This window comes from Rhodopirellula sp. UH5, from assembly GCF_056839225.1.
The window spans coordinates 5,676,103-5,791,445 of record NZ_CM166390.1 but is presented as its reverse complement, the minus strand read 5'-3'; the positions used below and the strand labels follow the sequence as shown (position 1 = coordinate 5,791,445).

The window sequence follows — 115,343 nt, the reverse complement described above, 5'->3', positions numbered from 1 at the left end:
GGCGCTGCGGCGATTTGACGCTGTCGCGTCCGGCGGGTGCCTTGATATGCTTTGTGGCCGTGCAAATCGGCTTGGGGGTGGCGACTTGGATTGTCAACTACGGCTACCCACAGATGCTGGCTCCACTTTCAGCGTCTGGCTCGTACCTGCTGCACAGCAAGAACGTCCTGGACGCCTGGATCGTAACGGGTCACGTTGCGACGGGATCGCTGATCTTGGCCGTTTCGTCACTGCTGTTGGTTCGGTTGTACCGCCGCCGACGCGTATTATCCTTCTCTGTCTCATCCTGAACCCGGAACGATCATGGCATCTGATTGCCGCGAAACGCTCGAGATTGTCGCCGGAAGTGGTTTGTCCCTCGATGATGGGTCTCTCCAGAACTCGGGTTCGCTCCCTCGCACCCGCTCGGCGGCGAGCGGATCGACTGCCGTGCTGGAACCTTCGTCGCGGATGAAACCTGTTTCCCGCCCGCGTCCCTCGACCGATCGAGCCAGCACGTTGAATGATGAAATTCCCGTGCCAGAAGCCACTCCAAAATCGCAAGCTTCCGACGCACCATCGGACGCAAGCCCCGCTGCGGCCACACGCGCCGACCGAGGTGTCTTCGCCGATGTGATCGAGCTGACCAAACCCCGCATCGTCACGATGATCCTGGTCACCACCGTCGCCTCGGCGTTGATCGCTGGCAGCGCGACGCTGACCTTGGTCGATTGGTTTTGGCTGATGATCGGAACCGCTCTGATCGCTGGCAGTGCAGGCGCGGCCAACCAAGTTTGGGAGTGCCAAATCGATCGCAACATGCCACGGACCGCCAATCGTCCGGTCCCCGGTGGACGGATGAGTTATGCCGTTGCATTTGGCTTGACCGCCGCCAGTGGAATTGCCGGAGGAGCCATCCTGTGGCTGGGCAGCGGCCCGATTCCCGCCAGTGTCGGCATCGCGACTTGGTTGCTCTACGTGTTGGTCTACACCCCGATGAAAACCCGAACCGCTTGGAACACCACGGTCGGTGCGATCGCCGGTGCTCTTCCTGTGTTCATCGGCTACACCGCCGCCGGTGGAACACTGACGGAACTGCCTGGCTGGATGTTGTTTGGTGTGCTGGCATGCTGGCAGTACCCCCACTTCATGGCAATCGCTTGGCTGTACCGAATTCAGTACGCCAAAGCGGGTTTTTGCATGACCACAACAGTCGAACCCACCGGACGACACGCGGCTTGGCAGAGCATTCTCGGCAGCGTGGCGTTGGCGATCTGCGGCGTGGTTCTGGCTTGGTTTCCCAACGGCCAATGGGTGGCATCGGCCGCCAGCGTTCTCGCAACGGTCCTGATCCTGGCCGCCTCGTGGCCGCTGTTGCGAGCTTCTTTGAACTTTCGTGCGAACCCCAATGACACGACCGCTCGCAAAATGCTTCGCTGGTCACTGGTTGTTCTGCCCGCCGTGCTGCTGGTGATGACTCTTCGAGCTTCACTGTAAAAAATCATTCATGACTACGACCTCGACTGCAACGAACCCCGCTGACGCGACGAACGAGTCCGCGTCCTCCTTGGGTGATGTCCTCTGCGACATTCGCGACCTCCACCATCGCTACGGCGACCACGTGGCGGTCGACGGAATCGACCTCTCTGTGCGTGCTGGCGAGATCGTCGCGGTACTCGGCAAAAACGGCAGCGGCAAAACCACGCTGTTTCGCGTCCTCAGCACACTGTTGCCAATCCAACGCGGTAGCGTGACCCTCGATGGGCTGAACATCTCCGAACACGTCGACGCCGTTCGCAGCCGGCTTGGAATCATTTTCCAGTCCCCCAGCTTGGACATCAAACTGACGGTGGACGAAAACCTCCGCTGCCAGGGTGCGTTGTACGGTTTGTCGGGACGGGAACTCACCCGCCGCTGCGATGCTCTGTTGGAACAGTTCTCACTGACCGACCGACGTCGCGATCTTTGCCAAACACTTTCCGGCGGACTGAAACGTCGCGTCGAACTCGCCAAAGGCTTGCTCCATCAACCGCGAATCATGCTGCTGGACGAACCCAGCACAGGACTCGACCCGGGGGCTCGCCTGTCGCTGTGGGATGCGTTGCAACAACTCGCAAGTGACGGCGTGGCCGTGCTGCTGACGACTCACTTGATGGAAGAAGCCGCCAAAGCCAACCGCGTGATTTTGCTGGACCAAGGCAAGAAAATCGCCGACGACGCTCCCTCACGCTTGCGAGCCGACCTGGGTGGCGGCGTGCTGACGATCGTGCCCGATGACTTGGCTTCCGCCAAAGCGATCTTGCAACGCGAACTGAACCTGGAAACTCAAATCGTTGGCGAAACCCTTCGCATGCCATGCGATGCCCCGGAGATCGTCGCCAAAGTTTCCGCGGTGCTCGGCAGCGGCGTCCAATCGATCAGCATCGGGCGGCCCAACTTGGAAGATGTCTTTGTCGCTCGAACGGGAAAAGAATTCCAATGAGTGCTGCTGCGATGAAAAACGATGCTTCCGCCAATCCGGGTCTCACGACCTCGGGCATGACCACGTCCGCACGGATGGGCGCCGCGTGGATGCTCGCCCGCCGCGAATGGACTCGGTTCTTTCGCCAACGCAACCGCGTGACGGCCGCGATCGTGCAACCGTTGCTGTTCTGGTTGCTGTTTGGAACCGGCCTGCGAGGCTCCTTTGAATCCGCTGGCGGTGAGAGTTTTTCCCAGTTTTTCTTGCCGGGCACCATCGGCTTGATCGTCCTGTTCACCGCCATCTTTGCAACCATTTCGGTGATCGAAGACCGTCGCGAAGGCTTCATGCAATCGGTGTTGGTCTCGCCTGCCGGACGCTTCCCAGTCTTGGTGGGCAAGGTGCTCGGCGGTGCCGCGATCGCCTGGGCTCAAGCGTTGATCTTCCTGCTGCTGGTGTACGTGGTCGGTGCGGCTTCGATTGCCTGGACGTTCCCGTTGCTGTTGCTGCTGTTGGCCATCATTGCCATCGCGATGTGCGCCCTGGGAATGATCGTGGCCTGGCCAATGGAAAGCACCCAAGGCTTTCATGCGATCATGATGCTGGGCTTGATGCCGATGTGGTTGTTGGCTGGAACGTTCTTTCCCATCCCCGCCTGGAGCCTCTCGGGACCGGTGGTCGAAACGGGTGCGGCAACGATGGGCGACTGGGGTGGCTGGCTGCTCGCGGGCATCATGCAACTCAATCCACTCAGCTACTCCATGCTGGAACTACGTCGACTGCTGAACCCAACCTTGGACCTTTCCTCGGCAGGCTTCGCGCCGTCCTCCACAACTTGCTGGACGGTCACGGTGGTTGCCACCATTGCGGTTGTGCTCATCGCATGGCGGTTGATGCGAGGCAGCCGCAAGGCAGATACGATGGTTTGAACCATCGGCGTTGCCTCGATGGTGAGTCACCAACAATTGCCACACTTGTTCACGCTTTCGCGACAAAGCAATGGAATTCATCTGGAATGACGGCGGACGATCTTCCGCAGGATTCGTTGGCCTCGCGGGCGACTGCGTGACGCGAGCGATCGCGATTGCGACTGGCACCAACTATCGCGATGTCTACCAGACTCTGGGCAAGTCTGCGAACAAGACCGTTCGCAATGGCGTCTGCAGCTCGATCGCGGACGACTACCTTCGCGCCAACCAGTGGCATCGACGTTCCGGCGACGACCAAGCCTTCGACGCTGAAAGTTTGCCTCGCGGGGTCGTCATCGTTCACCTCGAAAAACGCGACAGTCGGCGAGGTGGCCACTTCAGTTGCCTCATCGATCACCAGATCCATGACACCTGGAACCCGATGGACGACGGCGACTACGTCGTTGTGAACCACTGGACCTACGCGGGTGCTCCAACCGAATCGACCTTGCCCGCGATTGGACCTCAACGGCAGCAGGACAGCGAGCAGGTTCTCACTCAGAATGAGTTCGAAAAGATCCTTCGTCGCCTGCGTGCTCTCGACACGACGGCCAGCAATCACGCCAGCACGGAAGGCGAGAAACGCAACGCCCTGCGAATGATGCAGAGCCTGATGTTGCGCCACAATTTATCTCGCGAAGACATCACCGAAGACGACAACATCGAGAGCGTTTCATACACACGGATGGCTTGCCCGGTGAACGGACGACGAGCCTGCGGATGGGAAAAATCGCTTGCCGCTTATGTCACGGAAGAAATCTTCCCGATGGTGCAGTGGTACTACGGACGCAAACAAAACCGAACGCTGTTTTGGTTCTACGGACCGGTCGATGACGTGCAAAACTGTCTCCTGCTGTTTCGCGAGCTGTTGCTCACCATCGCGACGGCGGCTCACCTGCAATACGGCGGGCATTCCCGTGGCAGCGGAGCCTCCTACGCCGAGGGCTACGTTCGCGGAATGCCCCAGCAGGTGACACAAACCCCAAACACCATGGCGGAAGACCAACCGTTCAGCCAATCCGCGCTGATTCACGCTCGAACGCTGGCGGTCCAACAAGCCGCGGTGGATTGGCTGAAACTTGAATGCGGCATTGCCTTGGTGATGTCCCGAGGCAGCGGCCGCGAACAACACGATCCCGACGCCGCCAACCGCGGAAAGCGTCACGGTTCCAAACACGACCTCTCCACCGTCAACGGCCGCAAACGCCTCGGCCACAGCTAAAAGGTGTCAGGTACCTTTTTGGAAACTTAGGCAATCACAAACCACCTATTCCCCCAAAAAGGTACCTGACACCTTTTTCGCCCTTGGGGCGTCCGCCAGAACCACCACTCCCTCAGGGCAATTCGCCATGAAAATCTTCACTCACGTCACTCTGATTCTCGTTGCCGGAATTGCTCTCGGGCTGTTCGCACGCCAGCTCCGCCGATCCGCCGCTCCAGCGGATGGGCCGGGTGAGGGCGAGGTGATTTATGGCAACGACAACGCGGTGGTCGATAACGCGACCCTTCGGCCGGAAGACATTGCCAACGACACCCCCACCAAACCACCGGAAGACGTCGCATGGCTCAGTGAATTTGAACTGCTCGAACGCAGTGGTGAAATGGTCTCCACCGATGACCTGAAGGGCGCACCGTATGTCGTCAGTTTCTTTTTCAGCACTTGCCCCAGCATTTGCGTTTCTCAGAACCAGAAACTGAAGGAGCTGCAGGACGAGTTTGCGGGGCGTGGCGTTCGCTTCGTCGCGATTTCGGTTGATCCCGAAACGGACACGCCGGAAGTCCTTCAAGAGTACGCGGCGCGGTTCGGTGCCGATCCAGACCAGTGGTTGTTCTTGACCGGCGACCTGAATTACATCCGCCGGATCGGGGCGGAAATTTTCCAGCAACCAGTCAACAAACAATTTCATACCGAACGTTTTGTGCTGGTCGATGCCGACGGAAAAATCGAGGGCTTCTACAACTGGCCTGAAAAACGTCAACTGGAGGAATTGAAAGCGAGCATCGAATCCATGCTCCAGGAAGAAGCCTCCTCGAAGAAGTCTTGATTCATGTGGGATACACTGGCGGCCAATTTGCCGCACCTCAACGCGGCCTTGAATTTGATCGCCACGATCTTTCTGGCCCTCGGTCTGTACTACATCAAGAACGGACGGGCGAAGATTCACAAGCAAATGATGCTCCGCGCGTTTGGCGTCAGCATGCTGTTTCTGCTGTGCTACCTGTTCCACAAATTCGCGTTGTATCAATCGACGGGCGAGTTCAACCGGCGGTTTCCAGCGGACGCTCCCGATGCGGCTCGGTACACGTACCTGTCGATTCTGATCCCGCACATTTTACTGGCCATCGCCGTGCCCTTTTTGGCCCTCCGAGCGATTTACTTGGCCAAGAATGGCCGCATCGTGGCTCACAAGAAGCTGGTGCGGTTTGCGTATCCGATTTGGATGTACGTATCGGTCACCGGCGTTCTGGTTTACTTGATGCTTTACCAACTGTACGCATGACAATCTGAAACAAAGATTGCCGCGAACGTTGGTGCGGCAATTGCGTACACAAGAGAGTGGCGCAGCGAGTGCCTGCCCAATTGGCCTTCTGTCTTTGAAAACGCGAGTTTTTACCTGTCAGAACGGCTGATTCTCGGTGATGGAGCATCTCTTTCTGACAAGAGAGCCCAAGCCGATTGCGTTTGCTATCGATGTTTTCAAGGAACCTGCCTTCGATGGGTATCTACTTCCTGTTTGTTTTGCCTCCGTTCTTGCTGGGTTTGTACGCTCAGTGGAAGGTGAAATCGTCGTTTGCGGCGATGGCGAAAGTGCCGGCGCGCATGTCGGGTGCCGAAGCAGCTCGCCGAATGTTGGACCGAGCCGGATTGCAATCGATCGGGATCGAACGCGTGGCGGGCAAATTATCGGACCACTACGATCCGCGAGCCAAAGTCTTGCGGCTCAGCGAGGACGTTTACTCGGGCCGATCCATGGCTGCGCTCGGCGTGGCGTGCCACGAAGCCGGGCACGCGTTCCAGGACGCTCAGCACTACGCACCATTGGTGGTTCGCAACATCGCCGTTCCTGCCGCCAATTTTGGCAGCGGAATCGGTGCGACGTTGTTGTTCATCGGTGCGATCATGTCATTCCAACCGTTGATGTGGATCGGCGTGATTCTGTTCTCGGCCGTCGTGTTTTTTCAGGTTGTCAATTTGCCGGTGGAATTCAATGCATCCAGCCGTGCTCGAGAACACCTGGTCGAGTATGGTTTGATCACGGCGCAGGAAGAACGCTATGTCGCAAAGGTTCTGAACGCTGCCGCGTTGACTTACGTTGCCGCGACATTGCAATCCATCATGACGCTGGCATATTACCTCCTGATTCTCACCAGTGGCCGACGCAGTGATTGACCCTTCTGACTACTTTGCTGCCTTGGATGCCCCCGAAACATTGGCAACCAAGGCGGATGGTCCCGACGGTAAACTTCCGCTTTCCGATGAGATCCTGCGATCCTGGACCAGCGGTGACCTGTTTGGACTGACCCAAAGTGTCGGCATGGGATTCGACCCCCGCCGCGTCCTCGGCGATCAGTACTTGATCCTCAGCACCCAAGGCGGGGTGCGCAACCCAGACGGCACCCCTCAAGCCCTTGGCTATCACACCGGGCACTGGGAAGTCGGCCTGCTGGGCCAAGCCGCCGCGGAACAAATCGAACGCGACGGCGGAGTCCCCTTTGCTGCCTTTGTCAGCGACCCGTGTGATGGCCGAACACAAGGCACACACGGCATGTTTGATTCGTTGCCGTATCGCAACGACGCCGCGATCGTGATGCGTCGTTTGATCCGGTCGCTGCCAAGACGCAAAGGCGTGATTGGAATCGCGACCTGCGACAAGGGTTTGCCCGCCATGATGATGGCGCTTGCCGGGACAGGTCACCTCGCCAACGTGCTGGTTCCCGGAGGCGTGACCTTGCCGCCAACCGTGGGCGAAGACGCGGGCAAAGTTCAGACCATTGGGGCTCGCTACAGCCGCGGTGAAATGACACTGGAAGAAGCCTCCGTGGCCGGTTGCAAAGCCTGCGGCACACCTGGCGGAGGCTGCCAATTCCTCGGCACTGCCGCGACCAGCCAAGTGATCGCAGAAGCTCTCGGCATGACCGTTCCGCACGCGGCACTGGCTCCCAGCGGACAACCGATCTGGACACGCTTGGCTCGTGACGCGGCAGCCACGGCCGCGGCGATGCACGCCTCTGGATTGACGCTCCATGATGTGCTGACTGACAAAGCGTTTGAAAACGCGATGCTGATGCACGCCGCCGTGGGCGGTAGCACGAACCTGTTGCTACACATCCCCGCCGTGGCTGCCGCTGCCGGACGCCGTCGTCCGACCGCGGAGGACTTCCGCCGGATCAACCAATCCGTTCCGCGTTTTGTCGATTGCTTGCCCAACGGACCGGTCGGCCATCCAACGGTGCAATTGTTCTTGGCCGGTGGTGTTCCCGAAGTCGCCTGGCATCTTCGCGAAGCCGGGCTGTGGAATGCCGACGAGAGAACCGTGACCGGTTTGACGTGGAATGAGCTGTTGGATCAGTGGCACACCTCCGAGCGTCGCCAAGTTTGTCGCGAACGTTTGCGTGCCGCCGATGGAGTGGATCCAGACGAAGTCATCCTGCCGCCAGCGATCGCCAAAGAACGCGGATTGACCAGCACGGTTTGTTTTCCTTCTGGCAACCTGTGCCCGGAAGGTTCCGTCATCAAAGCCACCTCGATTGACCCGTCCGTGATCGATGACGATGGCGTTTACCGCAAACGTGGTCGAGCACGCGTCTTCACGACGGAAAGCGACGCCATCGCCGCAGTCAAAGGTCAATCGGATCAATCGGTTGAGGCCGGAGACGTGATCGTCTTGATCGGCCGTGGCCCAATCGGTTGTGGCATGGAAGAGACCTATCAGATCACGTCCGCACTGAAATACCTGTCCTTCGGAAAGCACATCGCGCTTGTCACCGATGCCCGCTTCTCTGGCGTCAGCACGGGAGCCTGCGTCGGACACGTCGGCCCCGAAGCACTTGCCGGTGGGCCGATCGGGCGAGTGCGGGATGGAGACACTGTCGAGATCATCATCGACCGCAAGACCCTGGACGGCCGAGTCGACTTGGTCGCCACCGTCGACGGTGCCGATCCAGTTGAAGCCTTGCGAACACGTCCGATCGCAGAGGGACTGGATCGCGACAAAAACATTCCGGATGACACGCGACTGTGGGCGGCGCTCCAACAGGTTGGCGGCGGCTCTTGGGGCGGATGCATTTACGATGTCGACAAGATCATCGAAACACTCAGCGCAGGCCAAGCCGCACTCGCGGCAAAGCACTCCGAGACGTCCCTTCAAGAGGCCGACGCGAAATGAATGCCCCCAAGCGTCCCATCCAAGATCCGGTTGCCTATGCCCCCACCGCCATCGAGCGGGAAGGGGAACGTGGCATCCGCATCGTCTGGAACGATGGTGAGTCGACATCCTGGACCGCTCGCGAGTTACGCGACGCTTGCCCCTGCGCGACCTGCCGAGAAAAACGCGGTGAGACCGGAGGCCACCAAGCCGTGACGCTGGTCGACAAAAACACAGAGGCAACCAGTGGCAAGAAATCACCGCTCATGGGACTTCCTGTCCTGAGTGCGGCCGAAGCTCGCCCGCTCACGATCGCATCGATGCGGCCCGTGGGTACGTATGCTTACAACATCGGCTTCAGCGATGGGCACTCATCCGGCTTGTTCACATTTGAACGCTTGAGACGTTCTTTCGAGTGAGCGACGGCGTCACGGGGTCCTCGCCCCGATAGCACTGGACCGCGTGATCCCGGTACCAATTCGCCGCCGCCAACAATTCATCATGCGAGGAACTGGCGGTCGTTTCCGCCTCCAGACGCGAGGCAAAGCGATGAAGCGTTTCGCTCGGCCGCCGAATCCATCCCAACCGCCGCACCCGTCGGTCCATCCGGCGGCGTTCTGCCGCCAAACGCACGCTCCGTTGATCATCGACCTTGTGCCGATTGCGTCGCCACAACAGTGTCACCAAGAACACCAGCAGGGGAACCTGCAACCAGCGAAACAGCGTCACCAGGGTGTCCGTGGTTCGCACCGATGCCCACCATCGCAGTATCGGCGCAAACCAGTTGCTCGCGACGTCTTCGGCTTGCTCCGCTCCCCCTGCACCTCCTGCACTGGCAAGCGCGAGTTCCTTTCGTCGCATGGAAAGGAAGGACCGTCCGGGGGTGGACTCGACCGGCAACCACCGAGAAGCTTCGTCGTCGTAGTACTCCACCCACGCATGGGCATCCCGATTGCGGGCCAAGTACCTGTCACCCGCCTCGTTGAGTTCCGTCATCACATAGCCCGTCACGTAACGCGTCGGAACGCCAACCGTCCGCAGCATCAACGCCGTGGCACTGGCAAACAATTCGCAGTGCGCCATGTGCCGGCTTCGAAGAAAGTGCGTCAGCGGGTCCAGCCCGTCTGGAACCGTCACGGGGTCGAGTGAATAGGAGAAATTCTCTTGGAAGAATTGCGTCGCTCGCTCAGCCCGTTCCGCGTCTGACTTGGCACCCACCATCAAACGCTGGGTCAGACTTTCAATCTCGGGTCGGATTTCGGATTCCACACGAACCATGACATCGCGATCGTCGGGACTCAATGTTTCGGCTGGCGGTTGCTCTTGAACTCCCACCACCCAAGGCCAACGGACTTCGACGCCATAGCCCAACACCCCGTGTGGCGTGATCCCAATCCCATCGCCTGCCAATTCGATCCAACGCGAAGAGGCGGGCAAGAAAACCTTGCGGCCCTTGCTCGGGTCACCATGAATCTCAACGACGCCGACAAATTGCCCGCCGCCCAGGTCGTTGCCTGCGACGCCATTCCAATTCAGCAGTTCAATGGACGAATCGACTTCTTCTTCCAGCTCACCGATCCGCATGGAAAAACGTTGGCGAAAGTGGTCATCGGGATCCTGCAGCAGCGTGGTTGCGACTCCCTCAGGTTGCAAAAAACGAGCTTCAGCGACACGCCGAACACCACTGCCGGGCGGCGACTGAAAAACCCATTTCCGAGACGTCCGCCAACGCCCGCTGCTATAGGAATCGTAAACGTTGCCACGGAGATACCCGGGCTCCGTGTCAGCGAACGCACTCAACGCGATCGCCGATGGATCACTCAGGATGGATTCTCGAACGTTGCCCAATCTCGAACCGCTGACATAGCGATCCGTCCCGCCCCAACCCTGGCTGGAACTGGCATCCAATCGATCGTTCAGCTGAGCCATCACTCCGGCTTGCACATCAGGCAAAAACAAAATGGTGGCATGAGTCGTTGCAGACGCCACGACCAAAATGGCGAACAATGCCATGAACTGATACAGCGTCCCACTGATTCGTTTGGCCCCACCGGACTGCGAGCGAAGTCCCACGACCTGCTGATGCTCCGATGACGCGCAGCTCATTGCCCGTGTCGCCAGGACAAAACCAATGCAGACCGTCAGCCCCAATGCCGTTTGCGCCGTCACGGTGGAGCTCAACCCACCGCCAGCAACCGACATCAAAACCGCCAGCATCCCCAACACCAACATCATGATGTGCCCACCCCGTGGCCAATGGACCCACAGCACGCAAAGCAACATCAACGAGGCGTGACCAATCGAATCCACCGCGACCAACAACACATTGGGCGTGCCTTGCAGCGCAGGGTAAAAACGCCAACCAAAGACAATCAGGACCGAACCCACCAGCGATGCAAACAACACCGCACCACGGACCAAACGAACTTTCCAGCTCACCGGTGCGACACTCGGTTCCGGCCACCGCATTCGAACCAACACCACCACCATCAGGCTGACCGCGGCGACAAAGATGCAAGCCGGCGTGGTTGCAAACGTCCCGCCAAGGAACGATGCCAAACCAAACGTCAACGCTCCCAAGACGACTCGGTCATCCGCCAACCAGTCTCGCCAATCCAACGCGTCCTCCCGTGCAAACGACGTCATGCGAGAGTCTCCGTTGGCGGACGATTGGTGTTGGTAACAGGGGGGTTGAAAACAGGGACGTTGCTAAATTCTTCTCGCGGTTCCGAGTTGATATTCAGCCACATCAAATCCGGCAGCCCCGAAAGATCCACGTCATCACTCGCTCGGCGTGAAAACACGACGCCGTGGAAGGTTCCGCCCGCCTGCGGCATCGCATGCAAAACCTCTTGCGCCGTTGCTTCATCAACCGGCTCGGCTTCTGCCAAAGCCATCAACAGCGGCGTCGGGTCGGATGCTCCTTCGCACAAAACCGAGCGCAATTTCCCGTTGCGTTCCTGACTTTGAATCACCGAAGGAGCCTGCCAGGGAACGACCAAACGCACCTGCACGTTGGCTCCCACCAAGGTTTCCAAACCAGCCGAAGCAATCGACAACAAACGCTCCAGCGAAACGTCTTCGTCGGCGGACAATCGCCGCCAACGCGAAGCGGAAATGGCTCGGGCATCCGCTTCACCTGGAGTGGTGTCAATGAAGACCGTGACCGTCTGCTTCGCCGCCGAATTGAACTCTCGCAAAATGGGTTTTCCCAATCGCGCCCAAGAGGCAAAGTCCCATCGCCGAACCGGCATCCCAGCTCGGTACTCGCGACTGCCCACGTAGTGCTGGTGATCACCTTGCGACAAACCAACGGCCAACCCCCGAAGGCTGGCATGGATGACTTGCCACGAAACGTCGCTGTCCCAATCCAGTCGACGAGGCGTGATCACCATCGACTCCCCACTGTCGATCCATTGTGTTGATCGAAACAAGTGAAATGGAAACAACGACTCCACACGGACTGGCGGCATCACATGAACCCCTCGCCGCAGGAAGGTCAACGATTGGTTCGTCGTTGCCGTCTCACCAGGAGCGATCTCGGGAATCCATTCCTTCGCAGAAGCATCCACGGTGATCTCAAGGTCTCCGCGACTGCTCTTGCGGCGGTTTGGGTCCAATCCGACATACAAACTCAACGCCGGCAATCGACCTTGATGAATCAGGGAGACACGTGCCACGAAGTCCTCCCCCGCTCGAACCGCCAAGGGCACATCCAACGTCGCTTTCAAACGAGGCGACATGACCCGGTTGATTCCCCAACCGACCACGAACATGGCGAAGCAACTGGCGAACATCCCCATCCAGGGATAGCCCCAAACAATGTTCAACGACACGATCCCAATCAACAACAGGGTCACCGAACCGCCCGTCAAACTCCGACGCAGCGCCAGCCACCAGCTGATGGGATTGAACCACCGCAGAGCTTTCAAAACCATGCGTCTTCGCGACCAGCGCGTGCTCCGCGGGGCGGAGGATTCCCTTTGCATTGGTGGCCTATTCAAACTGGGACAGGAACTTGGTCCACGATCGACGCAACGATTTGGCGACTCTCATTGGATGTCGCGGTTCCGTGGCGTGTGCTCACCCGGTGAGCCAAGACGGCGGTTGCCAATTGCTGAACGTCATCGGGCAAGACAAAGTCTCGTCCCATCAACACGGCGCGCGCCTGGGAGGCACGCATCAGCATTTTGCTGCCCCGCGGACTGCACCCCACCCGCAACCGAGAATCTTGTCGGGTGGCGGTGGCCAAATCGACGACGTAAGCAGCCACCTTGCGGTCGGTTCGAATTTGGCGGACCCAGGTTTGAAGCAATGTCAATTCGTCGGCATGCATGACCGGCTTCAATCCGGCCACGGGTTCCGCTTCGGATTGATCCAACAGCAAATCAATTTCACTTTCCATGTCGGGGTAATCCATCGTCAACCGAAACAGGAATCGGTCAAGCTGCGATTCAGGCAAGGGGAAAGTGCCTTCAAATCCCGCCGGGTTCTGAGTTGCAATCACCATGAACGGATGCTTCAAGTCATAGCGTTCACCATCGATTGTGACCTGCGATTCCGCCATCGCTTCCAACAGCGCACTCTGCGTTCGCGGGGACGCTCGGTTGACCTCATCGGCCACCAACAGATTGCAGAACACAGGCCCCGGACGAAACTCAAACTCCCCCTTGGACTGCAAGTAAATCGGTCCGCCCAAGATATCTGCTGGCAACAGGTCAGGCGTGCATTGAATCCGTTGGTATTCCAAATCAATCAATCGCGAAACCGATTTCGCGAGCGTTGTCTTGCCCACGCCAGGAACATCTTCCAGCAACACGGAGCCTTCCGCCAACAATGCGATCAACACCGCTTCGATCACATCCTCTTTCCCGCGGATCACCTGCCGCAACCGTGTCGAAACCTCTTGCAAGTGCTGCCAGGGTAGCAGCAGCTCATCCGGCAAATTGGACTTGAGTTCTTGGGAAGCCGACAACGTGTCTGCTGGAGGCGTCACAGGTTGAGCAGGAGAATACAAAACGAATCACGCAAGATGAGAGGACGAGTGAATTGCAAAGAAAGCAGAAGCGGTCGAGATGGCAACTGACTTTTGAAACAGCCGCTGGGTTCAACCACCGCTGGATTCGAGATGTTCGATACGAGGATACCGTTTATTCACGGGAGCCGGTCCTGCCTGGGACCAGTTGTTCGCTGGAGCCTGTCATTCCTTGGAGCTGGTTGGTTCTTTGGCAGCCTTTGTCTTGACCAAGCAATGAAAGCCATAACAGGGCTCTTCGTCTTCGCGTTCTTCCATCGAAGACTCTAGCATTTCTTGAACCTGACTCATGCGGTCCGCGTCGAGCGCCATCGACAACACACGCTGCTGCCCATCGGGTCCCAAAACGGCCGTGGTCAAGACGGCAACGCTGCCGGGATGCTTCAAAGCTTCGATGATATTCTCTCCCACCTGCTGCTCTGCGTTTTTGATCGTGGTTACAAATTGCGTTAGCTGCGCGTTGTCGGGAGGATTGGCCACCCGAAATTGAGACAGGTCCTCGCCGCTGGGGCGAACGTTCGGAGCATCGTCGGAAGGAGAAGAAAAGCTTGGTGAATTCATGAACGCCCAGCGAAACAGAGAGGATCAAAACGGAGACAAGACGGGTTCAACAAACCGGCCACCCTTTGCGAATCGACGTGCTCCTGCCAACAGGCGTCACGAACATTGCTCCCATTTCCAGGGCAGCGGCGAACGGTTCAGACACCATCATAAGGCTTCACCATCTTGCGATGCGGCAACGAAATCTCGGTGAAGGTTTCTCCAATCGCGGTGTAGCCCACCTTTTCATAGAAACCGATCGCTGTCTCTCGGGCGTGCAATTGGAATTGGGTGTACCCCCGCTGCTCCAGCGAGGCCTCGACTTCGGCCAGCAACTTGGCGCCGATGCCTTCGCCTTGCCGGTCCGGGGCTACCGCCATTTGCCGCAACTTGACCGAACTGGACGTCAAAGGCTTGGCGGACACCACCGCCGCCAACTTTTCGGAACCATTCCGCAATCCAAAGTGCAATTCGGCGTATTCACCGTCCAATTCCTCCGCCGTCAGCTTCAGCCCCAGCGGTTCGCGCAGCACGCAATGCCTGAGATCCAGTGCCTCCTGGTACAACGGGGTGCACCATTCGATTTCAAGGAATTCCAATCGTCTGCCTCCCGGTCTCGTCAAACGTCTCGTGGCGCGCCTCTTGGCTCTGACGAAGACGATTGTAGCGGACTCAGCAGGTTTTCACTCGTACTCGTCGAATTCGTCGGGATCGCCGCAAAGTGGATCCAGAACCAAGCCACTCCATTTCACCATCCGAGTCGCGGTGGGCCACAGACTGAAAATACCAGCAATCGCCAGAACCGTTGCGAGCTCAGCCAATACCCAAGGCAGCTCGACGCGTGCGAGCAAACACCCTGCTGCGGTGAAGCAGGCGGCGGAAATCAAGATCCCAGCGCGGTGGGCCGACGCGACGCGACGACTGACCCGGCAGGACAAGTAGATGTTTCGACTCGGATTGTCCCACTGTGCAATGAAACTGCGAAGTGCCACGCCGCGAGGGTAGTGCCGCAGACCGTTGAGCAACGACTCGTAGCGACACTTCAAATAAAGCTTGGGCAACTGAAAATGAACCAGCCCGCCCGCCACCAGCATGGCAATCGCCAACCCCATGAACCACCAAGGCGAAACCAGCGGTGTCAGCCTGGCGTCGCTTGAGGCTCGTAACATCACGGCGTGCGCCAGACTCGTTTGAAGCGGAAAAGCCGCCAGCACGATCAAGCACACCCGCAGGAAACGTCGCTCCGCTCCCAAATTCGTCAACCGAAGCTTCTGACGCGTCCAAGACGGGAAACGGTGCCTCACCCGTGCACCAAGCCCTCGCGAGAAAAGCGGGAACGTGTAGGCGGTGGTTGCCACGAACAACAACAGAGCGACTCCCCCGTTCGACCACGCGATCATCTCGTGACTGAGCGACGACAACACCAGCAAAAGCTGAGTTGTTTCCGTCACCACGCATGCCAATGACATGCCCAACGCGATCGCCCCGACAGCGGCCAATGACATGGCCACCGAGCGCGTGGATTGCTTGACGACAGACGCAGGTGCTGGTTTCCAGAGCAAAGGGAAAGCCCGTTGATGCAGCGCTCACGCACCAGCACGCTTTTCAACGGCAATGACAACCGTCGACAAGCCAAGGACTGGGGTGGCAGGGTGTGGGGAAAAGGAAAAGAGATCCGCTGAGACGCCCCCAACTCAATCGCACCAAGTCGCTTGAGTGGGAACAACCGCCATGTTCACCATGCAATTCGGGTGTGCTGGCAACCACAACGGCTCATCAATCAGCGGACACACTAATTCCCCAAGTCGTTCAAGGCAAACACTTTACACGCACCAAACGGGGGCCACCGGCACCCCCTGCCAGGACAATCCCACCAAGTGTCACAGCCCAGTGCCCTTCCGGCCTGTTGATTGAATCCTAACCCAAAGCGTGAGCGAGGGATCGCGTGCCATGCAACGAGCCTGTGGATCCCTCGCTCACGCGTCGGGTTGTGAACTCGAGTAAGTCAACAAGCCGCTTCCGGCGTGACCAAACGTGTCACAGGACTAGCGAACAATCTTTTCAGTGAGACGTGACCCACACGTCACCTCGGCCTCCCGCCCCACTGACGAAGGTTTTTCGAATGACTCAGCTCTCCCTCTTCGACGCCATCGCACCGACTTCGCCCGTGATCGCATCGGTCTCCGTGATCGCAGCACCGAAGCCCAAGGGCACCGACAACACGTCCGAACCCACACTGCTGGCTCTCGCGGAACTGATTCGCCAAGGACGAGAGCAACTCGAAGCCCAACGGTCATCCACCGAACGCCCCATTCAACGAATCGGCGATCTGGCCCAGGCCGTTTTGCGTCGCCACGATTTGGTGGCTCGTCGCCGCGCCGCGTCGCAACAAAAGGCCAGCGACTTTGACGCCGCCGACGACAACGTTCAGGTCGCTTCCTGATCCAAGCCGATGGAAGCTTCGGCTGTTTGGTTGTCCGCGACCCCATTTTTCTTGGTGGAAGACGCTTTCTGGGTGGGGGCATCCTGTTGCTTGGTTTCCGATTCCCGGGCTGACTGAGTTCGGGCGGCCTGAGCCTTGTGACGACTGCGGATTCTCCACGCCGTCATCAAACAACCCAGCACAAAGCTGACACCAGAGCAGCCCAGCAGCAGCAACGTCAGTGGGTATTCACCACTGAAAAACAGAATCGTGAGCGGCACCGAGTCTTGGTTTTGAAACGCCACGATGACGACGACCAAGACGGCCAGCAACGACAGAAACCAGCGGATTTTCTGGAGCATGTGAAATCGGCGAGGGTGATTTTTCGCGAAAAAAGGGATTTGCTAGCAAATGTTTGCTAGGCTCAACGGACTGAACCCAACCAGGTAGGCAACAAGACGATGCCGAACAGCGTTTCCACCGAAAACCTTTCCGCCCCACGCCGTTTGACCGCGTCAACCAGCGTCTTGGAACGAGTTCCCGAACAGCAAACGTTTGCTTTCTGGGAAGAACCAGTGGCTCCTTCCACTGTAACCTCAATCACCAGGCGTCGTCACGCAGCCCCCCCGCTTCCCCCTTCCGGCGAAAAACAACCTTCCCCCGGGAAAGCCAAGCGAAGCGCGAACCACACCCCGTTTCCCTCTCCCTCGCCCCAAGGCGACGACCACACCCCCACTCACCCACCCTCCAGGAGGGGCGAGGGGAAGGCCGAACAGGAACCCACCACCCGCGAAGCACTGCTGCAAAAACTGCGTCGCCAGGCCGAAGCGATCTCGGATCCGCGTGTTGCGACCGATTCCACGCCGCGATTTTCAACCGGATCCTCAACGCTGGATTCTTGGTTGCCCGGCGGCGGAATGCGGCGTGGCACGATCAGCGAATGGATTGCAGAAACGGAAGGCGGCGGAGCAGGCACACTCTCCTTGCTCGCCGCGGCCCAAATGCTGGGAACGACTGGGCAACCTCCATCAACGGCCCACGCTCACCACGACGGCCCCCTCATCGTCGTCGATCCCGGCGGTCACTTTTATGCTCCCGCCGCGGTCGCTTGTGGCATCCCCGCGGAACGCATCGTTTGGTGCCGCGTCACGAACCGGCGCGACGCGGTGTGGACGCTCGACCAAGCCCTGCGTTGTGGCTCCGTTGCCGCGGTGTGGTCGATGCTGCCCTGGAACCTGAACGACCGAGACGCACGCCGCTTGCAACTCGCCGCCGAAACCGGGCAAACACCTGGCCTGCTCGTGCGAACCGCGTCAGCGGGCCGGCAGCCATCGTTTGCTTCGGTGCGTTGGCACGTGCGATCCGTCCCGGCTCAGCCCGAGCAAATCGTTCCACTTCCCCGCTCACGTTCCGCTCTGCCGCCCACCAACCTTCGTCGTCATCGCGATCTTCGAGTGGCTCACGTGACGATGCCCCGCGCAAAAACCAGCGTGGCCCGGCAAGCCTTCTTGGGGATCACCCCCGACGCGATGCTGCACGATTTGGATTCACGACCCTTCCTCGCTGCTCACTCAAACATGGTTGGTGACATCGCAACCGCTGACACATCCACGGCAAACCATCATGAAAAGGCTGCTGTGCATTTGGCTGCCCAACTGGCCCATCCAACGTCGACACGCCGAGAGAATCCTCCGCGAGCCCCCCAACGCCGCGCCGCTGGGTAGCACAACCAAGCCCTCCCCAGCCACCGCGCCGCTGATCCTCTGGCACGCCGACCCACGTCGCGGACGAATCGTGGCGGCGAACTGCCAACGCGCCGCGGCCATGGGCGTGCGTCTGGGCATGCCGATCGCGCAAGCCGTTGACATCACGACCACGCTGGCCGATCAACACAACTCCAGCCGAAGCGTCGCGAATCAAAGCGTCCCACCCATCCCTGCCGCGATCATCGATGAACACGATCGTGTGGCCGATCGCCGCGCGTTGCATTCGCTGGCCACGGAACTGCAAAGCCACCTGTGCCCGCAGATCGCACTGGAAACACTCGACCGATTCAAATGGGCCGGACGCTTTCGACATGACCCCGAGGCGCTCGTCGCTGAAATCGATGGGGTCACGCATCTGTTCAGCGACGAACCAGGCTTGCTCGCCGCCGCGGCCACCATTCTCAAACGCCGTCATTTGAAAGCTCGCTTGGCGATCGCCAGCACACTTGGCGCGGCTTGGGCATTGGCCACTCACGCGCCCTCTCAAACGCGATCCAAAGACCTCACCAGAAACAACTTCGATTTCTTTTTGGCTCCCGCTGATCGCACCCGCGAGGCACTGCAAACGCTGCCTCCATCCGCCTTGCGTTTGAATCCCACCGAGGTGGAAACCTTGCAGCGACTGGGAATCGAAACCATCGGCTCATTGTTGCAATTGCCACGCAATGGATTGGCCACTCGCATCGGCCACAGTTTGTGTCACCGCATCGCCCAAGCACTCGGGGAAGTCGAAGAATCGATTCTCGCGATCGACATTCCGACCGAACACACCGCCGCCTTGGAACTGGAATATCCAACCGATGCCGTCGACCTGATTCGCGACCGCATCATTCGCTTGATCGAATCCGCCACCGCGTCCTTGCGTCCATTGGGAAGAGGCGTGCTGCGTTTGCGCTGCCAAGTCGACTTCACCGAGTCGCCACCCGTGACGCTGGAATCCGGATTGTTCTCGCCGACGCTGGACCTGGATCATCTCAGCAATCTGATGATCGGTGCCTTTGAATCCCATGCCTGCCAATCCAAGGTCACGCACCTGCGGTTGGACGTGTTGCAAGACGCGATCCTGGCCAGCACTCAACCGTCCATTTTCGGGCCCGCCTTCGAAAACGACACTCAAACTGATTGGACACGCCAAACCGACATCGCTCGTTTGATCGATTCTCTGAGCGGTCGCTTGGGCGAAGATTCCGTGCGAGGTGTTCGAATCAATCGCGATCCGCTTCCCGAAGACACCGTGTCGGACTTTCCGATGACGCAATCCCGCGGTCGCAAACTGGCCACCCCACCGAGGCGACGCCGATCCAAATCGAAATCATCGGCCACGGCAGAAGACCACGACGAGTCTCAGCTTCGTTCGGGGGACGCGACTCGCAAGGGGGCTCCCACTGCCCATGATGCGGGACGTCGGCCACTGCAACTGCATCCCTCACCTCAGCGACTCACTCCTTTAAGCGATGGCCAAGAGCCCCTTGGCGAAAATCAATTCCCCCCCCGATTTCGATATCGCGGTCGCGTGTGGAAGGTGCATCAACATTGGGGCCCCGAACGAATCGAAACTCGATGGTGGCAAGGCCCGATGGTTCGCCGTGATTACTTCCGAGTGGAACTGGAGGATGGTGTGCGTTGGTGGGTTTTTCGCGACCTCAATCATCCTGCCAATTGGCAACTTCATGGAAGCTTCGATTGAAACACATTGCAAAACGGTGCATAATGAACGCTCCACAGGAACGAGCGTAGAAAGTCCCCACCTTTTGCTTTTACTCCACGCTGGCCCCGTCTCATCGTTGACGGGATGCCTGCTTGGACGCTCCTCCCTCCCGCCATCCCCAACCAGCTCATGTTCGCCCACCCATTCCGTGCGAATGCGCGTGCACTGTTCGCATTGCTTTGCTGGGCTTGTTTCTCGGGAATCTGCCTGACAGCGGAAGAGCGTGCGCCCGCCCCCTCCCGGTCCTTGGAAGAAATCAAACAGCACGGCGCAAGTCGCTCGAAATACCGGGAACCCACCACTCGTCCGACCGAGACACTGGCACCTCAAGCCGACCTGCAAACCTTTCGCGACGTCATCGTTCCCATTTTGGAAGAGTCTTGCATCGACTGTCATGGGCCCGGCAATGTCGAGGGCAACATCCAAATCGACACGCTCGATCCGAACTTGCTGGAAGGCGCTGACGTGGATTGGTGGGTGGAAGTCTTGGCCGTGCTCAACAACGGTGAGATGCCGCCGCCAGACGAACTGGAGATGGACGACGAGGACCGCCGCACCGTCGTCGAGTGGCTGTCGGGCGAAATCCAAGTCGCCTCCACCTTTCGACGTGCCACCAGCGGCCACTCGTCATTCCGTCGCTTGACGCGTTACGAAACCAATCATGCGTTGCAGGATCTTCTCGGGCTGCCTTACGAGTTTGCCAAGGACCTGCCTCCCGAAGCTCACTCGGACGATGGCTTCCAAAACAGCTCCGAGATGCTGCACATGTCCGTCAAGCACTTGGAAACCTATCGCCAATTGGCCCGACAAGCCCTCGACCGAGCCATCGTGTTGGACAAACAACCGGCTCCAATCCACTGGAGCATCAGCATGAAACAGAACAGCCAGGTCGACCGGCACCAACAGCAATCCAAACTCGATCAACTGGCCGAAAAACTCAAAGACGATCCTGAAAAGCAAAAGCAAGAAGTCGACGCGCTTCGCGAAAGCTTTCAAGAGATCCCACGAGACACCCATTACAGAAACTTGACGACCGGGCAAAAGGTCTCAGCCAGCTGGGCTTACAACGGGGCTCGCTATGCGATGGATTCCGAAGATGCACCGCGAGTCATGCCGCCCACCTCGGATCACGTCGCCGTGCTGCCCGGCGGTCGGAATCAAAAGCTGATCGTGGAACTGGGCGACCAAGTTCCCAACCAAGGCGTGATGCGAGTTCGCGTTCGGGCCTCTTGGTTGCGTGAGCACGACACGTCGAACGACGAATTGCACCCGCCCAGTTTGCAACTGGATTTCGGCTGGCGAGCCAGCAACGAGGGCCGCGCCGACATGCGTGTGAGCCTCGCCGACCAACCAATCACCGCATCCCCCGACGAACCGCAGATCTATGAGTGGGACGTTCCGCTGGGCGACATCTACCCACGCAACTCCGTCCGCGGAGCCTCCAAGATGGGAGCGATGCCCAGCCCTTCGGAGTACATCCGGTTCGTCAACAGTTCGGTTTCCAAAGCAGCCATCCAAATCGACCATGTTGAGGTCGTCGCTCCCGTCAACGATCAGTGGCCCCCCGCTTCTCACCAACGCATCTTCTTTGCCAGTGAACATCGTGACGATGAACTGCAATACGCCAGCGAAATCCTGACGTCGTTCATGCGACAAGCCTGGCGGCGACCTCCCAGCGAAGCGGAGTTGCAACGCAAACTCAAACTTTTCACTGCCATTCGCGGCCAGTGTGAATCAATGGAAGAAGCCACCTCGGAAGTGCTGGCCTCGGTCCTTTCCTCGCCGAACTTTCTGTACGTCGTTCGCGAGACTGAAACCGAGCCGTCCGAATCGGACTCCGACCTCGATCAATTGACACACCATGAACTGGCAACGCGACTGGCGCTGTTTTTGTGGTGCAGTGTCCCAGACGACGAGTTACTCGAACTCGCCGACAATGGCCGACTGACCTCCGCCGATGAACTGAACAATCAAATCGACCGAATGCTGACCGACCCCAAAGCGGAACGCTTCAGCCAACAATTTGTTCATCAATGGCTCGACCTCCAACTCCTGGACTTCCTCAACGGCGCCGAAACCAAACCGAAGCTCAGTCCCTCGCTCAAAGAGGCGATGCAGCGAGAACCGATCGCATTCTTTCACGAAATGCTGCAGCAGGACGAAAGCGTGCTGCACTTCATCCACGCTGATTTCGCGATGGTCAATGAACGTCTGGCTCAGCACTACGGGATCCCCCACGTCCACGGCAACCACTTTCGCCGAGTCTCCCTGCAATCCGATCCCCGTCGCGGCGGCTTGCTGACTCAAGCCGGTTTGCTGGCGATGAACTCGGACGGCACCAACTCACATCCGCTCAAGCGTGGCGTGTGGTTGTTGGAAAGCATCCTCAACGATCCGCCACCACCACCGCCACCTGCAGTTCCCGAGATTGACCTGGCCGATCCTGAAATCGCCAAGATGACCTTGATCGAACGAATGGAAGATCACCGCAACCATCCCGCCTGCATGTCGTGCCACTCCAAAATTGACCCGTGGGGCATCGCATTTGAAAACTACGACGCGGTCGGTCGTTGGCGCAACTCCATCAACGGCAAACCCGTCGACGCAACCGCCACGCTGTTCAATCAACAGGAACTCTCCGGCGTCGAAGGCCTCAAACGTTACCTGCTGGAAGATCGCCAGGACCAATTTGTTCGCGCGATGGTCCATAAGCTGGCAACCTTCGCCCTCGGGCGTCCGCTCACATTTGCAGACCATTCCAGCGTCGATCAAATCACAGCGGAAGTTCGCCAGCAGGACGATGGCCTCGCCACGATGATTCGGCAATTGGTCGCCAGCGACCTCTTTCAGTCCAAGTGATCTCCGCCTCCCTGTGCCACCCAACCCATTCCTCTCGCCAAGCTCGCAGTCTTCCAGGAACCTTCCATGACGTTGAATCTGAATGGCCTCGATCGTCGCCGTTTTCTTCGCGGCACCGGTGTCGCACTGGCCCTGCCACTGTTCGAATCCGTCGCGATGTCGGCGGTGCGAGCTTCCGAAGAAACCAAGGACCCGAAGCGTTTGGCGTGTTTCTATTTCCCCGATGGTGTGCCGATGCCATTGCCGGAAGACCCCGCCTACCAAGACTGGTCGTGGTTCCCGCATGGTACCGGAGACGACTTCACGTTCACGAAGGCCTTGTCACCCCTGGAATCGCTGCGGGATGAGATCAGCATTTTGTCTGGTTTCTCTCACCCCCAATCACGCAGTGTCCACGGGCACTCCAACGCCGACCAATTTCTGACGGCCGCCGACACCGGATCCAATGGCCCCTACGAGAACAACATTTCGCTGGATCAGATTTACGCGGAATACGTTGGCAACCAAACCCGGTACTCCTCGCTCGTGATGTCGACCGATGGTGGCACCGGAACACCGCGAGGCACACACACTCTTTCATTCAATCGAAATGGTCGCGCCATCCCGGCGGAGAACCGTCCCAAGCGGATCTTCGACATGCTCTTCGTCAAAAGCGACGAAGATGCGGCGCGCCGCTTGGCACTCAGCCAAAGTGCGCTGGATGACCTGCTGGCCGATGCCCAATCGCTTCGCAAGACGCTTTCTTCACGCGATCAATCCAGCCTGGATGAATACCTCGACTCCGTTCGCGAAGCTGAGATCAAGGTTGAAAAGGCAAAGCATTGGCTCAACACGCCACTGCCAACTGTCAACGCGGACCACTTGAACCTCAACCTGACACCGGACGAACCGCGTCAATATTTGCAGACGATGTTCGAGATGATCTACCTGGCGTTCAAAACCGATTCGACCCGTGTTGCCACCTACCAAATCGGTCGTGAAAACGGCGTGGGCATCAGCGATCACTTGGCTCGCGCTGTCGGCTTCAGTCTGGCTCACCAACTCTCTCACGAAACCAAGAACCCAGGCGGCTGGAAAAACTTCGCGGTTTACTGCCAGTTCCTCAACGAGGAATTTGGACGCTTCATCGGCAAGCTGAAAGAAACCGAAGAACCCGCCGGACGGGGATCCATGCTCGACAACACGCTGCTGTTGTTCGGCTCCGCGTCCAGTGCCTTCCACCTGTCTCGCAATTACCCGTTGATTCTGGCGGGTGGCAAGAACATGGGATTCAAACATGGGAAGTACATCAACAAGGCTGGCTCCAACCCGCAGGGCGGTGCCTGGGATGGTGGTCGCGAACCGTGGCAACAAGAGATCGCTCACGAAGACCGACCTCTTTCCAACCTGTTCGTCACCATGCTCCAGCAGCTCGATGTTCCCGCGGATTCGTTCGCTGACAGCGACGGGAAAGTCACGGAGCTGATCTGAAGTCGCAACCTCCCGTAGCCGGATTCGCCAGAATTCGGACCGCTCACCAACGCGCCCATCCGAATTCTTGGCGAATCCGGCTACCAACATCACAACCCGACGCGTCAGCGAGGGACCACACGGGATCCCGGTGAATCCATCAACGTAGGCCAGGTCATCACCTGGCACCCAGCCGATGCTTTGGAACAAAGCGAGGCGTCCAGCCGCCCCCGCAAGCCCCAGCGATATCCGTCCAATCGCCCCGCCAGGTAGAACCTGGCCTACGCTATTCTGGTGAATCCAGCTACCAAGACGTGGGCCGGCAACTCACCGCTTCGGAATGTTGGACGTCGAGAAAGCGTCAGGCAACAAATCCGATAGGCGACGCATTTGTTGTTCGCCATCGATCACATCGATCGTGTAAACAAACAGATCCGACCCGAATTCGGCCAGCACTTGCCGGCAAGCACCACAGGGCATCGCACCGCCGATGCTGGCGATTGCCACGGCATGGAACATTCGATAACCGCCCGCCACGGCGGTGCAGACCGCCGTTCGTTCCGCACATTGCGTCAACGAGTAGCTGGCATTTTCAACGTTGCAACCTTCGACCACACGTCCGTCGTGGGTCAACAACGCAGCCCCAACGTAGAAGTGACTGTGCGGCGCGTACGCATGATCGCGAGCCGAGATGGCCGCCTGAACCAAACGCTGGACATCTTCGTCGCTGGGTGGATCGATCTCGGACGCTTGGCTGTGAACATCGGTCATGGCAGGATAGAGAGACAAGGAAGTAGACTCACCGAAGAGAGGAGCAGATTCCGCCATCAAGTCCCGATAGAGTACCTCGCCTCATCCCTGAAGCAATGCGGCAACACGTATTCGGAGCACCTCCGCCGCAATTGGCTTCGACATTTGCGGCACTGGCTCTCTATTTTACCAAAACGCGTCCGCTGCCGAGGCTTCACAGCCAGTTCGAAATGGATTCGGGCGCGGTAACATGTCAGATCCCCCCTTCACCTTCTCAACTGGTTCCAAGCGTTCCTGAAATGTTGTTGAAAATTGACTCCCCCCGCACAGCGACCCAGCACGTGACGATTCGAACATCTCATCGACAACCATCTCGCCTCCTGCTTGTCCTCCTTGCCATCGCTGCACTGAACTTCGGCCAGCCCGACGTCAGCCTGCCTGCGGCGAACGCTGACGAGGCGGCTCAAGTCAGCGCCCGATCACTTTCGCGAGCCTTCCGTGACGCGGCCCGGGAAGCAGGCCCCTCCGTCGTGACCGTGTTCTCTTACGGGCAGAATCAGACGCTCTCTGGCGAAAACACCGACGAAGCCGAACCGGAAACAGACGAAGAATCCCCCGACGAACCCGTCGGACCAACTCCCCCGCAACAATCCGACGATGGCGAGTTTGAACTCAGCGGGCTGGGATCCGGCGTGATCATCAATCCTTTCCCGGATGCCGACAAGAACGCCAACGAAGACAAGACAACGTACTGGGTGATGACCAACAACCATGTCATCGCGAATGCGAAGAAGGTGGTCGTCCAATTGCCAAACGAAACCGAGCTGGTCGCTGAAAAAGTGCACGGTGACCCGTCCAGTGACATCGCGGTGCTGCAAGTCACCTCCGCCGATGCCCTGAAGGTCGCTCAATACGGGGACTCCAACACACTCGACATCGGCGACTGGGTGCTGGCCATCGGCAGCCCATTCAAGTTGGAAGCCACCGTCAGCGCCGGCATCATCAGCGCCAAAAATCGAAGGCTCGATCGCATCCGCCGCAGTCGATTGTTGCAAACCGATGCGGCGATCAACCCGGGCAACTCCGGCGGCCCCTTGGTCGACCTGGATGGCAACGTGATCGCGATCAACACGGCGATTGCAACTCGCAACGGAAGTTACCAAGGCATCGGGTTCGCCGTGCCGATTGATCAAGCCAAATGGATTGCTCGCGAATTGGCCCGCTTCGGAACCGTCCGTCGCTCGACCATGGGAATCACCACGGTGGAACTGAACGCGAAAATGGCCAAGATGTTCAAACTGCCTGAGGGATTGGGCGTGCTCGTCTATGAAATCATTCGCAAGAGCTCAGCCGATCGAGCTGGCCTGGAACAGTTGGACGTGATCACCGAGTTCGCTGGCCAACCCTTCCTCAAACCAATCGATCTTCGCGAAGCGATTGAACGACAACCAGTCGGCTCCACCCAGTCGCTGAAGGTGATTCGCAAAGGCGAAGAAATCGAACTCGAAGTCATCTTGGCTCCCGTCGATGACCCAACCGCCACGCCGGAAGAGATGGGGATGGATTGAAAAAGTGAAATTGTAAAATGTAAATTGCAAAATCCGGGTGGTGGATGCGATGACGGGACGCGAACCGGAGGAGCATTCGGCGGCAATCACCGCCCCGGATGGGGCCGGCGTTCTTAGCTCGGGGCGGAAGCCCCGAGACCGATGACGAAACACAAGAGACCGCCCCGGACGGGGCCGGCGTCGGGTATGCCGCGTGGGCCTCGCGGACCGGCCTGTCGATTCACTCGAGTTCACAACCCGACGCGTGAGCGAGGGACCCACCGGCTCGCTGCAATGGCACGCGATCCCTCGCTCACGCTTCGGGTTAGGATTCAATCCACAAGCCGTGACGCGTTGGGGTTCCATTTTGGCGGGCTTGGAAGCCCATCGCACGGGGCACGAACCGGGGATCGTTCGGCGACGGGACGACAATCATCTGTCGTCGCTCCGCGACTGGGGAACTTGTGTGTTGTCGGCGGCTGACCTTGGGTTGAAAACCCAAGGCTTTCGGCTGCCGTCGCTCCGCGACTGGAGGTGCGTCCGGGGGATGGAACAACCGCGGAGCGGTGACAGTTGTCAGCCTCGGGTTTTCAACCCGAGGTCTCGAGTGTCACTCCCTTGACTCGGCAAGCCGCGGAGCGGCGACAGGTGAGATGGGGGATGGATTGAAAAAGTGAAACTGTAAATTGCAAAATCCAGGTGGTGGAGGCGATGGCGGGACGCGAACCGGAGGAGCATTCGGCGGCAATCATCGCCCCGGATGGGGCCGGCGTTCTTAGCTCGGGGCGGAAGCCCCGAGACCGATGACGAAACACAAGAGACCGCCCCGGACGGGGCCGGCGTCGGGCATGCCGCGTGGGCCTCGCTGACCAGCTTGTCGATTCACCCGAGTTCACAACCCGACGCGTGAGCGAGGGACCCACCGGCTCGTTGCAATGGCACGCGATCCCTCACTCACGCTTCGGGTTAGGATTCAATCCACAAGCCGTGACGCGTTGGGGTTCCATTTTGGCGGGCTTGGAAGCCCATCGCACGGGGCACGAACCGGGGATCGTTCGGCGACGGGACGACAATCATCTGTCGTCGCTCCGCGACTGGGGAACTTGTGTGTTGTCGGCGGCTGACCTTGGGTTGAAAACCCAAGGCTGTCGGCTGCCGTCGCTCCGCGACTGGAGGTACGTCCGGGGGATGGAACAACCGCGGAGCGGTGACAGTTGTCAGCCTCGGGTTTTTCAACCCGAGGTCTCGAGTGTCACTCCCTTGACTCGGCAAGCCGCGGAGCGGCGACAGGTGAGATGAGGGAGATTGAAAAAGTGAAATTGTAAAATGTAAATTGCAAAATCCGGGTGGTGGATGCGATGACGGGACGCGAACCGGAGGAGCATCCTGCGGCAATCATCGCCCCGGATGGGGCCGGCGTTCTTAGCTCGGGGCGGAAGCCCCGAGACCGATGACGAAACACAAGAGACCGCCCCGGACGAGGCCGGCGTCGGGCATGCCGCGTGGGCCTCGCGGACCGGCGTGTTGATTCACTCGAGTTCACAACCCGACGCGTGAGCGAGGGACCCACCGGCTCGCTGCAATGGCACGCAATCCCTCACTCACGCGTCGGGTTAGGATTCAATCCACAAGCCGTGACGCGTTGGGGTTCCATTTTGGCGGGCTTGGAAACCCATCGTACGGAGCACGAACCGGGGATCGTTCGGCGACGGGACGACAAACATCTGTCGTCGCTGCTATGTAGGTTTTTTCGTCAAGGGTGAATTTTGGATCTCGCTGGGAGATTCCGATCTGCATCGCAAGCTGCTATTCGATCGTGACAGGATTGCCGTCAGATCAGTAAACGAGTTCGCTTCGCAAAGCGGGTGATTCAAGTGAGAGCCGGATCATTCTCCGCGACGGGGAGGACCCAGCGACGATTCGATCGCGACTCTCGAAGGACTCTTGGCCAATGCGGGAATCTCTTCAAAAGACTTCAAGCATCAACCCTGTGACGAAAATTCCTCTCCTAGCAGGTGACGGTTCGGTTGTTGGATGTGGTTCAACTTCAATTGCGGATTCAGTGGCATCGCACGGTGGTCGTTCTCTCTTCTAGGCAGCTTGCATCCTCGAAGCCTCTTGAAGATCAACTGGGCCGCTCCGCCCGAGTAATTCGCTCGACACACCGCACTCCAAGGCACGATGCCACATCACCACCCCGAGCTTCCGCATCATCGCCACGAGTGCTTTCTTGGTTCGTTTGCTTTGGCCCTGTTTGATGCGATGGTAGTCCTTCGCCGCTGACTCACTCCGCGAGATCGATACCCAGGCCGCTTGACAGAGCAATTTGCGAAGTCTGGCAGGCCCCTGACGCGTGATTCGGCCTTTGCGATTGTCACTCTCTCCACTTTCATGACTCGAAGGAACCAGCCCCAAATACGCACCAACTTGCCGGCGATTGCTGAACCGCGTCAGGTCACCCATCTCGGTCAGGAACGTCATCGCCGTCAACAGCCCAACACCAGGAATCTCACGCAGCCTTTTATGAGCAGCGGCGTAACGCGATTCGCCCGATAGTTTTCGCAACGCGCTGTCGAGCTTGGTCTGTTCCTGACGGAAGGCTTCGTAACGATCCGCTAGTCGCTCGAACGTCGCGGCGACGACCGAGTCCATCTGAGCGATCACGTCTTCTCGCAGCCAGCGAACGAATCGCTTGGTCCAGTGGGTTTGATACCACGACGGCTTGGTGATGCCGCGTCGCTTCAGCCCCGAGAGGATTTTCAGTTTGACGCGAGTCAGCTCGTCGCCGACGTCGATCCGAGCCCGGACGAGCTCCCGGTCATCACGAAGTCGCTGGGGTGGCGTCCAGACGACCGGCAGCGAATTACCGGCTAAAACGTGACCACGGACTTGTTCCAATAGCATTTGAGCGTCCTTGGCATCCGTCTTGAGCTTGGCGGACTTCGGGGTGGTGGGCAACAGTGATGGCGAAAGGACGTAGCATTCGATGCCCGCTTCGTGCAGTTCGTCGGAGAGCCCGAACCCGAGCCCGGAGGCTTCGTATGCAAAGACAATTCGCTGGCACCGCTCTTTGTCAGCGAGCCGTTTGATCCGCGCGATCATGTTTCGGCGTCCCGATGGATTGTTTTCGTGGGCAAGTTGCTGGGGCACTTGCGTGCCGACGGCGTAGCGAAGGAGCATGCTGCGGTCGTGAAGGTCGCAGCCAATCATGATAGACTTGGACATGGATTTGGTACCTCGTTGTGGATTGTTTCAAAAGCTATTAAACGTCCCAACGAGTGTGCCAAATCTTTTCCACTCTGACTTGCCCCCTACATAGTTTCTCCGCGACTGGGCAACTTGTGTGTCGTTGGCGGATGACCTTGGGTTGAAAACCCAAGGCTTTCGGCTGCCGTCGCTCCGCGACTGGAGGTGCGTCCGGGGGATGGAACAACCGCGGAGCGGTGACAGTTGTCAGCCTCGGGTTTTCAACCCGAGGTCTCGAGCGCCACTCCCTTGACTCGGCAAGCCGCGGAGCGGCGACAGGTGAGATGGGGGAGATTGAAAAAGTAAAATTGCAAATTGCAAAATCCGGGTGGCTGTGGCGATGACGGGACGCGAACCGGAGGAGCATTCGGCGGCAATCATCGCCCCGGATGGGGCCGGCGTTCTTAGCTCGGGGCGGAAGCCCCGAGACCGATGACGAAACACAAGAGACCGCCCCGGACGGGGCCGGCGTCGGGCATGCCACGTGGGCCTCGCGGACCGGCTTGTCGATTCTTTCGAGTTCACAACCCGACGCGTGAGCGAGGGACCCACCGGCTCGTTGCAATGGCACGCGATCCCTCACTCACGCGTCGGGTTAGGATTCAATCCACAAGCCGTGACGCGTTGGGGTCGGAAAGCGAGATTGCCGGGGAAGGGCAGTGCGAGCCACTTCCCATGCCCGCCTCCTCACTCCGCAGAAGCACGTTTGGGCAGCACCCAATTCGGACGCACGAAATGGCACGTGTACCCGTTGGGGACTTTCTCGAGGTAGTCCTGGTGCTCGGGTTCGGCTTCCCAAAAATCGCTGACAGGTTCCACCTCCGTGACCACCTTTCCCGGCCACAAGCCCGACGCATTCACGTCCGCCATGGTGTCCAGTGCGGTCTGCTTCTGCTGCTCATCGACATAGTAAATCGCGGAACGGTACGACGGACCGCGGTCATTCCCCTGACGGTTTGGCGTCGTCGGGTCATGAACCTGAAAGAAGAACTCCAGCAACTGACGGTAACTCGTCTGCTCCGGATCAAACAGAATTTCGATCCCTTCGGCATGGTTGCCATGATTGCGATAGGTCGCGTTGGGCACCTCACCGCCGGTGTAGCCCACACGCGTCGATTCAACGCCAGGCAACTTGCGAATCAGATCCTGCATGCCCCAAAAACATCCGCCTGCCAAAACCGCTCGCTCTGTCATCATACTTCTCCATTGAATCTCATCGGAATGAAAAGAACTGTGGCATCGTCTTCCAGCCCGTGGTGGTCACCCCACAGGCTGGACGACGTTGCCACGTTCTATTTGCCAATGCAAAACCGGCCGAACACGCGGTCCAGAATATCATCGGTGTAGACCTGACCGGTCACTTCCCCGATCGCCTCGACAGCCAGACGCATTTCTGCGGCCACCAATTCGTGTCCCGCGGCTTGTTCCGTCCACTGTATCGCTTGGTCCAGGTGATCCATCGCGGCAGCCAACGAATCCTGGCAGCGTGCGGCGGTGCCGATCACATTGCCCGTCTCTCCGGCGTCCCGCTGTTCCGCGAAACCGACCAGGCTCTCGATCAATTTCTCCACGCCCGCCCCCGACTCACTGCTGAGAGCGAAGTCCGCCTGCATCAAATCACCCTCCCAATCCGCTGGCATCAAATCTCGTTTGGTCGCGACACAGATCAGTTCTGCCGATCGCTTGGCATCCGGCACAACCGCATCAGGGTTTCTCAAGGATTCAAAATCGCCGCCGAGGGTCGCATCCATGCACCACACGTGCACGTCCGCTCCACGGGCCGCTTCCGCCGCCTGCAACTGAGCCTCGCGCGAAACACGTGCCTCTGGATCCGACTCCTCTCGTGATTCCAACCCCGCCGTGTCGATCAATTGAAACGAATGACCGCCCCAGCTCGACTCCACCGTGACCAGATCACGAGTCGTCCCGGCCTGATCGGTCACGATCGCCGACTCGGTACGCGACAAGACATTGAGCAACCGGCTCTTCCCCGCATTGGGCAACCCTCGCAGGACAACCCGAATCGTTGGCGACGCCCCCCCTCGATCACTGAGCTGCGAACGCGTTTGTGAAAGCAGAGCACGAAGTTCATCGAGCCGTCGCACCAACACTTCATCGGAGATGAACTCAATGTCTTCGTCGACAAAATCCAACCCGGCTTCCACGTCCGCCAGCAAATCCAACAAGGTTGAACGAGCCGATTGCAACGGCCGCGAAAGGTTGCCGGCCAATTGCGACAGCGCTTGATCCAAACTGCCGCGATCCTCCGCTTCGATCACGCCGAGCACCGCCTCGGCTTGCGTCAGATCCAATCGTCCAGCCAAGAACGAACGCATCGTGAATTCACCTGGACGCGCGGCTCTGGCCCCGGCCCGAATGGCCGCATCCAAACTGGATTGCAGCAACGGCGGCGACCCCATCAGATGCAGTTCCGCCGAAGGCTGTCCGGTGTAGCTGCGCTGGGTCGGCCAAACCATCACGTCGACGTCGATGGCACCGAGCGGCTCCCCGAGAGCGAGCCTCTTCGACGCTCGAAACGGACGTCGACCGATCGATTCGGCCGAGTCCAAGATCTCCATCCGACACAACACATCGAGGCAGTCATGACCTGACAGACGCACGATCCCGCGAGGCGCGGGCGCCATCGGCGAGGCGATGGCGGCGATGGTGTCATCCGCTTCCGAGGTCACCGGGTTGCCATGCCTGCGGCCGCTGGCCCTGCGTTCAGGCCATGGTCGCCCAGCGACGTTGTGGTTGCGGGCACACTGGAACTGGCACTGCGGGCAACCTTCGTCTCCGCTCCGTCGATGCTGGGGCCGGCGTCTTTCAACGCATCCAACACACTCTGCTGGGACACCAAATCTCGCAGCACGATGGGCTCCGCTGGTGATTTCCCTGGGTAGATCGCCAACACGGGAATGGATCGACTTTGCAGCTCCTTGAGCTTGGCTTCGATCTCTGGATCTTGATCCGTCCAGTCCGCGAGCATCGGCACCGCGTCCAGCTCTTCAATCAACTGGCGAGTCGCTTCGGTGTTGAGCGCGACGTTGTAGTTGACGATGCAGTTCACACACCACTTGGCCGTGAAGTCGATCATGACCGTGCGTCCCTCGGACTGATACTCTTTCAACTTGGCTTCGTCGTAAGGCTGCCACGCAATCGTCTTCACACCTTCGGCTGGCTCCGGTGCAGGGCCCAACCACTGGAAAGCGGCGACGCCGATGATGATGGCCGAAGCCACGCCACCCGACCAAGCATACAATCGCGATTGCAGGCTGCTCCAACTGGGCACCTTGCCGATGATCCAGCAACCAAACCAAACACCGATCAAGGCCACGAACACGGGCAACTTGTCGCCGTCACTGAACTGGTTGAAGAAGAACGCCACGGTTCCCAAGAACAAGAAGGCGAGGAATTCTTTCAGCGTTTCCATCCAGGTGCCAGGCTTGGGCAACCAAGCCACAAGCGACGGCCAGATGCCGATCATCAGGTAAGGCAATGCCATCCCGACGCCAACGATCATGATCACCGCGACGGTTTGCAGACTGGTCAACGCGAAGGTCAACCCCAGGATGCCACCCAGCAACGGTCCGCTGCAGGGCGTCGCCAACACGGTTGCGAAGACACCTTTGAAGAACGCACCGGTGTAGCCCTCGCGTTGCTGCAGAGCTTGCGAAGTCTTGCCACCGGCCATGCCCGGAGCAGGGATTTCCCAAACACCGAGGTAGCTGAGCGCCATCGCGAACATCAACAACGTCAAACCCAAGCGGACGGGGAAGTACGTGAACTGTTGGCCCCAATTGAAAGACAACACCACTGCCAGCGTCGTCAGCACCGCAAACACCGACAAAATGCCGAGGGCGTAGACCACGTTGAGGAAGAAAATTCGCTTGCGATCTTGGCCAGCCTGCTGAACAAAACTCATCACCTTCAGGCCAACGACTGGCAACACACAAGGCATGAAGTTCAGGATCACGCCGCCGATGAAAGCAAACAACAGCGTCGTGCCAAAGGCAGTGCCAGCGTTCTCAGTGTCGTCCAGCACAGCGGCTTCGCTGACTGTCTCACGGGTCACACCATGAGCCGCTCCAGCGGCACTCGAACCACTCGCTGCGGCGTCCGCCATCGCAATCCGGGGCGTGTCTTCGGTTTGGGCATTGGTCGTCGCTCCGGGTTCGGCACTGGCACTCAGTGAAGGAGACAAGCCCTTGTCCACCCACTGCAGCGTTGCCGCATCGTCCAACACCAACATGCGTTTCTTGGCAGCCAACGTCATTGGCTTTGGTTGCGACTTCGCAGGAGCCGACGGGACCACATTGACGACGGTTTCAAACCCGATCGCTTTGGGCTGCTGACAACTGTCATCCGTGCAGGCTTGATAGGCGATCCCACCGGCCAGTTTGTGTTCGCCCGGCGCCGCATCGGCGGGGATCGACACGGGGATTGTCCAAGTCACATTGCCATTGTGATAGGTCACGCCGGGCAACAAGGCATAGTCCACGGATCGCGACTTGGTTTGAGGTGCACCGACCTTCAACTTCGATTTCTCGCTGACCACAAAGTTGGTCTTGGACTGCTCGTCGTTCACCGACGAGGTGTAAACGTGATACCCCGCATCAGGAATCGCAGTGAAGCGAAGCGTCCCGGTTTGGCCGGGTTCCAACTCGGGCGTCAAGTTGATTGCTTCCCATCGCACAACGTAATCGCGATCACGAAAAGCCTTCTCGATCTCAACGGGATGAGCTTTCAGTCCCGCTGGATCCTCCGACTTCGTGGACGCCATCGTTTGCTTGGCTGGCGTCGAAACCGACTCAGGAACATCGCCTGTGAACTTGGCGGTCAAGGTTTCATTGATGGGCATGCACGCCCCGCCGGTCAGACACGTCAACGCGTCCAGACGAATCTGCAAGTCACCCAACTGAGAAACCGTCGCTCCATCCGCCAATTTTGCGGTGACGGTGAAGTTGACCTCTTCTTCGAACTCTTCGACGGTGATCCCGCCAAAGTCCTGCGAGACGCTCCGTAATGGTTCTCGGTCGCTTTTCCAATCCCCGGTCAGTTTCACGGCTTCCGCGTCGACCAAACTCAACTTGGTTGGCTTGGGTCCGCCTTGGGGCTGGGTCGTGGAATACAAATGCCACTTCGGCTGAAGTTTCACCTGGACCTGAATCTCAATCTCACCCTCCGCAGTGGCCGAGTAGGTCGCTGTGGCATCCGCGGGGTCGTCGGTCTGCAGTGCCGCGTTGCCGTCCGCAGCAAAATCGTCCAGCGAGAATTCGGAGAACAAACCGGCCGTGTCCGGCTCGTCCGCCTGCACCGGCACCACCGCCGTGACAGCCAACAAGGCCGCGAACAGAACAACACCAGGAACACACATTTTCCGAGCAAACCCGGGTTGATAACTGCGATCCATCGAAAACATCCTCCGACGAGATAATTCAATGAGATGAGAAGACATCGAACCCCATTCGTTCGACTGAAATCAGTCCCGTAGCTTAACAAAAGTGGCAAACTGAATCGATCAAACCGGAAATTCGGTTTGAGAGAGACTCAGGAGACGAGAAAAACACTCGCCGCCTCAGTCCAATCCAATCCACCCAATTCGCCATTCCCACCCACGCGTTCAAGCGAAGCAGAGTCTCGCCCAAGGCAAGCTCTTCGGGTGTCGGGCTCTGAAGAAAGAATGGGCGTGCCTCGGCTCCATCCGCCAATCCCAGCCCGTGATTTGCGGAGGCAATCCGATTGTATCCCTCCACGGCCAATCCCAGCCGCGTGATCGTTGACCGCTGTTCCAGCTGAACCGGAAAGCTGCCCGCCCAGCGAGCCAAGTCCACGACCGGACAATCCCAGTCCATCGCGTCGTGATCAATGATTCCAGTCACCCGTTCGCGATTTGCACTGAACAGGATGTGTTCCCGGTGGACGTCGCGAAGCACCCAAGCCCGACGCCAGTGCGCCGGTGGCTGCTCAATGTGTTGCTGCAATTCCGAAACCAATTTGCGATGCATGATCACGCCTCGCTCGACCATGCAATCCGTCGCGGACATCATTCGCTGAGCGAGCTCTTGATAGCCGACCTGGGCAGCCTCCCGCTGGGGCCCCGTCGGCAGAGCATGGATTGGTGGAACGTTGCCCCCAAGCTCGCTCGCAGGCACACTGCCGTCATTCCCTGTCACACATCGTTCCAGCAGCGCTCGCCAGCGTGCCGTTGTGTTGGGCAATCGCTCTCGCAGCGAACTCCCCGACAAGACCCACGGACTCAGTTCCTGAAGCCGTTGCATTCGATCCCGCAAACAACGCGGGATCTCGTTGGACGGATGAGATGGCTCGGGCAAAGTGCTCAGCCTCGCCTGCACCCGTGCGATCGCTTTCCCGCCGAGCAACAAGGTGCGCGAGGCAGCGGTGGGATCCATTGCTTCGCGATCGGTGCACGCGGTCCCTTCCACCCACGGGATGCATTGCCATTGTCGGCCATGCTCAAAAACGACCCAGCGACCATCCGCGGTCGGAACAGGCACAGCGAGCAACCCGGAACGAAACGGGGCTTCCGTCGATGAAAATGAATTCAACGAGAGCAAAGAATCGCGGTCAGCAACCGCGGCATTCAAGAGAGATGGTGGCGAGATGCTTTCGCCGCGAGGAACGTCCAGCGTGGGCCCGCCGGGAACGTCACTCGACGCATCGGCAGGTTCCGCCATCGCTCTGGCCAACGGATCAGCCAAACCATGCCAACGAGCCACGGGCTGGCTTTCGGGCGACACCTTCAACGCATAGTAAAAGGGGTTCGCGGCGAGACGAATTCGATACACCCGCCCGCCGCTCAACCCTGGGTTCCACGAATCAATGCCCAACGACGCTGCGTCTGGAAACCAGAGTCGTGCGATTCGTGAAACGTCCAAAACGAAGCTACTTCTCGGCCAGGAATGACATGATGGATTGTTCAGGGACTGGCAATTTTAACAACGGTGCGAACTCAGCGGTGAGCTCATCCACTTCGGTCATGCATTCGACCAGCGACTCACCTGTCATTCCAGACAGTCGCTTGCAAGCGCTCGTGAATTTCTCCTGCTCGTGCCATTCCTTTTCACTGCACGATGGCAACAAGGATGCCAACGCGACACAAGCGGCACCGCGAGCCTCACTGCCCATTTCCAGCAACTGCTCAATCTCGGTGTGCTGAGCAATCAAAGCCACAAACTCTTCGGGAAGTTTCCAACGGGTCGCCAAAATCGCGGCGGCGTCCGCATGGTTCCAACCAAACATCTCTTGCTCCAAACCGCTCAGGCGTTTGCCTTCCGCGGCACGCTTCTCCACCAACGCTTCGTATTCCGTCGGCAACTCTTTGAGCAACAACGGAATCGCCATGTCTTGCAACAAAGCTCCCGCAAACAAATCTTCAGACGACTCCAGCTTCAACAGTCGTCCCATCTTTCGCGCAAAGATCGCACGACGCAGCGAGTCCTGCCACAGCGCCTTGAGATCAAAGGGACCGAACTTGGGATTGGGAATCACACTGAACACGGCGTTCCACAAAGCGAAGTTCACAATCGCTCGCGAACCCACCAACGTGATGGCCTGCGGGATGCTCATGATTTCGCGACTGAACCCGAAATACGAGGAATTCACAAACCGCAACACCTGCCCCATCAATCCTGGATCAGCCTCAATTGGCCGAGCGAAATCATTCGGTCCGGCTTCTTCTTTTTGAGACAATTGCAACAGGCTGATTGCGCTGTGTGGCAACGCTGGCAAAATGTCGACATGAAAAACATCTTCCAAATTGGTGCTTTCTGCGACGCTGGTCATCGATCTCGGCTCGTAGGTCATTGGTGCATGGTTCGCCGCCGCGAAAGACTCGCGTGGACTTGATTCCGAAGGCTGATGGAACACTACGCCACGAATCTCTCCAAGCACGCCGAGGAAGACGACGGACCAAGCTGGATTCGCGATCAACATCTTCCCTTGGAAGCCTTTGCCGATTGCACCGGTTGCAACGACGCGGTTTCGTGATGTTTCCATTCACCATCCCGCGCTGACCTTTTGCCTCATCAGTTGTCTGCACGCATCCAGTGAGGCCTGGCTCCCGGCCAGCCCAGTTCCACGCAAACCACGTCTAACGATGGACTTACGCCGCCAGACAAACAATCGCAACCGCTCTGGCCCAACACGTGCAACCGCCCAGTCCCATGGCACTCGCACGCTTTCGTTCGCTCGGCAACGCCCGATCCAACTCCCGCATTTCATCTCACCACCTCGGCAACAGCCCGCAGGTGGATGCGTCGTTCTATTGGAACCGCCTGCGACGAACAGCTGGTTTGGCCGTCTTGCTCGGGATTGTGAACGTTCTCAGCGGTGCCTCCGGACCGATGAAAGCCTCCCATTCCAACGGAACGCACAGCCCGACAACGCCAACTCTGGCCGAACTGCCGCCAGAACCAATGGCAACGCACTCACCACTGGCAACCAGCCCACCGCAGCCCCCCCCTCACCAGCCCGCCAGCAACGGCCCACCACAAGTCGCCAGCGGCCCGCGAGCTGTGCCTCCCGTGGGTTGGCGACGCACCGTCAATGGCTGGGAAAACGTCGCGGAATGGCCCGGTGCACACAACCACCTAGGGGGGATCCCTGCGCAAGTGTCCCTCTCAGATCAGATCATTTTGCAAGAGAAACGCGAACCCGCGATGCTTCGGCACTGGATGGACAAGCTTCGGCACACCCATCCCGCGGTCATCGCTTCCGTGCAGATCGTCAGTGTCCTGATTCTGTTCGCAACCTGGCTGGCGGTCCGAGAGAAACCCCGGCGGCGATTGCGTTCCCCTGGGAACTCGAGCCAGCTCGTCTCGTAACGTTTCGTCGGTGGTTCCCGCAAAACACGAACCTTTCGCGATTTGGCAGGCCGCTTTGCCTGAACTTCTCACCGCCTCGACCAGGGATTGCCTCGCCCGTGACCAAACGTGTCACGCCCCTGGCGAATACTAAGGGTGTGAAGAGGAGGCAGCCGAATGCGGTCTTCTCTGTGCCCCAAACGTCGATGAACCAAACGTCCATCCGACGTCACATCCTTCCGTGAAAAACCTGTCGAGCTTTCATTGTCTCCGGCAGCTTCCTCGATAGGATCGCCCCTGCGACTTCGCAGGGATCGCCATGTCTGACCATCGTTGGTCTGGGCATCGGTTGGGTTTGAATTGGAAACACCAAAAGTTTGTTCAGGGAATAAAGGAATCAGGACATGGCAAAGCAACCACGCATGGCAACGCCCGCAGCCTCCAAGGGCGTCAAGCTGGATCCAGGCATGAAGACCATTCTTGAAAAAGAACCCGGTCTGAAGACAACACTTCAACAGATCGAAAAGTCGTTTGGCGACGGTGCGATCATGCCGCTGGGAGCTTCCCAAAAGCTGACCATCGATTGCATCTCCACGGGCAGCCTCAGCCTCGACATGGCTCTGGGTGGAAAGGGCATCCCGCGTGGCCGAATCATCGAAGTCTTCGGACCGGAATCTTCCGGGAAGACGACGCTGGCTCTGCACATTGGTGCTGAAGCTCAAAAGTCTGGCGGGATCGCGGCGATCATCGATGCCGAGCACGCCTTTGACCCCAGTTGGGCCAAGAAGCTCGGCGTGGAACTGGACAGCCTGCTGGTCAGTCAACCCAGCAGCGGTGAAGAAGCGATGCAGATCTGCGAGATGCTGGTCAAATCCAACGCCGTCGACGTGATCATCATTGACTCCGTCGCGGCCTTGGTGCCCAAGGCGGAACTCGAAGGTGAGATCGGCGACAGCCACGTGGGCTTGCAAGCTCGGTTGATGAGCCAGTCGATGCGGAAGCTGACCGGTGCGATTGCCAAAAGCAAATCCGCGGTCGTCTTCATCAACCAAATTCGCGAGAAGGTCGGTGTGATGTTCGGCAGTCCCGAAACCACACCCGGCGGCCGTGCCCTCAAATTCTATTGCTCGTGCCGAATCGATGTTCGTCGGATTGGCAGCCTGAAGGACGGCGAAGAGCAAGTCGGTCAACGCGTCAAAGCCAAGATCGTCAAGAACAAGGTTGCACCTCCGTTCCGCATCGCTGAATTCGACATGATGCACTCCAATGGCATCAGCTTCGAAGGCGACTTGCTGGACCTCGGAACCGAGAACAAAGTCGTCAACCGCAGCGGTTCCTGGTTCAAGTACGGCGACACTTACCTGGGGCAAGGCAAAGAGAAGGCTCGCAACTTCTTGATCGAAAACCCAGACGTCTCCGACGAGATCAAGCAAAAGGTCCTGGTCGCGGGCGGCTTTGTCGCACCGCTCGAAGGAGCCGAAGACGAGGGTGAAGAAGCAGTCAAGGACGGAGAAGCCGTCGCCAACAGCTGACCCGCGAATCGGGTTGGTCGCGAGGTCAGTTGACCGCCAACGAAACGGATCGTCCCGGGGAAACCTGGGGCGGTCCGTTTTTTTGTGCCTGCCTGCGTCGCTGTCTCCACCCGATGAAATACGGCAGCATCCGACCCGCCAAGTGGAAGCCAAGTAAAAATCAACGGCAGTCTCCGCTATCGCCCAGCAAGGGCGTTCCGCCTGCCGCTGGGCCAATCGCTATGTCTTTTTCTTGACAAGGTGCTACCAAAACTCACAAATGAATGCAGACATAGGAATGAGTATTCCACCCCCTTGCATGACATCGAATCAGCTCATGAGACAGAAAATCCAGATCGCAACCATAGTCCTGTTTGCAATATCGCAATCATTGAATGCTTGCTTATCCGATGACAAACACTCAAGAAAGCCTCACAAAGAAGACACAGAAGAAATTTCGATCGACTTGGACTTAAAACCAGAACGACAGGATATCGACGTCGGGACCCTGTGGGTCTCAAAGCCAAATCGCCGAACCATCTTATCTTAAGAACACAACAAAGAGTTTCTTGACCCCCAAAGAGGTGTCCGTTTCTTGCGGTTGCGTCAAAGCAATAGTCAGCGAAAAACCAGTCGCTCCCAACGAATGCCTCGAAATTGAAATGTCAATACATGTCACCAAGGATGTTGACCGATTGACTCAAAAAGTGACCGTGCTTTTCGAAAATAGCGAACTTAGCCGCAAGGAATTTTTGGTCAGCGCGAACATTAAATCTGATGTGACGCTTTCGTCTAGAACTCTGAGATTCTCTGACGCTAAGACTGCTCAGACACTCAAACTGACGGTTGAGGCACCAGGGTTTACCCTGGAAAATCTATCAGCAGAATCGGGGCATCTAATTATTGACAGAGTACGAAAAATTGACTCAAAGAACTTTGAGGTTGACGTCCGTGCGGCGAATGCGTTCGGGCAGGCAACCGATATCATTCGAGCACGGCTGAAAGACAACAGCAGCAACAAGGAGGTGGTGCGTGATCTGCTTGTCGGGATTTCAGGATACTCGCTTCACAAATTCCTTCCGTCAGTCTTGCAACCACAAACACTAAGCACAGAAAAAGAAACAAGGGTAATTTTGGTTTTCGGTGGCCCCTACACTCCTCCCGCAAACGCAATCATTGAGATGAGCGTAGTGCAGAATACCGGAACCACAATCCCAGTGAAGCAGGACGACTACCGAATCACAAGAGTGAACCCGAGAGTGCTCCATCTGTTCATCCTTGGGAATCCAAAGCCTTTCGAAGACGGAACAACACTGCTCGTCACAACCGACAAAAAACCCTTCAAACTCCCTCTATTAAGCGAGAATTGAGATAATCAAACCTCTTCTATTTTGCTGCGTTGTCCTTTCTGCCCCAGTTGCCCATGCCCAGGGGCTTGGGGCCTGCTTCGAGTCTGACAGCAGCACAAACTGCAGTGAAAAACTTGGAGCCCAGAGCCCTCCGGCAGCATGTTCTTCCTGCAACGAAGACGACACCTGCGATGCCCAGGTTTGGACATCACCGGACACTGACATATCCGAATCTAGCTGGACCAAAAACAGGTCCACCACCATAGGTTTTGGGCCGTCTGGTTACTCACGCGTAGACCCAAGCAATGTTAACTGCGGGGTATCGGGCGGATGTGCTCTAGAATGCGATGAATACGAGCAAAACGGCCAGACCTACAGGACTTGCCCTAAGCTTGAACCTGGGATTGATACGATTATATATTTTTTCAACCTTTCGGATGTCTGCGAAATGCTCCCGCCTGAATAAACACTTCAAATCCTTTGTGACGAGATCCTTGTACCGAAGCAAGCAGGGCGTTTGCATACCAAGGCAAATCTTTTCTTGAGATGGGGTGCTTGTTAGAGGGGCGGCGTAAGCCGTCCGGTGCGTCATTTGCTGAATGGGTGTGCCATTCCGCTACGAAAGAAGATCCTCCAGTTTGGAAAACAAATTTGTCCTGGTTTGCATCTCCTGTAGGTTGCCGGACGTAACTGCATGAGGCTTCCCGGAGCGACAACCAAACATTTTCTGCCACACGCAACTCAGATCCACTGAGATCAACTATGAACACTCGAGCACTAGCTTTAATATTTCATTTGGTGCTAGCGATTCAGATCGGTGAAGCAGAAGAGCTGCAGCACTTGAAGCGAATGCAGACTCCACTATTGGAAGACTTCAGTGAGCTAAACCAAGAAGATTCCGCAATGGTGATTGGCTGGATGCAAGACATTGAGAGTTCACTTTTGAGTTCAGTCTATGAAGCGAGTGTCGTTTCTGAGCTTTTGGAAAGTCACTCCCAATCAATCGTCATGCACTGGCGCAATAGCTTCAGGGTTGCCCGTGACCCAGGTTCCGCAAGAATGAGGATCGTCACTGTCCGCCAGAATTTGCTTGACAATGCTGCCATTGCGACCAACCTTGGGATTGCTCGTGATACTCGCCGGCATCTTGATGTCCTTCGTGACGGCGACAAATCCTATTCAAGCCGTCTCATTGCGTTCGAAGACGAGGTGAGCGAACAGTTAGGTGAGGGCACGTGGAAAAACCAGCTCGAGTTCCTTCGCCTAGCTGACGTTTTCGACCCTTGCTTTGCTGCCACTGTCTCTGCTGGCCAAACGGCCATGGGTCGAGCCTGGGATTTTAGCCATCACAACGTAAATCCGAAGTCTGTTCACGGTGTCATCCAACTGGGAAATCGCACCCACGTGCTGCTTCGATTCAAAGGGGCCGACTACAAGTGCCAAATCATGACATTTGAGGACGAGGTGCCGGTGCAAGTCATTGACTTGAACTGGCGAGGATTCGAGGAGTCACTTGCGAAGGTCACGTCGATCACGCGGTCCGAATGGACGGAGCATGCTTCAACGAAGCAGAGACTACCGACGACCATCTATGGCATCTCCTATTCCGATCATCACCCGGTGGAACTCTTCGCCAACATTCGTTGGAAGCTTGGCGAGGAAGTCGACAAGAACCTTTTCAAGAAGAACACCCTTGGATCGGAGCAACCGGGCGACAAGCAAGACTTTGGCATCCCGATCAATCTTCGCTGATCGCCCGATGCGATGATGGTCACCCAACTCGTCACCTGCACGGGGATGCTCACCCGCGATAACATCGCGGCATGACCGCATCCGATCCTGCTCCAGCCGACTCGTCCGCGACCGATCCAACTTCCCCGGCCCCGACTCCCGAGTTGATCTTTTTGGGAACCGGAACCAGCGTCGGTGTTCCCGCGATTGGATGCGAGTGTGATGTTTGCCAAAGCACCGACCCGCGCAACAACCGAACGCGTTGCTCGATCCTGATCCGCTTGCCCGAAGGCAATCTGCTGATCGACACGCCACCCGATTTGCGAACGCAATTGCTGCGTGAAAAGGTCAAGCTCGTGCACGCGGTTTTGTTCACCCACGAACATGCCGATCACATCTACGGCCTGGATGACCTGCGGTTGTTTCCGTTTCGGCTCGGTCGTCCCGTTCCGCTGTACTGCCGTGCGGATGTCGAGGCTCGAATTCGCACGTCCTACGACTATGCGTTCTCCACTCGACAACAAACCCACGCGGGATCACGGCCCCAACTGGAAATCCTCCCGATCAACAACGACGACCCGTTTGAGGTTCTCGGCTTTCGTATCATGCCGGTTCCGCTGAAGCACGGACCGCACTTCGAAGTGCTGGGTTTCCGTCTGGGCAACTTCGCCTATTGCACCGACACCAATCACATTTCGGAGTCGTCCATGGAACGACTGCGAGGCCTCGACACGCTGGTCCTGGATGCCTTGCGATTCACGCCGCACCCGACTCACTTCAACATCGACGAAGCCCTCGAGGTGATCGAAGAACTCAAACCACGCCAAGCCTTCCTGACTCATCTGGGCCACGACATCGATCACGCCCCCGTGGAAGCCTCGCTGCCCGATCACGTCCACTTGGCCTACGACGGACTGCGTCTGCCAATGCCATCCATCCAGTAGCCGGATTCGCCAAGAATTCGGATCCCACCATCTCGAGCCTCTGAGTTCAACGAAGCCATCCACGTAGGCCAGGTTATCACCTGGCACCCAGCCGATGCTTTGGAACAAAGCGAGGCGTCCAACCGCCCCCGCAAGCCTCTGTCGGTATAAGGGGAGCTTCCCCTGGCTCCGATGAGATTGGTCTTTGGCCAAGAGCGAAAAGACCGGCCTTGCTGACCCAGCGGGCCAGGACGCTTCTCCGCGAGCAACACTCGCCAACCAAAGGCCACGGGACATCGATTTTATTGGCGAGGCTTTTTCTCGTTCCCAGGCTCTGCCTGGGAACGCAATGCACTGCAGGCTCCGCCTGCTGAGACAGAATCGGGAGGCGGAGCCTCCAAGACAGTGTGTTCCCAGGCAGAGCCTGGGAACAAGGAAGCCTCTGAACGCTGGCGAATCCTACGACTGGGCTTCCGTCACAACGAACGCATCGATTCAGCTAGACTGCGTCGTCCAACGATCGTCGTCTCGCCCCCTCGCAGCAAAAGTCCCCCCTTTGTCCGCCTCAGATCCCGCCCCCGAATCGGAACCATCGGTCACCTCCGATGTCTCGACTCCGCTCCCTGCCGCTCCCGCCTCGGACAGAACTTCCCGACTGGGACTGGTTTTGTTCGTCATCTACCTGCTGCTTTACGGCGGGTTTGTGCTGCTGAACGCTTTCAAGGCGGAAGTGATGGACACCATCGTTTTCGCGGGCTTGAATCTGGCGATCGTCTACGGATTCGCGTTGATCCTGGTCGCGATTGGTATGGCGTTGATCTACGGAATGAAGACCCCGGATGAGCCTCAAGCGATGGAGGCATCGGAATGATTTACGAACCCTCCATGACCGCCGTCGTTGTCTTCTTTGCTTTCGTCGGCTTCACGATCGCACTGAGTTTCTACCTTGGCGGCAAAGCCAAATCATCCGCGGGCTACTTCGCCGCCCACGGCCAAATCCCCTGGTTCATCAACGGGATCGCGTTCGCGGGAGACTACCTGTCCGCGGCATCGTTCCTGGGCATTTGCGGGATGATCGCGGCCTACGGCTACGATGGTTTTCTGTATTCGATCGGCTACCTGGCCGGCTGGATCGTGGCCTTGTTCGTGATCGCCGAACCCATGAAGCGGCTCGGCAAGTTCACCTTCGCCGATGCACTCGACGCCAAGTTCGATTCCAAAGGAATCAAGGCCGCGGCTGGGATCAGCACACTGATCGTCAGCGTGTTCTATCTGATTCCGCAAATGGTCGGCGCCGGGGTTCTGATTCAACCTCTGCTGGGTTTCCCACACTGGGTCGGCGTGCTGCTGGTCGGTGCCGTCGTGATCACGATTGTGGTCACCGCCGGAATGGTCTCGACCACCTGGGTTCAGTTTCTGAAGGGATCGCTGCTGGTTATCTTCAGCGCGATCCTGGTCGTGATGGTGCTGCAACAAGGGTTCAAGGTCGACAACCAATCGTTCCCTTCCCACAGCTTCGCCATCGGTGAATTCAATCGCCAGGCCATTGCAGAAGCCATGAATCGCGAACTGGTGGAACCATCGAGTTGGGCGGACAACGACCAATACCTCCAGTTCACTCGGGAAGACGGTGACGGCTACGACGTTTACCGCGCGGACATCCAAGAAGGCGGGACGATGATCGTCTCGGAAGCCCAGTCGATCACAACGCTGCCCGATGGCGAGACGTTGATTGGCGGGCTGCCCAAGGGCGACCAACCTGGGCAAGGCCACCTGCGACCGGTGGGCCGGATCAAGGTGCTGCCCAACGAATACATTGGCCAATCCGAAACCGGGCCGCTTGGCCCTCTGAAGTTCTTCGACGTTCTCAATCGCAGCACCGTGGTGCTCTGGGGCAATGAAACTCTGAAGAACGAAGATGGTTCGACCACGCAAGTCTTCTACCAAAAACCAACCAGTGGTTCGCAGGTTCTGCGGCCCGGCGAACACCCTCGTTTCGCTGGCATTCGCAGTGACAGTTGGACGGGCAAGTTCAACTTCCTGTCACTGATGCTGGCGCTGTTCTGCGGCACCGCCTCGTTGCCACACATCTTGATTCGCTACTACACGGTCAAGGACGCCGCCGCGGCTCGCAAGAGCACGATCGTTGGGATCACCAGCATCGGGTTCTTCTACGTCCTGACGCTGTACCTGGGACTGGGGGCCATGACCAGCGGCACCCTCGACGTGACGAACAGCAACATGGCCGCGCCGCTGCTTGCTCGCGGAATGAGTGGACTGCTGTTTGCCATCATTTCGGCAATCGCCTTCACAACCGTCTTGGGCACCGTCAGCGGATTGATTTTGGCCAGCAGTGGAGCCGTCGCCCACGACTTGCTCGGTGGCGTGATGGGCATGGAATTCAGCGAGAACAGCCAGGTTCGAATCGCAAAAATCGCGGCCGTGGTCGTGGGAGCCATCGCGATTGTGCTGGGGATCCTGTTCCGCAACCTCAACGTCAGTTACTTGGTCGGGTGGGCCTTCAGCATCGCAGCCAGTGCGAACTTGCCGGCACTCATCATGCTGCTGTTCTGGAAACGCACGACCGCCCAAGGCATCATCGCCAGCGTCATCGTCGGCATGTTCAGTTCGCTGGGATGGATCCTGTTGTCGGCCGACACCTTCGAAAAGGTGTACGGCATCGATCCGTTGAGCAGCCCCGTGCCGTTCAGCCAGCCGGGCATCGTGACGATCCCGTTGGCTCTGGTCACCTTGATCGTGGTGTCGTTGATGACAAAGAATGGAAAGGCCACCACAACGTAGCCGGATTCGCCAGAATTCGGATCTCTGAATTCCAGCGAATCCATCATCCTGGTGTATCCATCAACGTAGGCCAGGTCATCACCTGGCACCCAGCCGATGCTTTGGAACAAAGCGAGTCGTCCAACCACACCCGCAAGATTCAACGCGGCCCGTCCAATCACCCCGCTAGGTAGAACCTGGCCTACAACGTCATTGGCCAACGGCCAACCGCAACGCAACCCATTGAATTTGGCCGTTGGCCAAAGAACCGGTGCATTCGTCCTCGGGCCCCAGGGACGTTGCCCACTGGCTACGTTGAACAAGGCCGTTGGCCATCTCTCCGCACCAACTCGCGCATCCGAATTCTTGACGAATCCGGCTACCAAATCACAACCCGACGCGTCAGCCAGGGACCCCACTGGATCCCGACGAATCCAGCTACGACGCGGCGCGGTTGATCAGGCCCAAGACTTCGGCACGTGACTTGGGATCGGTCTTGAAAGCGCCTCGCATGGCGCTGGTCAAACACAAACTGCCTGGTTTGCGAATGCCTCGCATCGTCATGCAACTGTGCGTCGACTCCACCACCACCGCAACACCTCGCGCCGACAATCGATCCTCGATCAAATTGGCGACCGTGTGGGTCAATCGTTCTTGCACCTGCGGACGCCGGGCGACCTCTTCGACCACGCGAGCCAACTTGCTCAGGCCCACGACCTTGCCGCTGGGCAAATAAGCGATGTGTGCCTTGCCCGTGAACGGCAACAGGTGATGCTCGCACATGCTGCAGAAACTGATGTCTCGCACCAACACGATTTCGTCATAGTCCTCGGCAAACACTTTCGCGAGGTGACGGCCGGGGTCCGATTTCAGACCGGCGAACATTTCGGCGTACATGCGTGCGACGCGTTCCGGTGTTTCCAGCAACCCATCGCGATCGGGGTCCTCACCAACCGCTTCCAGGATCTCGCGCACCGCCGATTCGATTCGAGCAAAGTCGACTTCGTTGTGAGGCGCGTTCTTGTCGACAAAAAACGGCGTTCGTTCGGCAGGTTGTTCTTTGTCGGCCACGGGCTTGTCTGAATCCTGATTGGGAACCTCTCCGAAAAAGGGGTCTGACCCTTGGGAGGCGTGCTGTTTTCAATTCGAGTGCGTTCGCCGAAGAGGGCCAGACCCCTTTTCGGTGAGCTTCGAGAGCGAGCCAACTTGTTGGCCCCATCGCGAAACAACGCACGACTATAAACGAGTGGCTAGCGATGCGAAGACGAGCAAACCGCCCGCCGACGACAATTGCCCCAAAAACGGCCCCACGGACTCGATGGGGAATCATTCCTGGCTGGCAAAGCGGGACCGTCGCACGAGCCCCGCTAAATCGGCTCGAAACCCTGCTGATAGAAGCCCATGATTTTGCCAAAGATACGGAAAATCATGAAGATCAGGAACATCGAAACGGAAATCCAAATCACGCCCGTCGCCACACCGGCAATCGTTTTCATCGCCCCTTTGGCTCGTTCGTCGTAGTCCTTGGCCAATTGGTCAATGGATTCCGCATCGGTCCCCGAGAGCTCTGCAATCTCGATCTGGGTGATGAATTCCTCAGGGAACAAATGCGTTCGGTGGAGCGCTTCACTCAACGTCGCCCCGCCACGAATCGCGTCCTCGGCCGACTTGGCTCCGCTTCGATAATACGAACTGTCCGTGGCGTCCAAAGACAACTTCGTCGAATCGATCGGGTTGATCCCTGCGTCCAAAGACAGCGACAGCGTCCAAGCGAAACGGGCCAGCGTGATCGTTTGAATGGCACCACCGATCGCGGGAACCTGGTACACCAACGGCACAATGTTTTGGATGCCGCCAACGTTCTTTCGAAACGCCAAGTACATCCCACCCAGCACCGCAGCGAAGGCGGCGACATAGGCCCAGAAAATCAGCACTCCTTGGGGGCCGCGCAACCCGAACCCCAGCATGTCCGTCATCTCACCGCCGGTGGGAGCCGTCAGCACGCCCATGATCCAAATCATCAACGACACCACGCCGATGCCAATCAACAACTGAAGCCCTGGCCAAGCGATCGCGCGAATGAAATTCTGGCGCAGCGTGTACTGTTGGGCGTAGTGCTCAGACAGCGCCAACATGGTCCGTTCCAGCCTGCCGGTCGTCTCGCCCACCCGAGTCATCACGACCAACAAGGGCGGGAAGAATGGCTTCTGATGCCGCATCATCTCGCTGATCGCGTGCCCGTCTTTGGCCCCCTCGCGAATCTTGGTCATGGCCATGCGTTGCCGTGCGGGACCGTGCTTGGCCTCGCTTTCCAACAGCTTCAACAAGTCCGCACCGGCTCGCAGCCCGACGCCAAACCGGCGGCAAAAATCGCGGCAGGAACGCACTCCCATCTGTCGTGACATCACGGCGTCACCTCCGCCATCGGCATGCTGCCCGGTTGTTTGGCGGAGCGGCGCAAGCCGCCCGGTGCGTGACCGGAGGGCTCGCGCCCTGCCGCTTCGATTTTGGATCGAGAAACGCGACCATCAGCCAAAACCCACGCTGGCAGCTCACCAAAGTGCTGTGCGTATTCACGTTTTGCATAGGCCAACATGTACTCCGGGCTGGCTGCCTTCGACACGCCCACATGACTCGATGAAGTTTGCGAAGGCGGACTTTGTTTCGACAAACGCACCAATCGATGCAGCGCCAACTCGTACGCGCCTTGTGCTCGCATACGATCGCCGCTCTGGAGCAACCGCCTGGCGTTTTGCACCAACGCTTTCGCGTCGGCAATCGTTTCTTGTTGTGCTTCCTGTTTTGCAAATCGTCGCGGGTCCGCATCGCCGAGCAACTGACGGTCAATCTCGTCTTGATCGATGATCGTCACGGAGACGGATGCATTGCCGGTGCGAGTGGCACCGCCGAAGGCTCCGCCAGGCGAAAACCCACCACGCGATGAACGCCCGCTTTGGTAAGACGAAACGCCGCCGATCGATCCCGTCCCACGATCGGGAATCAACATGCTGCTGGTGGAAGAGAACCGTCGCACGCTGGGAAGCTGCACGACTTGGGCCTGCCCGACCTCCGTCCCAGCGATCAGCAGCAACCAGGCCGCGAAGGTCATGAAAATGAGTCGCTGCCAGCAAGGACGGCCACCTCTCCCCCAATGTTTAGATGCCGTGCAGCTTCGAAACATTGTGCTTGCAATCTTGAACTCACCCGCCTGAGCGCAGCGGTGGTGCAATTGCGAAGAGCTGTGCACGAAACGCTTGCGACCCCCGCCCGCGCGACGGGAGGGCTCGGAAAGCGAGCGTTCAGCGAGATTTCCGGGGGAGGGCAGTTCACGCCGCTTCCCATGCCCGGCCCTCACCCTCGCGTACGCCTGAACGGCGTCGCTCGACCTCTCCCCCAACTTCGTTTCGGGAGAGGTGCAGCCCACGAAGCCCCGCTGATAAGCGGCATCGACCAACTGCGCCGCCTCTCCAACAGGAGAGCGAAGTTGTGAGGCGATGGTCGACGATGAGCTGGGTTCAAACATGCATCCAATGTAACGCATCGCCCAAGAAACGCAGCAACGGAAGAATCCCGCTAGGCAAGGAACCAAGCTTGGATTTACTTCGCGGAGCCTTTGATCTTGTCGCCGAATTCTCGGTTGAATTTTCGAACCTTGTTGGCCACCACTGCTTGGCAATAACCGGCGTTTGGATTCCGGCGGTAGTAATCCTGGTGAAACTCTTCGGCCACATAAAACTTGGTGGCAGGCTCAATCAGTGTGACGATCGGGTCCCGGTATTCTTCGCCCAGTTTTTCAATCGTCTTCTTGGCGATTTCACGTTGCTCCTCGTTGTGAACGAAGATGCTGCTGCGGTACTGCGGTCCACCGTCGGCGCCTTGCCGATTCAAGGTCGTTGGATCGTGCGTTTTGAAGAACACTTTGAGCAGCTCTTCAAAATTCGTCTTGGTCGGGTCGTAATAGATTTGGACGGCTTCGGCGTGGCCGGTCATCTTGCCGCAAACTTGATCGTAATTGGGACGCTTGACCTTCCCTCCGATGTAGCCCGAGACGACATCGTTGACGCCTTCCATCCGCTCAAAAACGGCTTCCGTGCACCAGAAACAGCCCCCCGCCAACGTCACCACGTCTTCGCCCGGCCGAGTTTTGACCTCCACAATTTCGGAATCCAACGGCAACCCGTTGTAATTGGGGTTGGCGTTGGGGTCATCCGAATTCGTGCCCACGGGCGGAGCGGCCTGGGTGCAGGACGTCGCGACAATCAACAGTCCAGCTGCCGCGATGGACGCGAGCGAGCGGGATGGCGAAGCGAAGATGGAGGGCACTGGCATCAGAAACTCCTGCATTGGGTCGGGGATTCAGCCGTCTGGAGGTGAGAAAACGAGGTCGGGACAGCGGACCGAGTTGATTATTACGCAGTGGAAACCGGGGTGGGTCGGCAGAGGAACGATCCGTTTTCAGATTTTTGCCAATCGTGGACTTTGAGGTCGCGAGCCCGCACCAACCGTCGCCGGATTCGCCAGAATTCGGCTACCAACATCACAACCCGACGCGTCAGCGAGGGACCACACTGAATTCTTGGTAAATCCAGCCATGTAGGCCAGGTTATTACCTGGCACCCAGCCGATGCTTTGGAACAAAGCGAGGCGTCCAAACAGTCCCACAAGACTCAAAGCCATCCGGCCAAACACCCCGCCAGGCACAGCCTGGCCTACGTCCGTCACAACCCGCCGAGTTAGCAAGGCCACCCACCGTAGCCGGATTCGCCAGAATTCGGACCTCTCCACGTCAACCATCCGAACTTCTGGCGAATCCAGCTACAACGCTTCTGTGACGCTGCGATAGGATGACTTTGCCAACTCTTCGCACGCCGCTTCCCATCCCGACATCCACGCATGCCTCACACTTTCTTCGACCTGCATCACACAGTTGCCGACGACGAAATCGATGCCCAACAACACGTCCACAACCTGCGGTATTTGCAGTGGACGCTGTGGGCCGCTCGCGACCATAGCGCCGCCGAGGGCTGGGACGCGGCTTCCGCACTGCAAGACGGTTTGGGCTGGGTCGTTCGCGGGCATGACATCACTTACCGAGCCGCGGCGTTGGCCGGGGACGAATTGATCATCCGGACGTGGATCCCAAGCTGGAACCGTTATTCCTGCCAGCGGCTTTACCTGGTGACGCGTCCCTCCGATCAAACGGTGCTTGCCAAAGTCCAAACCCGCTGGGTGTTTGTCGATTTGAACCGGCACCGTGCCATCGAGATCCCTCCTGCTGCGGTAGCCGCCATCCACGTTTGCGAAACGCCTCCGCCATCCCCCTGGGCCGACTCCGATGACACCTGATCAACGACTGAAATGGTTTCTGCGAATCATTGGCGCTGCCGCGTTGCTAGCCTTTGCCGCGGCGGTCATGCCTGAGAAATGGATGATTGAAATCGCTCAGGAACTCGGCATCGATCCCTTCCCCGAATCCCCGTTGACGTTCTACCTGGCTCGCAATTTGTCGCTGCTGTATGGGTTTGTCGGTGCGTTGCTGTGCATCTTGTCTGCCGACCTGCCACGGTATCGCGCCCTCATTCGCTGGGCAGCACGGGGAACCATCGCGTTCGGGGTGCTCCAGTGGGTCGTCGACGCGATGTCTGGGCTGCCAGGTTGGTGGACGATCGGGGAGGGCGGTTCGACGCTGGTCGGCGGGCTGTTTTTGAGCTGGTTGGAACGAACCGCCCGAGCGGACTCGGCCGTGGCGGGTTCCGACGAAAGCCTGCGTTGAGTATTTTTCTGCTCCGCCGAGTTTGTTTGGCGAATTTCCCGTTTTCAAAACCTTTCGAACCTCTGTGTTTCTGCCATGCAACGCACCCTCGTCTTGCTCAAACCTGATTGTGTCCAACGCCGCTTGATCGGTGACGTCCTGTCCCGATTCGAAACCAAAGGATTGCACATCGTTGCCATGAAGTTGCTGCAAGTGACACCGGAACTGTCCAAGCAACACTACGCTGAACACGTCGAAAAGCCGTTTTACCCCTCGCTGGAAGAGTTCATCACCTCGGCTCCCGTCGTCGCGATCGCACTGGAAGGCCTGGAAGTCATTCGCGTCGTCCGCGACATGCTCGGCGCCACCAACGGTTTGCAAGCCGCTCCTGGCACCCTGCGTGGTGACTACAGCAGCAGCCGCCAAATGAACCTGGTTCACGCCAGCGACAGCGAAGAATCGGCCAAACGCGAACTGGACCTGTACTTTGGCGCCGACGAATTCTGCGACTACTCGCTGGTCCTGACGCCTTTCATGCGTGCCGACGACGAATAGTTATAATTTGGGTTCCCTCCCTCCCACCTGAGGCAACCCATGTCGCTGTTTGAGTCCCCGCTTACTTTCAGTCCGGCCGTCCAACGATTCGTTGGCGGCCTGTGGATCTGTTTCGGATTGCTCGTCGTTTCGCCCGCGGCAGTGACCGCCCAGGGTTTCGGCAACAACGCCGCAGCGGGTGGCGCCAACGAAGTCACCTCGTTCCGCGGCAAACTGGTTTCCTACCGCGGCATGATCCTGACGATCGAGCGGGAAGACGGCACCGAAGTCATGGTGCAACCCCCTGACTCGGTCTCGCAGCTGACCTTCATCGCGAAAGCCTTGCCGGCCTACTTGCGTCCCGGAATGTTGGTTCGCTTCCAAGCCAACCTGGGACCGACCGGGGCCCCTCTGGAACCAGTCAGCAAGCTCGAACTGTTCGCCCCCGTCAACGTGAAGCTGCTCAAAGGCCGCGAACGCGAAAAGTTTCAACCGGGCGTTCACCCCAGCAACCCACCGCAACGTGGCAACGCAGGGCCACCGACCGGCCCCGTGACCGTGGTCGGCAACCTGATGGCTCTCAACCCGCAAGGCGGCGTGGCTCTGCGAGCGGGCAATGTTCCGGTGCAAACGATGACATCACCGGACCTGGAACTGCAGCTTCGCGTCAACAATCTGTCGCTCGCCCAACCCGGTGACGCCGTCGACGTGCGAGGCTTCTACCAACCGCCGGATGACACAAAAGTCAAAGCCGAATCGATCCAGATCACGACTGATCGCGTCTACGGCGAAACACCACCGCCCACCGAACGTCGTTCGCGAAGAAGCAAGCGAGGCGAGCGGGACAAGGACGAAGCCGCGGAAGCTGAAAACGCCGACGAAGCCAGTTCAGAAGAAGGCCGGTCTCTCGGGATTCCAGACACCGAATCCGAGTGAGCCCCCCGTCCCCGGATTCGCATCTCCCGTAGCCGGATTCGCAACCCGATGCGTGACGGCTTGTGGATTGAATCCTAACCCGACGCGTGAGCGAGGGATCGCGTGCCATTGCAACGAGCCGGTGGGTCCCTCGCTCACGCGTCGGGTTGTGAACTCGAGTGAATCGACAAGCCGGTCCGCGAGGCCCACGCGGCGTGCCCCACGCCGGCCCCGTCCGGGGCGGTCTCTTGTGTTTCGTCATCGGTCTCGGGGCTTCCGCCCCGAGCTAAGAACGCCGGCCCCATCCGGGGCGGTGATTGCCGCCGAATGCTCCTCCGGTTCGCGTCCCGTCCTCGCCACAGCCACCCGGATTTTGCAATTTACAATTTACAATTTTACTTTTTCAATCCATCCCCCAGCTCACCTGTCGCCGCTCCGCGGCTTGCCGAGTCAAGGGAGTGACGCTCGAGACCTCGGGTTGAAAACCCGAGGCTGACAACTGTTACCGCTCCGCGGTTGTTCAATCCCCCGGACACACCTCCAGTCGCGGAGCGACGACAGATGTTTGTCGTCCCGTCGCCGAACGATCCCCGGTTCGTGCCCCGTACGATGGGCTTCCAAACCCGTCGAAATGGACCCCCAACGCGTGACGGCCTGTGGATTGAATCCTAACCCGAAGCGTTCGCGAGGGATCGCGTGCCATTGCAATGAGCCGGTGGGTCCCTCGCTCACGCGTCGGGTTGTGAACTCGAGTCAATCAACAAGCCGGTCAGCGAGGGACACATCTGAATCCTGGCGAATCCAGGAAATCAGCCATCGGCGGACGTCAGTTGCAAAATCGGCTGTTCATCATCGGGCCAAGAAACAAACAACTCGGCTTCGAGACTCGCTTGCCCCGCGAGCATCGCGATCAACTGATCCAATTCCGCCAAACGTTCGGCAAACATCTTCAAGCTCTTCTGCTGATTCTCGAGTTGGTCCAACTGCTGTTCCAAGCGAGCCTCCAAACGACGCGCCCGTGAACTTTCGGCTCGAGAGATGGCCGACTCCAGTTCAGCGTGCCTCCGGTCCGCCAGTTCCATTTGCCGAGTCACCACGGCCAACGTTTGCGAGACGTCCTCGCGGTCCGTCCATTGCCATGGCATCGATGGATCCAGCCTCGCGCCAAACCGGACTCGGACCGTCATCATCCGCGTCGTTTGGACGTCGACACGAACCACCACCGCCACCGATTCCGAATCTTGTTGGCTCAACACCGCGATGCCACGCACCTTGCGAGGCGACTCGTTTTCAATCGGTTCGATCCAACCGACATCGACTCCCTCGGGGACCACCAAATCCATGTTCAACCGGGCTCCTTTGGGTTCGGGCGGTGCGGCCAAATCCCACTTCATCTTCCCATCTCGATCCGCCAAATCGATGCCGATCGCGTCCCCTCGCAAACTCGGCCGCAAATAAACTCGCTGTCCCCCGGCAAGCTCCACTCGGCCGTGAAGCAATGCCTTGCGATCCGCATCCAACGCCCCCGGCAACCACTCCCACCGCGTTGCATTCTCGTCGGCATCGATTCGCAAGTTGGCGATTGCGGTTTGATCCGACGACCTCACAATCGAACCGCTGTCGGGCGTCCCACCAGAGACCGAGAACTCAAGTCGCTTGTCAGGAAAAACCAACCTCGCGTTTGTCCAAGAAGAGACCGGCCATTGGTCACGGTCACCTTGTTCTGATCCAGTCTCTGCAAGCGTCGGCAACGAAACAAAGATCGTTTGCGAATCCGCCGCCGTGGACTCCTCGGTGGATCCAGTCACCGCGTCCGAGTCCATGTCGTCCGTGTCACCATCGCTCATCACATCCGCTTCTTCACCGCCACCAAACGACGCGGGGCCGGTGCCTTCAGACGCCATCAATTCGCCGGCCATGGATTCGTCAACCTCGCCGACAACCTCGCCGACATCCTCGTCAGAAGACTCCGTCGCGACCGGCGCGGGAACCAGATCGTCCAACGAAAACGCCGACGAAGTCATCCCGTTCGTCTCTTCGGTTGCGGGTTGTCCGGTCGAAGGCCGGGCGCCTGAGTTCGCTCCCACAATCTCAGCGGCACTCATCTCGATGCCACTCGGATCAACACTCGTTTCGGCAGACACATCCGACGGTGCCGCGTCCACCAGCGTGCCAAGTTCCAGCGCGGACTCCTCGGTCGTCTCCAGGATGCCCGGTGCAAACACGTTCGCATTGGAGCTGGACGGAGCCACGTTGCCACCGGAACCATCAGACGTTTGAGCCAACTCAGAATCGGAACTCGGCCACCACAGGAATGCTGCCGCGAGCAAGGCCATCGCGGCGAGCACACCGACCCAAATTGGCTTGGACGTGGATGTCTTCTTGGGTCTCGAACCAGAACTCGCAAGCTCAGCCGATTCGTTCCGTTCGACCATTCCCACCAACGCATCGTCGGCTGAATCCAAGACAATCGGATCGGTCGCCGATGCAGCCTCGGTCGCGGAGTCACCTTCCGACAAGCGGATCAATTCCCCGTGAGCATCCACGCCATGCGATTGCCAAAACACATGGTTGGGCGAGCGAATCGAATCGCTCGATGGAGAGGAAGCCTGCATGGAGGGAAACGAGGTTTCCGCCGCGGCGACCAAGCGATCCCAGATGTCCTCGGGAGGTTCTCCGAGGCGTTCGATCATGTCCGCCACCGACTCCACGGGAACCGGCACCGAATCGCTCTTGGACGTGGTGTTCATACGCATCGTTATAACGAAACGCACAGAACATTTCCGACTGCCGCCAGATTCCCTGCAGTTGTAGCCGGATTCGCCAGAATTCGGATCTCAACCGCTTCGCACCTCTGAATTCTTGGCGAATCCAGCGACAGCCAGGCCGCCCATCGCGGACTCCTCCAGAGCCACGCATCCCGACTCGCCCCGGAGGGGCCGACATCGGTAGCTCGGAGCGTCAGCCCCGAGACCGCGCACGGACATCGCCATGTCGCCCCGGACGGGGCCGTCGTCGACGATGCCAGCCAAGGTGGCTGGCACCATCCGGCTCGGCTCATCCGGCTCGCCATTCGCCCCAACTCGCCCCGGAGGGGCCGACATCGGTAGCTCGGGGCGTCAGCCCCGAGACCGCAAGTCTCAGCGATGTCCGTCCAATCACCCCGCCAGGTAGAACCTGGCCTACATCTCGAGCCTCTGAATTCTGGCGAATCCAGCTACGACGGGTGACTTTGGATCAAGGAACCAAGAGTGCCGTGCCGGTGACCGCGGCGGCTTGGTACCAAGCTCCCCTCAGGCTCAACGGCACCGGTGGGATGATCCACGGGGCACAGTTGCCGGGACGGTAATAACCCAACGCATACTGGCATTCATGCGGCGAGTGCACACCCATCTTGTACGGCAGCACCGCGATGTTCGCGAAGAAGTGAGCCGATGACAAAACCGGTTGCAACACGGGACCCGCGGTGTGACCGTAGCGTTCCAGGTTGACCTCTTCGAAGTACAACGGTTTGTGACACAAGTTCGACGCGGCCCAGACCACGGTCGTCGGTTTCCAACGACGCGGTGTGAACGCGACCTGTTCCAACAAGCACTCCGTCGGCAATCCCCAGTTCTCGGAAATGAATCCCAAGTCCGCTTCGCTCAAGCGGTTGATCGGCAACTCTTCACGAGATCCGAACTCCGTCACGATCACAGCGTTTTCATACGCCAGATCGACCAAGCGACCGGTGCCCATCGGACGCCCATCGATGCTTCGCCAGACCCGTGATTCTTGACGCTCGTCAAAGCGTTCTTTCAGCTTCATGTATTCGCCTTCATCGATCACGTCAGGACGATACGGTGGGCTGATGTCCAGCGAAACCTGATCGATCGTTTGTGCGGCGATCCGCGAACGGAAGTCGTCACAAGACAATCCAACGGCACGACGGATCGGCCCATCGTCGTTCATGATCGGTGCGTCATCGCGGTCAGCCTGCGGTCGCAAACGGCCTCGGTCTTGAGCTTCCAACTCCAGGCGATCCAGCTCATCGCGTGCCTTCGATTCTTGGTCGCGACGGTCAAACGGATTGGATTCAAACCGGTCCGAAGGAGACTCCAGAGTTTCGGGCTCCGACGCCTGTGGTTGCTGCGGCAGATTCGTTTCGTCTTGCAACATGTCGCGAATCGATGGCCCGGCATCCGGTTGCCCCAATGCGTCGGGTTGTCCAAACGTATCCGGTGTCACATTGGGTGAATCCAATCCCGGAGCGGGCAACGCTTCCAATCCAGGTGGCACCATCTCGACGGGCGAGCTGAGTCCATTGCCAGGGGCTGCGTTCGGGTTCGCTCCCAATTCATCACGGAACGGGTTGGCGTTCCAATTCGGACGGCTTCCACTTCCGCTGGCAGCACCATTGTCGCCGGGCACACCAAAGCCACTGGACGAGGGAGGCGAGATCGGTTGCGCGTCGGCTGGCGGTGCCGCGTCGAACTCGGGCAATCCAAACCCTGACCCAGGTTGCTGCAGAAACGCAGCGGGATGGATCGAGGTGGAAGCAGCACCCTGGTTGCGGCGACTCGTTCCCGAGACCATCACCACGGCCGGGCCAGCAGGGTTGGCTTGTGGTGCGGCAACTGGCGGTGTGGCAACTTGCGGTGCAGTGGCTGGCTGCAGCGGTTGAGCGTGAGCGACCGATTGCTGGAACGAGGTCTCGTGTTGCTGGGGCGTTGCCTCATGGAAGGCAGCGTCGCTGATCCGAGCGGCTTCTTCCGAGGCGACCTGCGGGCTCTTGCGCCATTGCAGATCCCAACCGGGACGACGCATCGGCGATGCTTGCGACGCAGCGGGCGGATTCGGTTGAGCCTGCATCAAATCCGCGGTTCGCATCCGCGGAATGGGCTGACCAACCGGACGCGCCGGAGCCGGCGAAGTGTTCGCCGAAAGAGGATGCGAGGTTGAGTCCACGCGGGTGGGCCCAAAGCTGTCTTGGGCCATCACCGCCGAACTGGCGGAAAGAGCACCGACGCTGAGGCCAGCGGCAATGCATCCGGCCAGCCATCGTCGGCGGACCAATCGACCTGGCAATGGGCTCAGGCGATGGGTCGTCGGAACGTCTGCCTCAACTGGCGTCGCCCGAATGAACATCGGGACTGTAGTTGGGCGCTTCTTGTGTGATCGCAATGTCATGCGGGTGGTTCTCCCTCACCGTAGCGGCCGACACGCGAATGAATTTCGCGTCGCGGCGGAGTTCTTCGATCGTCCGTGTACCGACATATCCCATGCCCGCACGCAAACCACCGACCAACTGGTAGGCGTAATCGCTGAGCGGGCCTTTGAACGGCACGCGTCCTTCGACACCTTCGGGGACAAGCTTGCCCGCCTCGGTGCCTTTTTGGCGATACCGATCACTGCTTCCCTTCACCATCGCACCCATCGATCCCATCCCACGGTACGCCTTGAAGGTACGACCTTGGTACAAAATCATCTTGCCAGGACTCTCCGCCAAACCAGCAAACAAACTGCCGATCATCACGGTGCTCGCCCCAGCGGCGATTGCTTTGGTGATGTCACCGCTAAAACGGATTCCTCCGTCCGCAATGACAGGAATGTTCTTCTCTTGAGCGACCTTCACCGCACTTAAAATCGCGGTGACCTGAGGCACTCCAATGCCACTGATCACCCGTGTGGTGCAAATCGATCCCGGACCGATGCCAACCTTCACCGCGTCAGCTCCGGCCGCAATCAAATCTGCTGCGCCCTCGGCCGTTGCGACGTTCCCCGCCACGACATCAATGTCCCATGACTTGTTCTGCTTAATCTCTCGAACGGTCTCAATCACATTCCGGCTGTGTCCATGAGCCGAGTCGACCACCAGCACGTCGACACCTTTGCCGATCAAGCTTTCCGCTCGTTCATAGTCACCCACCCCAATCGCGGCTCCGACCCGAAGACGTCCCTGCGGATCTTTGCAGGCCCGCGGGTAACGCTTCATCATGTCGATGTCGCGAATCGTGATTAACCCCGTCAGTTTTCTTTCTTCGTCAATCAGGAGAAGTTTCTCGACCCTTTTTTCCGTTAAAATCTTCTCAGCTTGCGCAAGCGTTACATTCCCTACCGCCGTGACCAGGTTTTGACGCGTCATTACCTGGGAAATCGGCATGTCGGGGTCTTCCAAGAACCGCAGGTCCCGCCGCGTTAAAATTCCCGCCAAAGTGCGATCGTCCTGCACGATCGGGATCCCCGAGACGTTCGCCCGGTCCATCAACTCCGCTGCCGCGCTGACCTTTTGAGCGGGATTCAGGGTCACCGGATTGACGATGATCCCGTTGGCCGAGCGTTTGACCTTCAGCACCTCTTCGGTCTGTCGTCGAACCGACAGATTCTTGTGCACAATGCCCAAACCGCCCTCTTTTGCCAGGGCAATCGCCATCTCGGACTCGGTCACCGTGTCCATCGGCGACGAGATCAGCGGGATTTGCAGGCGGATTCGCTGGGTCATCTGACTGCTGACGTCCACCTCGCTGGGCACGACCTCGCTGTATCGAGGTTGCAACAGGACATCGTCGAAGGTCACTCCGAGGTCGCCGATTTTGTCGTCAAACATGCCGTTTTCGTTCCCACGAGGCCGTGGGCATCCAAATGTGATGCGATGGGGAAAACGAGCGATTATGACGCTCGCTGCGGTCGAGTTGTAGGGCACCTTGCCCGACTGACGACGAAAGAGGGTAGATGCGCCCAAGTTGTCGCCTCGCGTCACCGGATTCGGACCTCAAACGAACGCAAATCTCTGAATTCTGGCGAATCCAGCTACTTTCCGGCCTTTTCCAACCCAACGCCATGTCCACGACGACGGCCAGTGCCGCCAACGCCGAATCGCAAGAATCCGCCCCGCCTCGCGCGGTGGACATTCGACGTGATATCCCAGCTCTCCTGCTGGTCGCGGCGACGTTGTTGACATTGGTTTCGGTGATGACACACGACCCCGCCGACCCGGTTCCCACCCCAGTCTGGCCACTCGACCAATTCTTCACGCCGGATGTGGCCGTCTATCCCGCCAACGAAATCGTGCAAAACGCCTGCGGCTCGCTGGGCGCCCTGATTTCATCGATGTTGCTCAGCGCCGTCGGCATCGGATCCGCCCTGGTGATCTCGGCCGGCGGAGGCATCTCGACCGCACTCCTGATTCGCGGGCACATGAACGCGCCCGTGCTGCGGTCCCTCGGCGGCTGCATCACCTTGCTGGCTGTGACCACCGCGGCCGCCATGACGGACATTGAACTGGGCGGCATGCCTGTCATCGGCAACGGGGGCTACCTCGGCGCGATGACGTCCGCCTTCTTGCTGCAACACTTCCATCCCGTCGGCTCTTGGATTTTGACGCTGACAGTGCTGTCGGTCGGGTTGTTGCTGACGACGGACTACATGCTGGTCTACGCCGGTCGAACCGTGGTTGTCGGCGGGGCCAAGGCCTCTCGTCGTGGGTTCGCCAAAGCCGCGCAAGCCATGCCAGTCACACTCCGCCGGCGCCGCCAACCGTTCAGCGACCTGGACGGGCCGATCCTGATCGACGGGGACGAATCCGACGCGTCGCTGGATCCCAACGGCGGTCGCATCGACCCGGCCGAGCCAGCCGAAACCGGACCCACGATCCGCGTTCGCAAACCCAAAGAACGCGAAGCCGTGGCTGAGGCAGCCGAAGCCGCGGAAGAAGCCGCTCCTGCCAACGGGCTCGCCAAAGCCGCCAAGCTCGGCGCCGCCGGACTGGCCGCCGCGGCCGGGATTGGCGCCAGCCTCACGAAGTCCAAGGACGCCACCGAGGAAGAAGAATACGAGTACGAATACGAGGAATGGGAAGAGGAAGAAGAATCTCCCACCCGTGAACTCGAAATCGAAGGCGAAACGACGACCCTGCGCAATGATTCCGCGCACGAGGAATCCCCCGCGCCGACGATCAAGATGCCCAAGCAGCGAGACGCCAAGCAAGAACTCTACGACTCGGTCCAGGAAGGTGCTCCCGAAGGCATCTCGCAGTACCACTTGCCCAGTCTCGAACTGCTCGAAGGCAGCGACGGATTTGACTACGAAGAACAGCACGCGGAGGCGCTGCAGAAAAGCGCGATGCTGCAGCAAACCATTCGCAGCTTTGGCTTCAACGTCACGGTCACCAATGTCGAAATCGGTCCGGTCATCGCCCAGTACGAATTGGAACTTGAAAGCGGCCTGCGGCTGAACAAAATCACCGCGCTCGCCGATGACCTCGCCATCGCCCTGCGAGTCCCCAGCGTTCGCGTCGTCGCCCCAATCCCCGGCAAGAACACCGTCGGCATCGAAGTCCCCAACGAAATTCGACAAGTCGTTCGGCTTCGCGATGTGATCGAAGAATCCGATTCGCGGATCTCGAAGATGAACATCCCAGTCTTCTTGGGCAAAGACGTTTCCGGCGAACCGATGCCAGTCGACTTGGCCAAGATGCCTCACCTGTTGATCGCCGGTCGAACCGGTACCGGTAAATCGGTCTGTTTGAACGCGATCATCACCAGCATCCTGATGTGCTGCCGGCCCGACGAAGTCCGCTTGTTGATGATTGACCCCAAGATGGTCGAGTTGTCCGGCTACGGCCGCTTGCCTCACCTGATGCACCCCGTGATCACGGACATGAAGAAGGCCGAGGCGATCCTTGGCTGGGCCGTCGAAAAGATGGAAGAGCGTTACTCGCTACTCGCCAAAGCCGGTGTGCGTCACATCAACAGCTTCAATGACCTGGGCCGGGAAGAAGTCCTGCGGCGTTTGGAAGTGGATGAAGACGACGAGAACACCGACGTGCCGGACAAGCTTCCTTTCATTGTCATCATCGCCGACGAGATGGCCGACTTGATGATGACGGCCGGCAAGGAAGTCGAAACGCACATCATCCGCTTGGCTCAAAAGAGTCGTGCCGTTGGAATTCACTTGATCCTAGCAACGCAAAAGCCAACCGTGGACGTCATCACGGGCTTGATCAAATCGAACTTGCCCGCGCGTCTGAGTTTCCAGGTCGCCAGTAAAACGGACAGCCGCGTGGTGCTCGACGAGAACGGTGCCGACAAACTGCTCGGCAACGGGGACATGCTGTTCCTCTGGCCGGGAACCAGCACCCTGATTCGAGGGCAGGGGACTTACCTGTCCGACGCCGAGATCGATCGCGTCTGCGACCACTGCAGCAGCGGCGGCGAACAGCAATTCGTCGGCGAGCTGATGAACTTGAAGATCAACGACGAAGAAGGCGACGCATCCGAGATGGACGTCGACAAACTTCGCAAGCGAGACGAGTTGTACGAGTCCGCCATCGAAGTCGTGATTCGCGAAGGCCGCGGGTCGTTGTCGCTGATCCAGCGTTGCCTCGGGATTGGCTATGGGCGAGCCGCGCGCTTGGTCGACTACATGGCCGAAGACGGCATCGTCGGCCAGTACAACGGGTCCAAGTCACGCGAAGTCTTGCTGACGATGGAACAGTGGAACGCGATGCAAGGCATCACCGACGACTCCGCCGCGGCCACTGCCACCGCTGCCCCCAAAGCCTCCTCGCAAACCGAAGCGGAAGAGGAGTACGAAGACGAGGAAGAGGAAGAAGAATACTACGACGAAGAAGAGTACGAGGACGACGAAGACGTCTGAAGCACGTCACCATTCCCGTCGCCCCTCCCGTAGCCGGATTCGCCAAAATTCGGACCTCAACCACTTCGCACCTCTGAATTCTGGCCAATCCAGCGACCAACATCACAACCCGAATGCGTCAGCGAGGGACCGCCCACCCACTCGTCCCTCCGAATTCTGACGAATCCAGCTACATCGACGTCAGCAAGGCCGCCCATCGCGGACTCCTCCAAAGCCAAGCATCCCAACTCGCCCCGGAGGGGCCGACATCGATAGCTCGGGGTGGAAGCCCCGAGACCGCGTGCGGACATCGCCATGTCGCCCCGGACGGGGCCGTCGTCGACCATGCCGCCCAAAGTGGTTGGCACCATCCAGCACGCAAACAACCGCCATCGCATTCGCCTCGAATACGCCCGCTCAACCAACTCCAACCTCTGAATTCTGGCGAATCCAGCGACCAACATCACAACCCGACGCGTCAGCGAGGGACCGCCCACCCACTCGTCCCTCCGAATTCTGGCGAATCCGGCTACAGCAAGGCCGCCCATCACGGACTCCTCCAGAGCCATTCGCCCCAACTCGCCCCGGAGGGGCCGACATCGATAGCTCGGGGTGGAAGCCCCGAGACCGTGCGCGGACATCGCCATGTCGCCCCGGACGGGGCCGTCGTCGACCATGCCGCCAAAAAGTGGCTGGCACCATCCGGCAATCGGTCAGCAAGGCACCACGCACCGTCCCCGCATCCGCCAGAATTCGGACGCCAACCACTTCGCACATCTGAATTCTGGCGAACCCAGCGACATCATGCACCAAGTAGGAAAAGTCCTACCTGGCCTAAAATTCTTCGACGATCTCCTCTAGCCAAGGAACAGATCGTTTAAGTCAAGCTTGGCGGAGGGCTGGATCAATGGCGAAAGCATGTCTGTGCGTGCGTGGACACTTCGATCTCGGTAGTCACCTTGGACCGGGTGACGATGGACGTGGATGCATTGGGCCTGTGCGTCGACGATCCAGTACTCGACGATGTTCGATTCGGCATACAAACGTCGTTTGGTTTCCAAGTCGTAAGCTAAACTACTGAACGCAACTTCAATCGCCAGTTGCACGTCGCTCCCTCGCGGATGTGCATCGCGGTAACGGGCTGCTCGCAGCCACATCAAATCAGGCTCGGGACGAGACTGGGTCTCAGGAAGGTCCAATCCGGTTTGCGATGTGATCAGACTCAGAGCAGGGTCGACGCCGCGAGCAGACCAATTGGTGAGGTAGGTGATCAAGTCATCATGGATGGGGCCGGCGGGGTTCATCTCGATCAATTCTCCTCGAATCAATTCGACCTTTCGATCGATCTGATCAAACGCTCCGACACGGACCATGGAGTCATATTCAGGAAGCGACAGGTGAAGTGTCGTTGTCATTTTTTGCAGTCTCCAAACAAATCCTGATCGACCCCAAAACCAGGATCAACTTACAAACCAGTGTACCAGACAACAAACCGTAGGCCAGGCAAAACCAGCTCAACAATCCAGCTACCAACATCACAACCCGAACGCGTGAGCGAGGGACCACCCCGGAATCCGCCGCCCGACTTGGAACGATTGGCAACGCCAATCAACCAACGCCTCCCCACGCTCATCCGCATTTTAAAATTGTCAATTTACAATTTCACTTTTTCAATCGCCCGGAACCAACATTCACCTCGCGCCTCCGAATTCTTAGCGAATCCGGCTACTTCATCGCGATGCGAAGCAGGTCGGCAGGAGTCTTTCGGCATTTGGACTGTTTCGCTAAGCGTCGTTGCTCCCTCGTACAACCGGGGCTAACGCCCAAACGGCTCACATGATGATGCCCGATCATTCCTGCCGACCTGCTCACCGCTTCCCACGCGCACTATTCCAATGCGCGTCCATCTCCTGCACCGTCGGAATCTCCGCCGGCCGGACCACACGGAACCCAACCCACGACGCATCGGTGTGATACCACAGGCTCTTGGGCAACTGCGGATCCTGTTGCTTCCAATCTTCGGAGCTACCCAGCCGCGCCGCTGACCGCAACCGATCCGGGTCATCGAACCAACTGCCGCCACGAACCACGCGCGGATACAACCGCTCCGGCACCGTCCAAGGGTTGATCAACACACCGCCCTCTTCGGGCACCGGATAGGACTCGCCATAAGCGTCCGCGGTCCACTCCGACACATTGCCGTGCATGTCATGCAGCCCCCACCGGTTCGGCTTCTTCGTGCCCACCTTCTGGTACTTGTCATTGCTGTTGTCGTAGTACCAACCGTGCTTGTCTAAATCGCCCTCGCCGAACGAGTACGCGGACGTCGTACCAGCCCGACAGGCATACTCCCATTCGGCCTCCGTTGGCAGCCGATAGAAGTGCCCCGTTTGGGCACTCAGCCACTGGCAGTATTTGTTGGCCGCGTGCTGGGTCATGCAGACGGCGGGATAGCCCGATTGTCCCATCCCAAAGCTCATCTCGGTGTAGGGCGGCGTCGGCTGACTGACCCCATCGACTGCGTCGTGGGTTGCCGGGTCAAAGTCCGTCCATCCACCATGCTTTTCGCGGCGGACCTCCGTCATCATGAACGGCTCGTACTCATCCCAAGTCACCTCGTGCTTGCCCATCCAAAACGGCGAGACCTTCACCCGCCGCTGCGGCCCTTCATCTTCCAGTCGGTCTGCCTCCTCCTCCGGGCTGCCCATCAAAAACTCACCCCCCGGGATCGCGATCAACTCAAACTCCACGCCAGCTTTCGGAATCGTCTCCCGATAGTCCGTGATCATTGCAGCCCCCATCACAACGATCCCCTCCCGAATCCGCGTCAGCAAAGCCGTATCATCCAGCGAAACCTCCGGCCCCACCTTCACCGCCGAGGCCGCTTCCTGGGCACCAGCGTCCTGGGCACGCGCGACACCGCCCATTCCAACGCACATCCAACCCAACAGGCCACACCGAACCCAACCGCCAAAACGCATCACAAACCAATCCCATCACGAGGCAAGAATCCCCGCATTCTAACTCAACGAAGCCGCGACCGCGGCTAGCTGCTAGCCCCGCGCACCGTAGCCGGATTCGCCAAGAATTCGGATCCTGCAACCACCCGCCGCTTCAGCAAGGCCGAACCACCATCTTCCCACTCCGAATTCTTGACGAATCCGGCTACGACCGACGCAACTCGAACATCCGAATTCTTGACGAATCCGGCTACCAAAATCCCAACCCGACGCGTCAGCGAGGGACCGACCTGTATTCCTGACGAATCTAGCGACGAGAGGTGGTCCCTCACTCACGTATCGGGTTGTGATAGGTGAGCCAACCACCAAACACACGAACGGCACGAAAAACCAAACGCAACCTTTCGTGTGCTTCGTGTCTTTCGTGGTTCAAAACGACGCGTCGACCAATTCACACAACTCGGAACGCCCTCGCTCTTTCGCAACCGAATTCTTGGCGAATCCGGCTACGAGGTCGTAAATCCGGCTACATCCGACGCTGCACTGCCCGGCGTCGGATTCCAACGACGATTCCAAGGGCCGACAACAACACCAGCGAGCCCGGTTCCGGCACCGCCGTGGCGTTCGCCGTCGTGAACCCGATGTCACGGAACGAAGCCAGTGTCAGTTCACTGAGGAAAGAATTCGGATTCAGCCATCCGGTCATCAACTCGTCCCGCATATCGCGGCCCAACGAGTCCGTGATTCCCGTCAGGCCGGACCCATTCAAGTTTTCGTTCCAGTGCCCGCCTGCCGTGCCAGCCCCACCTTCCGTTTCGATGTCAGGCGTGCCTGACTGCCCAAACTCGGACTGCCAAACGGCGGTGGCCTCCACGCCAATGAATTCGGATCCCGACACCAAATCATTTTGTGTCCACAGGGTCCCCAGCCCAAGGACATGCCCCATCTCATGCAAAATCAACGAGTTCAACTGATCGCCGGACAAGCTGAACAGGTCTTCCTCGTCAAAGGTCATCTGCCCATCCGTCGCCAGCCAATAGTCCGACGCATCTCTGGCAACTTGGTTCCAACCGGCGCTCCCCAGCGTCCCGCCCACACCATCGATGGATGACGTGGCCGCATCGATGTAGATGTCAGACAGGACCTGCCCGGTCGTGGCCGAACTTCCACCGGTTCGATATTCAATGAAGCCGTCTTGATACCCGGTCAGCAACCCTTGCCAAGTATTGGCAGCGGTCTGAAACGCCGTCTCCAGCTGGGCATCGCCCGAGTAATTCACGTGCAGGGTCAGCGACGCCTCCGCGCGGCACGGAAAGACAAAGCACAGCGGGAAAACGATCCAAGCCAGAACCCGCCCACATCCACCCCATCGACATCCGATCCCATTTGCCATCCCACGCCCCGCACACACGATCCACACAACCAAAAAAACCCGAGGAGACACGCTCCACGGGCATTGTAGTCACGTCGATTCAGCGGCGTTGGAACGAGGCTCCTCAACACGTCTCTCTCTGTAACCGGAATTCCTCCTGGGACGATCATTGACAAGTGGTCATCCAACCAAAGGCCGCAGATCAGACGCAACACTTTGTTTCCAGGCATTGGCGAGGACGCTTCCAGCGTCAGGGCACAATCGATTTCGCCTTCAGCCTGGAAAGTTCTTTTTGAAAGCCCTTTACACGAGCGTTGTCCGGCGACAACGACAGAAGGATTCGAATTTCACTCGTCGCACGTTTCCACTGCTCGGTTTCAATGAGCATCGCAACCAACCGCAACCGCATCGAGACACTTTCGGGCTCCTCGCCAATGGCCCGATCGAGCGCGGAAATCGCATCGAATGTTTTCCCCAGCTTTTCCAGAGCCTGCGACCGCAGATCTTCGGACTCGTGAAAGTTGAGATCGCGGCTGATTTGCTCGGGATCGTTGAGCAGGGCGAGCGTGTGGTTCAACAACACAACTTGCTCGCTTCCAGAGTTCTCCTCCAGAATTTCCGCCGCCGCAAGCAACCGCACTGGATCGCTGGGCAGCAATCGTGTGACGTAGTCTTCAGGCTCGAACGGATCTCTCACTCGCTCGAAAATCTCTTGCATCCGATGAGTTGAATAAGTCAGCGAGTCTTTCCAGTGAGGGATTGCAGCATCGAATCCAACCTCGTTGGCAACCATTTCGCCGGAGATGAAAGCAAGTTCCGGCTCACTCGGATGCAATTGTCGTGCTTTCAACAAGCAGGCCAGTTGCCCCGAGATGGACTGCCCCTCAATGAAATGCCACCAATCCTGAACCTGGAGAGGCCGGTCACGCATCACCACCCGAACTGTTTTCAGACTTGAATCAAATTGGGCTCGCCAGACATAAGGCTGCCATGCCAGGGGGCAAAGACGTTGCGACTCCAAGCTGTTGTCAACGAGCAGTTGCACTAATCGTGACCGCTCAGCTGGCAGCTGTTGTTCTTCTAAAACAGTCTGAATGATCCTTCCAAACTCCAACCGAAGCGGCAGACTTTCCGGGGTCGCAGCGACCGCTCGTACAAGCCCATCGGCAGCTCGGTCAGGGCGGTCAATCTCCAGGTCCTTGTAGGCAGCATTCAGCTGCTGATCCGCGTCAAAAGAGCGATGTTTCTCATAAACGAGGCCCAGGCTCAAGACGATCAATGCGATCCCAGTGCCACCACTCGTCAAGTAACTGAGACGGTTTGTTTGTGAGTCGTGGCGGTTCGTTCGCGAAGGTGCAACCGCCTGCTTTCGCTGCGCAAAAACAAGTGATGCAACGCTGATTGCCAGCACTGCGGTGGCGGGGACTCGCAATCCAAAATCGACAAAGCTATGGAACAAAACAGCCAACAGGCCAATCGATGCACCAGCTGAAATCTCGTCCTGACGACATCGTGCCAGTGCTTTGAAAATGACCGACAGGGCCAAGACCAAGAGGCAAATCATCCCGACGATTCCGTACTCACTCAAAATATCCAGAAACTCATTGTCCGCTCTCAGAGAAAGATGCTTCCAACCATTCCATTCGGGGTTGCCGGTTTGGTAGATGGTCTCCCAATGCTGATACGTTTCGCCTCCTGACCCAAACCAGGGGAAGTCGGGAACACTCTGAATCGCAGCACGCCACAACTGCCAGCGACCGTCGCCGGTGTAGCGGTCTGTTTCGGACAGCATCGTCAGTCGTGATTCGCTGAAGCTGAAGCCGACCCAGATCAACACAAACAGGATGGGAATGGAGACCAACCCGCCCATCAAAACACCGCGAACGACATTGCTCGAGCGCATCCGAATCAGCATCACAATCGAAAGGGCCAAGAACGCAGAAAGCACGCCGCCTCGCGATACGCAGACGATCAAGCTCGCCACCATGAAGCTGATCGCGACCAACAGCCATCCAACAGCAACATCAGTTAGCAGCATCCGGTACCAGTGCTTGCCCATCGTGGCCAATCGGTTCAACAGCAACCCAATGGTCATCCCCAAACACAAATTCAGGAAAAACGGGTAGTGGTTCCGGTTGATAAAAGGACCGAACCCCAACCCCCCTTCCACCTGGAAGGTCCAGAAAACCAGCCCTTCGTGCGAGCCGAAATGCTGTGCGAGCCCAAAGATGGATAGGATCGTGCCAGTCACAGCTGCGACGACGCTCAAGCGACGCAGACAAGTTGCTGGGGACCGGAACGTCCGAAGCACCGTGAACAGACCAACCAGCGCCAACACCCGCATCAAAAACTGGAAGCTGCCGCCGGCATTCAGTCCAAGTCGCGTCCCGCTGGCCCAGCGTGTCACGGAGTTGGAAATGTTGATTCCCTCCAGTTCCCATCCGCTCCAGTCTCGAACGCCAGGAGCAAACGCGTTGATCACACCCGGTGACACTTGGAGCAGGTGGAGGGCAGCAACCCCGGCCAGCCCAAGCAGGCCAACTGTAAACAGTGTCGCACCTCGCCCACCTTTCCATCGCAGCGGCCCATCCACCAATGCAACGATGCCCCAGAGACCCAATATGGCTGCGACCCCCAACGCCAAAAAGAACTCGAAGGTGTCACCCGTCGAACCAAAGGCCCAAGGAGAAAACGCGACCGTCAAATAGAGAAGCCCCTCACAAGTCGATTGACAGAAGAGAGCGATGCCCCCTGTGTGTGAAACTTTCAGGCCCATGAGGTCATTCAATCCGAGACGATTGCTGGGAACAAGGATTTCTGGCACGAAACAAAAAAAGGGGTGGACGCCGTGGCGACCACCCCTTCAAAGCAGTTTGGAAAGAACGAGAACGATCGAAGCCGTTAATTCCCGAAGCGTCCGCCCCCCACCACGGTCCCACCAAATCGGCAGCGTGGAGCACGACGAGCGGTGAACTCCCAGTCCGAGAGTGTCTCGGCACCGTCAGCCACCATCGGATCCACGGCAGTCGACGCCGCCGATGTGTCTGCCGGCACGGTTGCCATCACAGCAAACGACGAAAACAACATCACGGCCAGGGTGGATGCAGCGATCAACTTGTATTTTTGCATTGGTATGTTTCCTTGAAGCATTTGATCTGATTAGAGATAGCATCGAACGGAACGTCCGTCAAGCTTGAGACGGAAATTGCTCCGGTCAGAACCACGGCTAAGCCGCTTGGATCTGTTCCGCAACCTTCTGTCGCCGGCGTGAATGCCTCCGATAGGCGGCCACTCCACATAGCAATGACAACGCCACTCCCGTGGCGGGTTCAGGCACAGCCGATGCCGTCACCGCAAACTGATAGTCGAACGCGTTGAGGGCTCCCTCAAAACGCGTCAGCCCTGTATCACCAAAGAGCTGGAAATCCTGAACCGAGATGTCGTCGCCTGTGTTGCTGAAGGCGAGTCCCCACTCGTTACCGTCAGGGAGATCCGCGTCCATGTTCGCCACCACCGAGAACCAATACTCCTCACCAAGGTTCACTTCCAAAGGAGAAACATCCAGGCTGTACGAATACACTCCGTCACCCAGGGCGGTCTCATTCGCACCAACGTTCTCAAATTTTGCGAATTCATTCCCTATCGTCGCCCCCACACCAGGAAGCGGGGAGTCGAACAGACTCACTGTGAAACTGTCCGCAACAGGGATCCCCACGCCATCTGGAATGTCCAGATAAATTCCCGTCCACGAAAAATTCGTGATGAACCGATCGGTGTTGAGTTGGAAGTTATCGAAGACAGTCGCAAAATTGCTGATTTCGTCGGTCATCGGGTCGGTCACGGCGTCGAACTGGGATGTACCGTAAACGAAACCACCCGCGCCAGGCTCCGCGAAGGCAACACCTGTGTTCTGTGTGAAAACCTCAGCTTTCGAGGTTGGCAAGATACATGCACCCAAAAGCAGACCGATCGCAGTGCCAATCAACCTTGGAAACGAGGTCGTTAATTGTCTCTTCATCTTGTATCACTCACAATGGTTAGAAATAGAATTCCTGCGGGCAAAGAAAGGCAGCGACGCACCCCTCTGACAGAGACTCCTCGGATGCCAATCCTATTCCGGCCCCCATACTCGTACAATGGTCACCTGTGCAAAGATGGGGGTTTTCTAGCGATTGGCCGAAGGCGGATCCTTGGGCCCCCGAGCGAGTCGATCGGAGCAGGCTCCGCTAGGGCTGGCATTCCTCCAAAATCCGTCTCGAACAGCTTCCAATCCGTCCTAGCGTGATCGCCATGGGAAGATGGCAACTCAGGCTCCACGCCCCAAATTTTTGGGTCCAAACGGGCGGCTTGAGTCATTTCGCCGCTTCCTAAGGCGATCTGTCCGACAGAACTCACATGAAGCCTCTGCGAGAACGAAGTGTCCCGCTCAATCGCACTTCCTTGGGGACTTCACTCTCCCCTTTAAAGGGTCGAGCGAAGCGAGGCTATGCGTTGGATTCAATGCTCACGCTCGTCCGCCCGAAGCGGGCCGACTCTCCCGGAGGAAAGGTAACGGAAGTGACATTCGATGTCCTGCCCCAGTTGCGATTGGTTGACCGACTGGCTATTCCGCCCCAGCTCACTTCAGTCTGACTTGGCTTCAGCCAAAAACGGCTGTATCTCACTGCTGGCAATGCAGTGCAAACGCCCGTTCCCGTTCCCACTGACGATCCCAATCAGCTGCCCTGCGCTCGAAAACAAACCTCCGCCCGACATCCCTGGCTCCGAAACTTGATCCAGTATCAAGTACTCCACCGGAGGACCATCAACCTCTCGTCGGGCCCGCTTTTGGTCGATGACTGTCGCACCGATCCGATCCACCCCGTCCTGACCGTTCAGATTTGCCACCCATACCTCGGCATCTGTCCAGTCGCGTCCCGCTTCCAAGTGCAAGCTCGAATGGGCGATCTGCCCAGGTTCCGCCACCGGCCAATGCACCTGCAACAACGCCAGGTCTCGGCCCCGGTCTTCATCAATGACCTCGACTGACCGAAACAATCGCGGCCCCGCTTCGACCGCACCGGCATCCACCGCTGACTGCTCGTCCAAGAATCGAATCAGCTGGACATCCAAATCCTCCGATTGCGAGACCACATGAGCGGCTGTCAGAACGCGAAAGCCGCGTGAATCAACCTCCACGATGACCCCCGCTCCCGTTTGGCCGCTGACTCGACCACCACGCCTGCTCGTCGCCCCCGCGTCCCGACCGGTTTGAACCACTTTCACCAAAGAGGCAAACGCCTGGTCGATCAACGCCGGTTCATCCATCGGTTTCGCGGCGGAAGCTGACACCGAAGACAAGTTGGACTCAAACAACTCGTCCGCCCAATGGGTCGTTTCCACCTCCTCGCTGGCGGACTCCACCGCTGTCGAAGTCACGCGGCCGGTTTCAACTTCGCTTCCTTCGCTTTGCTCGCCCGGCTTGGAAGAGGCGGCGAGCATGGAACCACTGGACTCGACGAGACGCGGCTCCACTGCCTGGTTTTGATCGGACGAGACATCCGGTGTCATCGCGTCCAACGCGATCGATTCAGTCGTCCCCGGTGCAACCTCCGTCTCGGGTGATGTCCACAGCGCAGGGGTCCAGACGATCTCGGGCCAGTGGGGATGATCCTTGAGCAACAAGTACCCAAACTCACCGCAGACCGCGAGCAAGCACAGAAGTGTCAGTAGTTTTTTCATCGCATTCAATCCTTCAACGCACCGACCAAAGAAAGCTCCTAGCCACTAGCCTCTAGTGGTCTGTCACGACTTCTTTTTAGGGTAGTGGACGAGGCGACGAGTCCTGAACTGGCGTCAAAACCAAGGACTCGTCGCCTCGTCCACTACGATCAACCTTCACTTTTAACTTTGACAGACCACGAGCTCCTAGCCTCTCACCCTTCCGAATTCTTGGCGAACCCGGCTACATCCAACTCGCCTCTCGCCTCTCGCCTCTCGCCTCTCGCCTCTCGCCTCTCGCCTCTCGCCTCTCGCCTCTCGCCTCTCGCCTCTCGCCTCTCGCCTCTCGCCTCTCGCATCTCGCATCTCGCATCTCGCATCTCGCATCTCGCATCTCGCATCTCGCATCTCGCATCTCGCCTCTCGCATCTCGCATCTCGCATCTCGCATCTCGCATCTCGCATCTCGCATCTCGCATCTCGCATCTCGCATCTCGCATCTCGCGGAGCACCAACCCAAGCAGCACAACCTCAGGCGAGAAAACCGCCCCCCCATCCATGGTAGAGCGAACACAGAGAAAGGAAATCAAGTTGATGACGCAAAAACAACCACGGTGCGAGCAAGCCACCTTTCAGGCGGTTAGCGGCGGAGTGAATCGCATCGGGCTCGCCTTTCCGTCCAAGCACCAACCGTCCACCTCACCAACCGGATCGCCGCCTCCACAAAGGCGACGCCCGCGAGCGTGTACAGCAAGTCAGCGGTACCAAACCCGCGGGTTGGGATCCAACGCTGGCCGACTTCCATTCCCAGCAAAGCAAGCAGAATCACCAGCAGCCCAGTGACACGGACTCGGTCCAGTTCTCGAGTGCCCAACCAGCCCGCAGGGACCGCGGCCACCAGGCCCGCCATCACGAACGTTCGAAAATCCCCCCGGTCGTCCAGCCACACGACCCAGGCGTGTGGCAAGAACACCAGGTCCCCTGCCGTCGTCGTCGGCTTCCACAGCGCATAGACCGACACGAGCAACGCCAAGCAAGCCGCCGCCCCCGCCAACCACAAACGCACCGCCTTGCTCAATTTCATTCCATGATGATAAGCCACTAGCCACTAGCCACTAGCCACTAGCTATCAGCTATCAGCTATCAGCCTTCCGAATTCTTGGCGAATCCGGCTACTCGCACCAACTGCCAACTGCCAACTGCCAACTGCCAACTGCCTACTGCCTACTGCCTACTGCCAACTGCCAACTGCCAACTGCCAACTGCCAACTGCCAACTGCCAACTGCCAACTGCCAACTGCCCACTGCCTACTGCCTACTGCCCACTGCCCACTGCCCACTGCCCACTGCCTACTGCCTACTGCCAATGGCCTCCCCCAAATCCCTCATGAACTGTCCCAGGATCGCTTCCTGACTCAGGTTCTCGCCTGCGTACTGCCGCGCGGCTTTGCCGAGCCGCACGCGGGTCGTTTCATCAGCGGCCAGTGACTCAATCGCTTGCCGGAACGCATCGCCATCGTCGGGCAACACGACCCGCCCTCGGCCTGTCACCACGTCGGCGATCTGGGTGCCCGGGCTGGCACACGCCACCACGGGGCGTCCCGTCGCCAGCATCCCGGTCAACTTGGACGGCATCACCAAATCGGCTGCCCCGCCTCGCTGCGGCAACAAATGAATGTCGGCGCAGTTCATCAGGTCATTGAATTTCTCAAAGGGCTGGACCGGCAACATCTGGACGTTGGCGAGCGGCGCGCAGGCCTCCGCCAAGGAATCGTGCGAGGCACCCGTTCCACAGATCACATAGTGCAGCGGCAGCTCGCCGGACGCGTGCCGGGCGGCCTCCACGATCAGTTCCAGCCCCTGCTTGGCGCCGATGTTCCCGGCGTAGAGCGCCACGATCTTGCCCGCCGGGATCTGGAACGTTGCCCGCAACGCATCCATCCGCTCGCGAGCCGATGACATGGATGGCTGGTCCTCGGTCACCACCCGCTGCGTCAGCAAGGCCTTTTCATCACCCTCTCCCTGGGAGGGTCGGACCGTTTCGGGCCGGGGAGGGTGAAGGTGGGATTCGCTGGAGCTGGCAAGCTGAGCAAGCGGCACGGCTTCTTCCGCCGTGTCCGCCGACGCCTCGCCCGGCCAGAGCAGTGGTTTCATCGCGTCGCAGTCGACCCAGTTCGGGAACGAGACGACACGTTTTTCATCCACTCCTTTTTGGACCACCTTCAACAGCATGTTCGGCGAGATGCTGCTGACACGATCGAAGCGTCGCATCAAGAAGGCTTCCGCCGCCAGCACCATGCGCTTGAGAATCGGCTGCTTGAGGATCCCCAGTTCAAAGGCCGCGTCGACCTCAAAGTCCTGGACATGCAACCAGCACTTCGCACCGCACAAACGGGACGCGATCCACGTCGTCGGCATGCACATCGCAGCGGGCTCGACCGTCAAAATCACCTCCGGCCGGAACGAGATGGCTTTCCAAAGCACAACCGGGACACTCGACAATCCAAAGGAAGCCAAGTGAATCACACGCTTCAGCCCCGAAACCTTCGCCGGCACCCACAAAGGGCACCGAATGACGGTCGTGGGACGACCAGTGGCGAGTCGCGAGTTGCGAGCGGCGAGATCTAAGTTACGAGTGGCTAGTTGCGAGTGGCTAGACGGTGGATCGACAGCATTCCCTTCAACTAGCGGCTCGCCGCTAGCCACTAGCTTCTCTTCATCTAGCTGCTCGCGACTCGCAGCTCGCAGCTCTTCGCGCCGATAGGCAAGCCCTGAGTAGCCAGGCAAAATTTTCCAGCGTGGGTAATACGGCGGCGTGGTCACGACCACGACTTCGTGTCCCGCGGCGGCAAGCTCCGCGACCATCTCCCCCGAGTACTTCCCGATCCCGATTTCCTCGGGCGAAAAGTTCAGACCATGCAGCAAAATCTTCAAAGCGTTTCCATCCGATTCAACATCCCATTCGTTCCCATGACGTCACCAGCCTCATCCGTCCCCCCATCCCAACCCGACGCGTCAGCGAGGGACACCTCTGAATTCTTGGCGAATCCGGCTACCTCCATCCGACGCATGGTGGATGGGCACTCTTGCCCGTCAGAGTCGATGTCGGCCAAGAGTGGCCAACCTACCAACAAAACTCACCCATCCGAATTCTTGACGAATCCGGCTACGACATCCCAACCCGACGCGTGAGCGAGGGACCACACTGAATCCGGCTACCGAGACGTCGGCCAGGTCTCACCTGGCCTGACGGATCGGTGGCAAGCAGTCCAATCAAGGTGGTCGCATTTTGCCCGGGTTTCACAGGGAGCTCGCGTTCGCGAGGGAGGCCACGACGTGGTCACAGACGGTAGCCGGTGGTCGAGCAAAGCGACAACCACCGGACCGCGACAAAAGTTCGCGGCGTCGGCCCCGAAGGGTGTCGTAGAAAACTCGGCCGTCAAAGTCTTCGCCCCCGTCGGGGCCAACCGTGTGATCGGGCGGCATCCCGGAGGTGTTCGCTTCGCTCGACCGCCGGCTACCCTCTGCATTCCCTCCGGGAAAGAAGGCGCGCAGTCGCAATCCCCACCATCCGAATTCTTGGCGAATCCAGCTACGACATCACAACCCGACGCGTCAGCGAGGGACCACACTCAATTCTTGGCGAATCCAGCTACGACATCACAACCCGACGCGTGAGCGAGGGACCACTCCGAATTCTTGGCGAATCCAGCTACGGGCGGTCCCGCAATCAAACCGTGCGAAGCACTTGGTCATCGAGTGCCCCGAGGAAATCTTGGTAGGTCTCCACCAAGCCCTCCTTCAAATCAATCGTCGGCTGCCAACCGGTTTCCGCGATCCGGGAGATGTCCGTTCGTTTCAGTGGCGTCCCATCGGGCTTGCTCGTGTCTTGCACGATCTCGCCGGAATACCCCACGACTTCCGCGACCAGTTTTGCCAAGTCGCCGATGCGAATGTCTTCCCCGGTGCCCACGTTCACCCAGTCCGGAGGATCAGCCAAACCGACCAGGTGCACCAGCGCCGCGGCCAGGTCATCGACGTGCAAGAATTCCCGTCGCGGGTCCCCGGTTCCCCACACCGTCACCGATTCAGCATTGGCTTGCTTGGCCTGATGGAAGCGATGGATCAGCCCCGGGATCACGTGCGAGTTTTCCGGGTGGTAGTTGTCACCGGGGCCGTACAAGTTCGTCGGCATCGCGCTGTGGTACATCACGCCGTGCTGTTGGCGGTAGTACTGGCACAGTTTCAGCCCCATGATCTTGGCCAGCGCGTAAGCCTCATTGGTTTGTTCCAGGGGACTGGTCAGCAAGCTCGATTCCGGGATCGGCTGCGGGGCCATGCGAGGGTAGATGCAGGTGCTGCCCAGGAACAGGAACCGAGGCACGCCCGCCAGGTAAGCGCCGTGGATCGCGTTGCTCGCCATCATCACGTTCTGATAGGCAAAGTCCGCTGGGTAGGTGCTGTTGGCGTGGATGCCACCGACCTTCGCCGCCGCAAAGATCACCGCATCCAAGGACTCCGCTTGAAAGAAGTCCTGGACGGCCGCTTGGTCGACCAGATCCAGTTCACTGCGATCACGGACGACGCATTCCACGTCGTCCCGTTCGCCGAGCAGTCGGAGCAACGCCGAGCCCACCATCCCGCGGTGGCCAGCGATGAAAATTCTTTGTTGTGAAGGTCGAATCATGGATCCATCAAGTCAGTGAAAAAAAGTCAGAGAGGAAGATCACCCAAAACGAGCGCCCCCGCAGCCGGATTCGCCAAGAATTCGGACCACACAAGCGCCCCCGTAGCCGGATTCGTCAAGAATTCGGACCACACACCCCGCCGCGTCAGCAAGAGACCGCCCCTCATCCCAACCCGACGCGTGAGCGAGGGACCACCCTCACCTCCACGCAGCCGCGTCAGCAAGGCACCCCTTTCGATCGCGCATGCCCAACCACGAAACACACGAACGACACGAAAAAACAGCCACAGTGATTCAGGTGCCGCGTGCCAACAGATTGGAACACCACGACCAGCACAACCACAAGCAACAACCGAGCGCACCCTTTCGTGCACTTCGTGTCTTTCGTGGTTCAAGAATCACCTCATCCCAACCCGACGCGTGAGCGAGGGACCACCCTCACCACACCCCGCCGTGTCAGCAAGGCGTCCCTTCCGATCGCGTATGACCCACCACGAAACACACGAACGACACGAAAAAACGGTCCATCCGGGATTATCGTGGATTTGGTAAGATTCTCGGCCCTGGAGAATCACAATGCAAGACAAAGAACTTTATCAACAAATCCTTGGACTTCATTCGCCCTGGTCGGTCGATGAGGTCGAGCTCGATAAAGACGCAGCAGAGATACGAGTGAAGGTGGAACATCCTCGGGGCACCAAGTTCTGTTGTCCTGAATGCCAGACCGAATTGCCATGCCACGATCATTCGGAGCCACGACGCTGGAGACACCTCGATTCGTGTCAGTTCAAAACGATCTTGATTGCTCGGACACCGCGTGTGAAATGTCCGACTCACGGGGTCAAGACTGTGAATGTCCCTTGGGCTGAGAAGAGCAGCCGATTCACAATTATGTTTGAGCGATTCGCCATCGATGTCTTGATGGCGACACAGACCGTCAAGGGAGCGATGGGCGTTCTCGATACGAAGTGGGATCAAACTTGGAATATCATTGCCCGAGCTGTGCGCCGCGGAAAGAATCGGAAGCTGATTAGAATGCTGCCACGAATCGGGATCGACGAGAAGGCGTTCAAGAAAGGCCACAGCTATATCACGATGCTCTACGACTTGGACAATAGCACCGTCGAGGCAATCAGTGCAGGCAACGACACGCAGGCAGGAAACGCCTGTTTTTCCGAGCTTTCGAAACAACAATTGGATTCTGTCGAGGCGATTGCGATGGACATGAGTGCGGCCTATGTCAAGGCGGCAAAGCAGTCGATCCCACTGGCCGAGCAGAAGATTGTGCATGACCGTTTCCATGTAATGCAGCTAGCGACGAAGGCGGTCGACAAAGTGAGGCGACGTGAACACAAGCAGCTTCAAAGCGAAGGGGACGATCGCCTCACTCATTCACGCTATCTCTGGCTCAAAAGCCAGGAGAACCTCACGGAGAATCAACGTTCAAGATTCGATGAGGTCTATACCAATCAACTTGAGACCGGCAGGGCATGGGCGTACAAGGAGATGCTGCGTGATCTTTGGAATCACGACGATGCCGCTTCAGCAACGGCCTATTTCCAGGATTGGTACAAGCGAGTTATTCACACGAAGCTGGAGCCAATGAAAGCTGTCGCACGCACAATCAAGGATCGCCTTGGGAATGTTGTGAGCTACTGCACGTATGGCATTACCAATGCGGTCGCCGAAGGCATGAACAGCAAAATCATGTCCATCAAAAGACGAGTCGGTGGATTCCGAAACGTTGAAAACTTCAAAACAGCCATCTTCTTTTACTGTGGCGGCTTGGATCTCTACCCACGATAATCCCGGATGGACCGAAAAAACAGCCACCGTGATTCAGGTGCCGCATGCAAACAGATTGGCCCCATAACCAAGCACACCACAAACCAAGAAACGAACGCAACCTTTCGTGTACTTCGTGTCTTTCGTGGTTCAAAGAAATCACCCCTGACGCGCGAGCAAGCAGCTTTCCAACGGAGTGATCCAGGTCATCCCTTGACCTTCAGGTCCAATCCGGTCAGCCGGGCAAGCTCTTTCCGAATCTCATCTTTGTCATCCAGGTGAGCGATCGCTTTTTCGAGCTCCATGATCTTCGCACCGACCAGGAAGCGATACCAATAGCCTTGCAGGAAGTGGTAAACCAGTCCCGAGCGTCCGTCCAGGAACCCCAGCTGGAAGAGGTAGCGATACAAGAAATACCCCAGGGAACTCACCGTGAACGGAATCCGGTTGTAAACCTTCTCTTTGATGAACCGCTTGAACGATGCCTGGAACGAAGAGTTATCCGTTGTCACGCCCTCGTCACGCGGAAACAAGTCCAGGCGCTGGTTCAAAACATCAACCGCTTCCCGCGTGGCATACCAGTTGTGTTTATCAGTGAAGAAGGACAAGTCCTTCAAGTTGTGATCAGCAAAGCCACCGTCGAATGTGACAGTCCGGCCACCCCAAACCACCATGTGTTCGTCCATCCAGCGATCTTCGATGCGCCCCTGAGCATGTCGCCAGATTCGCAGCAGCACCAAGGGATAGCGTCCACCATGACGCACCCAACGATCCATAAAAATATGCTTTCGCTTGAGATTGACTCCGGCTACATCACTCGGAAGTTTTGGAAGCTTTTCGCGGATCTCACTTTGCAAATCAGCTTCGATGATCTCATCAGCATCAAGTCGCATCACCCAATCAGACGTGATCGGTGCATTATCCAGAGCCCACTGAAATTGTTTCGCATAGTTAACAAACTTGTTTTGCAGCACGATGGCGCCATGCTTTTCAGCAATTTCAACAGTCGTGTCAGTCGAGAACGAATCGACTACGAAAACCTGTCGTGCGATAGACGCTAAAGACTTGAGCGATCTCTCCAGATGCAGCTCTTCGTTTCGAGTTAGAATAACCACAGCAATACTACAGGACGTCGATGTCTCATTCATTGATTTCAAAGTTTCGCCCTAGCGGTTCATTGCAAAATAAAGAAGCGTTTTCGTGAATATGCACCGGGTTGAACATCGAACAGAGAATGACCGACCGTACGAAATCACTCTGCAACTGCTGAAAGCGTTCGTTCGGCTTACTATCAATCAAACCTCGGAGAGGCGAGAAAATGATATTCGATTGCGATTCGCGCAGTGACGCTGTTTTCGAATAGTCAGTCTTCACAACCGGGCACGCAAACTGCAATATGTCAAACTCTTCCAGGTACTGACCATGCGTTTGATCGAGTATCGATGGTGCCGCGAGGCCAAAACAGCGAATCTTCCCTTCCTGCTTGAGCTGCCTCGCAGTTAAGGAAATCGCTTCCAATTCTGCAATTGCTTCCAAAGGCTCGTGAATAAATAGATAGTCGACATAGTCCGTACGAAGAGCTCGCAAACTCTTTTCTAGGCTTCGTCTCATTGCTCGGGCCGTGATAGGGATCCGATTGTGAAAACGATCAGCGACCACGCGTGCTGGTGTTCTGCTGGAGGTATTCGCTGCTTTCGTCTTCCGCAATCTACGCGCAAGCGGCTTCAATGGGCGCAACAAAGATGCTTTCCAGTTCGCTTCGATGCCAAACTTAGTCGCGATCCTTACCGAATCTCGTTTTGCCTGCAAATGTCGACCAACGAACGCTTCCGCTTCACCATATCCGTACGAGCGGGCCAAGTCGAAATGGTTCACACCACAATCCAGAGCCTTATTAATCGCACGCGCTGCCGTTCTTGCGTCAACAGCCCCAAGAACCGGCGCGCAACCAAACCCTAGAGCTGAAGAACGAATTCCAGGAACAAGCTCAACTTGACGCAACAATATGCTCCTCCAAGTAGTGGGCCAAACGTACCGCAAACACCCCCGTCAAAAAGGTCGGGTTCGCCTGTCCAGAAGTAGGAAACACCGAAGAACTGCAAACAAAGACATTGTCACTTCCGAAAACCTTTAAATTGCGATCCACAACGCCCTCATCAGGGGAACTGCCGATTCGCGTAGTACCATTCTGGTGAATGCCGTCTCGAGACATTGACCTTATTCGCACGGGCAGCTCCTCAGGCTTGTACCAATACCGCAACTCGCCACCACCGCAGCGTTGGAGTTCACGATCAAAAATCTCGTGCGACCTGATCACGGATTGGATGTCAACGTCGGTCAGCCCATAGTGAATGACAAGGGTTTCACCATCGTCGGCAAGCTCCATCCGGTTTCCACTGGACGGAACCTGTTCAGCATGGAAGTGTAGAGCGTATTCATTTGAAGGGCTATATAAAAAAACGCCTGGCAACTTTCGATTGAAACAATAGCGCTTCCAAAACGTCACTGCCGGGACCGTCAGCGACTTGGGAAGACCAAAGACAACATTCCTCAAATGAGAACCAATCTTAGTCACCCTCCCTTTCGTAATCGAATGCGCAACGGCCGGCGGCGCAAGACGCTTCCCTAGCACGGGCGAGATCATTGCCAAGTACATAAACGACATCGGTCCGCTGCGATGACTTGGGTCATGATAGAGCGGGTTATCAAGCCAGAACGCCGTATTCAACAAGTTCTCTTGCAGCAGCACTTCCGTCGTAAACTGGAAACGGCGTCGGACATATGTACCATCAAACTCGCGTGAAAAACCATACTCGGTTTTCTTTGGATCACCACGAAACTTGACTGTTGCAATTTTACCGGAAACATGCCCTTGGTAAAACTTACCTAGCGACTTCGGCGGCCCCCCGACGGCATCAAAAAGTTTCGGACTGCGAAGCAGGAGGCGAGTCGTTTCTTGCGCGCCACCGGCGACGACAAAGCATCTCGCATTGACTGTTGCTATATCGCTTCCGCCTCTAGGCCGGACAACGAGAGCGTGAAGCGACTCGCTTTGCTTTGCCGATACAAAGTGCCGCGCTTCAACATTGCAGAGCAAATGTAGATTGGCAAGCTCAAGCAATTCATCACGATACCGATCACCAAACCTTGTCGGCATGCTCCAACGTTCGACCACGGTGTCGGTCAACTTCTCCGACTGAAAGCCGTCTGCGATCCGCGTCGACGGGTCATCAAGTGCAAACGCTCCAGTTCCGCACTCAAAGTACTCTTGAGTTCTCGGGATATAACCTTGCAGCGCTGCGAGAACACCAAGGTCCCAAGTACAGTTGTCCCCTATAGCCTCTCGAGGAACGAAATCGACTTCGTCGTACATCACACATCGCCCACCCCAAGTTGCCGTCGACCCCCCCACCCCCTTGTTCGTGCACTCCACCGGCGGGTGGTGATTAACCAAATTGTCAACTTGAATTGACTGGTCTAACCTATTCTTCGAATCGGCAGATCCTTTAGCAGGGCCGTAGTCAATCAACAGAACGTTTAGCTTGGTATCGGAGCGGCAAAGCTCGAGTGCAGTGGTAATACCGGCCGGACCGGCACCTATCACGCAAACATCAAAGTCCCTGCTATTGACAGCTTCAAAACACGTTAGCACTGCTTGCCGGTCTCCGGTGACTCGGTAGAAAACGATTTCCGCTTCTTGACTTCAGCTGCCGGATTACCAGCGTAGACAGTCCACGGCGTGAGGTCTTTGGAGACAACCGAGCCAGCGCCCAAAACCGACCCCTCTCCGCACCGCACACCTGGCAACACAATCGAACGAGCGCAGATCCAAGCATAAGGCTCTGTCGTGATCGGACGAGAAATGTAGGTAAAGTCTGGATCGTTGTAGTCATGAGTTGCACCGCACAGATACGCACCTTGAGAAACAATTGTGTGGTGCCCAAGTTCGACACCGCCTGGGTTGTAAACCTCGACACCTGGTCCTATCGTCACCACCGCTTCTGTTTTCAAGAGCCAGGGTGCCCAAATTGTCGCGCTCGGATATATGAAATTCTCAGCACCAATATCAGCACCGAACCAACACAGCAACCTGGATCGCCAGCGATGCATCGGCACAGGAGTCGGCCGAAACAACATCTGGTACATTAGTCGCCAGACCAGCCGGCGAACCCTGTCAACCAAGGGAAAGACAGGCCGTTTGAGTGCATCCGCGCTACTGGAATTGTGAGAGCTCAAAAAAGACATTAGTGATCTACTTTGACCTACAGACAAAACGAACGGTATTAACCATCAACTCCTCGTTTGAATACCCCTTTAGCTCCGATCTCACTTCCTTCGTGAGGAACGGTTTCGCCAACAAGGGATCATGATGCACCTCGTCAACGATGCGGAGACACTGAGAAATTATGCTCCGATATTCGTCCAAGCGAACCTCATTCAAGAATGTATTGGCTCGATAACGTTTTTTTCGCAAGTGCTCCCATGGCTCACTGCGACACGCCGACACGCTATCCCTGCTTTCGGTCTCATGCGGGTACCACTCCGTCAAGTGGCCCCCGCCGATGCTTGTGAACACATGCGGCCGCAATATCGCGCATCCATCATTCGCCAAGCATCTTGCAATCCCAGAAACGAGAGGAACCAAACCATCGCGAGGAATATGCTCCAAAACATCTTCGCAATATATAAAATCAAAACCAGCGGGTGAAACCGAACTAAAATCGGCACTACTTGCATCTCCTACAAGGAAACGCGACGCATCTATTGCTCCTACCTGACCTGAAACCGCGTCGACATGCCTAAACAGCTCCCCCCACTCTTTCCGGTCAAATGCACAGTATCGCACAGCAGACTTGACAGCTCGCTCCCAACCATTGCTTTTAAGCACTTGCACATACTCAGTTAGCGATCCATTCAGAACAGGGCGATCGAGATCGATCCCCCATGCATCATACCCCGACGCCAGCAACCACATCAAACGCAGTGGCCGCGCTCCGTAGCCGACTTCAAATATCCTCACATCCCTCAAATCCCTTGATGTGTGCAGCCTGAAGACATCATGATACTCTGAAATCTCTTGCCGAAGCCAATCCACTTGGTTTGCAACCTGGCCTCGCCCTCGAAGACGCATTCGAAAATGATCGAACCATTCCTTCGCCTTTAAATGAATGGGGATCCCCGAAACATTTGAGTTACTATGCCTCTCCAACATTAGCCTTCTCCATAGATACAGTATTCAAGAGTTTCACCGCGCAAACTTCAGGAGAAAACAGCTCTCGGTAGCAATCTGTTGCCGCAATCATTCGGTCTTTAGTTCGGCTCGGCATCGTAACCCAGGTCTTCAAAAGATTAACAACGCCTTCCAGGGTGTCCGCATTCACGATAGCTGCACCTGAACGCTCGATCTCCTTATAAATGTTCACCTGATCCGAAATCAGCACCGGTTTTCCGCAGGCCAGCGACTCAGCTACCGCGATCCCAAAATTCTCTTGATGACTGGGCAAAACGAATGCGTCACATCCGTAGAATGCCCCCCATTTTGCATCACCCTGGAGCATACCTGGAAAGAATACACGAGAACCCGCAAGGTGCTTTGCCAACACACGCATCTTGCGCGCATAGTTCGAATCAACCGGCCCAGCGATCACTAACGGAGGAAGACACCCCTCAAAACCAGGCTCCAATGCAAGCCCAGCGTACGCCCGAATCAGCAAGTCGACCCCCTTCTTAGGTTGTATACGACCGAGAAACAGGAAGTAACGCCGGCCCGACAAACCTGGACAAGCTTGCTGAAAAGCCCTTGCCATCGCGTCACAAAAAGCTGGTGGAGCCTGAACTCCAATCCCTACATTGTGCTCGGATTTCGGACGGTAAGACCGGAATGTCTCCCGTGCAAGCTCGAGTTCCCGCTGGCATGTAAACAACATTCCATCCGCTTGCGAAACGACCTTATGCTCGACAGCCTTCCAAAATATCGCATTTCGGAAAGCCTTCAAACGGCGCGAAGGATCACGCTGAAACCAGGGATCTAGCATTCCATGGGGCATAACAAAGACCCTCGGCACTTCCTCACACCCGTCTCCGCTAAGCCCCCCAATCACATCAGTGACTGCGTAGCTATGATACTGCCATAACCCATGGACGATCACTGCATCATAAACCGTCACATTCTGCCTAAGCCAAGCACTCATCGCCCTGGAAAATTTCCACGGGCCCAGCCCTTTACCAACATACCGAACATCAGCGCTACCCAGACCAGCAAAGTTCGCGGCCTCATGATCCATAGAGACGATAGCATTGCGGTGCCCAAGCCGACTCAAGGGAAGAACCATTGACTTTATCGCCTGTGAAACACCGCCGCGTCTTGGATCCATACTGGATGTACAATGCAGAATACTCAACCGTCTATTATCCATATCTTGTCCGAACGCACTAAAAAACTAAAGGCGGCAAAGACTACCGGGAACCACGCGGCAAAACACTACAACTCCGGAAGAAACCGCTAGCAGCCTCAGCACACGGCGTCTGATCACAGCACAACCGACGGTTGAACGAAAAGCCTCGAAGGACAAGACTTCCTCATCCTTGAGAAGTCTGCTTTCGATTCTCTCCCAGCAACAATACTGCGGCTAACTCACGCCGTTGAAGGACCAAGGTTAGCGCCTGCGACAGGGCGAAAACAACACTTGTTACAAAAACCTTCGCTGCAATTCCATAAGAAACGTCAATGTCTAAAAAGCGTTCAAAAACAAGGTCCATAGACTCCAGAAACAGTATATGCACAAGATACACCCCATAAGACTGATTAAGAAGCCAAGATGGTCTAACTTTTCTTGCCGAACACAGATCTGAGCTTACAAACAAAAAGAAACCAACACCACCCACCGGGAGTATAAGTGGGGACCCACAAAACTCCATCCTCATCCCGGCAAGGCTCAGCAACACTACCCCAACCCAAAGAGCTAGCCCTAACACGCCAATTCGCTCGCTGATCGTACTCCGCCGCATAAATTCACCTATCACCTTTGCGGAAACGATGTAGATGGCCACTGAAACAAAGTGACCACTTCCTTCAGGGCCAAAGTAATTTTCCGCGCCTCCATAAAGAAAGTACGCTACAACCACAGCAAGCCCTGAAAAGCCAAGCGTCCGTCTCCACCCCCTGGCCCTAGAAGCAACAGCCCATGACAACAACAGACTTTGCATTGCTATCAATGTGGGCAGGAAGTACATGTGCACTGCAGAGAGGCCGTAGAAGACAGCGCCAACCCAATCTCGCCCCTCAACGTCTCCAACAACCCAATCCTTCGCTACCTGAAGCGACATATAGACTATCGACCACGCAATGTACGGCAGAATGAGTCTCCTCAACTGCTTTTCAATTGTAACCTGAGGCCGATCAACCCTGATTGATCTTGTAAAAAAGACGAGACCAGCTACATAAAAGAAGGGAACGCAAGTCGGCCAGAAAATTTGATTCATCGCCGTACACGCATATGTCCCCCCAGGAACATGGAGCGAGACCACCCCCCAAGCCGCGACTGTCCTCGCAAAATCCAGCGCAAGATTACGCTTGTGCGACAGCGAAGCACCTGACCCACGCTGCAATTTTCCCACGCTACCCCCACACCTTAACCCCACACAAAACACGCTCTATAGAGCGTGATCGCACCTTCGCGCGACACCTAAATAGACTCTTTCAATTTGATCCAAAACACACCCTGAATCAAATCTCTTTACGGATTCAGCCATATGAACTACCAGCTCCTCACGCTGCGATGGACTGACTGTGGCTACTCGTTCGAGCATATCTGCACCCGCCTCCTTCCATCTACCCAACGCATCCTTACTATCTCCTACCGGACGCCGAGGAATATAAAACGCAACATCTCCCCCAACTTCCGTCATAGGCTCTTTATCCGTCGTTATAACTGGACAACCCGCAGCCATTGCCTCCGCTATCGGCCAGCCAAACCCCTCTTCAAGCGACGGATACAACAAGACTGTCGCAGCCTGATAGAGATGGCGAAGGGTTTCATCATTCACATTTTCGACAAAGTGAATGTCCTTGCCAAAGTCCAGGCACGCACAAAACGACCGAAGACCAGAGCTTGGCGACTCTCCAACCATAAGAAGCGGAATCGCCTCCCCCCCAGGCCTCCCACGCCAGCAGTCATAGATTTCAGCAACCCCTTGGCGATTTTTATACCATGCATTCCCGCCCACGTGGAGCACGAAGCCATCGGAGATACGCAGCCCAAGTTTTCTCGAAAGCGACTCGAGAGATTTCACGCGACTGCTTACTGGGGAAAAGGCCTGATTCAGAGCATTGTTTACCACCGCTGACACACAAGGAGCATTCCCCAAAAAACGATGGAGGTCCCGGCGTGTACTTTCAGATACGGAGATAAAGTTGCGTCCCTTGCAGTAACCTCGTCGAATGTAAGCCTGGTAAAACCGACCTGACATCGACACCGGATTCTCCGGAAACTCCCTCATAGCAGATCGTTGAGCTAGAAAATCATGACAGTGAACAACATGAGGCCGATCCGCAACCAACGGCACCCACGGGCCAAGCGCTTGGTCAGCAAAAACAAAAAGTGTATCAGCGGGTAACCCCTTAACCCAGCGCCGCACCGTAAAAGGAAACACGACAAACTTATCTATGTAACCTAGCCACTTCCGGAGAAACCCCGCCCTCGAGACCAGCCAAAAGAGCGCCGATGGCGAACGGACCCGCACGCAATGGCCGCGGGCGACCATACCCTGCTCGAGCAAGCGAGCATACCGCGGCATGCTCTGATGCACCTCAAATGACGGATGGCAGAAAATCACAATTTTCAGCCCAGATGCTACGCGGCTATCTTGTTCCATCGAAAACCATACTTTCAAATATGTCGCAAAAGACAGATTCAGTGTACCCAGCCGCCCGTTTCCGAGCGTTGCAACTGCACGCCCTCAAGAGCACCGGATCATCGATCAATCGAGATACTGAAAGCGCCATATCGTCTATATCTCCAACACGAAAAATACTCCCGGCAGATGGCGAAGCCATCCAGTCTGGGTGAGAGCCCGTTCGATCGGAAAGAACCAATGCCAATCCAGAAATGGCGGCTTCCAAGATTGAATACGGCCAAGGATCGAGAGAGGAGGGGTGAAGAAAAATATCTGCGCTCTGAAGGAGCTGCGGGATCTCTCGCTGATTGCGGAAGCCCAAAAAACAAACCCTGTCGCTCACCCCTAAATCCTCTGCACGCTGCTTAAGCGACAACTCTAGGTGTCCAGACCCAAGAAACCACAACACCAAATTCCGACGCTTGAGCTTCGCGAGGACCTCAATCGCATCAAACGGGCGTTTCCGCTCAACGAGCTTTCCACTTACAACTGCAACAACATCCTCTTCAGCTACACCAAGAGACGCCCTGAAATCTGACCGGCCAACCGACGAAGAAAACACAGGCTTCCTGTACACCTCCGAGTCAGGCACGCATGGAACCCACCTCAACTGCCCCTCGGACGCTCCATTCTGCTCCCAAAATCTCCTGTTTTCCAAGCCTTGATAGGTGACCCCATGAGCACCTCGCGTCATAACACTCGCGATTCTTTTCCGAATAGCCGACCTCAAGAGACTCTTCTTGGCGAGCGTATCTCCATCACAGCGCAGAGCGAACGGCACACAATTGCGTCGAGCCCACGCCGCCCCACCCCAGGCAATCGCATCAGTGTAACCATTAACATACAAATAATCCGGTCTCCACTCCCTTAACTCAGAAGATAGCCCCGCAGAATAACTCTTCAGAAACCCTCTACGCTGCTTGCTCTCTGCGGGACGCAGGTATACCTCGTGAAACGAGGTTTCACGACGATTATCCCAAGCAATCAACTGCCCGAACTCCTGGTCGTCAATCAACCCCGGGGCACACCCCATGAACAGGGCCACCTCAACGTTCCCACGCTGATGCAGAGCATCAATCAAATTAACAAAGTATTGAATGCGGTGAGTCAGTAGCCACGCGACTCTAGGTTTTCTGGAGACGTGACCTCCGGAGCAGAATCGACTACTAGACATCAAACGCGGCTTCCAAAATTTGGCGACAAACATCTTCGTTGCCTAACTCAAGGCGACGTACCTTCAACATACCCATCTTGCGAATTGCCTTTCGCAGCGAATCATTCTCAAGCAAATAGAAACACTGATCCAAACACTCCGACTCACTCCCCCAGAACACTGCCTCTTTGCCTTCTTCGAATAGCTCCAGATGCTCATCAGTCCGCTCAGCACACAGAACCCCCCCACAATAAGGCACCTCAACAGACCTCCGCGTGTGACTATCCCGATTCCCATGCGAAAGCAACCCAAGCGAGATCTTCGCCCCAACTATTGAGTTCACATACTCAGCACCCGTCACCGCTTCGCTCCTCCAGCACTGAGAAAGCAGGCTTTTGTCCGGACACTTATGCCAATGGCTTCCCCGAATACTTACATCTAACCCTGCATCATGAAGCTTCCTGAGAATACAGTGTCGATCCTCACCAGGGATCCATGCCCCCACAAAACCCACGTCTGACAGAAAACCGCTTGGAATTTCCGCGCCCGGCGTAGGCGGACAGTGCCGCAACTCATCATAACTCATCCAAACTCGCATAGTCCGCCGTGCGCCGAGACGCTGCATTTCAACTTCAGTTGGCTGTCGCCTGGTAACGCATAAATCATATCCAGGCAGAGCCTTCAAGAGCGACCGCCAAAGCCCTTTGTCACGAGTCCCTGTTGGATCGTCATTATTATACAGAACAACCGGCCCTCCCAAGGCCCGAAGGGCACTAACACAATCCACTGAAAAATGCTCGCCACTATTAACCCAGCAGCAATCAACCCTGCCAGACAACTCGGCTACAACACCATGGACCCACCGCTCTACCGCCCCGCTAAGAAACCGATATCCCGTGCGATAATGAAATTTATTCGAAACACGGTTAGTTGCGAGGCGACCGACAAGCTCATAAGGGTCATAATGAAGGACCGTGTGCCCAATCCTCGACAACGCATCAGCACGGTGCAGGGCAGTGGAATCCTGAGACCTGGAACCAAAATAAAGAATATTCATTCGCCGTTTTCACCCACCCAAACCACCTAGAGCACCAGAAACCAGGCGACGCAACGGAGATGTTACGTAAAAAACACCCAAGTAGATCACTGCGTTCTGAAGAATGGTACGCGAGAAAAACCCAACCATTGCCCCGACACTCTCGATCCCCGACGCGGACCCAAACGCAACAAAAGTTGACATGAGCGTCAAAACACAAAGTGCCGAGAACTGAACTTCAGCACCACTTTGACTACGAGGCAAAACCTGACAATCCAAAAGAAAAAAAACAGGGATAGCCAGGACGCCAATTAGCAAGGGAAAAAACCAACCCAAGTACAAGTAGGCATCGGCATAGAGACTTCCAGTTCGTAAAGCACGTAAGTCGTTCGGATGTCCTGTGCGCCGCTCCCAAATATAGTCTCCCATCGAACTCCTCATAACCTCGTTTTTATCAAACGTTACACCAACCAGCCTAAGCACCGGCGACGGAAGCATACTCAGCACCCTGTTTTCACTAACCGTTCTGAGCATGACCAACGTATCTACATCATAGCCACTCACGCAGCACAACAAATTGTCATCATACTTAAGATTCACGACCCGGTTAACAAATTCACTTTCGAAATAAGACTCGTCCCATCGTTCATACGACAGGCCATCCAGACGCACTCTCTCTCGCATTAGATCCTGCTCATACTCCTTCACTATTGCGGGGTCCTGAACAACACGCAAGAAATTCTCGAAACGCGTGCTCAACGTTACCGTGGGATCTCGTTCAGTCGCAACCTGCGCCGCCTTAAACGCATACGAGATCGGGAAGCAGACCAAAAACACAGCCAGAAGGACGCCCGCAAGAGCAGGCAACTGCAGAACGGGAAAACTAAAGACCCCGAGGCAGACCCCTACAAAATACGCCAAGACGATATTCGCAAGGCCCATCACCGAATACGATCTATTCCCAAACGACATCGCAAGAACAAACAAACCACAACTGTACAAAACAAGAGGTAACTTGATACTACCAACAAATTCCTTGCCGGAAGAAACCATCGGATAGACAAGCACGACGAATGGCGCAAAACTCAAAAACGACATCGCGAACACAAGCTTATGAGCCCCCCCCCCCCTTCACTGCTACGCATGAGGTACGTGGCAAACATCCCCACGAGCCCCATCGACCAAAGCTGCATCGAACTCGGGGGCACAAAGAAGTGAAGCGGCTTCAGAACAGCATACTGCACGCGATGCCGCGCCGCCGAAAACAATGCACTGGCGGTGTAAAATCGATGCGTAAGCCTGAGAACAACTAAAACCGCCAATGCAGACACGAACACAGTCAACGGCCCCCTCAAAGTATCGATGATTGGCAACATCATCAAAGACTTCAAGAGCAGTGGAAAGTAAAAGTAGGTAGCACCCATCCCAGAAACGACAACTGTCGACAGCGTGTTGCTCGCTATGTTTCTGTAACTAAGCACGCCAACAAAAGCAAGACACCCAACATATGCCAGCAGCGAACACAACAAATTATCCAAGGATGCAAAGAAACACAACTGGACAAGCACCGCAACTCCGCCTGACCACACGACCCACCCTCTTAGCAAGCGGAGCGAGCGTTCCCCACCTCCGCAAGAACAACGCCTCTGTCCACTGTGACCCATAACGCCTAAACCCCAAGAATGTGCCCCGACAGAAACCTAAACCCTTGTGCACAGAACACATCCGCTGACGACACCTGCTTCCAATACGGCATCCTGACTTGACCTAAATACAAGCATGCTACCGCTACCATTGGACTGGCATCTCAATGCCGTGCCTCAAGAGCACCCGAGAAATCTTCCGAGCACGGCCATCACGCCATTGGCACCGAATAGACATCCCCAAGCATCCTAGACGCGGTTGCCGCCCACGTTGCATCATGCAGAACCTTCGTTCTCGCGCAGTCAAATACCGCATACCAGTCATCCGCAAACGCCTCAACCCGGCCGAGAGCTTCAAGAATTGCGTTTGAATCTCGAATTGGAACACGAATACCGACATCATTGCCGAGGATGTCCCCGACCCCGCAATGGTCCGTGTAGATCACCGGCAACCCGAAGGCAATCGCCTCAAGCGCAACCATCCCAAAACCTTCGTCGATCGAGGGGAGCACGAACACAGTGGCCTGCATGTACAAATCATGGAGTCGCTCGATGGCAACCGGTGGAATCACCTGGACACGAGGATCTTTGATTCTTGAAATATACTCCGGTGGGACCCCCCCCCTAATCCACAATTCTGCCTTAGGGTCCCTAACTTTCTCGAACGCCTCTACCAAATAATGAGTCCCTTTACGGAGAAAGTCATTCCCAACCAAAAGCACCTTCATTGGTCCTCTCTCGCGTATTTTCTCCCTAGGAAAAAAGTTACCGCCAAGAGGATTTACTTTTACCTTCCGCTCGAGTCCAGTTCCAGCGTAGGAAGCCGCCGAGTAGGTAGACGGAGCAATAATAGTCTCACATTCCGTAAATTCTTCAATTCCTTTATCCCGCTTTCGCTCATCCGCCCTGAAGGGAACACCAAGAAATGCAGCTTCCTCAACGAGCAAATCCCATTGAAACTGATTGTGGGGGCAACTTCTTTCAACACATCTTACCCAACAAGAAGGATCCAGCGATCGCAAAGTATGCAGAACATTCCCATTCCATCCATGAAACACCCCAAACGGCACCCCTTCCAATTTCCTTCGAAGCCATTTATCGAAAATCTCCGATCTCGAAAAATCTGAATACGGAACAAGTCTTGGAAACCGATTTCCTGCATACTGCCAATAATGGAGCCCAAACAGATTATCAAAATGACCTCTCTGAATACCATCCGGACAAGCAAGCACACGGTGGGCCGCAAGAACCCCCCCGAGCCTCCCTGCCTTCTCGTACTCACGAGCCAAGCTAAAAGCATGAAACTTTCCATTCACACCTAAAAATACTGGATTCATCACCACTTTAACCTTCTCTTGTTTCCGAACGAGGAAATCCGAATCCCGTGCGGATCAATCTGTTCAGCCGTAACCTTTTCCAACCTAGCAATTCCTTAACACCCACTTCGCGATCCAAACACGGCCAAAGCGTCCGCCGAGAGACATCAAAAACACAATCCACCGAAGCGGACGCGGCACACGTACTTTTGACAAGTCATGAACACCGTCAAGCTTTGAGAGCAAACTCCCCCAATCCCCAACTCCAGCTCGCAAACACGACCAACGATACTGAGAATCGTATGTCACACAAGCGGCCAGCCGAAGCCTATTAGCCATTGAGGGGTTACCATCGACGCAATTAGCATACAGCACATCGAGAACCTTAAAGACCTGACCATAGAGCTCCCCTCGCACGTTCAGATAGCTTGAGGCAACACCTGGATGACGACGAATCACTGAAACTTTCTCATCAAGCAATGCCAGCCCGAACTTCCTGGACACCCGACTCCAAAACTCGAAGTCACCTGCAAACGGCAAGTCCTCACGAAAGCCACCAGCATTATTTACGAGTGGCGTCCTCAAGGAAACATTGGACAAGTTCCCCGGAATACAACCAAAAAGAAGAAACATTACGTCGCTTGTTTCTGCGGATATGATCGAAGGACCTTCTTTCAAGAAGCAGTTAGTGCTGGCGTCTACTCCACGCCCGAGATGATTTGCCTTGGTAACCTGCACCGACTCCGGCTGTTTCCCCCAATAGTTAACTAGCAGTTCAACCGAACTCGCACTTGAGAAGTAATCGTCAGCACAGAGTATCTGGCAAACATGGCCTCGAGCCTGGTCAAAAAGAAAGTTGAGGTTTCCAAATATCCCTAAGTTTCTTTCTTGCAAAAATACTCTTATCCGCTTATCTCCCAGAGTTGCCAGGTATTCCCGGGTCGCATCAGTGGATCCATTGTCGCTTATAAGCATTTCCCAATCCGCAAACCCCTGGGAAACAACCGACTCCACACACTCCTTCAAAAAGGGCATCCCGTTCCATACAGGGGTCACTATTGATATTTTTGGTTTACTGTCCATACCGTCTTTGCTTACCAGAAACGAGAAAGGCCCCGCCGACTGACAGCCAACCTTAAGAATGAAGACTTAACGCCTTCTGCAACAAAAGGTGGTAGCCCACGAACAAACAACCCTAGATTCAGACCCAAGAGCATCAATGCCGCGAAGCAGATCAGAAACCGATCTTCGTGAAAGAGAACAATGAGACCATCTGATACAATTACAATTGCCACTGACGCGATAACACACCACCACTGCGAGCACGGCCACTTCATTCGATTGTTTTCCATCCAATTTCTTGCGGCGTATTGAGTGAGAACGGCATCGACGAGACTGCCGAACAGAAGTGCCCCCCCAACACCCATTGTCCCCATAGTTGGAATCGAGATAAAAGATCCGATTAGTACAGCCCCACCAGAAATCGCTGAAATTATTGTCTGAGCCTTCGTGAGATTATTCCCTTTTATTAATGCCGTTGCAGGCTGCACTGACGCATAAATTAGCACCGGAACTGAAAGCAGTGCGAATAGCGCAGGACTGAACGGCACTTTCCCCCGCGTCCACACTGTAAAAAGCGGCTCTACTGCTGCTTGCATCAGCACCAAGCCAGGCGCCATCAATCCGACCACGAAAACCCAGACTGTAGCGAATGCGGCGTTGGTCCTCGCCTGGTCTCTGAGACTTACAAACCGCATAAGCTCTGGCATCATTGGACTAGTGATAGTACCAAGCCCTTGATGGGCAGTATTTGCTACCGTTCTCACCGTTGCAAAAGCAGTCAATTCTGCTGGCCCTACAACTGGGGCTATCATCAAACGAACACCCTGCTGACGCATCATGTCAACACCTGATTTGAACGAAAGAACTTGCGAACGCCTCAACATCGCAAGCCCGAGTTTCCAGCTTACTTCACTACGCGTTTTCATTCGGCAGAGGGTTTGACGCCGCAGATCGAAAATGGTCACTAGTGTCAAGAGGAATTCCGACGCAGCGACTGCGTAGGCAACGACGACAATATTTGCACCAAAAGGCAGAACCATCAGCGGGGCACATGCCCTTGCCAAGGTATCAACGATTCCCCATGAGGTTGCACGGGCGAAGTTCCCCGTTGCATATGCTCCGCGCACCCAAATGCCCGCCCAATTCCTGATGAGCCCACTTCCCAATGCCAACACAAGAAAGGCAACGAGGGATTCAGTTCTATCACTTGCCTTATTTCCAATCGCATACTCTGACGAATAGACGCCAACTGCAATTGCCATTGCAATCGACACCTCAAGTAGCGAACAGAGCGTGCCAACTCGCACGCCTGAACGCAACTGCGATGCAAACCGTCTTGGAGCCGTACTAACCGTCTGCAGAAGCTCATAACCAACATAGTCTTGATAGCATTGCCCTGGAATTTGCAGCAAACCAACCGCCGCTACGATTGCAATCCATAGCCCGTAACTTTCCACACTCCAATATGACAGGTACGCGGGTGTCACCAAGACCTGAGCAGCTACCCCAACGGCCAGCCTTACCCAGTTCACAACTGTTCCCCTGAATAGCCTCGATGAGGTAGATCCTTTCATTTTGACTGACCTCTGGCCACTAGCATTCTCTTGGGAAGTTTGCTGTTTTTTGGCGAACACAACTTAGAACGGACAAATTCCATTAAAACTTCGTTGCGTGCGTTTCAACGATTTCCCTCCTCACGTCCTGGGAGGAGGGGTACATATCGCATCACCTCGTTGTAACGCGATGGCAGTGCACCAACCATCAGCTCACCTTGCGCCTCAAACCTCCCCCACCACTCCTCAGCAAAGCTACGTAAGCGACACGGGCTGCCGCTTCCAACATTTTCTACATTTGGCTCACCTGATAAAACGTCGTCTCGAACAACGCTATCTACAAACTTTTCAGCGACTTCGGTGACGTTGATAAAATCGCGAATCTGTTCGCCTGACGTCATGGGGAAGTCTTCCCCTCTTTCCGCTGCTCGTTTTAGCGATGGCCAAAAACGTGATTCAGCCTCTCCTTCTCCAAAGACCTGGAAAATCCGGTGAATCGACAGACGCAAGTTTTCCTCCATCGCTAACTGACTGAATGCGATCGACGCAGCTGCCTTCGACGCCGGATAACTGTGTGTGGGCTCGAGTGGAGCGTCGGGCGGAATGAACTCATAGCGTTCACCTGATCGGCCGTACTCAAAGCAACTACCAGCTACGACAAAACGTTCGATCCCAACCGAAATCGCGGTTCGGAACAGCTTTAATGGGGCCATTACATTCCACCTGATACAATTCTCTAGTGTGTCATAGGGGACGTTCGCCGTGTGGGCCGCTAAGTGGACAATGGCATCGCACCCGCTGAGCGCGGATTTTGGCACCTCGTCCAATGCCGAGTCGATCCACGTGGGCTGCTTAGCAAGCGTGATTCGTGGCTTGGAAGTAGGAAGCCTTCGTAACGCTATCACGTCATGCCCAGCCTCGTGAGCTTGGTTGACGAAGTGAGAACCGATGAATCCGGTCGCGCCGGTGACAAATAGTTTCATTGTTCGTGTTAACTGGAAAACGATGCTTGGCTTGTTTTCTTGACGCAGCTTACTGAAAGTCAGTGTTTGGTGAGTGGAGAATGAGTATTCCCCAGAGTGAGAAGCACGAAACACTGACCTTCGCTAATTGCCACCAATCTAAGTCCAACTCGCTCACGTGTCCCGATGGGGAATTGATAGGAACCAGACGCTATCGCGTGGCGACTGATTTCTTGCAAACCGGCCTGGGAGCAGGGGCTAAGCAGGTCGGCAGGAGTCTTTCGGCATTTGGACTGTTTCAGTAAGCGTCGTTGCTCCCACGTACAACCGAGACTAACGCCCAAACGGCTCACATGATGATGCCCGATCATCCCTGCCGATCTGCTCAACGCCAAAATAGGCAATTGCGAGCCACGGCAGACCTAGAACGGTGAATTGTATTCTTTCAATGTTGCGAATGCTCGGTCACGATCAGAAACGATTGCGTCTTCCGTTCGCCAGTCAAATCCGATGCTGTCAAAGCGAATGCCTGCATCCGATTTAGGTGCATACTCATGATCGGTCTTATAAACAACACAGGTATTATCTTCCAAACTCTTGAATCCGTGAGCAATTCCCGTTGGCACCCAAAGCACCTGCCGATTCGCTGCCGACAGCTTGAAACTGATCGCTTCCCCGTAGGTTGGCTCGCTCTTCCTTAGATCCACAAGCACATCGACAATCGATCCGCTGATGCAGTAGACAATCTTTTGATGGGCATGCGGTGGTGCTTGGAAATGCATGCCACGAATCACATTGGCATGTGAAACGGAGTAGAACTCTTCGCGAAGCTCAAATTTCAAACCAGCGTCCGCGACTTGGCCGATGTGAAATGTCTTCACAAACTCGCCCCGCGGGTCGCTGGCGTGAAACGGATCCAGCAGATAGACGCCAGTAAACTTTTGTGGTTGCCATTTTCCACTCATGTGCTTGCGACCGCTGAATCCGTGGTGACTTTGTTCGCAAACTCGATGATTGAATCCACGATGTAACCAAGCATTTCTTCGGTTAACCCCGGGTACGTTCCGGTGAACACGGTTTGATTCATGATCTCGTCCGCTCCACTCATTTCGCCAACCACTCTGACTGCCGCAGGGTTGTCTTTCCGGAGCTGAACGAACGCCGGTTGACGGAGCAGATTGCCGCCGAACAACATCCGATTCCCAATCTTCTTCTCGTCCAAGAAACGAGCCAGATCGGTGCGAGTGAACGGGGCGTTTTCGCGAACCGACATCTTGAACCCGAACCATGAACAATCCGTCCGATTCCCCGTGCTGTCCCAACTGAAGCTGCCGTCCGAATTCCATCCTGTGGCATGGGTCGGCAGCGAAAACTCAATGTACTCCTCCAGCCCCGCCAAACCAGACCGCAACGTTTGCCAATTCCGCTTTCGGGCTTCAATGAACTCGGGCAGTTTCTTCAACTGCTCACTACCGATCGCCGCTTGCGGATCGAGCGGCTTTAAGTTGTAGCCCAGATGGCTGTAGATGTACTTGTGATCGTAGCCTTCAGGCAGTTCGCCCAATTGCCAACCGAACCGCTTGTTGCAAGTGTTGTCTTTGCCCGATGGGCACCAGCAATCGCGCCCCCAATCTCGAAAACTCTCCACCAGCACCTTCAGCGCGGCTTGGCCAACAATGTTGACGGCACCGCCTTCCCCGAGAGTCAGGTGGTGAGGTGGATAGAAACTTTGTGTTGAGAGATCACCAAAACGTCCGGTGTACTTGGTGAGTGATCCGTCTTCATTTCGTTCCGCCTTTTCATACTGCGACAGTAGCGACGACTCAGCACTGAGCGTGTAACTGCACCCCAGTGCGTCGCAGTTGTCTTCGATCAACCACAGGTCGTGATCGCGGCAGAATTGCAGTGTGGTGCTGAGGTCAAATGGATTCCCAAGCGCGTGAGCCATCATCACCGCCTTGGTTTTCCCGGGAACGTAGGCGTCTTCGAGTTGCTCGCATTTGGCGTTTCCCGTGACGGGGTCTGCATCGATGAAAACGGCGGTGGCCCCACACTGAATGATGGGCGCGACCGTCGTTGGAAAGCCCGCCGCCACGGTGATGATCTCATCCCCAGGGCAAATCCGTTTTTCAGCTGGAAGCTTGTGGCTGGTGAGAGCCGAGAGAGCGACCAAGTTTGCGCTGGACCCTGAATTCACCAACAAAGATCGACGGACGCCAAGGAAATCGGCAAGGGAGTTTTCAAACTTCTCTCCTTCCTTCCCAAGCGTCAGCCAAAAATCGAGCATCGAACCGACGCCGGCTTCGACTTCGTCTTCAGTGAAAACTCGCCCGGCATAGGGAATGCTTGTTTCGCCCGGGACGAACTTGGGGGCGCTGGCATCGTAGGCTGGGCGATTTTGACCGTGAGTTCGCCGCGAATATTCCCGTGTCAAATTCAGGATCTGCTCACGGATTTCTTCAGTTGTCAGCGCTGCGTTTGGATTCATGTTGGCAATGTTCGTGATGGGGTGGCGAATTAGTCAGACAGGCCAGTGGTCTGCCACGACTTATTTTTAGGGTAGTGGACGAGGCGACGAGTCCTGAACTGGCGTCAAAACCAAGGACTCGTCGCCTCGTCCACTACGAACAACCCTAACTTTTAACTTTGACAGACCACTAAGCAGGTCGGCAGGAGTCTTTCGGCATTTGAAATGTCTTGGCAAGCGTGGTTGCTTCCACGTCCAACCGGGGCTAACGCCCAAACGGCTCACATGGTTCTACCCGATCATTCCTGCCGACCTGCTTAGAAGCCTATCCCACAATTGTCCCGGTCGCCCAGGCTCGTCCTGACTGTAAGGCGTCTTGTTCGTATTCTTCGATCTGGTTGGACGTGAGCTCAGCAGGATTGCTGCCGGTATGGTTGCCTTGATACCACTGGACGGTTTTCTGAATCGTGGTTTCGAAGTCCCATGTTGGCTGCCAGCTCAACAAGTGGAATGCTTTATCAATGGCCAGGTTCAACTTAGATGCTTCATGCAAAGCGTTTGGATCGCTTGCATCCAGCCAATCCCCATCCGTCGATGCAAGGACTTCCTGGACGACTTGCAACACCGTTCGGTTGCTGGTCAGCGACGGACCGAAGTTAAAGGCTTCGCAATACTGGCCTTGGCTCGCATTCATGCTTGCGGCCAACCAAAGGTAGCCCGAGAGTGGTTCCAGAACATGCTGCCAGGGCCGGGTTGCGGTCCGATTCCTAACGGCAACTGGCTGCTGAGAGAATAACGCCCGAAAAACATCGGGGATGATTCGATCTTTTGCCCAATCGCCTCCGCCGATCACATTTCCTGCTCGCGCCGATGCAACATCGATTGGTGAATCAACCGCAAAGTAAGAATTTCGGTAAGAACTGACCACCAATTCCGCACATCCCTTTGACGCACTGTAAGGATCATGGCCACCCATCGGATCATTCTCTCGATAGGCATGCAACCATTCTCGGTTTTCGTAACACTTGTCGGTGGTAACCACCACCGCACTGCAAGGACCGCTCCACTGACGCAGTGCATCGAGCAAATGAACGGTGCCCATCACGTTGGTGGCAAAGGTATCAACGGGAATTTCGAATGACAGACGCACCAATGGCTGCGCGGCCAGGTGAAACACATAATCTGGCTTGGCTGCCAGCAGTGCATCGCACAGGGACTTCGGATCTCGCACGTCTCCTCGAACGTCAGAAGCCAAGCGTGGTGACACGCCCAGTTGATCGAAAAGCGTTTCGTGGGGCTGAGGGTCCAGCGCGAAGCCATGGACATTGGCGCCCAGACGCAGCAACCACTGGCACAGCCAGCTTCCCTTGAAACCGGTGTGACCGGTGACAAACACCGATCGGTTATGAAATGCGTTGTTGAACATGTATTCGAAGTAGCAAGTTAGTCAGTAACGTATTCAAGACTTGAAGGGCCTCGCTTGTAACGACAGGCTGGAAGCCTTTCAGGCTGGTGATTTAGTTGTATACCGACTGAGAACAATTAGCCGATGGGCGTTAGCCCCGGTTGGCGTCTGTTAACCGCCGCTAACGCGGTACGGCTCATTAAATCAACAGCCCGCTATCCCACATTCACGCTTGAGGAAGCATCCCAGGTTTTCCAGGGGGCGTCTCCTGCGTCCCAGAGGTTTTCCAATTCGTTCTTGTCGCGGAGGGTGTCCATCGGCCGCCAAAACCCATTGTGTCGGTAGGCTGCCAATTGGTTGTCCTTGGCCAGCGTTTCGAGCGGCCCACGCTCCCATATGGTTTTGTCCCCTTCGTCGACATAATCGATTGCCTTGGGATCAAGCACGAAGAATCCACCATTGATCCAAGCACCGTCGCCGAGAGGCTTTTCCTGAAACTGCTTGACCAAGTTCGAATCGTCTTCAGAAAAGCCCATGGTGCCATAGCGTCCCGGGGGCTGCACCGCAGTAACCGTGCCGAGCTTGCCTTGTTCGTGATGAAACTGAATCAACTTCCCAATGTCCACATCAGACACGCCATCGCCATAGGTGAAGCAGAATGGCTCGTCATTGAGATAGCGGCGAACCCTTGCCAACCGACCACCTGTCATCGTTTCGTCGCCCGTGTCGACGACCGTGACACGCCATGGCTCGCCATGCCGTGTGTGGACTTCCAGAGAATTCCTTGAAATATCAAAGGTGATGTCGGAAGTGTGCAAGAAATAGTTCGCGAAGTACTCCTTGATCACATAGCCTTTATAACCCGCGCAGATAATGAAGTCGTTGATTCCGTGAGACGAATACATCTTCAAGATGTGCCACAAAATCGGCCGCCCCCCAATCTCAACCATCGGCTTGGGTTTTAAATGGGTCTCTTCGGAGATCCGAGTCCCAAGGCCGCCGGCCAAGATCACTGCTTTGGTCGAGCGATTATGAATGGAGTTGTTCATTGGGATAGGCAATAAAAAAGGTGATTTAGCAACTTAAGAACGATTCAAGAGATCACTTCGTGTGATTTGCATCTTCAATGGTCGAGCTATCTAACACCAAGCAGATAAACAGACGTAACTGGGTTTGAATCCAAGAAATGCTCGGGGAGTTCGCCACGCACGATGAGTAAGTAGCGGGTTTCGTAGTGGACGAGGCTGTGAGTCCCGTGCATGAGGATTCGTGGCCTCATCCACTACGCCAGTCATTGATCGTGCTTTGCTCAGTGCCCCTGCATGTGGCAACCGTGGCCGCTGGCAGTTTTTACTAGCTACTGAAAGCTGACTACTGCCAACTTCTACCTCTCCCTATTCCACCGCTACGCTCACACTGTGACCATGCTGTTTTAGCAAGGCATGTCGTCTTGCGATGTCGAGGTCGCTTTCAACCATCTCGGCACACATTTCTTCGACGGTGATTTCGCATTCCCAGCCGAGCTTTTCCTTGGCTTTGGCGGGATCGCCGAGCAGGGTCTCGACTTCCGCTGGACGGAAGTAGCGGGGGTCAACTTTGACAATGATGTCGCCCACGGAGACCGCGGGAGCCTTCTCTGAATCGGTGATTTTGGTGACGGTGGCGATCTCGTCGACTCCCTCCCCACTGAATTCGACTTCCATCCCAGCTTGCTCCGCGGACATGCGGACGAATTCACGGACCGTGATCTGCTTGCCAGTCGCGATCACGAAGTCCTCGGCCACGTCCTGCTGCAACATCATCCACTGCATTCGCACATAGTCCTTGGCGTGGCCCCAATCCCTGAGTGCGTCCATGTTGCCGAGGTACAGGCAGGGCTCGAGGCCCTGGGCGATGTTGGCCATCCCGCGGGTGATTTTGCGGGTCACGAACGTTTCCCCACGTCGAGGACTCTCATGGTTGAACAAAATCCCGTTGCAGGCATACATCCCGTAGGACTCGCGGTAGTTGACCGTGATCCAGTACGCGTACATCTTGGCCGCCGCGTACGGTGAACGAGGATAAAACGGCGTGGTTTCCTTCTGCGGGATCTCCTGCACCAAACCGAACAACTCCGACGTGCTGGCTTGATAGAACCGGGTCTTCTTCTCCAGCCCCAGGAACCGGATCGCTTCCAGCAATCTCAGCGTTCCCAAGCCGTCGACGTCGGCGGTGTACTCGGGGGACTCGAACGAGACCGCCACGTGGGATTGGGCCCCCAGGTTGTACACCTCGTCGGGCTGGACCTCTTGGATGATCCGGGTCAGGTTGCTGGTGTCCGTCAGGTCGCCGTAGTGCAGCTTGAAGCGAGCGTCTTTGGCATGTGGCGACTGGTAAATGTGATCGACACGCTGTGTGTTGAAGGAGGACGCGCGACGCTTGATCCCGTGGACTTCGTAGCCTTTTTCCAGCAACAGCTCCGCGAGGTAGGAACCGTCTTGGCCGGTCACGCCGGTGATGAGCGCTTTTTTCATAGTTGCGAGTTGCGAGTTGCGAGTTGCGAGTTGCGAGTTGCGAGTTGCGAGTTGCGAGGGGCGAGGGGCGAGGGGCGAGGGGCGAGTTTCTCGCGACTCGCGACTAGCCGCTCGCTACTTTTTCTAACCGCTACTCTCTTTTGTGTCGTTGAATCAATGCCCCCAGTATTCGGCCGAGCTGCAGGGCTTCGTCTGCCCATTGTTGACCGTCGGGCTTTTCAATGTAACCGGCTTCGATTCCGATCAGGATCTGCGTTCGGAGTTCGCCAGCCGAACCTTTGGCGTAGGTCAAGAATCTCGCAATCTCTTTGTCGCTGTCTCGCTCATAGCCCTCGGCGATGTTGGACGGGACTGAAAGTCCACTCCGAGTGAGCTGGTCTCGAAAACCAAAGTCCCGCAAGTCTTTCGTTTGCTGATAGAGCGTCGCCGAAAGCCGAGCCGAGCGTCGCCAGACGTCAAGGTCTTCGTAGGACACGGGAGAGGCCTTTGTTTTTTAGATAGCGGCGAGCGGCGAATTGGATGTAGCCGGATTCGCCGAGAATTCGGAAGGGAGAGAGGCAATTTCTCGTGTCTCGTGTCTCGCTTCTCGCTTCTCTTAACAAGCCCCCTCCCGGAAGAGGGCGGTTTTGATGGTTCGCCAGAGGATGAAGATGTCTCCGGTGACGGACCAGTTGTGCAGATAGAACCGATCGAAGTGGATTCGTTGCTGGTACGAGGTGTCGTTGCGGCCGCTGACTTGCCATAGCCCGGTGATTCCGGGGCGGACCATTTGGTACATCTCGAACACCTCGGGGTGCTCCTGGATGTACTCGCGGTCGTAGTTGCCGCAGTCGATGATCGGCCGGGGGCCGACCAGGCTCATCTCACCACGCAGCACATTCCAAAGCTGGGGCAGTTCGTCCAGGCTGGTTTTACGAAGGAAGTCACCGATCCATGTGATCCGTGGATCGTTTCGCAATTTGTGAGTCGCTTCCCACTCGGCTTTCATCTCCGGCCGTGTGTCGAGGTACTCCCGCAGTTTTTCGTCGGCGTTGCAAACCATGCTGCGAAACTTCATGGCTTGGAATGGTTTTCGATAACGGCCCACTCGCGATTGGCAGTAAAAAATGGGGCCGGGATCCATGACTTTGATCGCCACACCGATCGCGGCCATCACGGGCAACCAGAATGGCATCGAACCGATCACCAGAATCAAATCCATCGCCCGCTTGACGACTTGTGCTTTCGGGCAGGTCAGCGTCGTCCGGCAGTGCATTTCGATCTTGCCGTCGGCTTCGATCAAGCGGACTCGCTCGGTGGGATGCCGTTCGATCTCGGTTGGAATTGCGACATGCGGGATACCATGGAACTGCTGGAACGCGTTGCGGGCAGCTCGATTGCGTTCTGCGATCACAACGCGGCAGGCCTGCGCGTCTTGTAGGATTTCTTCGAGGGCGCCGATTGGCCCAATGTGGACGCGGTGGTCGCCGCCGGCCCGCTGGGCGATGGATTGGCACCACTGCATTTCGTGCTGCATCGACTGCCGCGTGTCGGCAACACCGCTTTCGTGGCGATCGGAATCCCAGTGCGGCATCGGATCGAAGACGATTCCCACGGGGCGGACGCCTTCTGTTTTGGCACCCGAAACACGTTCGAACAATCGGGCTGCCCGCTCGCCATTGCCAACCACAATCACGGGCTGGGTCCACCACTGAAACTGACACAACCAGCGACGCATCATTGGCCGGACGGCGCTGAGCAGGAAGCACAATGAAACACTCAGGACCGACCATCCCAACCAAGGGAATTCCAACAGGCCGGTTGCGAACAACATCCCCAGCCCCAGGGCCACGCAGACTTCCACTGTGGTTTTGAGGATCCGCCGGAATTCAATCGAATACGTGATCCCCACCCCGGGATACAGACCGTGCATGTGGTGCAGCAACACAGAGAGCGTCACCACGGCGACGGCGAACCAAGTCCCCGCCAAGGAACCCGTGCCGATCCCGGCCAGAATCGACAGACCAGCGGCGGCGGCCGCGGCGATCATGTCCGCCACCAGCAAGGGCAGCGTCGTCCGAACGTCGTACCAGGCTTGCAGCCGCCCCATCTGAATCGCAACCGGGGTGCTGATCCGTTGGGACTGGCCAGCCGGTCGGGGGCGAGCATGCTCCGCATGCCGCATGACCACGCGGCTCTGCGGCACATCCGCGTGAACCACACCGGAATCGGTCGAATCGTCTAACGCAATGGCGCTCATACTGCTCTCATCCTTGGATGAAGTGGAAGCGTGCTGACGGAAGAAGTTGGGGAGAAGAAGACAAAGTTGCGAGTGGCGAGATGCGAGCGGCGAGTAGCTGGATTCGTCAAGAATCCGGAAGGGCTAGCAGCTAGTTGGCAGTTGGCAGTTGGCAGTTGCGCGTAGCCGGATTCGCCAAGAATTCGGTAGGGCCTGGTAGCTGGATTCGTCAAGAATCCGGACGGGCCTGGTTGCTCGTAGCTGGATTCGTCAAGAATCCGGAATGGCTAGTTGCGAGTGGTCTGTCAAAGTTAAAAGTGAGGGTTGTTCGTAGTGGACGAGGCGACGAGCCCTTGGTTTTGACGCCAGTTCAGGACTCGTTGCCTCGTCCACTACCCTAAAAATAAGTCGTGACAGACCACTCGTTGGCAGTTGCGTGTAGCCGGATTCACGCAGAATTCGGAACGGGCTTTGGTAGCCGGATTCGCGCAGAATTCGGAATGGCTTTGGCGGGACGCTGGGCCGAATGCTGGTGAGTCGGTGATGCGGGATTGCATCGCGGTGGGCTGGAATCACAGGCTGGATGCCTATGCCACTGGGGGCCGAATTCTTGGCGAATCCGGCTACGGGTGGATTCCGAATTCTAGCGAATCCGGCTACGGGTGGGGAATCACTGTCAAAGCTAAAAGTGAGGGTTGGTCGTAGTGGACGAGGCCACGAGTCCTTGGATTCGACGCCAGTTCAGGACTCGTGGCCTCGTCCACTACCCTAAAAACAAGTCCAGACAGACCACTACGTGGTGGGGTGGCCGTTGGAGGATCCGTTGACGGCGGAACCGTTGGCAACGTGGCCGTTGCTGGAGGCGGCTTCGGGGATGGGAAGCGAACGTGTCGACGCCGCAGACGTTCGTTTGCTGGACGAACGTTTGCGACGCGGGGCAGAGCCGTTGTCGTCGTCGTTTGCTTCGTAATACCGACGGTAATTGGCCACGTAGCCGTACTGTTTCTTGCCGTAGTAATCGTACGAACTGTACGCGTAATGGTTGCTACGCGAGTCACGACTGTTGACGATCACACCGTCGATCGCGATCCCTTTGTCGGTCAAGACTTCCGTGGCCCGTTCGACCAACGTGCGATTGTTCTTTTCGATTCGGACCGTCAGGAAGACACCATCGACTTCGTCCGCCACGATCGAGGGATCCGCCACGGCGAGCAGCGGCGGCGTGTCAATCAGAATGACGTCATACGTTTTGCGAGCCAGCTCTAAGAACGCCACCCACTGGTCCGATTCCAGCAACTCCGAGGGCTCGGACGTCCGTGATCCGGAGGTGCACAGCGTCAGGCTGTCTTGCTCACTCGCCTGAACACATTCGGCGAGCGTTGCCGGGTTGATCGGGCCATCGTGACTGAGCAAATCCGACAGGCCAGGTGATCGTTCGACACCAAAGTTGGCCGCCACTGTCGGGCGACGCATGTCCGCATCGATCAGCAGCACTTGTTTGCCCGTTTGTGCGATCGAGACGGCCAGGTTCGCAATCGTGGTGGATTTCCCATCCGAAGGACTGGGGCTGGTCAGCAAGAACACCTTCTTCGACTGGCTCTTGGTCAGGAACAACAGGGACGTCCGCAAAACTCGGAACGTTTCCGCCTCCGTGCCTCGGGGCAGGTGGAACGTCGGGATCATCGGTGAGATGCCGGATCCCTCTTTGACCTTTTTCTTGAGCGTCGATTCCTTCAGACGTGGCACGTGAGCCAGGATGGAAGCCCCAACGATGCGTTCCACTTCCGCTGGATCATGGAATGTGCGATCCGTCATCTCCGCCAGCAGGGCCAGGGCCAGCCCCAGCATGCCTCCGGCCAAAATCCCGAGCGCGGCAATCTTGGTCCGCGACGGCCAAACGGGAATGCTGGCGGGCAGCGGCATCACAATCAAATCGGTTGAGAAGCCCGAGTAATCATTGGTCAGGTTGATCTCGTGCAAGCGCTGAAAAACCTCGTCGTAGCGTGACTGGGCGCGATCCAGATTGGCCTTCAGGGAGCTACCAAGCAAGAACGTCGTTTCAACCTCTTTGGCAAGCTTGGATTCCTTTTCGGAAAGATCCAACAACTGCTCTTCACGCTTTTCCAGCTCAGCGATATCGCTTTGAAGCACTTGGTAATAACTGGCCAAAATCTCAGCCGGCTTGGCCTCCACTCGCTTCTCTTCTTCCGGCCGGCTTGCACGCGTTTCATCTACAAAACGCCGCATGTTTTCCAGTTCGGTACGCAAGGCACGAACACTGGGATGGTTTTCCCCAAACTCGGCCGTCATCAGCCGTTCTTTGCTCGACAGTGTAAGTAACTGTTGATACTCGGTCCGCGTTGACTCCTGAATGACCGCACGAGAGAGCATCTCATCATTGGTTTGATCATCGCGACTGGCAGAGATTGAAAGAAAGGCGTTCACACGGGCGATTTCTTCGGAATCCAGCAGCGACATCACATGCACGTCCGACAAGGATTCCGGATCCTTCCCCTTCACAAAGTCACGAATGACAACCCGGCGAGACTTGGCCCGGGAAAGAGATTCACGAATCCCCCCCAATTGTTGTTCAATGTTGTTGAGACGTAATCGGTGGACATCCTCCAGCGAATCCTGACCATTGATGTTGCTGGAGATGAGCGCGGGCATCGAGGCCACGAACTCCCGGTAGGCTTGGTCCGCTTCTCGCAGTGCCTTTTCATTCTGGATTTGCGCTCTCGCAATCAATTCCGCGGCTTCATTTCCGACGCTGCTGGTTTGATCGTCGATGTAGTCTTGATAGCTATCGAAGATCGCTTGCAAAACGGCCGCAGCGACCTCTGGATCAGGGTCTTGATAGGTTGCTTTCAGCACACTGGCGCTTTTCGCCAGCCCCTCGCCCCCCTTGCTGACCGACAAGTTCCCAGCCAAATCACCCACCTTGAGATTGAGCCGCGAATCCTGAATGGCTTTTTCGAGAATCTTGGGACTTTGGAACAATTCCATGTGGGTCGAGAGCACGTCCTCCTGCATGGACGCCATGTCTTTGGCCCCGTTGTTGACCCCCGTGTTGGCCACTTCGCCGGATCGTTGCCCCACCAGAACGGCCAACTTGGATTCGTAGATCGGGACTTGGTTGACGAAGTAAATCGTTGCCAGGGTGACGCCGACAAAGATCCCCAGGGCGATCAGGTGGTAGCGCCGCCGGACAATCCCCAGCAAATCCAGATCAATGTCCAGTTCGTCGCCGTTGACGTCGTCAGCAGATGGGTTGGATCGAATCATGATTTTTAGAAACTCGATTGGCTGGTCGGCGAAGAGCACTGACCGCGGCTCGCGACCGAGGAACTCTTAAGCCCGTTCCGTTCCGGCGAACAGATCACGCGAGAGGACGTTTGGAACTTGGGCAAGAGCCACCCGTCATTTGTACAGGTTGTGGAGCCCCCTCAGAAGGGAAACGCGTCAAATTCAACCCAGCACCGCACCTTTGGTCGCCAAGAAGAACTGCCGCTGCAGGGATTGCACCTCTGATTCTAGGTGCCAAACGAGCGTGAAGCGTTGAAATCCCTTCATTTTGCGCGCACTTCGTGCTCTTGGGTGACACTTCACCCCACCTTTGGCGGGTCCGTCTCCGAACCCATCGAGTCGAAACGAGAATAGACTGGAACGACCAAGATTCAATCCCCTTCTGGGGCCATTTGGGGGATTCAGGAATAAGGGCGACGATTTCGCAGCGTCGTGAGACAAGGGGGACTGATCCTCCCCAAATCCAGACGCGATTCTGACCTCACCAGCACGACACCCCCGTGCACATCCGCTCACTCCCCATTCGAGCGACGAGCGACGAGCTAACTGCTAACTGCCCATCACACCCCGAACGCGTGACGGCTTGTTGATTTAGTCAGCCGGAACGCGACAGCGTCCGGTTCGTTTCCGGTAACCGTGGGCTAGCGCTGGACTGCTGAACGCTTGGGCTTGGAGAGTATGGTCGCTTGTGCAAGTTTTCATCCCGGTAGGGATGCAAGATGGTAGCCGTCGGTAAGCGATCGCGCCACCGATGGACATGCAAACCACGCCCCCACTCTCCATCCCGCCGTGGCCGATGGCCACGGCGGGATGGAGAGTTTGTTAGGAGGCACGGTTTCCGGAAGTGCGCTGCTACGCAGCGCCCTTCAGCTACCATCTGACATCCCTACCGGGATGAAGAAAGACAGGATCTGCGAAAGGTACTGAATCAACAGCCTGGTGAGCGATCGACCACCCCGAATTCCTCGCGAATTCGGCGACAGGGAGAAACGAAAAAAGCAGGGGCTGTTTCCAACCCCTGCTTGATCCACTCGAAGATTTGATCCCAGGCCTAGCAGGCCAATGCCTTCTGTCCTCGACGGCGTCGGTAGGCAACGACACCGGACCCGATCATTCCCAGCATGACAAAGCTGGCCGGCTCGGGCACGGCCGTCACGCTGATTGTGCGAGCGGCGCCCAAGCTCGCGTCGAACTCGTTGAAGGGAAACGTGGCGCCATCTTCCGAGAAATTGGCGCTGTTACGCCCCACCCCGGCGACGAAATCAAAGGTGGTGTCGCCGGTCGCACCGGCCACGTAACTGAACTCAAAGAGGCTGGTGCTGGTACCCGCCGAGAAACCAAATCCCGGTGCAATCCCCGCGAAGCCAATCCCGCCGACAGCCGTCAAATCGGCCCCGGTGGCGTTGGTGGAAGCACTGAACAGCGGATTGAACGCCACGGGCAAACCTGCGTTGGGCTCTGCATTGCTGCTCGAAATCGTCGCCGTGAACGCTTGCAGCGTGTCATCGGTGAAGTCGGGATCCGATACACCAAGATCAACCAAGTTCAATCCCAATCAAGATCGTATCACCCCTTCACTCATTCCATCGACCGTCGCCGGAATTCGAAGCTATTCGGGCCTAAGTATCCCCAGTCACAACCCGCCGAGTCAGCCATGTTTTGATCTCTCATGTCGCCGCGTGTGATCGACGTCGACGCCAAACCAATCCAACGGCAAGTCCGGCGACCAGCATTTCGATCGCCATCCCCTGTCAGTGCCTGAGAAAGGGACATCTCAGGGACTGAGGTCCCTTGGCCAGTGAACTCGAACTCAGACCGTGGCGGTCTTCGCTCTTGATTCGCGACGTCGACGCCAAACCAAGCCAGCCCCCATGGCACCGAGTGCAAGGATCGAGCTCGGTTCGGGCACCGCTGTCACGTTAAGCGAAGCTGTCGCAGCGGGCCCAAAAACCGATGCCGTTTCGCCTGGTGTGTTCCAGAAAGTACTCTCACCGTCGGCCGTCTCCACAATGGAGAATGTGTGTGTACTCGGCGTCGCTTCCGTAATTGTGAATGGCAAACGAAACAAGCTGGTTGACGCCGGAGTGGAAGTCGCTGCTGTAAACAAGTCAAGCTCTCCATAACCTAACAGGTTTGTATCCGAAACGGCGAGCGACACCGGACTCCCTGGATGAATGTCGTCGCCGGGATTCGGCGTGATATTCGAGTCCACAGCCGGAAGGAAAGAAATCCCATCCTCAGTATCAAGCGAAATCAACGCTTGATAGGACTGAGGAACGTCATCAAGCTCTGCGCCGCTGACCCCCACTGAGACATCAATGAATCCAGACTCACCCACCGCGAAATTCGATTCCGAATTGCCGGATGAATCGAGAATCGTAAGCTGCCAAACGACGGCGGCATTCGAGATGGACGCGATCGAAGAGAACACCCCGAACATCGCGACGAACAAAAATTTGCGAAACATAATTAACCAATCAACAGATAGTATATTTTAAAACCCGAGGGCCGCGAAAACCGGATTGATTCTCGCGGCAGTTTACTTCAAAAGCCTTCAGACGACGAGCAAATTCCTACTCGAAAATGCCATCAATTGCCTGGTCGTCACTAAACACCGAGTCCACATCCGCCATCTGCTCATCCTCCGCTGCAATCGCATCGGAAAGTTCGTCAGCAGCAGACATCAACGCGAGCGACATAGGCGGCGTCACGGGATCAGGAACTTCGACATTGAGTCGATTGGGATAGAACGTCGCAACATCCCCGATCGTCACTCGGCCTGATCCATCGATGTCGAATTTCGAATCATAATTCACATCGCCCGGAACCGCGTTGAGTGATGCCGGGTAAAACGCTGCCACATCGGCAATGGTTACACGCTCTGAGCCATCCGTGTCACCGGGATTGACGTTGAACTCATCAACGGCCAAAGGAGCCAACGGATTGCCAAGCGTGTCTGTCACTCCGGAAACGCCAACAAGCACCCGATCAGCGGTTCCCGCAAACTTCGCAAATACGTCATCCAGAATCCATGTAGCAGTGTTGGTCCCTGAGTTAAAGCTGAAATCGTGAATCCCGAACGCCGAAACATAATCAATTGCGGTCGACGCCGCCCCGTTTCCAGTGAATCCAGTGACCGATAGATCAGCCTCCGCGACCACCACGTCCTCATTGAAAGTCAGCGAGATCGTGTTGAGTCGGATCCAAGGCAAGGTCTCGCCATCGGCAATCTCGTACCCAACCCCGCTTGGGTCGACGCCCGCCATAAAGCTTACCGACCAACCCGGGACGGCCGGCGAATCAGAAAGATTGGCACTGGAACTGACCCTGACTGCACTCACTTCCGGTGCCGTATCGTCAACATCGGTCACTTCAACTGTAAACGTCTCGCTGCTAGTTGATGTTGTCAGACCTACACTCGTTGCTGTGACCGTGATGTCATGGCTGGTGGCTGTCTCATAGTCCAAAGCCCCTGCCAGAGTCACCTCACCAGTATTTTCATCGATATCAAACAATCCGCCTGCATCATCGGTCAAGGCGTAGGTGACCGTGTCGCCATCAGGATCAATTGCCTCAGCGGTGATGCCGACCGTCGCACCCAAACCGGCATCCTCAGCAACCGATCCTCCAGACACTCCATCGACGTCAACGACCGGCCCGACGGAACTGTCGGGAAGATCATTCACATTGATCGTGAAGGATTCCGTAGTGACAGAGAGATCCTCACTGGTAGCAGTGATTTCAATGGTTCGCGTTGCACCATTTTCGTAGTCCAGACCGACGGCAGTTGTCACCTCACCGGTACCTGAATCGATATCAAACTGATCGTTATCTGCCTGACCTGCCGCCAACGAATAAGTGATCGCGTTGTTGGTGGCGTCGGCATCTGTCGCCAACCCAGTGATTCCAACGTAGGCTCCGACCGCATTTTCATCGACAGCATCCAAAGTCAAATCATCGTCGTCAACTAAAGAGTCGACATCAAACTCATTTGCGTCCACGACGCCGACTGAGAACGACTGCGTGGTAACGCTCAGGTTCCCAACGCCATCCGCACTGGTTGCTTTGATGGTGATCGTCCGAGTTGATTCAGTTTCAGCGTCCAACGAGCCTACGGTAGTCACCACACCAGTCAAAGGGTCAATCACAAACAGATCGTTGTCGTCAACACCTGCGTCCAAGCTGTATGAGACTTCGGCAGTGACATCGAGGTCAATTGCCAATGCGGTGACCCCAACAGCGGCTCCTGCACCGGCATTTTCAACCACCGCATTGGGCGATGGATCTTCGTCGGTAATCGAGCCAAGGAGATTATCATCCAAGTCAAAGACGTCGATCGTAAACTGCTCAGTGCTGAACGTACCATCGTCGCTTGTCGCAGTGATCTCGATGATTAACTCGTTATCGACTTCGGCGTCCAACGCTGCTGCGGTTGTAACCACGCCCGTGATTAGATTGATCGTGAAGAGACTGTTATCGAAGTCGCCAGGCACGAGCGAGTACTCAACATCATCCCCATCGAGATCTTCAGCGAACGCGGTAACGCCAACTGGTTGTCCAATGAAAGTCAAGGAACCGCTTGCTTCAAGGACTTCATTCAGTCCCGTATCGGTGTCGGTAATTGAACCGACCGGTTTGTTGTCCTCATTTGTAACGGTCAACGAGGCGGCTTTGCCTTCGTACGACAAATCAGTGCTGGAGGCAACCAAATCGATCGGGAAGGTGACATCGCCATCGACCACCGCATCAGCTACGCCAGTCACGGTAACCGTTTGCGGGGTATCCCAATCCAACGGGGTGAAGGTCACAGAAGATGAGGAGACAACTGCTTCTCCTGTGTCGCTGCTGATCACTGAGATAACTACATCGGCGGTTGGCGGCGTATCAAGAACGACTGTGAAATCAGCCGTCGTGCCCCCTTCGCTGACTGTCACACTGCTTGGAGCAACAGTGAAGCCAGCGGTGTCGTCGTCAAGATTGGTGACGTCCGACGAAGCGGATAGGCCCTGGTAATTGGTGTCGCTGCTCAAAGAATCGAGCTCCACCTGAAACACAATGTCGCCATCATCGGTCGCGTCATCGACACCGGTGACGGTGACGGTTTGCGGTGTATTCCAGTTTGCCGGGGTGAAGGTCAACGCCCCTGGACCAGCAGTCCCCTCGGTAAGATCGTTGCTTGCAGGAATGACCAGCACCGATCCAGTCGGTTCACTTTGAAGCTGGACCGTAAACGTTGCCGTTCCACCGGCTTCGGTTGTATCGCCGCTGATCGCAGACAC

General features: G+C 56.9%; 91 protein-coding genes and 5 pseudogenes (2 of these 96 only partly in view). 40 read left to right on the top strand and 56 right to left on the bottom strand.

Annotated elements, in window-relative coordinates; all coding sequences use genetic code 11:
* The 10 genes from UH5x_RS20570 to UH5x_RS20525 form a co-directional block, all read left to right on the top strand.
* A protein-coding gene (locus tag UH5x_RS20570; RefSeq protein ID WP_482636042.1) for a COX15/CtaA family protein crosses the window boundary here: on the top strand, nucleotides 1-290 show its 3' end. It extends 736 nt beyond the left edge of the window; only the last 290 of its 1,026 coding nucleotides appear in the window; its start codon lies off the left edge, out of view; its stop codon occupies nucleotides 288-290.
* Nucleotides 291-303: 13 nt separating this feature from the next.
* Complete coding sequence (locus UH5x_RS20565; RefSeq protein WP_047813273.1) at nucleotides 304-1,476, top strand: protoheme IX farnesyltransferase; 1,173 nt, start codon at nucleotides 304-306, stop codon at nucleotides 1,474-1,476.
* A 10-nt stretch (nucleotides 1,477-1,486) separates the two neighbouring features.
* Nucleotides 1,487-2,461, top strand: coding sequence for an ABC transporter ATP-binding protein (locus UH5x_RS20560; protein WP_482633520.1), 975 nt, complete (start codon nucleotides 1,487-1,489; stop codon nucleotides 2,459-2,461).
* A complete protein-coding gene (locus UH5x_RS20555; protein ID WP_236696051.1) occupies nucleotides 2,458-3,369 on the top strand; it encodes an ABC transporter permease in 912 nt (303 codons plus the stop codon). Before UH5x_RS20560 ends, UH5x_RS20555 begins: the two co-directional genes overlap by 4 nt.
* A gap of 70 nt (nucleotides 3,370-3,439) precedes the next feature.
* A complete protein-coding gene (locus tag UH5x_RS20550) occupies nucleotides 3,440-4,630 on the top strand; it encodes a DUF2786 domain-containing protein (RefSeq protein ID WP_482633519.1) in 1,191 nt (396 codons plus the stop codon).
* A gap of 127 nt (nucleotides 4,631-4,757) precedes the next feature.
* Nucleotides 4,758-5,453, top strand: coding sequence for an SCO family protein (locus tag UH5x_RS20545; RefSeq protein ID WP_047813276.1), 696 nt, complete (start codon nucleotides 4,758-4,760; stop codon nucleotides 5,451-5,453).
* A 3-nt stretch (nucleotides 5,454-5,456) separates the two neighbouring features.
* On the top strand, nucleotides 5,457-5,909 hold the full coding sequence (locus UH5x_RS20540) for a DUF420 domain-containing protein (RefSeq protein ID WP_047813277.1): 453 nt from the start codon (nucleotides 5,457-5,459) through the stop codon (nucleotides 5,907-5,909).
* Between the two features lie 215 nt (nucleotides 5,910-6,124).
* Nucleotides 6,125-6,799 (top strand): zinc metallopeptidase, encoded by a 675-nt coding sequence (locus UH5x_RS20535; protein WP_047813328.1) that lies wholly within the window; start codon nucleotides 6,125-6,127, stop codon nucleotides 6,797-6,799.
* Nucleotides 6,780-8,795 (top strand): YjhG/YagF family D-xylonate dehydratase, encoded by a 2,016-nt coding sequence (locus tag UH5x_RS20530; protein WP_482633518.1) that lies wholly within the window; start codon nucleotides 6,780-6,782, stop codon nucleotides 8,793-8,795. Before UH5x_RS20535 ends, UH5x_RS20530 begins: the two co-directional genes overlap by 20 nt.
* Nucleotides 8,792-9,193: a DUF971 domain-containing protein gene (locus tag UH5x_RS20525; protein ID WP_047813279.1), complete on the top strand. Its 402-nt coding sequence runs from the start codon at nucleotides 8,792-8,794 to the stop codon at nucleotides 9,191-9,193. The genes UH5x_RS20530 and UH5x_RS20525 overlap by 4 nt, the downstream gene beginning before the upstream one ends.
* On the opposite strand, the gene UH5x_RS20520 is transcribed toward UH5x_RS20525, so the two are convergent.
* From UH5x_RS20520 to UH5x_RS20495, 6 genes are all read right to left on the bottom strand, one after another.
* The gene (locus tag UH5x_RS20520; protein ID WP_482633517.1) at nucleotides 9,159-11,420 is read right to left on the bottom strand and encodes a transglutaminase TgpA family protein; all 2,262 of its coding nucleotides are present in this window, start codon (nucleotides 11,418-11,420) and stop codon (nucleotides 9,159-9,161) included. The genes UH5x_RS20525 and UH5x_RS20520 overlap by 35 nt on opposite strands.
* Nucleotides 11,417-12,712 carry a DUF58 domain-containing protein gene (locus UH5x_RS20515; protein WP_236696052.1) on the bottom strand — a complete coding sequence of 432 codons (1,296 nt, stop codon included), beginning with the start codon at nucleotides 12,710-12,712 and terminating at the stop codon, nucleotides 11,417-11,419. Before UH5x_RS20515 ends, UH5x_RS20520 begins: the two co-directional genes overlap by 4 nt.
* 62 nt (nucleotides 12,713-12,774) lie before the next feature.
* A complete protein-coding gene (locus tag UH5x_RS20510) occupies nucleotides 12,775-13,749 on the bottom strand; it encodes an AAA family ATPase (RefSeq protein ID WP_390173920.1) in 975 nt (324 codons plus the stop codon).
* A 225-nt stretch (nucleotides 13,750-13,974) separates the two neighbouring features.
* Nucleotides 13,975-14,370 (bottom strand): hypothetical protein, encoded by a 396-nt coding sequence (locus UH5x_RS20505; protein WP_047813283.1) that lies wholly within the window; start codon nucleotides 14,368-14,370, stop codon nucleotides 13,975-13,977.
* A gap of 137 nt (nucleotides 14,371-14,507) precedes the next feature.
* On the bottom strand, nucleotides 14,508-14,948 hold the full coding sequence (locus UH5x_RS20500) for a GNAT family N-acetyltransferase (protein WP_047813284.1): 441 nt from the start codon (nucleotides 14,946-14,948) through the stop codon (nucleotides 14,508-14,510).
* 84 nt (nucleotides 14,949-15,032) lie between these two features.
* Nucleotides 15,033-15,854: a hypothetical protein gene (locus UH5x_RS20495; protein ID WP_482633516.1), complete on the bottom strand. Its 822-nt coding sequence runs from the start codon at nucleotides 15,852-15,854 to the stop codon at nucleotides 15,033-15,035.
* A gap of 617 nt (nucleotides 15,855-16,471) precedes the next feature.
* Here UH5x_RS20495 and UH5x_RS20490 point away from each other — a divergent pair.
* A complete protein-coding gene (locus tag UH5x_RS20490; protein ID WP_047813285.1) occupies nucleotides 16,472-16,792 on the top strand; it encodes a hypothetical protein in 321 nt (106 codons plus the stop codon).
* Here UH5x_RS20490 and UH5x_RS20485 read toward each other — a convergent pair.
* Complete coding sequence (locus UH5x_RS20485; protein WP_047813286.1) at nucleotides 16,777-17,133, bottom strand: LapA family protein; 357 nt, start codon at nucleotides 17,131-17,133, stop codon at nucleotides 16,777-16,779. The genes UH5x_RS20490 and UH5x_RS20485 overlap by 16 nt on opposite strands.
* Before the next feature lie 99 nt (nucleotides 17,134-17,232).
* Between UH5x_RS20485 and UH5x_RS20480 the strand changes: the two genes are divergently transcribed.
* The 6 genes and pseudogenes from UH5x_RS20480 (at nucleotide 17,233) to UH5x_RS20455 (ending at nucleotide 24,851) form a co-directional block, all read left to right on the top strand.
* Nucleotides 17,233-18,495 (top strand): ImuA family protein, encoded by a 1,263-nt coding sequence (locus UH5x_RS20480; protein WP_482633515.1) that lies wholly within the window; start codon nucleotides 17,233-17,235, stop codon nucleotides 18,493-18,495.
* Nucleotides 18,496-18,595: 100 nt separating this feature from the next.
* A complete protein-coding gene (locus UH5x_RS20475) occupies nucleotides 18,596-20,224 on the top strand; it encodes a DNA polymerase Y subunit UmuC family protein (protein WP_482636041.1) in 1,629 nt (542 codons plus the stop codon).
* A 150-nt stretch (nucleotides 20,225-20,374) separates the two neighbouring features.
* Nucleotides 20,375-23,104 (top strand): DUF1592 domain-containing protein, encoded by a 2,730-nt coding sequence (locus UH5x_RS20470; protein WP_482633514.1) that lies wholly within the window; start codon nucleotides 20,375-20,377, stop codon nucleotides 23,102-23,104.
* A 66-nt stretch (nucleotides 23,105-23,170) separates the two neighbouring features.
* Nucleotides 23,171-24,574, top strand: coding sequence for a DUF1552 domain-containing protein (locus UH5x_RS20465; protein ID WP_482633513.1), 1,404 nt, complete (start codon nucleotides 23,171-23,173; stop codon nucleotides 24,572-24,574).
* Nucleotides 24,575-24,631: 57 nt separating this feature from the next.
* A pseudogene (locus UH5x_RS20460) lies at nucleotides 24,632-24,763 on the top strand (DUF1589 domain-containing protein); the annotation flags it as partial.
* Complete coding sequence (locus tag UH5x_RS20455) at nucleotides 24,750-24,851, top strand: DUF1589 domain-containing protein (protein WP_482633512.1); 102 nt, start codon at nucleotides 24,750-24,752, stop codon at nucleotides 24,849-24,851. The pseudogene UH5x_RS20460 and the gene UH5x_RS20455, both read left to right, overlap by 14 nt.
* A 29-nt stretch (nucleotides 24,852-24,880) precedes the next feature.
* Here UH5x_RS20455 and UH5x_RS20450 read toward each other — a convergent pair whose 3' ends face one another.
* Nucleotides 24,881-25,324: a cytidine deaminase gene (locus tag UH5x_RS20450; RefSeq protein ID WP_047813288.1), complete on the bottom strand. Its 444-nt coding sequence runs from the start codon at nucleotides 25,322-25,324 to the stop codon at nucleotides 24,881-24,883.
* A 320-nt stretch (nucleotides 25,325-25,644) separates the two neighbouring features.
* On the opposite strand from UH5x_RS20450, the gene UH5x_RS20445 reads away from it, so the two are divergent.
* Nucleotides 25,645-26,871, top strand: a complete 1,227-nt coding sequence (locus UH5x_RS20445; protein WP_482633511.1) for a S1C family serine protease — start codon at nucleotides 25,645-25,647, stop codon at nucleotides 26,869-26,871.
* A gap of 2,070 nt (nucleotides 26,872-28,941) precedes the next feature.
* Here UH5x_RS20445 and UH5x_RS20440 read toward each other — a convergent pair.
* The 6 genes from UH5x_RS20440 to UH5x_RS20415 form a co-directional block, all read right to left on the bottom strand.
* Nucleotides 28,942-30,075: an IS110 family RNA-guided transposase gene (locus UH5x_RS20440; protein WP_482633045.1), complete on the bottom strand. Its 1,134-nt coding sequence runs from the start codon at nucleotides 30,073-30,075 to the stop codon at nucleotides 28,942-28,944.
* A gap of 708 nt (nucleotides 30,076-30,783) precedes the next feature.
* Nucleotides 30,784-31,293, bottom strand: a complete 510-nt coding sequence (gene msrA / locus UH5x_RS20435; protein WP_315852638.1) for a peptide-methionine (S)-S-oxide reductase MsrA — start codon at nucleotides 31,291-31,293, stop codon at nucleotides 30,784-30,786.
* Between the two features lie 95 nt (nucleotides 31,294-31,388).
* On the bottom strand, nucleotides 31,389-32,786 hold the full coding sequence (locus UH5x_RS20430) for a tRNA modification GTPase (RefSeq protein WP_482633510.1): 1,398 nt from the start codon (nucleotides 32,784-32,786) through the stop codon (nucleotides 31,389-31,391).
* On the bottom strand, nucleotides 32,783-35,518 hold the full coding sequence (locus UH5x_RS20425; protein ID WP_482636040.1) for a protein-disulfide reductase DsbD family protein: 2,736 nt from the start codon (nucleotides 35,516-35,518) through the stop codon (nucleotides 32,783-32,785). Before UH5x_RS20425 ends, UH5x_RS20430 begins: the two co-directional genes overlap by 4 nt.
* 73 nt (nucleotides 35,519-35,591) lie before the next feature.
* The gene (locus tag UH5x_RS20420; protein ID WP_482633509.1) at nucleotides 35,592-36,905 is read right to left on the bottom strand and encodes a phosphotransferase; all 1,314 of its coding nucleotides are present in this window, start codon (nucleotides 36,903-36,905) and stop codon (nucleotides 35,592-35,594) included.
* Nucleotides 36,906-37,002: 97 nt separating this feature from the next.
* Complete coding sequence (locus UH5x_RS20415; protein ID WP_236696059.1) at nucleotides 37,003-37,902, bottom strand: HDOD domain-containing protein; 900 nt, start codon at nucleotides 37,900-37,902, stop codon at nucleotides 37,003-37,005.
* Nucleotides 37,903-37,977: 75 nt separating this feature from the next.
* Here UH5x_RS20415 and UH5x_RS20410 point away from each other — a divergent pair, with 75 nt between their 5' ends.
* The 13 genes and pseudogenes from UH5x_RS20410 to UH5x_RS20350 all read left to right on the top strand — a co-directional run.
* On the top strand, nucleotides 37,978-38,106 hold the full coding sequence (locus UH5x_RS20410) for a hypothetical protein (RefSeq protein WP_261340213.1): 129 nt from the start codon (nucleotides 37,978-37,980) through the stop codon (nucleotides 38,104-38,106).
* A gap of 176 nt (nucleotides 38,107-38,282) precedes the next feature.
* Entirely contained in the window at nucleotides 38,283-38,942 is a 660-nt protein-coding gene (locus UH5x_RS20405; protein ID WP_482633508.1) for a hypothetical protein, read from the top strand.
* Between the two features lie 383 nt (nucleotides 38,943-39,325).
* Nucleotides 39,326-40,453: a recombinase RecA gene (gene recA, locus UH5x_RS20400; protein ID WP_047813294.1), complete on the top strand. Its 1,128-nt coding sequence runs from the start codon at nucleotides 39,326-39,328 to the stop codon at nucleotides 40,451-40,453.
* A 548-nt stretch (nucleotides 40,454-41,001) separates the two neighbouring features.
* Nucleotides 41,002-41,802, top strand: a complete 801-nt coding sequence (locus UH5x_RS20395; protein ID WP_482633507.1) for a DUF1573 domain-containing protein — start codon at nucleotides 41,002-41,004, stop codon at nucleotides 41,800-41,802.
* Nucleotides 41,803-42,543: 741 nt separating this feature from the next.
* Nucleotides 42,544-43,533 carry a hypothetical protein gene (locus UH5x_RS20390; RefSeq protein ID WP_482633506.1) on the top strand — a complete coding sequence of 330 codons (990 nt, stop codon included), beginning with the start codon at nucleotides 42,544-42,546 and terminating at the stop codon, nucleotides 43,531-43,533.
* Between the two features lie 71 nt (nucleotides 43,534-43,604).
* On the top strand, nucleotides 43,605-44,456 hold the full coding sequence (locus UH5x_RS20385) for an MBL fold metallo-hydrolase (protein ID WP_482633505.1): 852 nt from the start codon (nucleotides 43,605-43,607) through the stop codon (nucleotides 44,454-44,456).
* A 15-nt stretch (nucleotides 44,457-44,471) separates the two neighbouring features.
* A pseudogene (locus UH5x_RS20380) lies at nucleotides 44,472-44,552 on the top strand (hypothetical protein); the annotation flags it as partial.
* Nucleotides 44,537-44,809 carry a hypothetical protein gene (locus UH5x_RS20375; protein WP_482636039.1) on the top strand — a complete coding sequence of 91 codons (273 nt, stop codon included), beginning with the start codon at nucleotides 44,537-44,539 and terminating at the stop codon, nucleotides 44,807-44,809. The pseudogene UH5x_RS20380 and the gene UH5x_RS20375, both read left to right, overlap by 16 nt.
* Nucleotides 44,810-44,991: 182 nt before the next feature.
* Nucleotides 44,992-45,306, top strand: a complete 315-nt coding sequence (locus tag UH5x_RS20370) for a DUF485 domain-containing protein (RefSeq protein ID WP_047813296.1) — start codon at nucleotides 44,992-44,994, stop codon at nucleotides 45,304-45,306.
* Nucleotides 45,303-47,237: a sodium/solute symporter gene (locus tag UH5x_RS20365; protein ID WP_482633504.1), complete on the top strand. Its 1,935-nt coding sequence runs from the start codon at nucleotides 45,303-45,305 to the stop codon at nucleotides 47,235-47,237. The genes UH5x_RS20370 and UH5x_RS20365 overlap by 4 nt, the downstream gene beginning before the upstream one ends.
* 14 nt (nucleotides 47,238-47,251) lie before the next feature.
* A pseudogene (locus UH5x_RS20360) lies at nucleotides 47,252-47,347 on the top strand (DUF1589 domain-containing protein); the annotation flags it as partial.
* Nucleotides 47,320-47,406 (top strand): DUF1589 domain-containing protein, encoded by an 87-nt coding sequence (locus tag UH5x_RS20355; protein WP_482636038.1) that lies wholly within the window; start codon nucleotides 47,320-47,322, stop codon nucleotides 47,404-47,406. The pseudogene UH5x_RS20360 and the gene UH5x_RS20355, both read left to right, overlap by 28 nt.
* Nucleotides 47,376-47,699, top strand: a pseudogene (locus tag UH5x_RS20350) (hypothetical protein); the annotation flags it as partial. The gene UH5x_RS20355 and the pseudogene UH5x_RS20350, both read left to right, overlap by 31 nt.
* Here the strand turns inward: UH5x_RS20350 and folE are convergent.
* From folE to msrA (UH5x_RS20330), 4 genes are all read right to left on the bottom strand, one after another.
* Entirely contained in the window at nucleotides 47,655-48,287 is a 633-nt protein-coding gene (gene folE / locus UH5x_RS20345; RefSeq protein WP_047813298.1) for a GTP cyclohydrolase I FolE, read from the bottom strand. The pseudogene UH5x_RS20350 and the gene folE overlap by 45 nt on opposite strands.
* Before the next feature lie 296 nt (nucleotides 48,288-48,583).
* Nucleotides 48,584-49,621 carry a type II secretion system F family protein gene (locus UH5x_RS20340; RefSeq protein ID WP_047813299.1) on the bottom strand — a complete coding sequence of 346 codons (1,038 nt, stop codon included), beginning with the start codon at nucleotides 49,619-49,621 and terminating at the stop codon, nucleotides 48,584-48,586.
* Nucleotides 49,621-50,325 carry a hypothetical protein gene (locus UH5x_RS20335; protein ID WP_482633503.1) on the bottom strand — a complete coding sequence of 235 codons (705 nt, stop codon included), beginning with the start codon at nucleotides 50,323-50,325 and terminating at the stop codon, nucleotides 49,621-49,623. Before UH5x_RS20335 ends, UH5x_RS20340 begins: the two co-directional genes overlap by 1 nt.
* A gap of 488 nt (nucleotides 50,326-50,813) precedes the next feature.
* Complete coding sequence (gene msrA / locus UH5x_RS20330) at nucleotides 50,814-51,545, bottom strand: peptide-methionine (S)-S-oxide reductase MsrA (RefSeq protein WP_482633502.1); 732 nt, start codon at nucleotides 51,543-51,545, stop codon at nucleotides 50,814-50,816.
* A 254-nt stretch (nucleotides 51,546-51,799) separates the two neighbouring features.
* Between msrA (UH5x_RS20330) and UH5x_RS20325 the strand changes: the two are divergent.
* The 6 genes and pseudogenes from UH5x_RS20325 to UH5x_RS20300 form a co-directional block, all read left to right on the top strand.
* Nucleotides 51,800-51,874: pseudogene (locus UH5x_RS20325) on the top strand (DUF1589 domain-containing protein); the annotation flags it as partial.
* Nucleotides 51,841-52,059: a DUF1589 domain-containing protein gene (locus UH5x_RS20320; protein ID WP_482633501.1), complete on the top strand. Its 219-nt coding sequence runs from the start codon at nucleotides 51,841-51,843 to the stop codon at nucleotides 52,057-52,059. The pseudogene UH5x_RS20325 and the gene UH5x_RS20320, both read left to right, overlap by 34 nt.
* Before the next feature lie 50 nt (nucleotides 52,060-52,109).
* Complete coding sequence (locus UH5x_RS20315; protein ID WP_482633500.1) at nucleotides 52,110-52,562, top strand: acyl-CoA thioesterase; 453 nt, start codon at nucleotides 52,110-52,112, stop codon at nucleotides 52,560-52,562.
* Nucleotides 52,552-52,989 (top strand): hypothetical protein, encoded by a 438-nt coding sequence (locus UH5x_RS20310; RefSeq protein ID WP_047813302.1) that lies wholly within the window; start codon nucleotides 52,552-52,554, stop codon nucleotides 52,987-52,989. Before UH5x_RS20315 ends, UH5x_RS20310 begins: the two co-directional genes overlap by 11 nt.
* Before the next feature lie 75 nt (nucleotides 52,990-53,064).
* Nucleotides 53,065-53,523 carry a nucleoside-diphosphate kinase gene (ndk, locus tag UH5x_RS20305; protein ID WP_047813303.1) on the top strand — a complete coding sequence of 153 codons (459 nt, stop codon included), beginning with the start codon at nucleotides 53,065-53,067 and terminating at the stop codon, nucleotides 53,521-53,523.
* 39 nt (nucleotides 53,524-53,562) lie between these two features.
* Complete coding sequence (locus tag UH5x_RS20300) at nucleotides 53,563-54,438, top strand: hypothetical protein (RefSeq protein ID WP_482633499.1); 876 nt, start codon at nucleotides 53,563-53,565, stop codon at nucleotides 54,436-54,438.
* A gap of 788 nt (nucleotides 54,439-55,226) precedes the next feature.
* Here UH5x_RS20300 and UH5x_RS20295 read toward each other — a convergent pair.
* Together UH5x_RS20295 and UH5x_RS20290 are read right to left on the bottom strand one after the other, a co-directional pair.
* The gene (locus UH5x_RS20295; protein WP_482633498.1) at nucleotides 55,227-57,167 is read right to left on the bottom strand and encodes a hypothetical protein; all 1,941 of its coding nucleotides are present in this window, start codon (nucleotides 57,165-57,167) and stop codon (nucleotides 55,227-55,229) included.
* Between the two features lie 87 nt (nucleotides 57,168-57,254).
* On the bottom strand, nucleotides 57,255-57,521 hold the full coding sequence (locus tag UH5x_RS20290; RefSeq protein ID WP_482633497.1) for a hypothetical protein: 267 nt from the start codon (nucleotides 57,519-57,521) through the stop codon (nucleotides 57,255-57,257).
* A gap of 42 nt (nucleotides 57,522-57,563) precedes the next feature.
* Here UH5x_RS20290 and UH5x_RS20285 point away from each other — a divergent pair, with 42 nt between their 5' ends.
* Nucleotides 57,564-57,647 carry a hypothetical protein gene (locus UH5x_RS20285; RefSeq protein WP_482636037.1) on the top strand — a complete coding sequence of 28 codons (84 nt, stop codon included), beginning with the start codon at nucleotides 57,564-57,566 and terminating at the stop codon, nucleotides 57,645-57,647.
* Between the two features lie 7 nt (nucleotides 57,648-57,654).
* Here the strand turns inward: UH5x_RS20285 and UH5x_RS20280 are convergent, their stop codons facing one another.
* Together UH5x_RS20280 and guaB are read right to left on the bottom strand one after the other, a co-directional pair.
* Nucleotides 57,655-59,544, bottom strand: coding sequence for a hypothetical protein (locus UH5x_RS20280; RefSeq protein WP_482633496.1), 1,890 nt, complete (start codon nucleotides 59,542-59,544; stop codon nucleotides 57,655-57,657).
* Nucleotides 59,519-61,003 (bottom strand): IMP dehydrogenase, encoded by a 1,485-nt coding sequence (gene guaB, locus UH5x_RS20275; protein WP_047813337.1) that lies wholly within the window; start codon nucleotides 61,001-61,003, stop codon nucleotides 59,519-59,521. Before guaB ends, UH5x_RS20280 begins: the two co-directional genes overlap by 26 nt.
* A 233-nt stretch (nucleotides 61,004-61,236) precedes the next feature.
* On the opposite strand from guaB, the gene UH5x_RS20270 reads away from it, so the two are divergent.
* A complete protein-coding gene (locus UH5x_RS20270) occupies nucleotides 61,237-64,053 on the top strand; it encodes an FtsK/SpoIIIE family DNA translocase (RefSeq protein WP_482633495.1) in 2,817 nt (938 codons plus the stop codon).
* Between the two features lie 836 nt (nucleotides 64,054-64,889).
* Here UH5x_RS20270 and UH5x_RS20265 read toward each other — a convergent pair.
* The 10 genes from UH5x_RS20265 to UH5x_RS20220 all read right to left on the bottom strand — a co-directional run bounded on the left by UH5x_RS20265 (nucleotide 64,890) and on the right by UH5x_RS20220 (nucleotide 78,750).
* Nucleotides 64,890-65,447 carry a Uma2 family endonuclease gene (locus UH5x_RS20265; protein WP_482633494.1) on the bottom strand — a complete coding sequence of 186 codons (558 nt, stop codon included), beginning with the start codon at nucleotides 65,445-65,447 and terminating at the stop codon, nucleotides 64,890-64,892.
* A 453-nt stretch (nucleotides 65,448-65,900) separates the two neighbouring features.
* Nucleotides 65,901-66,959 carry a formylglycine-generating enzyme family protein gene (locus UH5x_RS20260; RefSeq protein WP_482633493.1) on the bottom strand — a complete coding sequence of 353 codons (1,059 nt, stop codon included), beginning with the start codon at nucleotides 66,957-66,959 and terminating at the stop codon, nucleotides 65,901-65,903.
* Between the two features lie 559 nt (nucleotides 66,960-67,518).
* Nucleotides 67,519-68,436, bottom strand: coding sequence for a PEP-CTERM sorting domain-containing protein (locus tag UH5x_RS20255; protein ID WP_482633492.1), 918 nt, complete (start codon nucleotides 68,434-68,436; stop codon nucleotides 67,519-67,521).
* A 178-nt stretch (nucleotides 68,437-68,614) separates the two neighbouring features.
* On the bottom strand, nucleotides 68,615-71,140 hold the full coding sequence (locus UH5x_RS20250; protein WP_482633491.1) for an O-antigen ligase family protein: 2,526 nt from the start codon (nucleotides 71,138-71,140) through the stop codon (nucleotides 68,615-68,617).
* Between the two features lie 125 nt (nucleotides 71,141-71,265).
* Nucleotides 71,266-71,493 (bottom strand): hypothetical protein, encoded by a 228-nt coding sequence (locus UH5x_RS20245; RefSeq protein WP_482633490.1) that lies wholly within the window; start codon nucleotides 71,491-71,493, stop codon nucleotides 71,266-71,268.
* Between the two features lie 97 nt (nucleotides 71,494-71,590).
* On the bottom strand, nucleotides 71,591-72,307 hold the full coding sequence (locus tag UH5x_RS20240; RefSeq protein ID WP_482633489.1) for a PEP-CTERM sorting domain-containing protein: 717 nt from the start codon (nucleotides 72,305-72,307) through the stop codon (nucleotides 71,591-71,593).
* A 680-nt stretch (nucleotides 72,308-72,987) separates the two neighbouring features.
* A complete protein-coding gene (locus UH5x_RS20235) occupies nucleotides 72,988-74,085 on the bottom strand; it encodes a S1 family peptidase (RefSeq protein WP_482633488.1) in 1,098 nt (365 codons plus the stop codon).
* 618 nt (nucleotides 74,086-74,703) lie between these two features.
* Nucleotides 74,704-75,147 (bottom strand): hypothetical protein, encoded by a 444-nt coding sequence (locus UH5x_RS20230; protein WP_482633487.1) that lies wholly within the window; start codon nucleotides 75,145-75,147, stop codon nucleotides 74,704-74,706.
* 266 nt (nucleotides 75,148-75,413) lie between these two features.
* A complete protein-coding gene (locus UH5x_RS20225) occupies nucleotides 75,414-76,997 on the bottom strand; it encodes a WcaI family glycosyltransferase (protein ID WP_482633486.1) in 1,584 nt (527 codons plus the stop codon).
* 796 nt (nucleotides 76,998-77,793) lie between these two features.
* Nucleotides 77,794-78,750: a GDP-L-fucose synthase family protein gene (locus UH5x_RS20220; RefSeq protein WP_482633485.1), complete on the bottom strand. Its 957-nt coding sequence runs from the start codon at nucleotides 78,748-78,750 to the stop codon at nucleotides 77,794-77,796.
* Nucleotides 78,751-79,326: 576 nt separating this feature from the next.
* Between UH5x_RS20220 and UH5x_RS20215 the strand changes: the two genes are divergently transcribed.
* On the top strand, nucleotides 79,327-80,556 hold the full coding sequence (locus tag UH5x_RS20215) for an ISL3 family transposase (protein WP_482633484.1): 1,230 nt from the start codon (nucleotides 79,327-79,329) through the stop codon (nucleotides 80,554-80,556).
* Between the two features lie 185 nt (nucleotides 80,557-80,741).
* Here UH5x_RS20215 and UH5x_RS20210 read toward each other — a convergent pair whose 3' ends face one another.
* The 24 genes from UH5x_RS20210 to UH5x_RS20095 all read right to left on the bottom strand — a co-directional run.
* Nucleotides 80,742-81,683: a glycosyltransferase family 2 protein gene (locus UH5x_RS20210; protein WP_482633483.1), complete on the bottom strand. Its 942-nt coding sequence runs from the start codon at nucleotides 81,681-81,683 to the stop codon at nucleotides 80,742-80,744.
* A complete protein-coding gene (locus UH5x_RS20205) occupies nucleotides 81,676-82,536 on the bottom strand; it encodes an aldo/keto reductase (protein WP_482633482.1) in 861 nt (286 codons plus the stop codon). Before UH5x_RS20205 ends, UH5x_RS20210 begins: the two co-directional genes overlap by 8 nt.
* Nucleotides 82,523-83,908 carry a GMC family oxidoreductase gene (locus UH5x_RS20200; RefSeq protein ID WP_482633481.1) on the bottom strand — a complete coding sequence of 462 codons (1,386 nt, stop codon included), beginning with the start codon at nucleotides 83,906-83,908 and terminating at the stop codon, nucleotides 82,523-82,525. Before UH5x_RS20200 ends, UH5x_RS20205 begins: the two co-directional genes overlap by 14 nt.
* Before the next feature lie 1,822 nt (nucleotides 83,909-85,730).
* Entirely contained in the window at nucleotides 85,731-86,936 is a 1,206-nt protein-coding gene (locus UH5x_RS20195) for a glycosyltransferase (protein ID WP_482633480.1), read from the bottom strand.
* Between the two features lie 178 nt (nucleotides 86,937-87,114).
* On the bottom strand, nucleotides 87,115-88,062 hold the full coding sequence (locus UH5x_RS20190) for an acyltransferase family protein (RefSeq protein WP_482636036.1): 948 nt from the start codon (nucleotides 88,060-88,062) through the stop codon (nucleotides 87,115-87,117).
* Between the two features lie 126 nt (nucleotides 88,063-88,188).
* Nucleotides 88,189-89,298, bottom strand: a complete 1,110-nt coding sequence (locus UH5x_RS20185; protein ID WP_482636035.1) for a glycosyltransferase — start codon at nucleotides 89,296-89,298, stop codon at nucleotides 88,189-88,191.
* Nucleotides 89,299-89,395: 97 nt separating this feature from the next.
* Nucleotides 89,396-89,992 carry a glycosyltransferase gene (locus UH5x_RS20180; protein WP_482633479.1) on the bottom strand — a complete coding sequence of 199 codons (597 nt, stop codon included), beginning with the start codon at nucleotides 89,990-89,992 and terminating at the stop codon, nucleotides 89,396-89,398.
* Between the two features lie 604 nt (nucleotides 89,993-90,596).
* Nucleotides 90,597-91,169 carry a glycosyltransferase family protein gene (locus tag UH5x_RS20175; RefSeq protein ID WP_482636034.1) on the bottom strand — a complete coding sequence of 191 codons (573 nt, stop codon included), beginning with the start codon at nucleotides 91,167-91,169 and terminating at the stop codon, nucleotides 90,597-90,599.
* A 480-nt stretch (nucleotides 91,170-91,649) separates the two neighbouring features.
* Entirely contained in the window at nucleotides 91,650-92,717 is a 1,068-nt protein-coding gene (locus tag UH5x_RS20170) for a hypothetical protein (protein ID WP_482633478.1), read from the bottom strand.
* Between the two features lie 757 nt (nucleotides 92,718-93,474).
* Entirely contained in the window at nucleotides 93,475-94,599 is a 1,125-nt protein-coding gene (locus UH5x_RS20165; RefSeq protein ID WP_482633477.1) for a glycosyltransferase family 4 protein, read from the bottom strand.
* Between the two features lie 84 nt (nucleotides 94,600-94,683).
* Nucleotides 94,684-95,661, bottom strand: a complete 978-nt coding sequence (locus UH5x_RS20160) for a glycosyltransferase family 2 protein (protein WP_482633476.1) — start codon at nucleotides 95,659-95,661, stop codon at nucleotides 94,684-94,686.
* 11 nt (nucleotides 95,662-95,672) lie between these two features.
* The gene (locus UH5x_RS20155) at nucleotides 95,673-97,214 is read right to left on the bottom strand and encodes a lipopolysaccharide biosynthesis protein (RefSeq protein WP_482633475.1); all 1,542 of its coding nucleotides are present in this window, start codon (nucleotides 97,212-97,214) and stop codon (nucleotides 95,673-95,675) included.
* 104 nt (nucleotides 97,215-97,318) lie between these two features.
* On the bottom strand, nucleotides 97,319-98,176 hold the full coding sequence (locus UH5x_RS20150; RefSeq protein ID WP_482633474.1) for an NAD-dependent epimerase/dehydratase family protein: 858 nt from the start codon (nucleotides 98,174-98,176) through the stop codon (nucleotides 97,319-97,321).
* Nucleotides 98,177-98,577: 401 nt separating this feature from the next.
* On the bottom strand, nucleotides 98,578-99,120 hold the full coding sequence (locus UH5x_RS20145) for a dTDP-4-dehydrorhamnose 3,5-epimerase family protein (protein WP_482633473.1): 543 nt from the start codon (nucleotides 99,118-99,120) through the stop codon (nucleotides 98,578-98,580).
* The gene (rfbH, locus tag UH5x_RS20140) at nucleotides 99,117-100,643 is read right to left on the bottom strand and encodes a lipopolysaccharide biosynthesis protein RfbH (RefSeq protein ID WP_482633472.1); all 1,527 of its coding nucleotides are present in this window, start codon (nucleotides 100,641-100,643) and stop codon (nucleotides 99,117-99,119) included. Before rfbH ends, UH5x_RS20145 begins: the two co-directional genes overlap by 4 nt.
* Before the next feature lie 304 nt (nucleotides 100,644-100,947).
* Entirely contained in the window at nucleotides 100,948-102,048 is a 1,101-nt protein-coding gene (gene rfbG / locus UH5x_RS20135) for a CDP-glucose 4,6-dehydratase (RefSeq protein WP_482633471.1), read from the bottom strand.
* A 194-nt stretch (nucleotides 102,049-102,242) separates the two neighbouring features.
* A complete protein-coding gene (rfbF, locus tag UH5x_RS20130; protein WP_482633470.1) occupies nucleotides 102,243-103,076 on the bottom strand; it encodes a glucose-1-phosphate cytidylyltransferase in 834 nt (277 codons plus the stop codon).
* Nucleotides 103,077-103,421: 345 nt separating this feature from the next.
* Entirely contained in the window at nucleotides 103,422-104,540 is a 1,119-nt protein-coding gene (gmd, locus tag UH5x_RS20125) for a GDP-mannose 4,6-dehydratase (protein WP_482633469.1), read from the bottom strand.
* A 130-nt stretch (nucleotides 104,541-104,670) separates the two neighbouring features.
* The gene (locus UH5x_RS20120; RefSeq protein ID WP_047817285.1) at nucleotides 104,671-105,015 is read right to left on the bottom strand and encodes a four helix bundle protein; all 345 of its coding nucleotides are present in this window, start codon (nucleotides 105,013-105,015) and stop codon (nucleotides 104,671-104,673) included.
* 120 nt (nucleotides 105,016-105,135) lie between these two features.
* Nucleotides 105,136-106,779, bottom strand: a complete 1,644-nt coding sequence (locus UH5x_RS20115) for a sugar transferase (protein WP_482633468.1) — start codon at nucleotides 106,777-106,779, stop codon at nucleotides 105,136-105,138.
* Between the two features lie 771 nt (nucleotides 106,780-107,550).
* Nucleotides 107,551-110,043 carry a polysaccharide biosynthesis tyrosine autokinase gene (locus UH5x_RS20110; RefSeq protein ID WP_482633467.1) on the bottom strand — a complete coding sequence of 831 codons (2,493 nt, stop codon included), beginning with the start codon at nucleotides 110,041-110,043 and terminating at the stop codon, nucleotides 107,551-107,553.
* 1,072 nt (nucleotides 110,044-111,115) lie between these two features.
* Nucleotides 111,116-111,613 carry a PEP-CTERM sorting domain-containing protein gene (locus tag UH5x_RS20105; protein WP_482633466.1) on the bottom strand — a complete coding sequence of 166 codons (498 nt, stop codon included), beginning with the start codon at nucleotides 111,611-111,613 and terminating at the stop codon, nucleotides 111,116-111,118.
* Between the two features lie 261 nt (nucleotides 111,614-111,874).
* Entirely contained in the window at nucleotides 111,875-112,531 is a 657-nt protein-coding gene (locus tag UH5x_RS20100) for a PEP-CTERM sorting domain-containing protein (protein ID WP_482633465.1), read from the bottom strand.
* A gap of 106 nt (nucleotides 112,532-112,637) precedes the next feature.
* Nucleotides 112,638-115,343, bottom strand: partial view of a beta strand repeat-containing protein gene (locus UH5x_RS20095; protein ID WP_482633464.1) — the 3' portion only. 8,808 nt of this gene lie beyond the right edge of the window; the window shows 2,706 of its 11,514 coding nt (coding positions 8,809-11,514); its start codon lies off the right edge, out of view; the stop codon is at nucleotides 112,638-112,640.

Excerpts from the sequence above, each read along its gene's own strand:
- UH5x_RS20565 (WP_047813273.1), top strand. The coding sequence starts at position 304 with ATGGCATCTGATTGCCGCGAAACGCTCGAGATTGTCGCCGGAAGTGGT.
- UH5x_RS20560 (WP_482633520.1), top strand. The coding sequence starts at position 1,487 with ATGACTACGACCTCGACTGCAACGAACCCCGCTGACGCGACGAACGAG.
- UH5x_RS20555 (WP_236696051.1), top strand. The coding sequence starts at position 2,458 with ATGAGTGCTGCTGCGATGAAAAACGATGCTTCCGCCAATCCGGGTCTC.
- UH5x_RS20550 (WP_482633519.1), top strand. The coding sequence starts at position 3,440 with ATGGAATTCATCTGGAATGACGGCGGACGATCTTCCGCAGGATTCGTT.
- UH5x_RS20545 (WP_047813276.1), top strand. The coding sequence starts at position 4,758 with ATGAAAATCTTCACTCACGTCACTCTGATTCTCGTTGCCGGAATTGCT.
- UH5x_RS20540 (WP_047813277.1), top strand. The coding sequence starts at position 5,457 with ATGTGGGATACACTGGCGGCCAATTTGCCGCACCTCAACGCGGCCTTG.
- UH5x_RS20535 (WP_047813328.1), top strand. The coding sequence starts at position 6,125 with ATGGGTATCTACTTCCTGTTTGTTTTGCCTCCGTTCTTGCTGGGTTTG.
- UH5x_RS20525 (WP_047813279.1), top strand. The coding sequence starts at position 8,792 with ATGAATGCCCCCAAGCGTCCCATCCAAGATCCGGTTGCCTATGCCCCC.
- UH5x_RS20520 (WP_482633517.1), bottom strand. The coding sequence starts at position 11,420 with ATGACGTCGTTTGCACGGGAGGACGCGTTGGATTGGCGAGACTGGTTG.
- UH5x_RS20515 (WP_236696052.1), bottom strand. The coding sequence starts at position 12,712 with ATGGTTTTGAAAGCTCTGCGGTGGTTCAATCCCATCAGCTGGTGGCTG.
- UH5x_RS20505 (WP_047813283.1), bottom strand. The coding sequence starts at position 14,370 with ATGAATTCACCAAGCTTTTCTTCTCCTTCCGACGATGCTCCGAACGTT.
- UH5x_RS20495 (WP_482633516.1), bottom strand. The coding sequence starts at position 15,854 with ATGTCATTGGCCGCTGTCGGGGCGATCGCGTTGGGCATGTCATTGGCA.
- UH5x_RS20490 (WP_047813285.1), top strand. The coding sequence starts at position 16,472 with ATGACTCAGCTCTCCCTCTTCGACGCCATCGCACCGACTTCGCCCGTG.
- UH5x_RS20485 (WP_047813286.1), bottom strand. The coding sequence starts at position 17,133 with ATGCTCCAGAAAATCCGCTGGTTTCTGTCGTTGCTGGCCGTCTTGGTC.
- UH5x_RS20480 (WP_482633515.1), top strand. The coding sequence starts at position 17,233 with ATGCCGAACAGCGTTTCCACCGAAAACCTTTCCGCCCCACGCCGTTTG.
- UH5x_RS20475 (WP_482636041.1), top strand. The coding sequence starts at position 18,596 with ATGGGCGTGCGTCTGGGCATGCCGATCGCGCAAGCCGTTGACATCACG.
- UH5x_RS20470 (WP_482633514.1), top strand. The coding sequence starts at position 20,375 with ATGTTCGCCCACCCATTCCGTGCGAATGCGCGTGCACTGTTCGCATTG.
- UH5x_RS20465 (WP_482633513.1), top strand. The coding sequence starts at position 23,171 with ATGACGTTGAATCTGAATGGCCTCGATCGTCGCCGTTTTCTTCGCGGC.
- UH5x_RS20455 (WP_482633512.1), top strand. The coding sequence starts at position 24,750 with ATGCTTTGGAACAAAGCGAGGCGTCCAGCCGCCCCCGCAAGCCCCAGC.
- UH5x_RS20450 (WP_047813288.1), bottom strand. The coding sequence starts at position 25,324 with ATGACCGATGTTCACAGCCAAGCGTCCGAGATCGATCCACCCAGCGAC.
- UH5x_RS20440 (WP_482633045.1), bottom strand. The coding sequence starts at position 30,075 with ATGTCCAAGTCTATCATGATTGGCTGCGACCTTCACGACCGCAGCATG.
- msrA (WP_315852638.1), bottom strand. The coding sequence starts at position 31,293 with ATGATGACAGAGCGAGCGGTTTTGGCAGGCGGATGTTTTTGGGGCATG.
- UH5x_RS20425 (WP_482636040.1), bottom strand. The coding sequence starts at position 35,518 with ATGTTTTCGATGGATCGCAGTTATCAACCCGGGTTTGCTCGGAAAATG.
- UH5x_RS20415 (WP_236696059.1), bottom strand. The coding sequence starts at position 37,902 with ATGACCAGCGTCGCAGAAAGCACCAATTTGGAAGATGTTTTTCATGTC.
- UH5x_RS20410 (WP_261340213.1), top strand. The coding sequence starts at position 37,978 with ATGGAACACTACGCCACGAATCTCTCCAAGCACGCCGAGGAAGACGAC.
- UH5x_RS20405 (WP_482633508.1), top strand. The coding sequence starts at position 38,283 with ATGGCACTCGCACGCTTTCGTTCGCTCGGCAACGCCCGATCCAACTCC.
- recA (WP_047813294.1), top strand. The coding sequence starts at position 39,326 with ATGGCAAAGCAACCACGCATGGCAACGCCCGCAGCCTCCAAGGGCGTC.
- UH5x_RS20390 (WP_482633506.1), top strand. The coding sequence starts at position 42,544 with ATGAACACTCGAGCACTAGCTTTAATATTTCATTTGGTGCTAGCGATT.
- UH5x_RS20385 (WP_482633505.1), top strand. The coding sequence starts at position 43,605 with ATGACCGCATCCGATCCTGCTCCAGCCGACTCGTCCGCGACCGATCCA.
- UH5x_RS20365 (WP_482633504.1), top strand. The coding sequence starts at position 45,303 with ATGATTTACGAACCCTCCATGACCGCCGTCGTTGTCTTCTTTGCTTTC.
- UH5x_RS20340 (WP_047813299.1), bottom strand. The coding sequence starts at position 49,621 with ATGTCACGACAGATGGGAGTGCGTTCCTGCCGCGATTTTTGCCGCCGG.
- UH5x_RS20335 (WP_482633503.1), bottom strand. The coding sequence starts at position 50,325 with ATGACCTTCGCGGCCTGGTTGCTGCTGATCGCTGGGACGGAGGTCGGG.
- msrA (WP_482633502.1), bottom strand. The coding sequence starts at position 51,545 with ATGCCAGTGCCCTCCATCTTCGCTTCGCCATCCCGCTCGCTCGCGTCC.
- UH5x_RS20320 (WP_482633501.1), top strand. The coding sequence starts at position 51,841 with ATGCTTTGGAACAAAGCGAGGCGTCCAAACAGTCCCACAAGACTCAAA.
- UH5x_RS20315 (WP_482633500.1), top strand. The coding sequence starts at position 52,110 with ATGCCTCACACTTTCTTCGACCTGCATCACACAGTTGCCGACGACGAA.
- UH5x_RS20310 (WP_047813302.1), top strand. The coding sequence starts at position 52,552 with ATGACACCTGATCAACGACTGAAATGGTTTCTGCGAATCATTGGCGCT.
- ndk (WP_047813303.1), top strand. The coding sequence starts at position 53,065 with ATGCAACGCACCCTCGTCTTGCTCAAACCTGATTGTGTCCAACGCCGC.
- UH5x_RS20300 (WP_482633499.1), top strand. The coding sequence starts at position 53,563 with ATGTCGCTGTTTGAGTCCCCGCTTACTTTCAGTCCGGCCGTCCAACGA.
- UH5x_RS20295 (WP_482633498.1), bottom strand. The coding sequence starts at position 57,167 with ATGAACACCACGTCCAAGAGCGATTCGGTGCCGGTTCCCGTGGAGTCG.
- UH5x_RS20290 (WP_482633497.1), bottom strand. The coding sequence starts at position 57,521 with ATGTCGGCCCCTCCGGGGCGAGTTGGGGCGAATGGCGAGCCGGATGAG.
- UH5x_RS20285 (WP_482636037.1), top strand. The coding sequence starts at position 57,564 with ATGTCCGTCCAATCACCCCGCCAGGTAGAACCTGGCCTACATCTCGAG.
- UH5x_RS20280 (WP_482633496.1), bottom strand. The coding sequence starts at position 59,544 with ATGTTCATTCGGGCGACGCCAGTTGAGGCAGACGTTCCGACGACCCAT.
- guaB (WP_047813337.1), bottom strand. The coding sequence starts at position 61,003 with ATGTTTGACGACAAAATCGGCGACCTCGGAGTGACCTTCGACGATGTC.
- UH5x_RS20270 (WP_482633495.1), top strand. The coding sequence starts at position 61,237 with ATGTCCACGACGACGGCCAGTGCCGCCAACGCCGAATCGCAAGAATCC.
- UH5x_RS20265 (WP_482633494.1), bottom strand. The coding sequence starts at position 65,447 with ATGACAACGACACTTCACCTGTCGCTTCCTGAATATGACTCCATGGTC.
- UH5x_RS20260 (WP_482633493.1), bottom strand. The coding sequence starts at position 66,959 with ATGGGCGGTGTCGCGCGTGCCCAGGACGCTGGTGCCCAGGAAGCGGCC.
- UH5x_RS20250 (WP_482633491.1), bottom strand. The coding sequence starts at position 71,140 with ATGGGCCTGAAAGTTTCACACACAGGGGGCATCGCTCTCTTCTGTCAA.
- UH5x_RS20245 (WP_482633490.1), bottom strand. The coding sequence starts at position 71,493 with ATGCAAAAATACAAGTTGATCGCTGCATCCACCCTGGCCGTGATGTTG.
- UH5x_RS20235 (WP_482633488.1), bottom strand. The coding sequence starts at position 74,085 with ATGAAAAAACTACTGACACTTCTGTGCTTGCTCGCGGTCTGCGGTGAG.
- UH5x_RS20230 (WP_482633487.1), bottom strand. The coding sequence starts at position 75,147 with ATGAAATTGAGCAAGGCGGTGCGTTTGTGGTTGGCGGGGGCGGCGGCT.
- UH5x_RS20220 (WP_482633485.1), bottom strand. The coding sequence starts at position 78,750 with ATGATTCGACCTTCACAACAAAGAATTTTCATCGCTGGCCACCGCGGG.
- UH5x_RS20215 (WP_482633484.1), top strand. The coding sequence starts at position 79,327 with ATGCAAGACAAAGAACTTTATCAACAAATCCTTGGACTTCATTCGCCC.
- UH5x_RS20210 (WP_482633483.1), bottom strand. The coding sequence starts at position 81,683 with ATGAATGAGACATCGACGTCCTGTAGTATTGCTGTGGTTATTCTAACT.
- UH5x_RS20200 (WP_482633481.1), bottom strand. The coding sequence starts at position 83,908 with ATGTACGACGAAGTCGATTTCGTTCCTCGAGAGGCTATAGGGGACAAC.
- UH5x_RS20185 (WP_482636035.1), bottom strand. The coding sequence starts at position 89,298 with ATGGTCGCCCGCGGCCATTGCGTGCGGGTCCGTTCGCCATCGGCGCTC.
- UH5x_RS20175 (WP_482636034.1), bottom strand. The coding sequence starts at position 91,169 with ATGAGTTATGATGAGTTGCGGCACTGTCCGCCTACGCCGGGCGCGGAA.
- UH5x_RS20170 (WP_482633478.1), bottom strand. The coding sequence starts at position 92,717 with ATGTCGTTTTTGAGTTTTGCGCCATTCGTCGTGCTTGTCTATCCGATG.
- UH5x_RS20165 (WP_482633477.1), bottom strand. The coding sequence starts at position 94,599 with ATGAATCCAGTATTTTTAGGTGTGAATGGAAAGTTTCATGCTTTTAGC.
- UH5x_RS20160 (WP_482633476.1), bottom strand. The coding sequence starts at position 95,661 with ATGGACAGTAAACCAAAAATATCAATAGTGACCCCTGTATGGAACGGG.
- UH5x_RS20155 (WP_482633475.1), bottom strand. The coding sequence starts at position 97,214 with ATGAAAGGATCTACCTCATCGAGGCTATTCAGGGGAACAGTTGTGAAC.
- UH5x_RS20150 (WP_482633474.1), bottom strand. The coding sequence starts at position 98,176 with ATGAAACTATTTGTCACCGGCGCGACCGGATTCATCGGTTCTCACTTC.
- UH5x_RS20145 (WP_482633473.1), bottom strand. The coding sequence starts at position 99,120 with ATGAGTGGAAAATGGCAACCACAAAAGTTTACTGGCGTCTATCTGCTG.
- rfbH (WP_482633472.1), bottom strand. The coding sequence starts at position 100,643 with ATGAATCCAAACGCAGCGCTGACAACTGAAGAAATCCGTGAGCAGATC.
- rfbG (WP_482633471.1), bottom strand. The coding sequence starts at position 102,048 with ATGTTCAACAACGCATTTCATAACCGATCGGTGTTTGTCACCGGTCAC.
- rfbF (WP_482633470.1), bottom strand. The coding sequence starts at position 103,076 with ATGAACAACTCCATTCATAATCGCTCGACCAAAGCAGTGATCTTGGCC.
- gmd (WP_482633469.1), bottom strand. The coding sequence starts at position 104,540 with ATGAAAAAAGCGCTCATCACCGGCGTGACCGGCCAAGACGGTTCCTAC.
- UH5x_RS20115 (WP_482633468.1), bottom strand. The coding sequence starts at position 106,779 with ATGAGCGCCATTGCGTTAGACGATTCGACCGATTCCGGTGTGGTTCAC.
- UH5x_RS20110 (WP_482633467.1), bottom strand. The coding sequence starts at position 110,043 with ATGATTCGATCCAACCCATCTGCTGACGACGTCAACGGCGACGAACTG.
- UH5x_RS20100 (WP_482633465.1), bottom strand. The coding sequence starts at position 112,531 with ATGTTTCGCAAATTTTTGTTCGTCGCGATGTTCGGGGTGTTCTCTTCG.